Source organism: Streptomyces sp. NPDC021012, assembly GCF_044333355.1.
Classification (GTDB): Bacteria; Actinomycetota; Actinomycetes; order Streptomycetales; family Streptomycetaceae; genus Streptomyces.
Window position 1 is genome coordinate 57,169 of the sequence record NZ_JBIRQU010000011.1, and the last position, 110,768, is coordinate 167,936.

107 protein-coding genes, 5 tRNA genes, 3 pseudogenes and 1 riboswitch (1 of these 116 running past the window's edge) are annotated in these 110,768 nt (G+C 72.2%); of the genes and pseudogenes, 42 read left to right on the forward strand and 73 right to left on the reverse strand.

Going from position 1 to position 110,768, the window contains the following annotated elements:
• Nucleotides 1-213 precede the first annotated feature (213 nt).
• Nucleotides 214-1,503, forward strand: a complete 1,290-nt coding sequence (locus ACH4TP_RS30340) for a tetratricopeptide repeat protein (protein WP_389222232.1) — start codon at nt 214-216, stop codon at nt 1,501-1,503.
• Nucleotides 1,504-1,509: 6 nt separating this feature from the next.
• Here ACH4TP_RS30340 and ACH4TP_RS30345 read toward each other — a convergent pair whose 3' ends face one another.
• Entirely contained in the window at nt 1,510-2,106 is a 597-nt protein-coding gene (locus ACH4TP_RS30345; protein WP_389222234.1) for a histidine phosphatase family protein, read from the reverse strand.
• A 145-nt stretch (nt 2,107-2,251) separates the two neighbouring features.
• Here ACH4TP_RS30345 and ACH4TP_RS30350 point away from each other — a divergent pair, with 145 nt between their 5' ends.
• The 8 genes from ACH4TP_RS30350 (at nt 2,252) to ACH4TP_RS30385 (ending at nt 8,562) form a co-directional block, all read left to right on the forward strand.
• The gene (locus ACH4TP_RS30350; RefSeq protein WP_398439706.1) at nt 2,252-3,091 is read left to right on the forward strand and encodes a phosphatase PAP2 family protein; all 840 of its coding nucleotides are present in this window, start codon (nt 2,252-2,254) and stop codon (nt 3,089-3,091) included.
• Nucleotides 3,024-4,148, forward strand: a complete 1,125-nt coding sequence (locus ACH4TP_RS30355) for a hypothetical protein (RefSeq protein WP_398188776.1) — start codon at nt 3,024-3,026, stop codon at nt 4,146-4,148. Before ACH4TP_RS30350 ends, ACH4TP_RS30355 begins: the two co-directional genes overlap by 68 nt.
• Nucleotides 4,139-5,728: a hypothetical protein gene (locus tag ACH4TP_RS30360; RefSeq protein ID WP_398439707.1), complete on the forward strand. Its 1,590-nt coding sequence runs from the start codon at nt 4,139-4,141 to the stop codon at nt 5,726-5,728. The genes ACH4TP_RS30355 and ACH4TP_RS30360 overlap by 10 nt, the downstream gene beginning before the upstream one ends.
• Complete coding sequence (locus ACH4TP_RS30365) at nt 5,725-7,062, forward strand: AAA domain-containing protein (RefSeq protein ID WP_398439708.1); 1,338 nt, start codon at nt 5,725-5,727, stop codon at nt 7,060-7,062. The genes ACH4TP_RS30360 and ACH4TP_RS30365 overlap by 4 nt, the downstream gene beginning before the upstream one ends.
• A 108-nt stretch (nt 7,063-7,170) precedes the next feature.
• Entirely contained in the window at nt 7,171-7,527 is a 357-nt protein-coding gene (locus ACH4TP_RS30370) for a hypothetical protein (protein ID WP_389222244.1), read from the forward strand.
• A gap of 62 nt (nt 7,528-7,589) precedes the next feature.
• A complete protein-coding gene (locus ACH4TP_RS30375; protein WP_398439709.1) occupies nt 7,590-7,751 on the forward strand; it encodes a hypothetical protein in 162 nt (53 codons plus the stop codon).
• Nucleotides 7,752-7,868: 117 nt separating this feature from the next.
• Nucleotides 7,869-8,498, forward strand: coding sequence for a hypothetical protein (locus tag ACH4TP_RS30380; RefSeq protein ID WP_398439710.1), 630 nt, complete (start codon nt 7,869-7,871; stop codon nt 8,496-8,498).
• Nucleotides 8,489-8,562 (forward strand) — tRNA-Lys (locus ACH4TP_RS30385). Before ACH4TP_RS30380 ends, ACH4TP_RS30385 begins: the two co-directional genes overlap by 10 nt.
• A gap of 50 nt (nt 8,563-8,612) precedes the next feature.
• Here ACH4TP_RS30385 and ACH4TP_RS30390 read toward each other — a convergent pair.
• Nucleotides 8,613-9,863: a M6 family metalloprotease domain-containing protein gene (locus ACH4TP_RS30390; RefSeq protein WP_398188767.1), complete on the reverse strand. Its 1,251-nt coding sequence runs from the start codon at nt 9,861-9,863 to the stop codon at nt 8,613-8,615.
• Between the two features lie 354 nt (nt 9,864-10,217).
• On the opposite strand from ACH4TP_RS30390, the gene ACH4TP_RS30395 reads away from it, so the two are divergent.
• Nucleotides 10,218-12,095 (forward strand): putative bifunctional diguanylate cyclase/phosphodiesterase, encoded by a 1,878-nt coding sequence (locus ACH4TP_RS30395; RefSeq protein ID WP_389222250.1) that lies wholly within the window; start codon nt 10,218-10,220, stop codon nt 12,093-12,095.
• An 80-nt stretch (nt 12,096-12,175) separates the two neighbouring features.
• Here the strand turns inward: ACH4TP_RS30395 and ACH4TP_RS30400 are convergent, their stop codons facing one another.
• Nucleotides 12,176-13,891 carry a glycosyl hydrolase family 18 protein gene (locus ACH4TP_RS30400; protein WP_398439711.1) on the reverse strand — a complete coding sequence of 572 codons (1,716 nt, stop codon included), beginning with the start codon at nt 13,889-13,891 and terminating at the stop codon, nt 12,176-12,178.
• A gap of 246 nt (nt 13,892-14,137) precedes the next feature.
• Complete coding sequence (locus ACH4TP_RS30405; protein ID WP_398439712.1) at nt 14,138-15,211, reverse strand: LLM class flavin-dependent oxidoreductase; 1,074 nt, start codon at nt 15,209-15,211, stop codon at nt 14,138-14,140.
• A gap of 315 nt (nt 15,212-15,526) precedes the next feature.
• Here ACH4TP_RS30405 and ACH4TP_RS30410 point away from each other — a divergent pair, with 315 nt between their 5' ends.
• Nucleotides 15,527-16,285, forward strand: a complete 759-nt coding sequence (locus ACH4TP_RS30410; protein WP_398439714.1) for an IclR family transcriptional regulator — start codon at nt 15,527-15,529, stop codon at nt 16,283-16,285.
• Nucleotides 16,286-16,361: 76 nt separating this feature from the next.
• Nucleotides 16,362-16,435 (forward strand) — tRNA-Lys (locus ACH4TP_RS30415).
• Between the two features lie 61 nt (nt 16,436-16,496).
• Here ACH4TP_RS30415 and ACH4TP_RS30420 read toward each other — a convergent pair.
• From ACH4TP_RS30420 to ACH4TP_RS30445, 6 genes are all read right to left on the reverse strand, one after another.
• Entirely contained in the window at nt 16,497-17,159 is a 663-nt protein-coding gene (locus tag ACH4TP_RS30420; RefSeq protein WP_389222258.1) for a response regulator, read from the reverse strand.
• Complete coding sequence (locus ACH4TP_RS30425) at nt 17,090-18,397, reverse strand: sensor domain-containing protein (protein ID WP_398439715.1); 1,308 nt, start codon at nt 18,395-18,397, stop codon at nt 17,090-17,092. The genes ACH4TP_RS30420 and ACH4TP_RS30425 overlap by 70 nt, the downstream gene beginning before the upstream one ends.
• A gap of 121 nt (nt 18,398-18,518) precedes the next feature.
• Complete coding sequence (locus ACH4TP_RS30430; protein ID WP_398188754.1) at nt 18,519-20,180, reverse strand: AMP-binding protein; 1,662 nt, start codon at nt 20,178-20,180, stop codon at nt 18,519-18,521.
• Nucleotides 20,181-20,219: 39 nt separating this feature from the next.
• A complete protein-coding gene (locus tag ACH4TP_RS30435; RefSeq protein WP_389222264.1) occupies nt 20,220-20,813 on the reverse strand; it encodes a lytic polysaccharide monooxygenase in 594 nt (197 codons plus the stop codon).
• 137 nt (nt 20,814-20,950) lie between these two features.
• The gene (locus tag ACH4TP_RS30440; protein WP_398439716.1) at nt 20,951-22,564 is read right to left on the reverse strand and encodes an SPFH domain-containing protein; all 1,614 of its coding nucleotides are present in this window, start codon (nt 22,562-22,564) and stop codon (nt 20,951-20,953) included.
• A 310-nt stretch (nt 22,565-22,874) separates the two neighbouring features.
• On the reverse strand, nt 22,875-24,212 hold the full coding sequence (locus ACH4TP_RS30445; RefSeq protein WP_389222268.1) for a peptidoglycan-binding protein: 1,338 nt from the start codon (nt 24,210-24,212) through the stop codon (nt 22,875-22,877).
• A 182-nt stretch (nt 24,213-24,394) separates the two neighbouring features.
• On the opposite strand from ACH4TP_RS30445, the gene ACH4TP_RS30450 reads away from it, so the two are divergent.
• Nucleotides 24,395-24,468: transfer RNA gene (locus ACH4TP_RS30450), tRNA-Lys, on the forward strand.
• A gap of 80 nt (nt 24,469-24,548) precedes the next feature.
• Here the strand turns inward: ACH4TP_RS30450 and ACH4TP_RS30455 are convergent.
• The 13 genes from ACH4TP_RS30455 to ACH4TP_RS30515 form a co-directional block, all read right to left on the reverse strand.
• Complete coding sequence (locus tag ACH4TP_RS30455; protein ID WP_398439718.1) at nt 24,549-25,217, reverse strand: class F sortase; 669 nt, start codon at nt 25,215-25,217, stop codon at nt 24,549-24,551.
• 2 nt (nt 25,218-25,219) lie between these two features.
• A complete protein-coding gene (locus ACH4TP_RS30460) occupies nt 25,220-25,834 on the reverse strand; it encodes a hypothetical protein (protein WP_398439719.1) in 615 nt (204 codons plus the stop codon).
• Nucleotides 25,835-25,907: 73 nt separating this feature from the next.
• Entirely contained in the window at nt 25,908-26,687 is a 780-nt protein-coding gene (locus ACH4TP_RS30465) for an HAD-IIA family hydrolase (protein ID WP_389222274.1), read from the reverse strand.
• An 89-nt stretch (nt 26,688-26,776) separates the two neighbouring features.
• Nucleotides 26,777-28,315, reverse strand: coding sequence for an alkaline phosphatase family protein (locus ACH4TP_RS30470; protein ID WP_398188743.1), 1,539 nt, complete (start codon nt 28,313-28,315; stop codon nt 26,777-26,779).
• Between the two features lie 123 nt (nt 28,316-28,438).
• The gene (locus ACH4TP_RS30475) at nt 28,439-29,497 is read right to left on the reverse strand and encodes a 2-aminoethylphosphonate ABC transporter substrate-binding protein (RefSeq protein WP_398439720.1); all 1,059 of its coding nucleotides are present in this window, start codon (nt 29,495-29,497) and stop codon (nt 28,439-28,441) included.
• Nucleotides 29,498-29,540: 43 nt separating this feature from the next.
• Nucleotides 29,541-30,338 (reverse strand): ABC transporter permease, encoded by a 798-nt coding sequence (locus tag ACH4TP_RS30480; RefSeq protein ID WP_398188737.1) that lies wholly within the window; start codon nt 30,336-30,338, stop codon nt 29,541-29,543.
• Nucleotides 30,325-31,191 (reverse strand): 2-aminoethylphosphonate ABC transporter permease subunit, encoded by an 867-nt coding sequence (locus ACH4TP_RS30485; RefSeq protein ID WP_389222282.1) that lies wholly within the window; start codon nt 31,189-31,191, stop codon nt 30,325-30,327. Before ACH4TP_RS30485 ends, ACH4TP_RS30480 begins: the two co-directional genes overlap by 14 nt.
• On the reverse strand, nt 31,184-32,236 hold the full coding sequence (locus ACH4TP_RS30490; protein ID WP_398439721.1) for an ABC transporter ATP-binding protein: 1,053 nt from the start codon (nt 32,234-32,236) through the stop codon (nt 31,184-31,186). The genes ACH4TP_RS30485 and ACH4TP_RS30490 overlap by 8 nt, the downstream gene beginning before the upstream one ends.
• Complete coding sequence (locus tag ACH4TP_RS30495; RefSeq protein ID WP_398439722.1) at nt 32,233-32,931, reverse strand: phosphonatase-like hydrolase; 699 nt, start codon at nt 32,929-32,931, stop codon at nt 32,233-32,235. Before ACH4TP_RS30495 ends, ACH4TP_RS30490 begins: the two co-directional genes overlap by 4 nt.
• Nucleotides 32,928-34,049, reverse strand: a complete 1,122-nt coding sequence (locus ACH4TP_RS30500) for a TIGR03364 family FAD-dependent oxidoreductase (protein ID WP_398439723.1) — start codon at nt 34,047-34,049, stop codon at nt 32,928-32,930. Before ACH4TP_RS30500 ends, ACH4TP_RS30495 begins: the two co-directional genes overlap by 4 nt.
• 125 nt (nt 34,050-34,174) lie before the next feature.
• A complete protein-coding gene (locus ACH4TP_RS30505) occupies nt 34,175-34,933 on the reverse strand; it encodes a GntR family transcriptional regulator (RefSeq protein WP_398188725.1) in 759 nt (252 codons plus the stop codon).
• Nucleotides 34,934-34,983: 50 nt separating this feature from the next.
• Nucleotides 34,984-35,847 (reverse strand): hypothetical protein, encoded by an 864-nt coding sequence (locus ACH4TP_RS30510; protein WP_398439725.1) that lies wholly within the window; start codon nt 35,845-35,847, stop codon nt 34,984-34,986.
• A 181-nt stretch (nt 35,848-36,028) separates the two neighbouring features.
• The gene (locus ACH4TP_RS30515) at nt 36,029-37,321 is read right to left on the reverse strand and encodes an ROK family protein (protein WP_398439726.1); all 1,293 of its coding nucleotides are present in this window, start codon (nt 37,319-37,321) and stop codon (nt 36,029-36,031) included.
• A 56-nt stretch (nt 37,322-37,377) separates the two neighbouring features.
• Between ACH4TP_RS30515 and ACH4TP_RS30520 the strand changes: the two genes are divergently transcribed.
• Together ACH4TP_RS30520 and ACH4TP_RS30525 are read left to right on the forward strand one after the other, a co-directional pair.
• Nucleotides 37,378-38,451: a Gfo/Idh/MocA family oxidoreductase gene (locus tag ACH4TP_RS30520; RefSeq protein ID WP_398188719.1), complete on the forward strand. Its 1,074-nt coding sequence runs from the start codon at nt 37,378-37,380 to the stop codon at nt 38,449-38,451.
• Complete coding sequence (locus ACH4TP_RS30525) at nt 38,448-38,927, forward strand: heme-degrading domain-containing protein (protein WP_398188716.1); 480 nt, start codon at nt 38,448-38,450, stop codon at nt 38,925-38,927. Before ACH4TP_RS30520 ends, ACH4TP_RS30525 begins: the two co-directional genes overlap by 4 nt.
• Here ACH4TP_RS30525 and ACH4TP_RS30530 read toward each other — a convergent pair.
• From ACH4TP_RS30530 to ACH4TP_RS30550, 5 genes are all read right to left on the reverse strand, one after another.
• A complete protein-coding gene (locus ACH4TP_RS30530) occupies nt 38,896-40,380 on the reverse strand; it encodes a choice-of-anchor A family protein (RefSeq protein WP_398439727.1) in 1,485 nt (494 codons plus the stop codon). The two genes, ACH4TP_RS30525 and ACH4TP_RS30530, sit on opposite strands and share 32 nt — an antisense overlap.
• Before the next feature lie 98 nt (nt 40,381-40,478).
• Nucleotides 40,479-41,336, reverse strand: a complete 858-nt coding sequence (locus ACH4TP_RS30535; protein ID WP_398439728.1) for a fumarylacetoacetate hydrolase family protein — start codon at nt 41,334-41,336, stop codon at nt 40,479-40,481.
• Nucleotides 41,337-41,473: 137 nt separating this feature from the next.
• Entirely contained in the window at nt 41,474-42,196 is a 723-nt protein-coding gene (locus ACH4TP_RS30540) for a YidC/Oxa1 family membrane protein insertase (protein ID WP_398188710.1), read from the reverse strand.
• A gap of 89 nt (nt 42,197-42,285) precedes the next feature.
• A complete protein-coding gene (locus ACH4TP_RS30545) occupies nt 42,286-42,582 on the reverse strand; it encodes a DUF6412 domain-containing protein (RefSeq protein ID WP_389222306.1) in 297 nt (98 codons plus the stop codon).
• A gap of 111 nt (nt 42,583-42,693) precedes the next feature.
• Entirely contained in the window at nt 42,694-43,227 is a 534-nt protein-coding gene (locus ACH4TP_RS30550) for a winged helix-turn-helix transcriptional regulator (RefSeq protein WP_398188707.1), read from the reverse strand.
• A gap of 89 nt (nt 43,228-43,316) precedes the next feature.
• Here ACH4TP_RS30550 and ACH4TP_RS30555 point away from each other — a divergent pair, with 89 nt between their 5' ends.
• Entirely contained in the window at nt 43,317-44,681 is a 1,365-nt protein-coding gene (locus ACH4TP_RS30555; protein ID WP_398439729.1) for an MFS transporter, read from the forward strand.
• Here the strand turns inward: ACH4TP_RS30555 and ACH4TP_RS30560 are convergent, their stop codons facing one another.
• Entirely contained in the window at nt 44,682-45,488 is an 807-nt protein-coding gene (locus ACH4TP_RS30560; RefSeq protein WP_389222312.1) for a class E sortase, read from the reverse strand.
• Nucleotides 45,489-45,551: 63 nt separating this feature from the next.
• Between ACH4TP_RS30560 and ACH4TP_RS30565 the strand changes: the two genes are divergently transcribed.
• Nucleotides 45,552-46,553, forward strand: a complete 1,002-nt coding sequence (locus ACH4TP_RS30565; RefSeq protein ID WP_398439730.1) for an SEC-C metal-binding domain-containing protein — start codon at nt 45,552-45,554, stop codon at nt 46,551-46,553.
• A 332-nt stretch (nt 46,554-46,885) separates the two neighbouring features.
• A complete protein-coding gene (locus tag ACH4TP_RS30570) occupies nt 46,886-47,185 on the forward strand; it encodes a hypothetical protein (RefSeq protein ID WP_389222316.1) in 300 nt (99 codons plus the stop codon).
• Nucleotides 47,186-47,191: 6 nt separating this feature from the next.
• On the opposite strand, the gene ACH4TP_RS30575 is transcribed toward ACH4TP_RS30570, so the two are convergent.
• The 4 genes and pseudogenes from ACH4TP_RS30575 to ACH4TP_RS30590 all read right to left on the reverse strand — a co-directional run bounded on the left by ACH4TP_RS30575 (nt 47,192) and on the right by ACH4TP_RS30590 (nt 50,329).
• Nucleotides 47,192-48,460 carry a DUF445 domain-containing protein gene (locus ACH4TP_RS30575; protein ID WP_398188695.1) on the reverse strand — a complete coding sequence of 423 codons (1,269 nt, stop codon included), beginning with the start codon at nt 48,458-48,460 and terminating at the stop codon, nt 47,192-47,194.
• A gap of 22 nt (nt 48,461-48,482) precedes the next feature.
• Nucleotides 48,483-48,593, reverse strand: a pseudogene (locus tag ACH4TP_RS30580) (methionine ABC transporter ATP-binding protein); the annotation flags it as partial.
• A gap of 7 nt (nt 48,594-48,600) precedes the next feature.
• Nucleotides 48,601-49,308 (reverse strand): HNH endonuclease signature motif containing protein, encoded by a 708-nt coding sequence (locus ACH4TP_RS30585; RefSeq protein ID WP_389222320.1) that lies wholly within the window; start codon nt 49,306-49,308, stop codon nt 48,601-48,603.
• Between the two features lie 49 nt (nt 49,309-49,357).
• Entirely contained in the window at nt 49,358-50,329 is a 972-nt protein-coding gene (locus ACH4TP_RS30590) for a DNA adenine methylase (protein WP_389222322.1), read from the reverse strand.
• A 301-nt stretch (nt 50,330-50,630) separates the two neighbouring features.
• On the opposite strand from ACH4TP_RS30590, the gene ACH4TP_RS30595 reads away from it, so the two are divergent.
• Complete coding sequence (locus tag ACH4TP_RS30595; RefSeq protein WP_398188689.1) at nt 50,631-52,808, forward strand: transglycosylase domain-containing protein; 2,178 nt, start codon at nt 50,631-50,633, stop codon at nt 52,806-52,808.
• Here ACH4TP_RS30595 and ACH4TP_RS30600 read toward each other — a convergent pair.
• From ACH4TP_RS30600 to ACH4TP_RS30610, 3 genes are all read right to left on the reverse strand, one after another.
• Complete coding sequence (locus ACH4TP_RS30600; RefSeq protein ID WP_388848059.1) at nt 52,786-53,106, reverse strand: DMT family transporter; 321 nt, start codon at nt 53,104-53,106, stop codon at nt 52,786-52,788. The two genes, ACH4TP_RS30595 and ACH4TP_RS30600, sit on opposite strands and share 23 nt — an antisense overlap.
• Before the next feature lie 32 nt (nt 53,107-53,138).
• Nucleotides 53,139-53,209: riboswitch (guanidine-III (ykkC-III) riboswitch) on the reverse strand.
• Nucleotides 53,210-53,254: 45 nt separating this feature from the next.
• Complete coding sequence (locus ACH4TP_RS30605) at nt 53,255-53,593, reverse strand: co-chaperone GroES (RefSeq protein WP_030554720.1); 339 nt, start codon at nt 53,591-53,593, stop codon at nt 53,255-53,257.
• Nucleotides 53,594-53,630: 37 nt separating this feature from the next.
• On the reverse strand, nt 53,631-53,951 hold the full coding sequence (locus ACH4TP_RS30610; RefSeq protein ID WP_369144464.1) for a DUF3618 domain-containing protein: 321 nt from the start codon (nt 53,949-53,951) through the stop codon (nt 53,631-53,633).
• A 125-nt stretch (nt 53,952-54,076) separates the two neighbouring features.
• On the opposite strand from ACH4TP_RS30610, the gene bcp reads away from it, so the two are divergent.
• The 4 genes and pseudogenes from bcp (at nt 54,077) to ACH4TP_RS30630 (ending at nt 56,072) form a co-directional block, all read left to right on the forward strand.
• On the forward strand, nt 54,077-54,544 hold the full coding sequence (gene bcp, locus ACH4TP_RS30615) for a thioredoxin-dependent thiol peroxidase (protein ID WP_389222326.1): 468 nt from the start codon (nt 54,077-54,079) through the stop codon (nt 54,542-54,544).
• Nucleotides 54,545-54,682: 138 nt separating this feature from the next.
• A complete protein-coding gene (locus ACH4TP_RS30620; protein ID WP_398188684.1) occupies nt 54,683-55,333 on the forward strand; it encodes an HNH endonuclease signature motif containing protein in 651 nt (216 codons plus the stop codon).
• A pseudogene (locus ACH4TP_RS30625) lies at nt 55,330-55,968 on the forward strand (HNH endonuclease signature motif containing protein); the annotation flags it as partial. The gene ACH4TP_RS30620 and the pseudogene ACH4TP_RS30625, both read left to right, overlap by 4 nt.
• Before the next feature lie 19 nt (nt 55,969-55,987).
• Nucleotides 55,988-56,072 (forward strand) — tRNA-Leu (locus ACH4TP_RS30630).
• Between the two features lie 55 nt (nt 56,073-56,127).
• On the opposite strand, the gene rdgB is transcribed toward ACH4TP_RS30630, so the two are convergent.
• From rdgB to ACH4TP_RS30650, 4 genes are all read right to left on the reverse strand, one after another.
• Nucleotides 56,128-56,736: an RdgB/HAM1 family non-canonical purine NTP pyrophosphatase gene (rdgB, locus tag ACH4TP_RS30635; RefSeq protein WP_398439731.1), complete on the reverse strand. Its 609-nt coding sequence runs from the start codon at nt 56,734-56,736 to the stop codon at nt 56,128-56,130.
• Nucleotides 56,737-56,743: 7 nt separating this feature from the next.
• A complete protein-coding gene (locus ACH4TP_RS30640) occupies nt 56,744-57,127 on the reverse strand; it encodes a hypothetical protein (RefSeq protein WP_389222330.1) in 384 nt (127 codons plus the stop codon).
• 92 nt (nt 57,128-57,219) lie between these two features.
• Nucleotides 57,220-57,951, reverse strand: coding sequence for a ribonuclease PH (rph, locus tag ACH4TP_RS30645; RefSeq protein WP_389222332.1), 732 nt, complete (start codon nt 57,949-57,951; stop codon nt 57,220-57,222).
• Nucleotides 57,952-58,034: 83 nt separating this feature from the next.
• Nucleotides 58,035-58,268: a glucose PTS transporter subunit EIIB gene (locus ACH4TP_RS30650; RefSeq protein ID WP_389222333.1), complete on the reverse strand. Its 234-nt coding sequence runs from the start codon at nt 58,266-58,268 to the stop codon at nt 58,035-58,037.
• Between the two features lie 213 nt (nt 58,269-58,481).
• Here ACH4TP_RS30650 and ACH4TP_RS30655 point away from each other — a divergent pair, with 213 nt between their 5' ends.
• Both ACH4TP_RS30655 and ACH4TP_RS30660 read left to right on the forward strand, forming a co-directional pair.
• Nucleotides 58,482-59,798 carry a PTS transporter subunit EIIC gene (locus ACH4TP_RS30655; protein ID WP_398439732.1) on the forward strand — a complete coding sequence of 439 codons (1,317 nt, stop codon included), beginning with the start codon at nt 58,482-58,484 and terminating at the stop codon, nt 59,796-59,798.
• A 287-nt stretch (nt 59,799-60,085) separates the two neighbouring features.
• Nucleotides 60,086-61,351, forward strand: coding sequence for a PTS transporter subunit EIIC (locus tag ACH4TP_RS30660; protein WP_389222337.1), 1,266 nt, complete (start codon nt 60,086-60,088; stop codon nt 61,349-61,351).
• 81 nt (nt 61,352-61,432) lie between these two features.
• Here the strand turns inward: ACH4TP_RS30660 and ACH4TP_RS30665 are convergent, their stop codons facing one another.
• On the reverse strand, nt 61,433-62,188 hold the full coding sequence (locus ACH4TP_RS30665; RefSeq protein ID WP_398439733.1) for an MBL fold metallo-hydrolase: 756 nt from the start codon (nt 62,186-62,188) through the stop codon (nt 61,433-61,435).
• Nucleotides 62,189-62,391: 203 nt separating this feature from the next.
• Between ACH4TP_RS30665 and ACH4TP_RS30670 the strand changes: the two genes are divergently transcribed.
• A complete protein-coding gene (locus ACH4TP_RS30670) occupies nt 62,392-62,877 on the forward strand; it encodes a type II toxin-antitoxin system PemK/MazF family toxin (protein ID WP_389222341.1) in 486 nt (161 codons plus the stop codon).
• Between the two features lie 151 nt (nt 62,878-63,028).
• Here ACH4TP_RS30670 and ACH4TP_RS30675 read toward each other — a convergent pair whose 3' ends face one another.
• From ACH4TP_RS30675 to ACH4TP_RS30690, 4 genes are all read right to left on the reverse strand, one after another.
• On the reverse strand, nt 63,029-63,979 hold the full coding sequence (locus tag ACH4TP_RS30675) for a PLP-dependent cysteine synthase family protein (protein ID WP_398188672.1): 951 nt from the start codon (nt 63,977-63,979) through the stop codon (nt 63,029-63,031).
• A 5-nt stretch (nt 63,980-63,984) separates the two neighbouring features.
• Entirely contained in the window at nt 63,985-64,263 is a 279-nt protein-coding gene (locus tag ACH4TP_RS30680; RefSeq protein ID WP_369144471.1) for a MoaD/ThiS family protein, read from the reverse strand.
• Nucleotides 64,264-64,350: 87 nt separating this feature from the next.
• Nucleotides 64,351-64,482, reverse strand: a complete 132-nt coding sequence (locus ACH4TP_RS30685; protein ID WP_389222345.1) for a putative leader peptide — start codon at nt 64,480-64,482, stop codon at nt 64,351-64,353.
• 102 nt (nt 64,483-64,584) lie between these two features.
• The gene (locus tag ACH4TP_RS30690) at nt 64,585-65,223 is read right to left on the reverse strand and encodes an HD domain-containing protein (protein WP_398439734.1); all 639 of its coding nucleotides are present in this window, start codon (nt 65,221-65,223) and stop codon (nt 64,585-64,587) included.
• 72 nt (nt 65,224-65,295) lie between these two features.
• Between ACH4TP_RS30690 and ACH4TP_RS30695 the strand changes: the two genes are divergently transcribed.
• A complete protein-coding gene (locus ACH4TP_RS30695) occupies nt 65,296-66,240 on the forward strand; it encodes a GlxA family transcriptional regulator (RefSeq protein WP_398439735.1) in 945 nt (314 codons plus the stop codon).
• A gap of 26 nt (nt 66,241-66,266) precedes the next feature.
• On the opposite strand, the gene ACH4TP_RS30700 is transcribed toward ACH4TP_RS30695, so the two are convergent.
• From ACH4TP_RS30700 to clpS, 4 genes are all read right to left on the reverse strand, one after another.
• Nucleotides 66,267-66,692 (reverse strand): Mov34/MPN/PAD-1 family protein, encoded by a 426-nt coding sequence (locus ACH4TP_RS30700; RefSeq protein WP_389222351.1) that lies wholly within the window; start codon nt 66,690-66,692, stop codon nt 66,267-66,269.
• A gap of 85 nt (nt 66,693-66,777) precedes the next feature.
• Nucleotides 66,778-68,214, reverse strand: a complete 1,437-nt coding sequence (locus tag ACH4TP_RS30705; protein WP_389222353.1) for an amino acid permease — start codon at nt 68,212-68,214, stop codon at nt 66,778-66,780.
• A gap of 321 nt (nt 68,215-68,535) precedes the next feature.
• Nucleotides 68,536-69,120, reverse strand: a complete 585-nt coding sequence (locus ACH4TP_RS30710) for a DUF2017 domain-containing protein (RefSeq protein ID WP_389222355.1) — start codon at nt 69,118-69,120, stop codon at nt 68,536-68,538.
• Nucleotides 69,120-69,425, reverse strand: a complete 306-nt coding sequence (clpS, locus tag ACH4TP_RS30715) for an ATP-dependent Clp protease adapter ClpS (RefSeq protein ID WP_041129438.1) — start codon at nt 69,423-69,425, stop codon at nt 69,120-69,122. The genes ACH4TP_RS30710 and clpS overlap by 1 nt, the downstream gene beginning before the upstream one ends.
• Nucleotides 69,426-69,539: 114 nt before the next feature.
• Between clpS and ACH4TP_RS30720 the strand changes: the two genes are divergently transcribed.
• Entirely contained in the window at nt 69,540-70,868 is a 1,329-nt protein-coding gene (locus ACH4TP_RS30720) for a nicotinate phosphoribosyltransferase (protein ID WP_389222357.1), read from the forward strand.
• Between the two features lie 86 nt (nt 70,869-70,954).
• Nucleotides 70,955-71,554, forward strand: a complete 600-nt coding sequence (locus tag ACH4TP_RS30725; protein ID WP_398439736.1) for an isochorismatase family protein — start codon at nt 70,955-70,957, stop codon at nt 71,552-71,554.
• A 38-nt stretch (nt 71,555-71,592) separates the two neighbouring features.
• On the opposite strand, the gene ACH4TP_RS30730 is transcribed toward ACH4TP_RS30725, so the two are convergent.
• On the reverse strand, nt 71,593-71,904 hold the full coding sequence (locus tag ACH4TP_RS30730) for a hypothetical protein (RefSeq protein WP_389222361.1): 312 nt from the start codon (nt 71,902-71,904) through the stop codon (nt 71,593-71,595).
• 123 nt (nt 71,905-72,027) lie between these two features.
• Entirely contained in the window at nt 72,028-74,436 is a 2,409-nt protein-coding gene (locus ACH4TP_RS30735; protein WP_398439737.1) for an immune inhibitor A domain-containing protein, read from the reverse strand.
• A gap of 329 nt (nt 74,437-74,765) precedes the next feature.
• Here ACH4TP_RS30735 and ACH4TP_RS30740 point away from each other — a divergent pair, with 329 nt between their 5' ends.
• On the forward strand, nt 74,766-75,026 hold the full coding sequence (locus tag ACH4TP_RS30740; RefSeq protein ID WP_389222365.1) for a hypothetical protein: 261 nt from the start codon (nt 74,766-74,768) through the stop codon (nt 75,024-75,026).
• A gap of 51 nt (nt 75,027-75,077) precedes the next feature.
• On the opposite strand, the gene ACH4TP_RS30745 is transcribed toward ACH4TP_RS30740, so the two are convergent.
• The 3 genes and pseudogenes from ACH4TP_RS30745 to ACH4TP_RS30755 all read right to left on the reverse strand — a co-directional run.
• Nucleotides 75,078-75,770 carry an RDD family protein gene (locus ACH4TP_RS30745; RefSeq protein WP_389222367.1) on the reverse strand — a complete coding sequence of 231 codons (693 nt, stop codon included), beginning with the start codon at nt 75,768-75,770 and terminating at the stop codon, nt 75,078-75,080.
• A gap of 110 nt (nt 75,771-75,880) precedes the next feature.
• Complete coding sequence (locus tag ACH4TP_RS30750) at nt 75,881-77,014, reverse strand: RDD family protein (RefSeq protein ID WP_398439779.1); 1,134 nt, start codon at nt 77,012-77,014, stop codon at nt 75,881-75,883.
• Between the two features lie 258 nt (nt 77,015-77,272).
• Nucleotides 77,273-77,392, reverse strand: a pseudogene (locus tag ACH4TP_RS30755) (DUF2510 domain-containing protein); the annotation flags it as partial.
• Between the two features lie 311 nt (nt 77,393-77,703).
• Between ACH4TP_RS30755 and ACH4TP_RS30760 the strand changes: the two are divergent.
• On the forward strand, nt 77,704-78,195 hold the full coding sequence (locus tag ACH4TP_RS30760; protein ID WP_389222371.1) for an SsgA family sporulation/cell division regulator: 492 nt from the start codon (nt 77,704-77,706) through the stop codon (nt 78,193-78,195).
• Nucleotides 78,196-78,218: 23 nt separating this feature from the next.
• Here the strand turns inward: ACH4TP_RS30760 and ACH4TP_RS30765 are convergent, their stop codons facing one another.
• A complete protein-coding gene (locus ACH4TP_RS30765; protein WP_398188644.1) occupies nt 78,219-79,601 on the reverse strand; it encodes an FAD-binding oxidoreductase in 1,383 nt (460 codons plus the stop codon).
• A 98-nt stretch (nt 79,602-79,699) separates the two neighbouring features.
• On the opposite strand from ACH4TP_RS30765, the gene ACH4TP_RS30770 reads away from it, so the two are divergent.
• A complete protein-coding gene (locus ACH4TP_RS30770) occupies nt 79,700-81,097 on the forward strand; it encodes a tetratricopeptide repeat protein (protein ID WP_398439738.1) in 1,398 nt (465 codons plus the stop codon).
• Between the two features lie 85 nt (nt 81,098-81,182).
• On the opposite strand, the gene hppD is transcribed toward ACH4TP_RS30770, so the two are convergent.
• Nucleotides 81,183-82,328 (reverse strand): 4-hydroxyphenylpyruvate dioxygenase, encoded by a 1,146-nt coding sequence (gene hppD / locus ACH4TP_RS30775; protein WP_398439739.1) that lies wholly within the window; start codon nt 82,326-82,328, stop codon nt 81,183-81,185.
• Between the two features lie 121 nt (nt 82,329-82,449).
• Here hppD and ACH4TP_RS30780 point away from each other — a divergent pair, with 121 nt between their 5' ends.
• The 4 genes from ACH4TP_RS30780 (at nt 82,450) to ACH4TP_RS30795 (ending at nt 85,281) form a co-directional block, all read left to right on the forward strand.
• A complete protein-coding gene (locus tag ACH4TP_RS30780) occupies nt 82,450-82,917 on the forward strand; it encodes an Lrp/AsnC family transcriptional regulator (RefSeq protein WP_389237438.1) in 468 nt (155 codons plus the stop codon).
• Between the two features lie 89 nt (nt 82,918-83,006).
• Nucleotides 83,007-83,633, forward strand: coding sequence for an ArsR/SmtB family transcription factor (locus tag ACH4TP_RS30785; protein ID WP_389237437.1), 627 nt, complete (start codon nt 83,007-83,009; stop codon nt 83,631-83,633).
• Between the two features lie 119 nt (nt 83,634-83,752).
• A complete protein-coding gene (locus ACH4TP_RS30790; protein ID WP_398439740.1) occupies nt 83,753-83,935 on the forward strand; it encodes a hypothetical protein in 183 nt (60 codons plus the stop codon).
• A 41-nt stretch (nt 83,936-83,976) separates the two neighbouring features.
• Nucleotides 83,977-85,281, forward strand: coding sequence for an MFS transporter (locus ACH4TP_RS30795; RefSeq protein WP_398439741.1), 1,305 nt, complete (start codon nt 83,977-83,979; stop codon nt 85,279-85,281).
• Here the strand turns inward: ACH4TP_RS30795 and ACH4TP_RS30800 are convergent.
• Entirely contained in the window at nt 85,214-86,008 is a 795-nt protein-coding gene (locus ACH4TP_RS30800; protein WP_398439742.1) for a S16 family serine protease, read from the reverse strand. The genes ACH4TP_RS30795 and ACH4TP_RS30800 overlap by 68 nt on opposite strands.
• Nucleotides 86,009-86,017: 9 nt before the next feature.
• Nucleotides 86,018-87,151 carry an alpha/beta hydrolase family protein gene (locus tag ACH4TP_RS30805; RefSeq protein ID WP_398439743.1) on the reverse strand — a complete coding sequence of 378 codons (1,134 nt, stop codon included), beginning with the start codon at nt 87,149-87,151 and terminating at the stop codon, nt 86,018-86,020.
• Nucleotides 87,152-87,232: 81 nt separating this feature from the next.
• Between ACH4TP_RS30805 and ACH4TP_RS30810 the strand changes: the two genes are divergently transcribed.
• A complete protein-coding gene (locus tag ACH4TP_RS30810) occupies nt 87,233-88,183 on the forward strand; it encodes an ArsR/SmtB family transcription factor (protein WP_398439744.1) in 951 nt (316 codons plus the stop codon).
• Between the two features lie 614 nt (nt 88,184-88,797).
• Here the strand turns inward: ACH4TP_RS30810 and ACH4TP_RS30815 are convergent.
• From ACH4TP_RS30815 to ACH4TP_RS30835, 5 genes are all read right to left on the reverse strand, one after another.
• On the reverse strand, nt 88,798-89,439 hold the full coding sequence (locus ACH4TP_RS30815; protein ID WP_116160749.1) for an IclR family transcriptional regulator: 642 nt from the start codon (nt 89,437-89,439) through the stop codon (nt 88,798-88,800).
• A 411-nt stretch (nt 89,440-89,850) separates the two neighbouring features.
• Nucleotides 89,851-91,647, reverse strand: coding sequence for a DEAD/DEAH box helicase (locus ACH4TP_RS30820; protein WP_389237448.1), 1,797 nt, complete (start codon nt 91,645-91,647; stop codon nt 89,851-89,853).
• A 120-nt stretch (nt 91,648-91,767) separates the two neighbouring features.
• Nucleotides 91,768-92,163, reverse strand: a complete 396-nt coding sequence (locus tag ACH4TP_RS30825) for a type II toxin-antitoxin system death-on-curing family toxin (protein WP_398188623.1) — start codon at nt 92,161-92,163, stop codon at nt 91,768-91,770.
• Nucleotides 92,160-92,348 (reverse strand): hypothetical protein, encoded by a 189-nt coding sequence (locus ACH4TP_RS30830; protein WP_398439745.1) that lies wholly within the window; start codon nt 92,346-92,348, stop codon nt 92,160-92,162. Before ACH4TP_RS30830 ends, ACH4TP_RS30825 begins: the two co-directional genes overlap by 4 nt.
• A gap of 107 nt (nt 92,349-92,455) precedes the next feature.
• Nucleotides 92,456-93,928, reverse strand: coding sequence for an MFS transporter (locus ACH4TP_RS30835; RefSeq protein WP_389237421.1), 1,473 nt, complete (start codon nt 93,926-93,928; stop codon nt 92,456-92,458).
• A 181-nt stretch (nt 93,929-94,109) separates the two neighbouring features.
• Here ACH4TP_RS30835 and ACH4TP_RS30840 point away from each other — a divergent pair.
• Nucleotides 94,110-94,184, forward strand: a tRNA-Cys gene (locus ACH4TP_RS30840).
• A 56-nt stretch (nt 94,185-94,240) separates the two neighbouring features.
• Nucleotides 94,241-94,627: a phage holin family protein gene (locus tag ACH4TP_RS30845; protein WP_398439746.1), complete on the forward strand. Its 387-nt coding sequence runs from the start codon at nt 94,241-94,243 to the stop codon at nt 94,625-94,627.
• Between the two features lie 12 nt (nt 94,628-94,639).
• On the opposite strand, the gene ACH4TP_RS30850 is transcribed toward ACH4TP_RS30845, so the two are convergent.
• Genes ACH4TP_RS30850 through ACH4TP_RS30860 form a run of 3 tightly spaced genes read right to left on the reverse strand, consistent with a single transcriptional unit; the run spans nt 94,640 to nt 98,134 of the window.
• On the reverse strand, nt 94,640-95,314 hold the full coding sequence (locus tag ACH4TP_RS30850; RefSeq protein ID WP_398439747.1) for a hypothetical protein: 675 nt from the start codon (nt 95,312-95,314) through the stop codon (nt 94,640-94,642).
• Between the two features lie 42 nt (nt 95,315-95,356).
• Nucleotides 95,357-97,690 (reverse strand): hypothetical protein, encoded by a 2,334-nt coding sequence (locus ACH4TP_RS30855; protein ID WP_398439748.1) that lies wholly within the window; start codon nt 97,688-97,690, stop codon nt 95,357-95,359.
• A gap of 15 nt (nt 97,691-97,705) precedes the next feature.
• On the reverse strand, nt 97,706-98,134 hold the full coding sequence (locus tag ACH4TP_RS30860; RefSeq protein ID WP_389237378.1) for a hypothetical protein: 429 nt from the start codon (nt 98,132-98,134) through the stop codon (nt 97,706-97,708).
• A 279-nt stretch (nt 98,135-98,413) separates the two neighbouring features.
• Between ACH4TP_RS30860 and ACH4TP_RS30865 the strand changes: the two genes are divergently transcribed.
• The 3 genes from ACH4TP_RS30865 to ACH4TP_RS30875 are packed head-to-tail and all read left to right on the forward strand — an operon-like array spanning nt 98,414 to nt 103,780.
• Nucleotides 98,414-99,454 carry a serine/threonine protein kinase gene (locus tag ACH4TP_RS30865; RefSeq protein ID WP_398439749.1) on the forward strand — a complete coding sequence of 347 codons (1,041 nt, stop codon included), beginning with the start codon at nt 98,414-98,416 and terminating at the stop codon, nt 99,452-99,454.
• 4 nt (nt 99,455-99,458) lie between these two features.
• Nucleotides 99,459-101,621: a protein kinase gene (locus tag ACH4TP_RS30870; protein ID WP_398439750.1), complete on the forward strand. Its 2,163-nt coding sequence runs from the start codon at nt 99,459-99,461 to the stop codon at nt 101,619-101,621.
• Between the two features lie 53 nt (nt 101,622-101,674).
• Nucleotides 101,675-103,780 (forward strand): protein kinase, encoded by a 2,106-nt coding sequence (locus ACH4TP_RS30875; protein ID WP_398439751.1) that lies wholly within the window; start codon nt 101,675-101,677, stop codon nt 103,778-103,780.
• A gap of 22 nt (nt 103,781-103,802) precedes the next feature.
• Here ACH4TP_RS30875 and ACH4TP_RS30880 read toward each other — a convergent pair whose 3' ends face one another.
• From ACH4TP_RS30880 to ACH4TP_RS30910, 7 genes are all read right to left on the reverse strand, one after another.
• Complete coding sequence (locus tag ACH4TP_RS30880) at nt 103,803-104,423, reverse strand: hypothetical protein (protein WP_398439752.1); 621 nt, start codon at nt 104,421-104,423, stop codon at nt 103,803-103,805.
• Nucleotides 104,424-104,461: 38 nt separating this feature from the next.
• On the reverse strand, nt 104,462-106,780 hold the full coding sequence (locus tag ACH4TP_RS30885) for a hypothetical protein (RefSeq protein WP_398439753.1): 2,319 nt from the start codon (nt 106,778-106,780) through the stop codon (nt 104,462-104,464).
• 42 nt (nt 106,781-106,822) lie between these two features.
• A complete protein-coding gene (locus tag ACH4TP_RS30890; RefSeq protein WP_398439754.1) occupies nt 106,823-107,248 on the reverse strand; it encodes a hypothetical protein in 426 nt (141 codons plus the stop codon).
• 36 nt (nt 107,249-107,284) lie between these two features.
• Nucleotides 107,285-108,532 carry a type VII secretion-associated serine protease mycosin gene (mycP, locus tag ACH4TP_RS30895; RefSeq protein WP_398439755.1) on the reverse strand — a complete coding sequence of 416 codons (1,248 nt, stop codon included), beginning with the start codon at nt 108,530-108,532 and terminating at the stop codon, nt 107,285-107,287.
• 30 nt (nt 108,533-108,562) lie between these two features.
• On the reverse strand, nt 108,563-110,098 hold the full coding sequence (locus ACH4TP_RS30900) for a hypothetical protein (RefSeq protein WP_398439756.1): 1,536 nt from the start codon (nt 110,096-110,098) through the stop codon (nt 108,563-108,565).
• A gap of 30 nt (nt 110,099-110,128) precedes the next feature.
• Entirely contained in the window at nt 110,129-110,644 is a 516-nt protein-coding gene (locus ACH4TP_RS30905) for a hypothetical protein (protein ID WP_389237360.1), read from the reverse strand.
• 95 nt (nt 110,645-110,739) lie between these two features.
• On the reverse strand, nt 110,740-110,768 hold the final stretch of the coding sequence (locus tag ACH4TP_RS30910; RefSeq protein WP_398188584.1) for a xanthine dehydrogenase family protein molybdopterin-binding subunit. Its footprint extends 2,293 nt past the window's final position; the window shows 29 of its 2,322 coding nt (coding positions 2,294-2,322); its start codon lies beyond the right edge, outside the window — the gene reads right to left on this strand; it ends in the stop codon at nt 110,740-110,742.

The following is a 110,768-nucleotide window of genomic DNA, read 5'->3' on the forward strand; positions in this document are numbered from 1 at the left end:
CGCTACCAGAGGAGACACGTTCCGTCTCTCCCATACGGTTCAACGCCCGCGCGCGTCAACGGCTACGGCAGGATGCCGCCGCAAAGGATGGCAGTTCATGGCAGATCGCAGGCGAGATATCCGATTTGTGGCCAAACTCAGCGTGAGCATCCCGTCACAGCAGGTACGTTCATGCCCGCCGGACACCCGGCAGCACCAGGAGAGGGCTCGGCCATGGCGATGTCACGGGCAGTTCCCAATCTCGCCTTCCGCCGGCTCCGCGGACAGCACTCGCCGGCGGAGTTCGCCGCGGCGGTCCGCCGGGCGGCACGGGAGATCGGCGAACAGGTCGCGTGCGACGCCCGCTACATCGGGCGCGTGGAGGCGGGCGAGATCCGCTGCCCCAACTACGCGTACGAGCGGGTCTTCCTGCACATGTTCCCCGGTCTGAGCCTCTCCGACCTGGGGTTCTCCGCGCGGGAGACGGTGCGCGGCCGGCGGCAGGCCGTCCCGGCCGGGGCAGCGCCTCCCGCCGCCATCACCACCCGGAACGATGAGGAGAGCGACGTGCTGCGTCGCGCATTCATGACGAGCGGCACCGCCACCCTGGCGGCCGCCTCGCTGGGACTCGGCGGCCCCGCCGTCGCGATCCCCTCCCCCCGCGGCACCCACCGGATCGGCGAGGCCGAGGTGCGGGCCGTCGAGGACGCCGTGCGGCGGATCCGACTGCTCGACGACCGGCACGGCGCCGACGGGCTCTACAAGGTGGCCGCCCAGCCGCTCCGTACCGCGTACGCGCTCCTCGACACCGGCACCATGTCCCGCCGCTCCACCGAGGACCGGCTGCATGCGGGCGCGGGCGAGCTCTCCCTCTCCGTCGGCTGGCTGGCCCACGACTCGGGCCGCCACGAGGACGCCCGCTCGCACTACGCGGAGGCGCTGGCCACCGCGCGCGTGGCGGGGAACGCGGCCCTGGAGGCGCATGCCTTCTGCAACACCTCGTTCCTGGCCCGGGACACCGGCCGGTACCGCGAGGCGGTGCGGGCCGCGCAGGCCGGGCTGCGGGCCGCGCAGCCGCTGGGCTCGGCCCGGCTGCTCTCGCTGCTCTCGCTGCGGGAGGCGGGCGCCTGGGCGGGGCTCGGCGACCGCTCCGCCTGCGAGCAGGCCCTCGGCCGCGCGCACGGCCACTTCGACCGGGGCCCGTCCGAGAACGACCCCGAGTGGATGTCCTTCTTCGGCGAGCCGGAGCGGGAGGCCCTGGAGGCCGGGTGCTGGTCGGCGCTCGGCGAGTGGGGCCGCGCGGCCCGCCACTCCCACCGGGCCGCCGTCCTGCAGAACCCGCACTTCGCCCGGAACCTCGCGCTCTACCGGGCCCACCTCGCCAAGGCCCTGGCGCACGCCGGCCGCCCGGACGAGGCGGCGGCGGAGGCGCGGCGCGTCACGGACTCCCTCGACGGCATCGCCTCGGCCCGCGTCCGCGGCCTGCTCACGGAGACCGGTCGGGCCCTGGCGGGCAGGGCCTGACGGGGCCTACTGCTCCAGGTGCCCGGTGTCGTTCCAGCGTTCGAGCGCCGGGGCGTCGTACGCCCAGCCGAGGACCGAGAGGCTCGTCGGGTCGAGGCGGATGCGGGAGGCGAAGGAGACGTCCTCACCGAGCCAGCGCGCGCCGATCGAACGCAGGATGTGCCCGTGGGCGAAGACCAGGACGTCGCGGTCGGCGGAGCGGGCCCACTCCACGATCGCGTCGGCGCGGTCCGAAAGCTGCGCGAGGGTCTCGCCCTCGGGGACGCCGTCGCGCCAGATGAACCAGCCCGGCTGGATCTTCTTGATCTCGGGCGGGGTGAGCCCCTCGTACGCCCCGTAGTCCCACTCCATCAGCGCGTCCCACGGCTCGGCCCTGTCCCCGAAGCCCGCGAGCTCGCAGGTCTCGGCCGCCCGGACGAGCGGGCTGGTGCGCACCTCGACGTCGGGCAGGCCCTGCCAGGGGCCGCGGTGCAGGCGCTCGCCGAGCAGCTTCGCGCCGCGCCGCCCCTCGTCGAGCAGGGGTATGTCGGTCCTGCCGGTGTGCCGGCCGGAAAGTGACCACTCGGTCTGGCCGTGCCGGGCGAGCAGGATGCGCGGTGCCATGGGAAGAACGCTCCAGGGGTTCACGGTGCGGACGTGACCCTCCCATCATCGCCGACGGGTGAATCCGGGGTGGAGTCCGGGCAACCCCGAGGGGCCGTCCGGCGTCCCTCCCCCGGGGGCGACCACCGACGGGGGGACTCATTCCATGCGCGGGCCACGCTGGTGGGCGGAGCTGTCTCTGATCGCCGTCGTGTACGCGGCCTACTCGGGCGGCCGGGTCCTGGTGAAGGGCGACGAGGCCTCGGCCGTGGGGCACGGGCTCGCGGTCCTGCGGTTCGAGGAGGGTCTCGGGATCGACGCCGAGCATCCGCTGAACCGGCTGTTCACGTCCGTGCCCGCGCTGGGGATCCCGGCGGACTTCGCGTACGCCTCGCTGCACTACCTGGTGACCCCGGCGGTCCTGGTGTGGCTCTTCCGCCGCCGCCCCGCGCACTACCGCGCCGCCCGCGCCTGGCTGATGCTCTCCACCCTGCTCGGGCTCGTCGGCTTCACGCTGCTGCCGACCTGCCCGCCCCGGCTGCTCGACGCGGCGCACGGCTTCTCGGACACGATGGCGCACTTCAGCGCGTACGGCTGGTGGGGCGGCGAGGCCAGCGCGCCGCGCGGTCTCGGCGGGATGACGAACCAGTACGCGGCGATGCCCAGCCTGCACGTCGGCTGGGCGCTGTGGTGCGGAGTGATGCTGTGGCGGTACGGGCGTACGCCGCTCACGAAGGCCCTCGGGCTGGCGTATCCGCTGGTCACCGCGCTGGTCGTGATGGGCACCGCCAATCACTATCTGCTGGACGCGGTCGCCGGGGCGGCCGTGATGGGCGCCGGTCTGCTGCTCGCCCCGTACGCGCTGCGGCTCGTCGACCGGCTGCGCGGAACGGCGGAAGCGCCCCCGGTTGTCAGTGGCGGATGCGAGACTTCGGCGGGTGAGCGCATCCCCGGACAGCGGTCTGTCCGCACCACCGTCGACGACAAGCAGGCATCGGCTCGCTGAGCTGCGCGGACCGGGCGTCGTACCGCGTCCGCTGGACGCCCGCGCCCTCGCCGCGCTGGCCGCCAACCCGGGCTGCCGGCGGCGGGCCGTCCTCGACGGCGCCGGGGTCGACAAGTCGGCGCTGGCCGCGAAGCTCGGCTCGCCGGCGCCGTTCGGGCAGTCGCAGTTCGCGATAGTCCGGGGCAACTCCTTCGAGGCGAAGGTCAAGGCGGACGGCGGCCGCGAACTGCTGCGCCTGATCGGCGTGGAGGAGCCGGGCGAGGTGTCCCTGCCGGACCTGGCGGCGGCCGGGCCCGAGGGCCGGGTGGCGCGCACCGCGCTCGCGCTGCGGGAGGCGACGGAGGCCGGGGCGTGGGCGCTGCTCGACCATCCGCTGCTCGCCCTGGAGGTCGCGGGCTCCCCCGTCTACCTGGAGCCGGACGCGGTGGTCGTGCACCCCGACGGCGGGTGGACGGTCGTGGAGATCAAGTCGTTCCCGATGATCGACGGTTCGGCCGACGCGGCGAAGGTGGGCGCCGCGGCCCGCCAGGCCGCCGTGTACGTGCTGGCACTCGAGCGGGTGGCGGCGCGCACGGAGGGCGCGCGGGTCGCGCAGTCGGTGCTCCTCGTCTGCCCGAAGGACTTCTCGAACGTGCCGGCGGCCTCGGTGGTCGACGTGCGCAAGCAGCGGTCGGTGACCCGGCGTCAGCTGGCCCGCCTCACCCGGATCGACGAGATCGCCGGGGCGCTGCCGGAGGGCACCAGCTTCGACGTGGTGCAGCGGACGGCGGAGGAGCTGACGGCGGCCGTGGAGTGCGTGCCCCACCAGTACGCGCCCGAGTGCCTGGCCGCCTGCGAGCTGGCCTTCCACTGCCGCTCGCGCGCCCGGGAGGCGGGCGCGGTGGAGACCCTGGGCCGTTCCGTACGGGGCGAGCTGGGCGGCCTGACGACGGTCGGCGCGGTCCTGGCGGCGGCGCGCGGCGAGGAGGGCGACCCGGAGGACCCGGCGGTCGCGGCGCTGCGGCGGGCGCGGGCGCTGCGGGACGAGGCGCTGGCCGGGGTGGCGGCATGTCGCTGATCTCCACGCTCGCCCGGATGGAGGCCGTCGAGTCGGGCCGGGCGCAGCCGCTCGCGACCGTCCGGCACCGGCGGCTTTCCGCGCGGCCGCTGGTCCTCGTACCGCTGACGACCGCCGGTGAGGCGGGCGCCCCGCTGGGCGCGCTCGTCGGGACCGACCCGGAGGAGCCGCGGCTGCTCGTGGTGTCGCAGCCCCGGGACCGTGACCTGCGGTTCGCGTTCCTCGCCGATCTGGCCGAGGAGATCCTGCCGTACGTCGACTCGTTCACGGACGTCGTCGAGGCGGCGGAGAGGAGCGAGACCGATCCCGAGACCGGCAAGAAGGTGAAGGTCGAGGTCGAGCTGTGCGCCGACGCGCCGCAGCTGATCGTGCCGAGCCGGGCGGCCATCGAGTACGTCCGGCTGCTCGGGCGGTCCACGCGGTTCCGGCGGACGGCCGAGCAGGACCCGGAGACGCCGTTCCCCGCGCCGCCGCGCGTGCCGCTGCTCGGGCGCTGGCTGACGCACTTCGGCGAGCGGGCCCGGGTGCCCGGCTCCTCGCTGCTCCTCGCGGCGACGGACCTCCTCAACCGGCACTGGGCGACCGGCCAGTCCTCCCTGGAGGACCAGCACCTGGGCGCGCTGCTCGCCTGGATCGACCCGCACGACGGGGAGCCGGGCGCGGAGGGCGCCCTGCGGGCCGAGGTGGGCCGGGACGCCCAGGGCCAGTTGCTGTGCCCGCCGGCCGGTCCCGCGACCGACCCGGCCTTCGACAACAAGCTCCTGGCGCCCGCGATCGAGCGGTACGACAAGGCCCGGCAGGCGCTCGGCGCGGCCGAGGACGGCGAGGCCGCCGACGCGGGCCTCGGCGCGCTGCACGCGGCCGAGCGGGAGCTGCGCCGGCTGGTCGTCTCGCAGCTGAAGCCGACCTGGGAGGCGACCTGGCGGGCGATCGACCTGCTGCGGGAGCTGCCGGAGGGCGCCAGGGTCGAGGACCGCTGGACCCGCGACCGCTGGTCCTTCACCGGTCACCGGGACCGGGTCGCGGCCGGTGAGCCGCCGCAGCCGCGCCGGGACGACGCGGTGACGGCGGCGCAGAAGCTCGCGGCCCGCGAGCAGGCGCAGGGGCAGCTGGAGGCGCACGAGGCCCTGGACGACCCGCTGGTGATGGCGGGGCGGCGGCTCGCGGGCGAGGCGTTCGCGGCCGAGGTGGTCGAGGTGACGATGGCGTGGACGGAGTCGAAGCGGCCCGCGCCGCGCCCGCTCGTCACGGTCCGCACGGACGACCGGCCGCATCTGGGCGAGAAGGTGAAGGTGTACCGCTCGCTCGAAGGCAAGCCGCAGACGGCGGAGTTCGTGCGGTACGAGGAGGACGGCTCGCTGCTCCTGCGGATCCTGGACCGGATGGGACGCTCCAAGGAGCCCGCGGAGGGCTCGGTGCCGGAGAAGGGCGAGCGGATCACCTGGACGCTCTTCGAGCACGACCAGCGGGTCGGCCCGAAGCTGCCGGACCCGGAGGAGACGCCGTGGACGCACGGCGGCCCGCCGCGTACGGACGTGGTGGAACTGCCGGACGCCGTGACCCCCGAGGACGTGCTGTGAGCCCCGAGACCTTCGATCCGTCGGCGGAGGCCGCCCGCGCGACCGACGCCATCCTCGCGGACACCCTGCGCGGCACCGCGCGCGGTGTCGTCGTGAACTCCCCGCCGGGCGCCGGGAAGTCGACGCTGGTGGTCCGTGCCGCGCTCGAACTGGCCGGCGCCGGGCGGCCCCTGATGGTGGTGGCCCAGACGAACGCGCAGGTGGACGACCTGGTGCTGCGGCTCGCCGAGAAGGAGCCGGAGCTTGAGGTGGGCCGGCTGCACTCCAGCGACTCCGACCCGTACGACAAGGCGCTCGACGACCTGGCGAACGTGCGGAAGTCGGCGAAGGCGGCCGAGCTGGCCGGGCTGCCGGTCGTGCTGTCGACGGCGGCCAAGTGGGGGCACGTGAAGAACGTGGAGCCGTGGGCGCACGCGATCGTCGACGAGGCGTACCAGATGCGCTCGGACGCGCTGCTCGCGGTGGCGGGGCTGTTCGAGCGGGCGCTGTTCGTGGGCGATCCGGGGCAGCTGGACCCGTTCTCGGTGGTGGGCGCGGAGCAGTGGGCGGGCCTGTCGTACGACCCGTCGGCGTCCGCCGTCTCCACCCTCCTGGCGCACAACCCGGAGCTGCCGCAGCACCGGCTGCCGGTCTCCTGGCGGCTGCCCGCCTCGGCGGCGCCGCTGGTGTCGGACGCGTTCTACCCGTACACGCCGTTCCGCAGCGGCACCGGGCACGGCGACCGGAAGCTGTCCTTCGGCACCGCCTCGGACGGTTCGGCCCCGGACCGGGTCCTCGACGAGGCGGCCGAGTCCGGCTGGGGCCTGCTCGAACTCCCGGCCCGGCACACCCCGCGCACCGACCCCGAGGCGGTCGGGGCGATCGCCCTGGTCGTGCGCCGGCTCCTGGACCGGGGCGGCGCGGCGGTCTCGGAGCGCTCCGAGACCCCGGTCCCGCTCACCCCGGACCGGATCGCCGTCGGCACCGCCCACCGCGACCAGGCGGCGGCGGTACGGGCGGCGCTCGCGGACCTCGGGGTGACGGGCGTGACGGTGGACACCGCCAACCGGCTCCAGGGCCGCGAGTACGACGTGACGGTCGTCCTGCACCCCCTCTCGGGCCGCCCGGACGCCACCGCCTTCCACCTGGAGACGGGCCGCCTGTGCGTCCTGGCCTCCCGGCACCGGCATGCCTGCGTCGTGGTGTGCCGCGCGGGCGTGGCGGAGCTCCTCGACGAGCACCCGTCGACGGATCCGGTGCAGCTGGGGGTGGCGGTGTCGTTCCCGGACGGCTGGGAGGCGAACCACGCGGTCCTCTCCCACCTGGAGGAACACCGGGTGCCCTGGACGCCCTGAGGCGGGCGCCGGGGGCGTACGGAGAGGGGTTCGCGCTCTTGCGTGGCGCGGGACAATGGAAGACGGCCCGGGATTCCGGGCCGTGCCTGTGCGAGGAGGAGAACGACGATGGCGGAACCCGCGGAGCGGAGCGCACAGCGGCGGCTGCGGCCGGCACCGCTGATCTTCGAGCCTGCCGAGGCGACCGCCGATCCGGAGCACTTCTTCGACCTGGAGTCGATAGAGGATCCGCGCGAGCTGCTGTCCCGGGCGACGGAGCTGACGCTCGCGTTCCGGGCGGCGACGGACCGGGCGACCGAGTTCCAGGCGATCGCGGCCGCGCAGCTGGCCGACCCGAAGCGGTTCGACCGGCTGACCCCGGCGGACGTCGCCGAGCGGGCGGAGTGGACCGAGGACTACGCCCGGAAGATGATCGAGTTCGGCCGTGACCTGATCCGGACGAACGGGCGCCCGCAGGAGGACTGAGCCCGCCCGCCGCGCCGGCGCGTGGCCCGGAGGCCGTACGGGCCCGGCTGGGAGGCGTACCGGTGTCCGGCGCGAAGGCCGTACGAGCCCGGCTCGGAGCAATGTCGGTGTCCGGCGCGAAGGCCGTACGAGCCCGGCTCGGAGCAATGTCGGTGTCCGGCGCGAAGGCCGTACGAGCCCGGCTCGGAGCCGTGCCGGCGCCCGGCTCGGAGGCGTACACCTGACCGAAAAAGCCCCCCTGGCATATGCCGAGGGGGCACGATACTCCTCGCGCACCCCTCCTGTCCGGGATTCCGGGAACCCTCGGCGATCGGCTCGTCACACCCGGTAGACCTGGATCCATGACGACCTGGCTGCGCGACGAGACCCGGCACGACATCTTCCGGTTCCTCCGGGAGGGCGACGAGGGGCGGCACCAGACGGCCCGGGTGACCGCCGACGGGGCCGCCTGGCTCGTCTCGGCCGCCGGGGGCCGCGCGGGCGCCGCGCTGACCCGCTGGGAGTCCCGGCCGGCCGCTCCGGCGGCGCTGCCCTGCGGGACCGTCTTCGACGTCGTGAACGTGGACCCGGTCTTCGGGCGCCGGATGCTGGACCGGCTGTGGGAGGAGGGCCCGGGTTCGGGGCCCGTCGCGACGCACCGGGGCCGGATGATGCTGTTCGCCGCGCCGGGGACGGCCCAGCGGCTGCCCGCCCTGCTCGACTGGGAGGAGTGGGGCGAGGCCGTCCCCCGGCCGCTCTGTCACGGGCTCGGGGACGCGGTGACCGTGCCGGCGCTCGTGCCCTCGGACTCCGCCGGGCCCCGCTGGCTGGTCGCCCCGGACACCCCGCACCCCTGGCTGCCCGGCCCCGAGGTCATGCTCTGGGCCTGTGTGCGGGCGGCCAGGACGGCTTCCGCCGCCGACGTGCGGGTATCGATTTTTCCTCCCGCCGATCCGGATGCTAATGTCTACGACGTCAGCAGGCGCCGCTAGCTCAGTTGGTTAGAGCAGCTGACTCTTAATCAGCGGGTCCGGGGTTCGAGTCCCTGGCGGCGCACAGACAGGAGAAGCCCCTCGCGGAAGCGAGGGGCTTCTCCGTTTTCCCGGTCAGTGCCTGCCGGGCGGGGTGATCTTCACGGTCCAGGCGCCCGACCGGGTGCGCTCCACGACCTCCACCCGTACGCCCGTCCCGGGCACGGTCAGGGTCTCGCCCTCCTCCAGGGGGGCGTCCGCGAGCGGCGGGTAGACGGAGCGCTCCGCGCACGCCGCGGTGTCCGGGTGCGCGTCCACGACCTCGACCGGGCCCTCGCCGGAGGCCGCGTCGTTGCGGACCCGGTAGACGAGCACGCCCTCGGCGCAGGTGTCGGCGTCGTTCCCGGCGCTGCTGCGGGCCTCGATCGCCAGGACGCTGTCGGGGCCGGTGCGGACGACGGCGAGCCGGGTGCCGAGGGTGCCGCCGGGCCCGGGCGGGGCGTCGACCGGCTCCAGGGCGACCAGGCGGGAGCCGGAGCCCTGGACGCAGGTCACCTGGGCGCTGGAGAGCCAGCCGAGCTTCCACTTGTGCCAGGCGAAGAGGTCCGGGGCGAGCCCGAACTGGCTGCCCATGACGTCCCAGTCCCCCACATGGGTGTCCCAGTCGCCCTTGCCGTCCGCCGGGCGGCGGTAGAGGTCGGGCAGGTCGAAGACGTGGCCGGTCTCGTGGGCGAGGACGTTGCGGTCGGGCGGGTGCCGCTCGAAGACGGTGACGACGCGCCTGATCTCGGTGCCGTCGGCCTCCAGCGGGTGTTCGAGGTTGACGACCTTGGTCGCGTCGGAGTCCACGCCGGGCGCGTCCGGGTCGGCGACCAGGTAGACGATGTCGTACCGCGAGAAGTCGACGTCCTTGTCGGCGGCGGCGATCGCGTCGCGAAGGTAGGCGGCCCGCTTCCCCGCGTCCCAGTCCCGCCGTATGTCGTACGCGCCCGACTCGTGCGGCATCGGGGTCCAGACGGAGCGGACGTGCGGGCGCAGGGTGAAGCGCCCGTAGGAGGCGCGGTCGAAGAACTCGCTGGTGGCGGGGAAGTGGTCGGCGGCGAGTTCGGCCGGTGTGGTGAGCGGCGCGGAGTCCGGGAAGGACAGGAAGACCATGACCGCGTCGAGGGGGCGGTTCGGGCGCGTGTAGGACCCGTTCCAGGTGTCGAGGCCGAGCGAGTGGTGGGCGGCGGTGCGGGGCAGGGCGCAGGAACTCCCCGGGGCCACGCCGACGGCGGGGCCGGCGACGAGCCCGGTGGCGGCCAGGGCGGCGAGCGAGGTGAAGGCCGCCGCGCCGGCACGCAGCCGCGGGCGTTCCACTCCCCCGGGTGGCTGCTGAGCCCTCACGTGGACCTCCGTATCGGGAATGCGGGACACCCCACCCACCTTGTGATGGTTCGCGGCGTTTCGCATGTTTCCGCTGCCCCGGTCGGGTGAGGGCGCCCCACGGGGTCGACGCGACACGGGCGCGCTTCAGCTCACGGAAAGTCACATTCGGTCACGTCCTCGACGACCCGTGTCAGACCTGCGCAGAAACGATCGGGCGCGCCGTCGCGGTGGGCGGCCTCACAGCACCGGAGCCCGCGCGGAGACCCCTCGGAGCTGGAACGCTCCCCCGGCTGGCTCTATGATCGGCTCACTCTTCCTTGGCCGACCGTCCCGACCACATGTGACCGGCCCGACTGCACACGGGAGCGAGCGGTGAGCGGAACCCCCGAAGGACCGGCGCACCCAGAGCCGGTGGAGACACGCGCGGCCGAACCCGCGCTCACGGAGCGTCACCTCGCGCGCCGGGCGGCCGAACTCCGCGACTACCGGGCCGCCTTCCGCGTCGCCCAGCTCGCCATGGCCGTCGTCGACGAGGACGGCGTCGTCGTCGCCGCCAACGACTCCTTCGGCACCCTCCTCGGCACCGAACCCGAGGCGCTGCGCGAGCAGGCCGCCGCCGACCTCGTCGACCTCGCCTCCGACGGACGCACCTGGCATGCCTACCGCGAGGTGCTCGGCGGCCGCCGCTCCCGCTTCCGCTGCACCCGGCGCCTCAAGCACGCCGACGGCCGCTCGCTGTGGGCCGAGGTCACCGTCGCCCCCGTGCCCGACAGCCGGCGCGTCCTGCTCTCGATCACGGACATCAGCGACCGGCGCGAGCTCCACGCGCGGCTGCGCCACCTCCAGATGCACGACCCGGTGACCCGGCTGCCCAACCGCGCGCTGTTCTTCGAGCGGCTCCAGGCGGCCCTGGAGTCCGCGGCCCAGGACTCCGCCGCGAGCGCCGGACCGGGCGGCCGGTCACACGAATCGCACGAGTCATACGAGTCGTACGGCTATGGCAGAACAGGGCGGATCGGCCTCTGCTACCTGGACCTCGACGGCTTCAAGGCGGTCAACGACACCCTCGGCCACCGGGTCGGCGACCGGCTCCTGGCCGCCGTCGCCACCCGGCTCACGGAGTGCGCGGACAGCGACGGCTACACCCGCAACGGCGGCCACCTCGTGGCGCGGCTCGGCGGCGACGAGTTCGCGATCCTCGTCGAGGACTCCACCGGTACGGAACAACTGGCGGACCTGGCGCGCGCGGTGCTCGACGCGCTCCACCGCCCCTTCGACCTGGGCGGCCAGCGGCTCTCCGTCTCCGCCTCGATCGGCGTGGTCGAGCGCCTCGGGCGCGGGACGACGGCGACCGCCCTCATGCAGGCCGCGGACACCACGCTGTACTGGGCGAAGGCGGACGGCAAGGCCCGCTGGACGCTCTTCGACCCCGAGCGCAACGCCCACCGGATGACCCGGCAGGCGCTCTCCTCCACCCTGCGGCCGGCCGTGGAGCGCGGGGAGTTCGCCCTGGAGTACCAGCCGCTCGTGGACCTGGCCGACGGGGCGGTGCGCGGGGTGGAGGCGCTGGTGCGCTGGAACCACCCGCAGTTCGGCTCGCTCTCGCCGAATCGGTTCATCGGCATCGCCGAGGAGGACGGCTCCATCGTGGAGCTGGGCCGGTGGGTGCTCGACACCGCCTGCCGCCAGGCCCGGCAGTGGCAGAAGGACCATCCGCGCGAGCGCCCGATCTTCGTCAGCGTCAACGTGGCGGTCCGTCAGGTCTGGGACTCCGACCTGGTCGCGGACGTGGCCGGCATCCTCGCGGAGACCGGTCTCGCGCCGCACCTGCTCCAGCTGGAGCTGACCGAGTCCGCCGTGATGGGCTCGAACGGCCGGCCGCTCCAGGCGCTCCAGGCGCTGAGCGACATGGGGGTGCGGATCGCCATCGACGACTTCGGCACCGGCTACTCGAACCTCGCCTATCTGAGCCGTCTTCCGGTCTCCGTGCTCAAGCTGGACGGCTCCTTCGTCCGCGGCTTCCAGGACGAGGAGCACGCCAACCCGGCGGACGAGCTGATCGTCGAGGCGCTCGTCCACCTCGCGCACCGGCTGGGCCTCACCGTGACCGCCGAGTGCGTCGAGACCGCCGGGCAGGCCAGCCGGCTGCGCCGGATCGGCTGCGACACCGGGCAGGGCTGGCTGTACTCGCGGGCGGTGGCCCCGGACCGGATCGCCGAGCTGATCGGCACGGAGCCGCTGCCCGTGTAGCGCGTACGGGCATGGAACTGCCCCCGGCCGGAGGGACATTCCGGGCGGGGGCAGTGGTTCATGCGGGTCTCAGCCGGGGGTCAGCAGGCGCCGAGGTCCTGCCAGACGCCCCACTCGCCGGTGCTGCCGGGCGTCTCGTTCTGCGTCCACCACTTGGCCTTCCAGTTGTGGCCGTTGTAGGAGACGGTCTGGCCGCCGGTGTAGACGGTGCCGGCCACGTACGCCGGGGCGGTGCAGCCGGTGGGCGGCGTCGTCGGAGGCGTGGTGGGCGGGGTGGTCGGCGGGGTCGTGGGCGGGGTGGTCGGGGGCGTGGTCGGCGGGGTCGTGGGAGGCGTCGTCGGGGACGTCGGGGAGGAGCCGACCGCCGTCACGATGTCCTTGAAGAGCGTCGCGTTGGCGTCGAGGCCGAGCAGCGAGTACATCATCGCGCCGGCGAGACCGCGCTGGTGGGCGTAGTCGGCGCGGGCCTGGATGGTGCGCTTGTCGAGACCGGTGAAGAACTCGCCGTCCTTGTAGAAGTACGCGGACTTGGCCTGGTCGTCCCAGAAGGTGGTGGCCGCGTTGTCGACGATGCCGCCGAGCTCCTTGTAGTACGCGATGCCGGCCGCCTGGCTCAGCGGGCGGACGTTGGAACCGCCGGTCGCCGTCTGCGCGAGGCCGTTGGTGGTGCCGGCGGGGACGCCCTTCCAGCCGCGGTAGTAGAACTCGTAGCCGAGGGTCAGCTTGTTCGCCGGGAAGCCGCCGGTGATGCCGTAGGCGGGCTTGCCGTCGATCCAGGAGTCGATGGCGTTCTCGATCGAGTACTTCTCGGTGCCCGGCTTGATGACGTCGGTCGGGTCGTTCGTACCGGAGTGGAGCGGGGACTGGTGGTACGTCGGCCCGTCGCCGTCCCAGGCGCCGTGCATGTCGTACGTCATGATGTTCGCGTAGTCGAGGTACGCGCCGATCTTGTCCGTCTCGATGTTCTTGATCTTGTCCTGGCCGGCCGGGAGCGCGGCGGTCAGGAGGTACTTCTTGCCGCCGTGGGCCGCGCCGTACTCGTCGAGCTGCTTGCGGAACTCGGCGAGGAGGAGCGTGAAGTTCTGCTTGTCCTCGGGGGCGTAGTGGTTGCCGAGGTGGCCGTCGGCCGAGCCGGGGTACTCCCAGTCGATGTCGATGCCGTCGAAGATGCCGGCGGCGGAGCCGGCGCCGCCGAAGCCGCCCTCGACGGGCAGGTCGCCCTGGATGTACTGCTTGACGCAGGAGGCGACGAACTTCTTGCGGCTGGCGTCGGTCTTGGCGGCGTCCGAGAAGTACTTGGAGTAGCTCCAGCCGCCGATCGAGATGTTGATCTTCAGCTTGGGGTACTTCGCCTTCAGTTCCTTGAACTGGTTGAAGACGCCCACGATCGGCTGGTCCCACTTGTCGGCGACGCCGTCGACGCTGTCCGCCGCCGAGAAGGACTTCTGGTAGTCGGCGTACGAGTCGCCGGCGCCGTCACCCGCGCTGGGGTTGTTGTCGTCGCCCGCCGCCTTGTTCGCCTCGAAACAGGTGAGGTCGGTGGGGTGGATGTTGCCGAACGAGTAGTTGATGACGTCCAGGTTGGCCGCGATCCCCCGCTCGTCGAGGTGCTTGGGGTAGAAGGCGTTCCCGTAGACGCTCCACTGGTCGTAGTACGCGATCTTCACGCCGCCCGTGGAGGGGGCGGTGGCGGTCTCGGCCGCCTGGGCGGAACCGAGGCCGGCCGTGGCGGCGAGGGCGCCGGCGGCGAGGGCCGAGCTGAGAAGCGCGGCGATCAAGGGCTTACGGGGGTGCACGTGCTGCCTCCGAGTGGGGGTGGCGGTACGGAAGTTGGAGCAGTGATATCCGCCGCATGAACAGCGCGTCAATGGTCTGAACCAGATTGAGGACTAGACCAATTTGCCGAAGAAAGCCCTTGTCAGGGCCGTGCAGCACAAAACGGAACCGCCCGCCACCATCGGTGACGAGCGGTTTAAGGTTTCTTTAGGGCAGGACGGTGGTTCGTTCGGGAGTGAACCAACCGGCCCCCGGATCCCCCGGATTCACGCCTCGGGAAGCTCCGGCAGCTCGTACGCGTCGGCGATCAGCTCGTAGCTCCGCACCCGCTCCGCGCCGCCGTGCCCGTTGGCCGTGATCATCAGCTCGTCCGCGCCCGTCCGCTTCCGCAGGTCGTCCAGGCCCGTGCGGACCTCGTCCGGGGTGCCGTACACGATGTTCGCGAGCCAGCCGTCCACGAACTCCCGCTCGGCGGGGCTGAACCCGTACGCCGCCGCCTCCTCCGGCGTCGGCACCAGGCCGGGCCGGCCGGTGCGCAGCCGCAGCATCGCGAGCGCGCCCGCGAGGACCTGGCGGCGGGCCTCGGCCGCCTCCTCGGCGGCGAAGGCCGAGACGCCGATCATCGCGTACGGGGCGTCGAGGACCCCCGAGGGCCGGAAGGAGTCCCGGTAGAGGTCGAGCGCCGGGACGGTGTTCCTGGCCGAGAAGTGGTGGGCGAAGGCGAAGGGCAGCCCGAGCAGCCCCGCGAGGCGGGCACTGAAGCCGGAGGAGCCGAGCAGCCAGATCGGCGGGCGCCCCTTCGGGCCCTGCACGGGACCCGGCACGGCGTGGATCCGGGCGTACGGGTGCCCGTCCGGGAAGTCGTCGTCCAGGAACCGGGTCAGCTCGGCGAGCTGCTCGGGGAAGTCGTCCGCGCCCTCGTTCAGCGTGTCGGTGCGGCGCAGGGCGGCGGCCGTGGCCCCGTCGGTGCCGGGGGCGCGGCCGAGGCCGAGGTCGATCCGGCCCGGGGCGAAGGCCTCCAGGGTGCCGAACTGCTCGGCGACGACCAGCGGGGCGTGGTTGGGCAGCATGACGCCGCCCGAGCCGAGCCGGATGCGGCGGGTGTGGGCCGCGAGGTGGGCGAGGATCACGGCCGGGGAGGAGGAGGCGACCCCGGGCATGGAGTGGTGCTCGGCCACCCAGTGCCGGTGGAAGCCGCGCCGCTCGGCCAGCCGGCTCAGCTCGACGCTGGTGGCGAGCGCCTCGGTCGCGGTCCGCCCGCTGCCGACCGTCACCAGGTCCAGCACGGACAGCGGTACGGGCGCGGTGCCCCGCGCCTCTCCTCGAATAGCGTCGGTCACCGTCGGGACCCTTCTCGGCACGCGTACAGATACATCAGGAGCACAACAGGAGGGTGTCTCCGTTTATTCCGCCCGCTCGCGCGGCGGGAATTTCTCCCCCGGCCGGTGGCCGAACACCGACGCCCCGCGCCCCGGCGCACGCCCCTGACCTGAGGCTCCGCGCACCACCCATGACATGGGCATATGCCAGGGTGGCGAAGCCCAGTCCAGGGGCCGGGTCCGCCGCATCATTCTCGCCAACAGCCGCCCCGCAAAGGGTCCTTGGCGGCTATCGTGGGACGAAAGCTAGCGGTCACAACCTGGTAGGGGGAAACCGTGGCGCTGAAGCCCGAGCCCACCGCGCCGTTCCACTCGGTGCAATACGCCCTGCGCGTCCTCGAGACGGTCTCGCGGCACGGTGGCGGAGTGACGGACGTCCAGATCGCGCGCGAGTCCGGCCTGCCCGTCGCCCACCTGTCCCCGCTGCTCCTCATGCTCCGCCGCGAGGGGTACGTCGAGCAGGTCGCCGACGGCGCGTACGTGATCGGGGACTCCCTCGTTCTCCTCGGCTCCGGCCAGACACGCAGCGAGGCCCTGCGGGCCAAGCTCCAGGAGACCCTGACCGAGCTGCGCGACTCCGTCGGCGCGGCGGTCTACATCAGCCGGTACATCGACGGCGAGGTGAAGATCACCCAGTTCGCCGACGGCCCGCGCACGCCCCGGGTCAACGAGTGGGTGGACTTCCGCTCGGCGGCGCACGCCAGCGCGGTCGGCAAGTGCCTGCTCACCCAGCTCGACACGAACGGCCGCCGGGACCACCTCTCGCGGCACAAGATCGCCCGGCTGACCTCCCGGACGATCACCAACGAGCGGCTCCTCTTCTCCAAGCTCGACAGCCAGCCGGCGACCGTGCCCGTGCTCGACCTCCAGGAGTACGCGGTGGGCACGGTCTGCGCGGCCGTCCCGCTGACGGCGGGCTCGGCCGTGGGCTGCCTGGCGCTCTCCCTGCCGATCGAGCACGCCCACCGGCTGCGCGCGGCGGCCGACACGCTGAACCGCAGGGCCGCTCCGGTGGTGCTTTCCCTGGCGATCTGAGGGCGCGGACCGGCCTGGTCCCGCGGGGTGGTCAGAAGCACCCCTCGGGACCAGGTAGTATTTTCTCTGTCAGCAGGCGCCGCTAGCTCAGTTGGTTAGAGCAGCTGACTCTTAATCAGCGGGTCCGGGGTTCGAGTCCCTGGCGGCGCACAGACAGGGAAGGCCCCCTCACTTCGGTGAGGGGGCCTTCCTGCTTGCCGTACGGGCGGGGTCAGGCCCGGAGGTAGGTGAGGACGGCGAGGACCCGGCGGTGGGTGTCCTCCGCCGGGGGCAGGTCCAGCTTGGCCAGGATGTTGCCGATGTGCTTGCCGACGGCGGCCTCGGTCACGACGAGGCGGCGGGCGATCGCCCCGTTGGAACGGCCCTCCGCGACCAGGCCGAGCACCTCCCGCTCGCGCGGGGTCAGCGCCTCCAGGGGGTCCCGGTGCCGGCGGAGCAGCTGCCGTACGACCTCCGGGTCGACGACCGTGCCGCCGTCCGCGACCCGGGCCAGGGCGTCCGCGAACTCCTCCACCTGCCCGACGCGGTCCTTGAGCAGGTACCCCACGCCGGTGCCGTCGCCCGCGTCGAGGAGGTCGGCGGCGTAGCTGCGCTGCACGTACTGGCTGAGGACGAGGACCGGCAGGCCGGGCCGCTCGGCGCGGAGCGCGACCGCCGCGCGCAGCCCCTCGTCCTGGAAGCCGGGCGGCATCCGGACGTCGGTCACGACGATGTCGGGCCCGTGGGCGGCGACCGCCTCGCGCAGGGCGTCGGCGTCACCGACGGCGGCGACGACCTCGTGGCCGAAGCGGGCCAGGAGTCCGATCAGTCCCTCGCGGAGGAGGACGCCGTCCTCGGCGAGGACGACGCGGAGCTTGCGGTCGGTGCGGGACACGGGATCTCCACTCGCAGGAGGGTCGGCCCGCCCGGCGGGCTCATGATCGTCAGTGTGCCATCGAGGACGGCGATCCGGTCGGCGAGTCCGGTGAGTCCGGAACCTCCGGCCGGGTCGGCGCCCCCGCGCCCGTCGTCCTCGACGTCGAGCCGCAGGACGCCGTCCCGGTGCCGGGCGGTGATCCGGGCCCGGCGGGCGCCGCTGTGCTTGCCGATGTTGGCGAGGGCCTCGCGGCCGGCGAAGTACGCGGCGCTCTCGACGGCGCGGGGCAGCCGGGGCAGCCCTTCGGCGTCGGTGTCCACGGGCACGGCGGAGCGGTCGGCGGCGTCGGCGAGCGCCGGGCCGAGGCCGTAGTCGGCGAGGACCTGGGGGTGGATGCCGTGGATCAGCTCCCGCAGCTCGCCGAGGACCTGCCCGGCCTCCGCGTGGGCCTTCGCCAGCTGCTCGGCGAGCGGGCCGCCGGGCGGGGCGTCGAGCCGGGCCAGGCCCAGGGTCATGGTCAGGGCGACCAGGCGCTGCTGGGCCCCGTCGTGGAGATCGCGCTCGATGCGGCGCCGCTCGGCCTCGAAGGCGTCGACGAGCCGGGCGCGGGAGGCGATGACCTCCCCGATGCCGTCCGACCCCCCGCTCTCCCGGGGCGTGAGCAGGGCCCTCGCGAGGGCGGCGCGGGCACCGGCGACGGCGGCGAGCGGATAGGCGAGGGCGAGGAGGAGGACGGCACCGAGCAGGGCGGCCACGAGGGCCTCCGGATAGGAGGTGACCAGGTACGCCTTGACCACCTTGGCCTCCCGGCCGTCCAGCGCCAGCTGGAAGGGCGCGCCGAGGAGGGCGGCGGGCAGGCCGACGCCGACGGCGAGCGCGAGGAGGTCGAGCGGCCACAGGACGGTGGCGAGCAGCAGGGCGTACGCGAGCTCCCGCCAGGTGGCCTGCTCTTTGGTCCGGGTCCGGAACCAGGCGGCCAGGCCGGGCGCGGTGGGAACGCGGTGCGGGTCGGGGGCGGGGTCCAGGTCGACGATCCCCAGGCGTCGGCGTTCGACACGCCCCAGGGCGATCCCGGAGAGCAGGAGCGGCGGCAGCCCGACGAGGAGCAGCGAGAACACCCCGAGCACCAGGAGCCCTGCCGCCGCCACGGCCCCGACGAGCGCACCGCTCACGAGGTACCCGGCGACCCGCCAGGGCCAGGCCCCGAGGGGAAACCGGGGGCGGGTGAGTGCCTGCCAGGGGGTACGGGGGTTCATGGGGGCCAACGGTAGGACGGGGGCGGAGGGCGTGCCATGGCCCTGGGGGGCGTGGCGGGGGTGGGGCTGGACCTACCGCCGGGGGCTGCGCCCCCGTTGTGGGCAATCGTTCCGCTGGGCGTTACAGGTGGAACGGGTGGTTCGGGGGGTACTGGGACTCCAGGGTGGATCTGGTCGTGGGGGTCAGGGGCTCGTAGGGGGACGTGGGGGCCGGGCGCCACCAGACCGGGTCCGGGCAGCGGAAGGCCGCCTGGCGCAGGGCCGCGCGGTGGATCTTGTTCGTGGCGGTGAGGGGCAGCTCCCGCATGACGCGGACGAAGCGCGGCGGCATCTTCGTGCCCAGGTCCGACTGGGCCGCGAGGAAGTCCGCGAAGGCCGCCGGGTCGAAGGCCTCGCCCTCCCGCAGGGCCAGCGCCGCCATGACCTGGTCCCCCGCCACCGGGTCCGGCACCGCGTAGACGGCGGCCCCGGCGACCCGGTCCCAGCGCGCGAGGATGTTCTCGATCATCGCCGCGGCCAGGTTCTCGCTGTCGACCCGCAGCCGGTCGTCGGTGCGGCCCGCGAAGTAGAGGAAGCCGTTCGCGTCCCGGTAGAAGAGGTCGCCCGTCCAGTACCAGCCGCCGCGCAGCCGCGCCGCCTCCGCCTCCGGGTTGCGCCAGTAGCCCTCGAAGGGCGAGCGGCCCCGGTTGACGAGCTCGCCGACCGCCTCGGTGGCGTTGAGGAGGCGGCCGGTGGGCGAGAAGCGGGCCGGGGCGCACTCCTCGCCCGTGTCGGAGGAGACGACCGCCAGGTCGTCCCCCGGCGCCGCCCGGCCTATCGCGCCCGTCGGCGTGTCCGGGGTCCGCTGGATCGCCGCGCCGCCCTCGGAGGAGCCGTACCCCTCCACGAGCGGCACCCCGAAGCGTTCCCGGAAGCGGGCCGCGTCCACCGCGCCCGCCTCCGTGCCGAAGCCGAGCCGCAGCGGGTGCGCCCGGTCGTCGGGTCCCGGCGGGGTGGCCAGGAGGTACTGGACGGCCCGGCCCACGTACGTGAAGTACGTGGCGCCGAAGCGGCGCACGTCCGGCAGGAAGCGGGAGGCCGAGAAGCGGGCCCGCAGCGCGACCCCGGCCCCGGCGGCGAGCGCGGGCGCCCAGTCGGCGATCACGGCGTTGCCGTGGAACATCGGCATGCAGACGTAGTGGACGTCGTCCGGGCCCACGGAGAAGTGGGAGACGAGGGAGGCGCCGGCCGCCGCAAGGCGTCCCTGGCTGCACAGGGCCGCCTTCGGCGCGCCCGTCGAACCGGAGGTGAAGGAGAGCAGGAAGCGGCTGTCGGGGCGTACGGGGCCGAGCCGGGCCTCGCCGGGGCGGGCGTCCGCGTAGGGGGCGAGGAGCTCCCGGTACGCCTCGGTGTCCGTGACCAGGATCCGCAGGCCCGGCAGCGCGAGCCCGTCGAGGAGCGGCAGGTGGGCGCGCTGGGTGACGAGGACCCGGCAGGCGGTGTGCCGGATGTCCCGGGCGAGTTCGGCACCGCGCCGGGTGGGGTTGATCCCGGCGACGGCGGCCCCCGCGAGGGCCGCCGCGCTGAGCCAGAGCGGGTACTCCGGCGTGTTGTCGAGCAGGATGCCGAGGTGCGGCTCGCCCCCCGGCACGGGTGGCATCAGGTCCACGAGCAGCGCGGCCCGCGCGGCGGCTCCGGCGGCGACCTGGTGGTGGGTGAGGGTGTGGTGCTCGTCCCTCAGACCGGTCCGGTGGTCGCCCCACTGGCGCCGTACGAGCTCCGCGACGGTGTCCGCGCTCCTCATGGGCCGGACTTTAACTGACCCTCCGTCAGAACTGAACGGTCAGAACGAGACGTCCGAGCAGGCGTAGAAGGCGTTCCCGGTGTCCGCGATCGTCCACACCGCCAGGATCAGGTGCCGGCCCGTCTTGCCCGCCGGGATCGTCCCGGAGTGGGTGAGCGTCGACGGCGGCTGCTGGTTGTTGTAGGGGATGGTCAGGAACGGCTGGGGGTCGAGGTCGGCCCGGGTCAGGGCCCTGGTCCCGGTCCAGCCGTTCTTGGTGATGTAGTAGCGGAAGTCCGTGGTGGCGTGGCGGGCGGTGAACTGCCACCGGAAGCCGTAGCTCTGCCCCGACACGAGCTTCGTCGTGGGCCAGGCGCCGCCCCGGGGGTCGTCGAGCTGCGCGAAGCGGGAGTTCCCGCCGGCGCAGATCTTCCCGTCGGCGGGCCCCGCGGCCGGGAAGCCCTTGAGCCCCTCGACCGACTGCGGCTCCCACTGGATGTCGCCGCAGTTGGTCACGGTGCCGTTGGCGCAGAGCTTCTGACGGCTGATCGGCGCGTCGGTGTAGCCGTGGCTCCCGGCGGTGCCGGTGCCCAGGAAGGTGACGCCGGCGACGCCGAGCGCCACCACCGCCGCCCCGACTGACTTTTTGCGCATGCTGTCGCTCCTGGAGAACGTGGGGGAGTTCTGTCGGGCCGTGCGCGCGCGTACGGGTACTGCTCCACTGCTTCACTCGTGCTTTGGTCTGGACCAACTATCAAGGTAGGGACGGAAGTTGAACATGTCCATCCCCGTCACGCACCCTCCACCGGGCCCGTCCTGCCCGTGTAGAACGCCACCGTCAGGTCCTTGACCAGCGCCTTGCGCTCGTAGTCGTCCAGCTCCACCAGACCACGACTGGTCAGCCGGTGGACCACGTCGTCCACCGCGTCCACCACCGAGGTCAGGACGCTGTCCCGGTGCTTCGCGTCGATCGCCGCGATCCGGCGCCGGCGCATCGCCGCCGCCACCTCCGGCGCGTACTCGATGCGCGTCGGCTGCGCCGAGAACACGTCCACGCCGACCGGGGCGCACTCCGCCGACAGCATCCGCGTCAGCGCCTCGCCGACCGCCTCCGCGTCCCGCAGCGTCGGCGCGTCCTCGTGGAACGCGTCCGCCGGAAGCTGCGAAAGCACCCGGGCCATCGCCGCCTCCACCTGCTCCCGCAGGTACTCCTCGTGCCCGTCCACCCCGAGCGCCGCCCGGACCGTGTCCCGCACCCGCCACACCACCAGGACGGTCACGTCGAGCGCGGTGCCCTTCGCGTCCACCGCCGACAGCGGCTCACTGCGCCAGTGCCGCAGCCGCACGTCCACCCGGCGGCGCAGCAGCAGCGGACTGACCCACACCAGGCCCGTACGGCGGACCGTGCCCCGGTAGTCGCCGAACAGCGTCAGCACCCAGGCGTAGCCGACCCGGCCCCGGCCGAGACCGCCCAGCGCGAACAGGGCGAGCACCACGCCGAGGGCCAGGAGGGCCCACTGCCCGAGATGGATGCCGTGGTACGGGCGCGTCGGCAGCCGCAGCATCCGCGCGGCCTCGGCGGGCACCGCCCCCGTCCACCACACGATCGCCGCGCACCCGGCGACCGCCAGCGTTCCCGCGACGACCCCGACCCACCCGGGCAGCACCGGCCCCGGGCGCTCGACGAGCCCGGGATCGGCGGTGGGGGCGGGGCGGGAGGCAGAGGCCGCCGGGGGGCGGGACCGCGTCTGGGAACGGGACTGGAGCTGGGGGTTGGGCTGAGGGCCGGGCTGGAGCCGGGGACGGGAGTGAGGCCGAGAGTCGGGCTGAGGCTGGGACCCGGGCTGGAGCCCGGGTTGGGCCTTGGGCTGCGGTTTCGGCTTGGATTCCGGTGTGGGCCGCGGACCGGACTGCCGCTTGGTCCGGGACTCCGAGTCCGGCCCGGCCGGGGCCTGGACCTTCGACGGGCCCGGGATGGCGGGCTTGCGGCCCGCCGCCGGCGGGGTCGGCGCGGCCATGGAGACGGTGTCGGGTCCCCCGTCGTCGTCCGCCGCGACGGGGACGGGGGTCTCCGGCCCGTCCCGGAAGAGCAGGTGCACCGGGATGGCGCCGGTCGTCTCGGTCCCGATCACGTTCTTCCGCCGCGAGACCCGCACCACGGCGGCGACGGGCACCGCGACGGCACCGACCCCCGCCCCCCGGATCCGCCCGAAGTCGAGCGCGTCGGCGGGGGCGGGCTCGTCGGCGGGGTTCTCGGCGGGGCGGTCGCCGCCCGGGGCCGGGGCCCCCGTATCCGTACCGGCAACGGAACCGCCCGGGGCGACGGCCTCCGGGCCGGAGGCGGGCCCGACCGAAAGCACCGGCGCGGCGGCGACCGCCGGCATCGCCCCCGCCGGGGCGGGCACCGCCTCACCCGGAGCCGGCTCCGACACCGGCGCCGACGCCGGATCGATCGGAGCCAGAGTCGGTACCGGTACCGGCTCCGCTGCCTGAGCGATCGGCATCGCCGCCTCCGGCCCCGGCGCGGGCGGCGTCCCCTCCCCCGGCGGTTCCGGGGTGGTCGGAGGGCAGCCCGGATCCGGCGGGGACGTGCGCGGGAGGGTGCCGTCCGTCAGGCGTCTGGCGGTGCGGGCCGCGTCACGCGAGGCCGCCGCGCCGGAGTCCGCGGGGTTCGGGGTCGATGCCGTCATTCGGGTCCACCTCATGCTCTCGGGGTCATCGGAACAAACGCCGCCAGGTCTCCGGGCCCGGGTAGCCGTCGGCCGCCGCGCCGCGCCAGCCCTGCGCCCGCTGGAACGCCTCGACGTTGCGGCGGTCCGCCTCCGTCCAGCGCGGACCGGGTCCCGACAGGTAGTGCTTGCCGAAGCCCCGCTTCACCAGTTGTTTGCCCAGCTTCTCCACATATGCGCTGGATTGGCCCGGACGGAAGTAGCCACGCCCGGGGAACCCCGTCGCATTCGTGCTCGGACCGCCCGAACCACTCGAACCGCCGATGTCCTTGCCCCCGCCGGTCACGAGGAGCCGCCACGTCTGCGGCCCGGGCAGGCCGTCCGCGCCCTTGCCCTTCCAGCCCTGCGCGAGCTGGAACGCCTCGGTGGCCCTGCGGTCCGCCTCGCCCCACCTCGGTCCGGGGCCCCGGGTGTAGAACTTCTTGCCGCCGCGCGTGACGAGGAGCTGCCCGAGCCGGGTGACGTACCCGTTGTCCGAGCCGGGGCCGAACATCCCCGCCCCCGGGTACGCGGCCGACTCCGTGGGCTCCGCCCCGCCGCCGGTGCTGCCGCCGCTCACCACGCCCTTGTAGCGGTAGGGCACGTACCGGTCGGAGTTCTCCCAGTACGCCATCGGCGTCGCCTGCTTCCGCGTGTGCGGCTTGGTCTGCTCGTAGGCGATGTAGGAGGTGTGGGTGTAGTCGGTCCAGCCGCCGAAGATCACGACGTGCGAGCCGCGGGTCGGACTGTCCGGGTTGTGGAAGAGGAGGATGTCGCCGGGCTGGAGCTCGGTGCGGTCGATGCGCACGGCGAAGCGGTCGAGGCTGCCGGTCCACTCGTTGCTGCTCAGGTTCCAGGCCATGGAGATGTAGCCGGAGCAGTCCTGGCGGTAGCCGTCCGACCAGTACTTCTCCATGGAGTACGGGACTTCCGCGGCGACCCACTTCTTGGCCCGGTTGATGATCTCGGAGCGGGTGGTCTCCCGCAGCGTCTCCGTCGAGATCTGACTGGTCGTCGGGGCGGCGCCCGGGGCCGGTCCGGAACCCGGCAGGCCGTGCAGCGGCCCCCGCCCGCCCTGGGGGGTGTCGGATCCCGGCAGGGAGGCGCGGGTGGAGTCGGCGGAGCCCGGCGGGCCGGTGAGGGCGGCCGCCGCCCCGGCCCCGCCTCCCCCCAGGGCCACGCCCGCCGCCGTCACCAGGACCAGCGCGCGACGGGCGCCGTGCGCCGCCGGGTGGCCGCCCGCCCGGACGGGCAGGCCCAGGGCGAGGTCACGCCGCTGCCGGGCGCAGCCCGGGCAGCCGCAGTCGGCCGCGGGTTCGAACTCCTCGAAAACCGGCACGCTCATGTGATCCCCTCCACACTCGTCAAGATCTTTTGGCCCTCGTTTCGGGCGTCAGTGTCTCAACTGTCTGGACAAATCGCATTTTGACGGATCGAAGGCCCGATACGACCATCCGACAGGCCGGTGGCGACCGGTATTGGTCGGGAGCACCCCTCCACGTCAGGTAGAGTTCTCTTTGTCAGCAGGCGCCGCTAGCTCAGTTGGTTAGAGCAGCTGACTCTTAATCAGCGGGTCCGGGGTTCGAGTCCCTGGCGGCGCACGCAGAGCCAAGGCCCCTCACCGATGGTGAGGGGCCTTGGTCTTTCTCCGGATCTTCGGTCTTCGGATCTTCCGCGCCGACTACGGTGCGCTCTCGCCCGTCAGGTACGCCGAGACCACCACGTTCGCCGTGTACGCCCCCGTGGCCCGGTCGAAGGTGCCGCCGCAGGTGATCAGGCGCAGCTCGGCGCGGTGGGGGTCGCGGGCACCGTAGGCCTTGGCCGCGTCGAAGTGCTCGCGCGGGAAGACCTGGACGTCGTCGACGGTGAACTCGGCGACCGATCCGTCCGTCCGGGTGACGCGGACCTTCGCGCCGGGGCGGGCCGCGCTCAGGCCGTAGAAGACGGCCTTGCGGGTCTCGGTGTCGACGTGGCCGACGAGGAGGGCGGCGCCGGCCGCGCCCGGCCGGGTGCCGGAGCCGTACCAGCCCACCGTGTGGGGCATCTCGAAGGGCGGCGGGTCGACCGCGCCCGTGTCGTCCAGGCCGCGCGCCACGACGGGCGCGCTGATGCCCAGGGAGGGGATCTCGACCCGGCGGGGTTCGAGGGGCGGCAGCGGGCCGTGGGCCGGGGGCAGCTCGACGCCGAGGGGGCGGCCGACGGCGGCGATGTCGCCGGTGGTCGGCGCGGAGCCGCCGCCGGGGCCGTCGGTGGCCTCGCGGCCCCAGAGCCAGAGCCCGGACAGCAGGAGGGCCCAGGTCACGCCCGTGACGAGTCGCCCGGTGCCCGCCGGGCGGGTGCCGGACGACACGCTCACTTCCCGTCGCCGCCGGGGCGGCGGCGGGCGCTGCGGAAGGCGACCGACACGGCGGCGAGCGCGGCCATGCCGAGGCCGAGCAGGGTGTACGGGGTGCCGAGGCCGCTCTCGGAGGTCGTCTGGGCGACGCCGGGGGCCACCGGCGCGGCGAAGGCCGCGGTCCCTCCCCCGCCGGCGCGCACCGGGGCCACGGGGCTGGGGTGGTGCGTCGGCTGGTGCGTGGGCTCGTGCGTGGGCCGGCGGGTGGGCTCCTGCCGGTGCCGGACCCGCACGGTGCCGGCGTCCGGGTGGTCGTGGCCGTCGCAGGTCACGCCGATCTCGTACGTACCGTCCAGGAGGCCCGAGCGGAGGGTGGTGTCGCCGAACAGCGGGTTCCCGCCCCCGTCCCGGCCGGTGAGCTCCGCGTCGGCGACGAAGGCCTTGGACTTGGCGGCGCCGGTCGTGCCCTTGCAGCCCTGGACGCGGACGTCGACGTCGGCGCCGGGCGCGGCGGTGGACGGGGTGACGGTGGCCTTCACCCCGTCGTGGGCGTACGCGCCGCCGGCCGCCGGTGCCAGGACGAGCACCAGGGCCGCCCCTGCGGCACGGAGAGCAATGGGACCTGAACGCATCGTGACCTCCTGATACTGGCAGGGTCACCCGGATCCGCGCTTCTCGCATCCGCAGGGGGCGGCGTCGGGGGTCCTACACGCGGTCGACGATGTCCGCGATCGACTGGACGACCTTCGACGGGCGGAACGGGAAGCGGTCGATCTCCGCCTGCGTGGTCAGACCGGTCAGGACCAGGAAGGTCTGCATGCCCGCCTCCAGACCGGCCAGGATGTCGGTGTCCATCCGGTCGCCGATCATCGCGCTGGACTCGGAGTGGGCGCCGATCGCGTTGAGGCCGGTGCGCATCATGAGCGGGTTCGGCTTGCCCGCGAAGTACGGCTCCTTGCCGGTGGCCTTCGTGATGAGGGCGGCGACCGAGCCGGTGGCGGGGAGCGGGCCCTCCAGGGAGGGGCCGGTCTCGTCGGGGTTGGTGCAGATGAAGCGGGCGCCGTTGTTGATGAGGCGGACGGCCTTGGTCATCGCCTCGAAGGAGTACGTGCGGGTCTCGCCGAGCACCACGTAGTCGGGGTCGTGGTCGGTGAGGACGTAGCCGATGTCGTGGAGGGCGGTGGTGAGGCCGGCCTCGCCGATGACGTACGCGGTGCCGCCGGGGCGCTGGTCGTCGAGGAACTTGGCGGTGGCGAGGGCCGAGGTCCAGATGTTCTCGACGGGGACTTCGAGCCCCATGCGGGCGAGGCGGGCGTGCAGGTCGCGGGCCGTGTAGATCGAGTTGTTGGTGAGGACCAGGAACGGCTTCCCGGTCTCCCGCAGCTTCTTGATGAACGCGTCGGCGCCGGGGATCGGCACGCCCTCGTGGATGAGGACGCCGTCCATGTCGGTCAGCCAGGATTCGATCGGCTTGCGCTCTGCCATGGGTGCGGGACTCCTGCCGTACAAACGTGACGAACGTGCGGTGTGCTGGGGGCGACGCGACGACGCTGTGGCGACGCCCCCAGCCTAGGTCAGGATGTCGTGATCTTGACCCCGTCGATCGTCCAGTACCAGTTGTTGGAGCCCGTGTAACGGAAACGGAAGCTGACGTTCGAGGCTCCGGCGGGCACGGCGACCGTGACCGACTGGGGCTGCGAGATCACATCGGCCGTGTAGCTCTTGACCACCGTCGGCGTACCGCCGTTGAAGCTCACCAGGATCTGGGCGGTCTGCGGCGCCTCCTGGCGGTAGAAGGTCGTGAAGTCGAGCGTCACGGCGGACGCGCCGGAGACGGCGTACGCGGGCGTGACCAGGGTCGAGTCGTACGTACCGGAGAAGGTCTTGTCGGCCCACTCGTCGGAGTCGGCGACGGCGAAGACGCCCCGGGCGCGGACGTTGAGCTCGCGGGACTGGTCGCGCTGGGCGCGGGACCAGAACTCGTCGGTGGCGAAGGACCAGCCGCGCCACTCGGTCACGCCGCCGGTGCCCATGGCGTTGTTGATGACGGACCAGCCGCTCGGCGCGGTGTGGGTGAAGCCGAGGACCCCGGCGGGGATGCCGGTCTCGTCGACGCGGCCGGAGAGGGACGGGTAGAGGGTGTCGAAGGGGTCGGTGGACCGAAGCTGGATCGGCTTGCCGTCGAGGCCCCAGGACGGGTCGGGGACGATGCCGAGCTGGTGGAAGACGGTGGCGGCGACGTCGACGAGCCGGGTGTCGATGGGGCGGGCTCCGGCGGCGATGCCGGGGCCCTGGGCGAGGACGAAGGTGCGCCGCTCCTCGATGCTGGAGCCGCCGTGGCCGCCGGGGTCGGTGTGGCCGTGGTCGGTGGCGACGATGACGGTCCAGCGCTCGGTGGCGTACGTCGGGCGGGCCTGGATCGCGGCGAGGAGGCGGCCGAGGTAGCCGTCCTGGACGGCGATGGCGTCGAGGTACTTCTGGCTGGCGGCGCCGTAGTTGTGGCCGATCTCGTCCGTCTCGCCGAAGTAGACGAAGAGGACGTCGGGGTTCTGGTTGCGGAGGACGTCCTCGGTGATGTCGGTGATCGCGAGGTCGTTGACCGCGTAGTCGTTGTTGTAGACGAGCTTGGCGTCGGCGCCGGGGGTCACGGTGCCGTGGGTGTCGAGCTCGGGCCAGTCGACGGCGGCGAAGAGCGAGAGCTCGGGGCGGACCTGGTTCAGACGGGCGAGGAATCCGGGGTACTGGCCGTAGTTCTTGCCGGTGAAGGTGTTGTCCTTCACGCCGTGCTTGTCGGGCCACACGCCGGTGGAGATCGTCGACCAGCCCGGGCCGGAGAGGGTGCCGGCCATCGGGTTGGCGTAGAGCAGGGAGCACCCGTAGGTGCCGTTCGCCATCAGGGACTTGAGGGCGGGGGCCTGGGCGGCGTCGATCCGGTCGTACCGCAGGCCGTCCATGCCGACGAAGAGCACCTTGTCCTTGCTGGTGCCGTTCGGGAGCGTCGGGGCGGTGGCCGCGAGGGCGGCGGGGGCGGTGGCGATTCCGGTGGCGGCGACGGCCGCGGTGGCACCGGCGGCGGCGAGCACGGTGCGGCGGGAGATGCCGGTGATCGGCATGTCGGAGTCCTCCGAGGGAGTGTGTCGGGACGCGCCGACGCCCCTGATTCCTCAGGGGCGTTGGTCCGTACCCGTTATCTTTCCGCGATGTTCGGAGGCTTTCCAGGGGCGGTGGGTGAACTCTTAGCTTCCGGTCGCGGACTTCCACGCGTCGACGTACGCCGCGAGGTTCTTGTCGATGTCGGCCCAGTCCGGCTCGAAGACCTCGACGCCCTCCATCAGCTCGGCCAGGGCGATCGCGTTGGCGTCGGTGGTCTTGACGTCCTTGCGGGCCGGGAAGCCGCCGCCGATCGCGCTGACCTCGCGCTGGGCGCCCTCGCTCAGCATGAAGTCGAGGAGCTTCCTGCCGTTCTCGGTGTGCGGGGCCTTGTCCACCAGACCGGCGGCGTACGGCAAGGCGAAGGTGGTGGGCTTGCCGCCGTCCTTGGCCGGGAACCAGATGCCGAGGTTCGGCATGGACTTGGCCTGGGCGAAGTTCATCTGGACGTCGCCGTTGGCGACGAGGAGCTCGCCCTTGTCCACCTTGGGGGCGAGCTTGGAGGTGGAGGAGGACGGGCCGACGTTGTTGGCCTGGAGCTTCTTCAGGTACTCCATCGCCGGCTCCTTGCCGCCGAAGTCGTGCATCGCCTTGATGAGGACGGCGGTGCCGTCGCCCGCGACGCCGGGGGTGGAGTACTGGAGCTTGTCCTTGTACTTCGCGTCGAGCAGCTCCTCCCAGGTCTTCGGGGCCTGGGGCAGCTCCTTCTTGTTGTGGACGAAGCCGAAGTAGTTGTTGACGACGGAGGTCCAGGTGCCGTCGTCCGACTTGTCGGCGCCGTCGACCTGGTCGGAGCCCTTCGGCTCGTACGACTGGAGCAGCCCCTTGGAGCCGGCCTGCTGGATGAAGGGCGGCAGGGTGACGAGGAGGTCGGCCTGCGTGTTGCTCTTCTCGCGGAGGGCGCGCTGCACCATCTCGCCGGAGCCGCCCTCGACGTACTTGACCTTGATGCCGGTCTCCTTCTCGAAGTCGGCGAAGACCTTGTCGTACCAGCCGTCGCCCTTCTCGCCCTTGAGGCCGTCGGCGCTGTAGACGGTGACGACCTTCTCGTCGGCGGCGTCGGAGGAGCCGCCGCAGGCGGTGAGCGTGGCGGCGAGGACGAGGGCGCCGGTGACGGCGGCGACCGGCTTGGCGTACGTACGCATAACGTTGTTCTCTCCTAGCGGTACTTAGCGGTACGAGCGGTACTCAGCGGTACGAGGCTTTGGTACGGATACGGGAGACGGCGAGCAGCGCGAGCAGCGTCGCGGCCATGAGGACCACGGCCAGCGCCGAGCCGGTGAACAGGGAGCCGCGGTCGGTGGCGGTGAAGATGAGCACCGGCAGCGGCATCCAGTCCGGCGGGTAGAGCATCATCGTGGCGCTGAGCTCCCCCATGGACAGGGCGAAGCAGAGCCCGGCGGCCGCGGTCAGGGACGGCAGCAGGAGCGGGAGCCTCACCCGGAACAGGACGTACGAGGGGCGGGCGCCGAGGCTGGCCGCCGCCTGCTCGTACATCGGGTCCAGGCGCCGGATGGCCGCCGAGACCGACTGGTGGGCGAAGGCCGTGACCAGGACGGTGTGCGCGAGGATCACGATCCAGCGCGTGCCGTTGAGGAGCACCGGCGGCTTCGAGAAGGCGACGAGGACCGCGAGGCCGACGACGACGGACGGCACGGCGACCGGCAGCATGAACAGGGCGTCGAGCAGCCGCTTGCCCTTCTTCCCGAGAGCCGCCGCGGCGAGCGCCGCCCAGGTGCCGACGGTCAGCGCGATCACGCTCGCGGTGACGGCCGTGACCAGGCTGGTGGTGAGCGCCTGGAGGGACTCCCCGCGCACGGCCGCCGCGTAGTGGGCGGTGGTGGGTCCGGAGGGGAAGGCGCCGGACCAGTGGGTGGAGAACGAGGCGGTCAGGATGACGAGGAGGGGCAGGGCGAAGAGCGGGACGAAGAGGACCGCGAGCACGGCCCAGGCCGTCCACCTGCCCGTACGGCTATGCACCAGCACGGCGGCTCACCCCCCGGTAGAGGACGTAGAGGCCGACCGAGAGCGCGACGTTGACGACGGCGACGACGCAGGCGGCGGCGTAGTCGGATTCGAGGATCGCCTTGCCGTAGACGAGCATCGGGAGGGTCGTGACGCCCTTGGCGCCGGTGAAGAGGACGATCCCGAACTCGTTGAGGCACATGACGAGGACGAGGCTGCCGCCGGCGGCGAGCGCGGGCAGCGCCTCGGGCAGGATCACCTGCCGCACGATCCGCAGCGGCCGCGCCCCGAGCGAGGACGCCACCTCCAGCTGCGCGGTCTCCATCTGCGAGAACGCGGCGAGCAGCGGGCGCATCACGAACGGCGTGAAGTACGTGATCTCGGCGAGGAGCACCCCCCACGGGGTGGTGAGGAAGTGGAACGGCCCTTCGGCCGCACCCGTGACGTCCGTCCACAACCCGTTCGCCATGCCGACCGTGCCGTAGACGAACAGCAGCGCGAGCGTGATCAGGAACGACGGGAAGGAGAGGAAGACGTCGATGGACTTCGCCACCGCCTTCCCTCCGGGGAACGGCACGAACGCGATCACCAGCGCCAGCACGAAGCCGAGGACGAGACATCCGACGGTGGCGGCGACGGCCAGCCACACGGTGGTGACGAGCGCCTCCCGGAACGCCGTGGAGGCGAAGACCTCGGCGTACGCACCGGGGGCGAGGGACTCCTGGACGACGAGGGCGAGGGGGTAGAGGAAGACGAGGGCGAGGACGGCGACGGGGGGAAGGGCCCAGACCGTTGTGGGCAATCGTCCGCCGGGGGCGGAACGGGTGGGCACAACCCCAGGTGCGGCCCGCCGTTCGATGAGACCTTCAGCCATCGCTGACCCCTGCGGACAGCAGCACCGCGTCGTCCGGTGCGAAGTGGAGCTTCACCTCGGTGCCGAGCGCCGGCGTCTCCTTGAGCTCCCGTACGTCCGCCTTCACGCGGTGCCCGCCCACCTCGACGTACAACCGGTGGGTGGACCCCCGCCACTGGACCTCGGTGATCCGCCCGCTCAGGGCGTTCGGCCCGGGGCCGAGGCCGACGAGGTGCGGCCGGACGCAGAGGGTGGCGGTCGCACCGGGCGCGGCCTCGGAAGCCGGCACCTCCAGCTCGACGCCCTCGAAGGTGACCCCCTTCGTGCCGACCGTCACCGGCAGCAGGTTCGCGTTGCCGACGAACGAGGCCGTGAACTCCGTACGGGGCCGCCGGTACAGGTCCTGCGGGGTGCCGCAGTCCTGGAGCCTCGCCTTGTCCATGACGGCGATCCGGTCGGCGAGGGTCAGCGCCTCGACCTGGTCGTGGGTGACGTACAGGATCGACACGTCGGGGAGTTCGCGGTGGAGCCGGGCCAGTTCGGCGAGCATCCCGGAGCGCAGCTGGGCGTCGAGCGCCGAGAGGGGTTCGTCGAGGAGGAGGACGTTCGGCCGGATGGCGAGCGCGCGGGCGATGGCGACGCGCTGCTGCTGGCCGCCGGAGAGCTCCCGGGGGTAGCGCTGGGCGTAGGCCGCCATGCCGGTCATCTCCAGGGCTTCGGCGACCCGCCCCGGGATCTCGCCCTTCGGCGCCTTCTGGGCCTTCAGGCCGAAGGCGACGTTGGCGTCCACCCTGAGGTGGGGGAAGAGGGCGTACTGCTGGACGACCATGCCGATGCCCCGCTTGTACGGCGGGAGCGCGGTGACGTCGCGGTCGCCGATGAACACCCGCCCGGAGGCCGGCCGGACGAATCCGGCGACGGCCCGCAGCGCGGTCGTCTTGCCGGAGCCGGAGGGCCCGAGGAGCGCCATGACCTCGCCGGGTTCGACGGTGAGGTCGAGGGAGTCGAGGACGGTGCTGCTCCCGTAGGTGACGGTGACGCCGTCGAAGCGGATGCCGCTGGTCATGCCTCGTACGCCCCTATCAGGGACGGGAGTTCCGCGACCGAGGCGAGGACGTGCGTGGCGCCGTGCTCCTTGAGGGCTGTCTCGTCGTGCGCGCCCGTCAGGACGCCGGCGACGATCCCGGCGCCGGAGCGGACGCCGCTGAGCATGTCGTACGAGGTGTCGCCCGCGACCGCGATCCGCCGGACGTCGTCGACGGCGCCGGTGCGGAGGAGGGCGGCGAGGACCATGTCCGGGTAGGGGCGGCCCCGGCCGCCCGCGTCCGCCGGGCAGAGGGTCAGCTCGACGAGGTCGCGCCAGCCGAGGGCGTCGAGGATGGCGTCCTGGGTGACGCGGGCGAAGCCGGTGGTGAGGACGACGGTCCGGCCCTGCTCCTTCAGCTCGGCGATGGCCTCGGCCGCGCCGGGGACGGGGGCGATGAGACCGTCGGCGACCAGCTCTCCGTACGCGGCCTCGAAGGCGAGGTTGGCCTGCTGTGCGCGGGTCTCGTCGCCGCCGAAGAGGTGGCGGAAGACGGAGATCTTGGACTCGCCCATGGTGGCGCGGACGTAGTCGATCATCGTGGCGGGGTCTTCGCCGAGGCGTTCGGCGGCGGCCGTGAAGGCCTGCTCGACGAGGCCGCCGTCGGCGACGGTCGTTCCGGCCATGTCGAGGACGACGAGGTTCGTGTCGGTCAGCTGCTTCTTCACGGTGGTCACCAGCCCAGTTCGTTCGCGGTCTTCTCGGCGATGGCGGGCGAGCAGGTCATGCCGCGGCCGCCGGGCCCGGTCACCAGCCACACGCCGTCGCGGACCCGCTGGCGGTGCACGACCCGGCTGGTGTCGACGCACTGCGCGTACACCCCGGCCCAGCGGCGCTCGATCTTCGGCAGCGGGCGGCCGAGGAAGGACTCGACGACGCGGGTGAGGTGCTCGTAGGGGTCTTCGAGGGTGTCGAAGGCGAAGGGGTGCTCGTACTCGTGGGTGTCGCCGATGGTCAGTCCGCCGTCGAGCCGCTGCACCATGAGCAGCTGCATCTTGTGGGCGGCGGCGGTCGGGTCCTGCGCCTGCTTCTCGTTGAGGGCGTCCAGGGCGGGGGACGCGTACGCCGGGTAGTAGCGGAAGGAGTCGGCGTCGGCGACGGAGGTGGTGAGGGGCTCGCCGAGGGGGGCGGTCTGCATCATCTGGAGCCGGACGCGGCGGACGGGTATCTCGCCGGCGACCTCGCGGACGAGACCGGAGAGCCAGGCGCCGGTGCACAGGACGACGGCGTCGCCGGTGTGGGTCTCGCCCCGGTCGTCGCGGACGGCGCTCTCTCCGACGACGTCCCGGACCTCGCGGTTCGGGAGGAAGGTGTAGCGGCCGGTGGCGAGGAGGGCCTCGCGCAGGGCGAGCTGGGCGAGGCGCGGTTCGACGGCCGCGTCCCGCTCGCACCACAGGGCGGCCTCGAAGTCGCCGCGCAGGGCCGGGTTGACCGCGCGGGCCTCGTCGGCGGTGAGCAGCTCGTAGCCGCGGGCGGCGGCGTCGGGGCGGGCGAGGGCGGCCTCGGCGACGGCGAGTTCGAGCCCGTTCCGTACGGGGGTGAGGGAGCCGATGGCCCGGAAGCCGAGGCCGGGGACGCGGGCGCCGATGCCCTCCCAGAGTTCCCGGGCCCGGAGGGCGGTGTCGAGCTCCTCGCCGCCCGCCCGTCCGCTCACCCAGATCTGGCCGAAGTTGCGGAGGGAGGCTCCGCGCGCCTCGGCCTCGCGCTCGATGTGTACGACCTCGTGGCCGCGTTCCACTGCATGCCAGGCGTGCATGGTTCCCACCACGCCGGCTCCTACGACGATCACCTTCATGACGACGACGGTCGCGGGGACGGGTGGACCGGACGGGTCCGGCGGACGACGGGACGGTGAACGGGCCGACAAGCTTGGACCAGACCCGTTATCGTTCCGTTATCTCCCGTGAGTGCGTCACGAGGTCAGTTCTGCTGCCCCAGATGGGCGGTGAAGCTGAACCGGTCCCCCCGGTAGAGCGTCCGGACCCGCTCCAGCGGCCGCCCCGCCGTGTCCCGGGAGACCCGGTGGATCAGCAGCATCGGCAGGGCGGGCGGCGTGCCGATGAGCAGGGCCTCGCGCGGGGTCGCGAGGACGGTCTCGATGCGTTCGTCGGCGTCGCCGAACGAGATGCCGAGCCGGTCGTGGAGGTACGCGTAGAAGGAGGAGTCCGGGTCGAACTCGCTGTCCAGGCGCGGGGCGCGGGCCTCGGAGACGTACGTGCTCTCCAGCCCGACCCGCTCGTCGTCGGCGAGCAGCACCCGCTCCATGTGCCAGACGGGCTCGCCGCGTTCGGCGCCGACCTCGGGGGCGAGCGCCTCCGGGCAGGGGAAGCGGTCGAGCGAGATCAGGCTGCGGCCGGGGCGGCGGCCCTGGCGGCGCACGCCCTCCGTGTAGCTGGCGAGCGACAGGGGCTGCTCCAGCTTGGGCCCCGCGACGACCGTGCCCCGGCCCTGGCGGCGCAGCCGCCCCTCCAGGAGGAGTTCGCGCAGCGCCTGCCGGACGGTCTCGCGGGACACCTCGTACCGGACGGCGAGATCGCGCTCGGTCGGCAGCAGCCCGCCCTCCCCCAGCTCGTCGACCATCAGGGCGATCTTCGCCTTGACGGCGTAGTACTTGGGGACGCGGCCGTGCTCGGGGATGCCGGAGCGGACGGGGGCGCCGGGGCTGGTCTGGTAGTTCATCCGGGGATGGTCGCAGACGGGGATGAACGGGAAGGTGTACGGAGCATGGCTCAGCGGCGCCGGGGGCGCCGGGCGGCCCTGAAGAGGAGGGCGCCGAGCAGCACCAGGCCGGCCGCGAGCGGCACGAGGACCCGCGCGTACGCCTCGGACTCCCGCCCGGTGCTGGCCAGTTCGGGGTCTCGTACGGGATCCCGTACGGGGTCGCGGGTGGGGCTCGCGGAGGCCTCGGCACGCCCCGTGACGGACGGGGTCGGGACCGGCGGGCGGGCCGTCCCGGGCGGCGCGGAGGGGTCGGGTGTGTCAGGTGCGGTGGGGGTGCCGGGCTCGGCGGGGCCCACGGTCAGGCGGTAGTCGCCGGACTCGCCGACCCAGTCGCCGTCCTCGCCCCGGCGCTGCACGACCGCCGCGTTGACGACGACCTCGTCGGGCGCCGTCTCCCGCGCGAACGTCAGGCGTACGGGGACGGTGACCGTCCGGCCCGCGGGCACCGCGAAGCCGCCGAAGCCGGTGAACGCGCCCACGTTCTCCGCCTCGTCGGTCGCCTCGAAGGCCACCGGGCGCCAGCGCGCCGACCCGGCGTCGTAGAACTCGAACCGGATCTGGTCCGGGCGCAGGACCCGGTCCCGGTCGGTGAGGACGAGCACCGGGTGGACGCCCGAACAGGGGGCGTCGGTGGTGTTGGTGAGGTCGAGCTTCCAGTCCTGGAAGGGCCCGCCCGCGGGATAGTCGGCCGGCCCGCCGTGGATCCGGGTGTCCAGCGGGAAGCCGCCGTCTGCCGGGGTCTCGCAGGTGGGGGCGGGCGGGTCGGGCGCGGGGGCGGCGAGAGCCGGGGCGGCGATCGCGAGGGGACCCGCGACGGCGGTGGCCACGGTCAGTGCGCGAACGCCGCTCAGGCGCCGGGAGGCGGTTGCCATGGGCGGGTGCCTTTGCTGCTCGGACGGGCCCTGAGGGCGTGGGGACGCCGGTGACGCTGCCACGCGGGAGGGGGCGGGCGGGGCAGCGACACCGGGGGGACACCCGTGGGGACCGACAGATCCGCCTGATCGGCCTACCGTCTGACGATCGGATCTTCTCCGGTCGCTTTTCGAAGACCGGTCACTTCCCGAAGACCGGCGCCAGGGTCAGCCACGCCGCGCCCTCCGCCACCGCGTCCCGTCCCGTGGCGAGGCCCACCGGGGCCGTCAGTCCCAGGCCGGTCAGGACCTCCCGCACCCCCTCCGCGAAGACCTCCGGCGCGGCGAGCACCACCCGGCCGCCCAGGAGGACCTGGTCGATGTCGAGGAGCCGGACGAGGTTGGCGGCGCCCGTGCCCAGGATCCGCGCGGCCTCGGCGAGTTCGCCGCGCCCGACGGCCGCGAGGCACAGGACCTCCAGGCAGCCGCGCCCGCCGCAGCCGCACGGCGGTCCGTCGAGCTGGACGGTCTGGTGGCCGAGCTCGCCCGCCCCGGTCCTGTCCCCGCGCAGCGGCGCGCCGCCGAGGACGAGGCCGGCGCCGAGCCCCGTACCGAGGTGGACGTAGGCGAAGGAGCCGGGGGCGGCGGGGCGGAGGGCGAGGCCGAGAGCGGCGGCGTTGGTGTCCTTGTCGAGGACGACGGGCAGCCCGAGGCGCGCCGCCAGCTCGTCCCGTACGGGATGCCCGGCCCACTCGGGGAAACCGGTCACCCGGCCCGGCACCCCGGCCCGGTGGTCGAGCGGACCGGGCATGGCGACGCCGACACCGAGAACGGCGACACCGGGCGGGAGGGCCCCGCCCGACGGGGTCGCACCGCCCGATGAGGGCACCCTGCCCGACGGGACCGCGCCGCCCGATGCGGGCACCCCGCCCGACGGGACCGCCCCGCCCGATGAGGGCACCCCGCCCGACGGGACCGCCCCGCCCGATGAGGGCACCCCGCCCAATGGGGGCACCCCGCCCAATGGGACCACCCCGCCCGATGGGACCACCCCGCCCGACGAGGCCGCGCCGGGCGGGACCGCCCCCAGCAGTGCCCGTACCTCCTCCGTCACCGCGTCCAGGACCGGACCGGCGCCCGCGCCCAGGTCCAGGGGGCGGCGGCGCACCTCCAGGGGGGTGCCCGCGAGGTCGGTCAGGAGGGAGGTGAGCTCGTCGCGGTCGAGGTGGACGCCGACGGCGTACGCGGCGGAGGGGGTGAGGCGCAGGACCGTGCGGGGCTTGCCGCCGGTCGAGGCGCGGTGGCCGGCCTCCGCGGCGAGGCCCTCGGCCCGGAGCCGGGCGGTGATCTTGCTGACGGCCTGCGGGGTGAGCCCGGTCCGCTCGGCCAGCTCCAGGCGGCTGATCCCGGTCTCCCCCGCCGTACGCAGCAGGTCGAGCACGTGCGCGGCGTTGGGGCTGCGCACGGCCGGCACCTGCGCGTTCTCTTCTCTCACACGCCCATTGTCGCCTCCGCTTGCACTTTGGCAACCGCGTTGCTTAAGTGGGGCGCATGACCGCCCCGCTCCGCGTCGGACTCGTCGGCTACGGCCTCGCGGGCTCCGTCTTCCACGCCCCGCTGATCGCCGCCTCCGAGGACCTCGCCCTCACCGCCGTCACCACCGGCAACCCCGAGCGGGCCGCCGAGGCCCGCGCCGCCCACCCCGGCGTCCGGGTCGTCGCCCGCCCCGAGGAGCTGTGGGAGCGCGGGGCGGAGGAGCTGGACCTGATCGTCGTCGCCTCCCCCAACAAGACGCACGTGGCCCTCGCCACGGCCGCCCTGGAGGCCGGCCTCCCGGTGGTCGTCGACAAGCCGCTCGCCGGGACCGCCGCCGAGGCCCGCGCGCTCGCCGCCCTCGCCGAGGAGCGCGGCCTGCTGCTCTCGGTCTTCCAGAACCGCCGCTGGGACAGCGACTTCCGGACCCTCCGCCGACTCCTCGACGAGGACGCGCTCGGCGAGGTCCAGCGCTTCGAGTCCCGCTTCGAGCGGTGGCGGCCGCGGCCCAAGGGCGGCTGGCGGGAGTCGGGGGCGCCGGAGGAGATCGGCGGGCTCCTGTACGACCTGGGCAGCCACGTCGTCGACCAGGCGCTCGTGCTGTTCGGGCCGGTCGTCTCGGTGTACGCCGAGTCGGACGTGCGCCGGCCGGGCGCCGAGGCCGACGACGACACGTTCCTCGCACTCACGCACGCGAACGGGGTCCGCTCCCACCTGTACGTGAGCGCCACCACCGCCCAGCTCGGTCCCCGCTTCCGGGTGCTCGGGCAGCGCGCGGGCTTCGTGAAGTACGGGCTCGACCCCCAGGAGGCCGCCCTCCGCGAGGGCCTGCGGCCCGGGCCCGGCACGGTCTGGGGCGCGGAGCCCGAGGGACTGTGGGGCCGGATCGGCTCCGGGGAGTCGCCGCTGACCGGCGGCGGCGTCCCGGTGGAGTCGCTGCCGGGCGACTACCCGGCGTACTACGCGGCCGTCGCCGCCGCGCTGCGCGGCACCGGCGAGAACCCGGTCACCGCGCACGAGGCGGCCGCCGCCCTCGACGTCCTGGAGGCGGCATTGCAGTCGGTACGCGAGGGAATTATGGTGCGGCTGTGACGGAAATAGACGAACTCGCGTCCCAGGAAGTCCGCTTGACGCTCCCTCAGTTCACTTACGAGGACGCGTGGACGCTCGGCGGCCTCCTCGTGGAGCTGGCCCGCGAGCGGAAGGCCCCCGTCGCCATCGACATCCGGCGGGGCGCGCAGCAGCTGTTCCACTGCGCGCTGCCGGGGTCCAGCGCGGACAACGACGCCTGGATCGACCGCAAGCGGCGGGTCGTCGAGCGGTACGGCGTGAGCTCGTTCCTCGTCGGAGCCCGCTTCCGGGCCAAGGGGACGACGTTCGAGGCCTCCTCCCGCCTCGACCTCGACCGGTACGCCGCCCATGGCGGTTCGTTCCCGATCGCGGTCGAGGGCGCGGGCGTGATCGGCTCGGTCACGGTCTCGGGGCTGCCGCAGGCCGAGGACCACGCCCTGGTAGTCGAGGGCCTGGAGCGGCTGCTCAGCTCATACGCCGCCGGCGAAGACGACTGATCAGCACCAGCGCGCCGCCGCTGAGGCCGAGGCCGATCGCGGTGACGCCCATGACGATCCTCCCGCTGCCGGCGCCGGTCTCGGAGAGCTCGCCCTGGGGGCCGTGGTTCTTCCCGTCGGAGTCGCCGTAGCCGCCCGAGTCCCCGTAGCCACCGGAGTCGCCGTATCCGCCGGTGGTGCCACCGCCGTTGTCCCCGCCGCCGTCGGACGACCCGCCGCTGTTCGAGCCCCCGCCGTTCGAGCCCCCGTTGGAGCCGCCGCTCGTGTGGTCGGTGGGCGTCGGGGTGGGGTGGGTCGGAGTGGGCGTCGGCTCGGTCGGCGTCGGGGTCGGCTCCGTGGGCGTCGGGGTCGGCTCCGTCGGCGTGGGGGTGGGCGTGGGCTCCGTACAGGACGGCAGGTCGCCGTTGAACGGATAGGCGTGGATCTCCTGCCCGCCGCCGCCGTTGGCCTCGGAGGTGTGGGTCAGGTTGCCGGTGGTGAAGAAGCGGCCGTTCATGCCGGGCATCGTCACCGTCGTCGTACTGGCCTGGTTGCCGACGAGCACGCTGCCCGCGAACTGGGCCGTGCCCTCGAACTTGACCGTCGTGGCGTCGGGGAAGTTCCACAGGACCCGCTCGCGCAGGCCGTCCGGCAGCTGGTTGACGTACGAGTCGACGGTCCGGTCCGCGCCGAGGACGTTGACGAGGACGGTCGCGCCGGCCGGGATCCTCTCGAAGCGGATGCCCTGCTGGCCGCCGGTCGCCGACTCCAGGTCGAAGTCGACGTTGAAGACCTGGAGCGCCGAGGTGCCGTCCCCCGTGAAGAGCGTCTCGTAGTTGTTGTTGACGGCGGTGCCGGTGGGGGTGCGGGAGGCGCCGTCCACGTACGCGTAGCAGTGGCTGGCGTCGGTGAGCTGTCCCCGCAGCGCCTTGTACGGGTCGGCCGCGGCGGCGTCGTGGACGGGGGCCGGGATCACCGTGCCGGAGAGGGTGCCTCCGTACCGTACGACGCCGTGGGTCGTGCCCTCCTCGGCGAGCAGGCGCTGCTGGGCGGCGACCGTCAGGTTCTCGCCGACGGTGAGGAAGTCGGTGCCGTTCTCGGGCGGGACGCGCGAGCCGACGCCGGCGACGCCCACGTTGTAGACGGCGGAGACGCCCGCCCTCTTGTTCTGGTCGAAGCCGCCGAGGACGACGACCTTGCCCTCGGCCTCGGCGGCCGCCCCGCGGACGAGGAAGTCGCCGCCGACGAAGACGTTGATGTTGTTGTCGCGGTAAATGACGGGGCCGCTGCCGTTGTCGTCGGGGTACTTCGTGGGGCAGTTGCCCGGCTTGCAGGGGCCGAGGCCACCGGGCAGCGGGTCGGCGTGGCCGGTGACGGCGAGCGCGCCGACGAGGGCGGTGGCCCCGATCGTGGACGCGGCGATGAGGGCGAGGCGGCGGCGGTCGCGTCGACGTTCGCGCGGAATTCTTTCCATATCGGGCAATATGCAAAAAGGGTACGAAAATGGCGACGCTCCACGCGGAGCGCCGCCACTTTCACACCCGTGCGGTCAGATGCGCACGGCCCGTACGGTCAGGCGCTCTTGAGCTCCTGCCGCTGCCGGCCGAGGCCCTCGATCTCCAGCTCGACCACGTCGCCGGGGCGCAGGTACGGCTTGGGCTCGGGCTGGCCCATGGCGACGCCCGCGGGCGTGCCGGTGTTGATGACGTCGCCCGGGTACAGCGTCATGAACCGGCTGACGTACCGGACGACCTCCGCGACCGGGAAGATCTGGTCCGAGGTGTGGCCGTCCTGCTTGAGCTCGCCGTTGACCCAGAGCTTCAGGTCGAGGTCCTGGGGGTCCGGCACCTCGTCGGCGGTGACGAGCCAGGGGCCGAGCGGGTTGAAGGTCTCGCAGTTCTTGCCCTTGTCCCAGGTGCCGCCGCGCTCGATCTGCCACTCGCGCTCGGAGACGTCGTGCGCGAGCGCGTACCCGGCGACGTGCGCGAGGGCCTCCTCGTCGGTCTCCAGGTAGCGGGCGGTGCGGCCGATGACGATGGCGAGCTCCACCTCCCAGTCGGTCTTCACCGAGCCGCGCGGCACGAGCACGGTGTCGTCCGGGCCGACGACGGTGTCGGCGGCCTTGAGGAAGACGACGGGCTCGGCGGGGGCGGCCTGGCCGGTCTCGGCGGCGTGCCCGTGGTAGTTCAGCCCGATGCACACGACCTTGCCGATGCGGCCGACCGGCGGGCCGACGCGCAGCCCGGCGGCGTCGAGCGCGGGCAGCACGCCGGCACCGGCGGCGGCCCGTACGCGGTCGAGGGCGGAGGCGTCGGCGAGCAGACTGCCGTCGATGTCGTCGACGAGGGCGGACAGGTCGCGGAGCGTTCCGTCCTGGTCGAGCAGGGCGGGACGCTCGGCTCCCGGCGGCCCGACACGCAGCAGCTTCATGGTCTTCTCCCTGTGGTCGAGGAGGGCCCGGAAGGGCCCTGAGGGTGCCCCGGCCGATGGAGTGCGGCCATCGGAGGATTGGTCGATCCTCCAAGACAAAGGTTCAGCCCGCAAGACCCCGTTCACACACTGGACCCTTACGCGGCGGTAACCGCGGTCGCCGCCTCGGGCGCGTCCCGGTAGAGGAAGGCCCGCTCGACGGCCGTCCAGGTGGTGCTGGTGACGATGTAGAGCGCGGCGGCCAGGGGCACGACGGCGACGGAGACCAGGGTCGCGAAGGAGAGCAGCGGCAGGTACCGGGCCATGCCCGCGGCCAGCCCGGCCCCCGGCTGCCCGGGCTCCACCGCGACCGCCGCGGGCTGCCGCCTGGCCCTGCGGTAGTTGTACGTGGCGACGGCGCCGACGATCGCGAACAGTGCGAGGTAGACGAGCCCGGCCTGACCGAGGACGCCGCCGTGGGCGAGGGCGTCGGCGTAGTGGTCGCCGAGCGGGGCGCCGAGGAGGCTGTGCCCGGCCATCCGCCCGCTGGAGAACAGGTGGTACATCAGGAAGAACGCAGGCGCCTGGAGCAGGCTCGGCAGGCAGCCGGCGAGCGGCGACACCTTCTCCTCGGCGTGCAGCTCCATGATCGCCTTCTGCATCCGCTCGGGGTTCTTGGCGTGCTTCTTCCGGATCGCGGCGAGCTGCGGGGCGAGCCGGGTGCGGGCCTTCTGCCCCCGGGCGGCGGCCCGGGAGAGCGGGTGGACGGCGAGCCGCACGAGCAGGGTGAAGAGGACGATCGCGGCGGCCGTGGCGCCGCCGGCGAAGAGCGGCTGGAGCAGGTCGGCGAGCCGCTCGACCAGGGATGTGAAGACGTTCAAGGGAGCCCTCCGTGGGGTCTCGTCGTGCCGGAAGCGAGGAATTTCGGCATGACGGATCCGCGAGAGGTACTGGTTGCTGCGCAGACTCCCTACGCGGCCGTCGGGAGGGGACGGCCGGGAGCACGGGGTCTCCGGCGCCCGGCGGCGTCGGGGTCGCGCTGGGGCAGGAAGGCGGTGCGCCGCTCCCGGTCGCGCATGGCGGTGCGGACGGCGGTGGGCGGCACGGCCGGGGCCGTGCGGGCGCCGAAGAGGGCGCAGACGACGCCGGTGGCGGCGAGGGCGACGGCGGCGGAGAGGCCGGCCCCGTCGGAGAGGAGCAGGTCGGCGAGGGCGAGGAGGAAGAACAGCGGCGCGGCGAAGCGCAGAACCAGGGTCCTGACCGTCATCCCGCCACCTCCTCCCACCGCGATGTCACCGCGATCTCGCTGCTGCCCCATCGCCGTCTCAGGGTGAGGACGCACGGGAAGGCGCGGAAGTTCCCCACCGGCCCAGGAGGCTCAGGAACCGCCCGCGTGCTCCAGCGGAACGAGCAGGCGGCGGGGCCGGAGGAACGCGCGGCTGACGGGATCGGCGGGGTCGGGGTCGAGCCCGGCGCCGGGCCGCATCTCGATGTCGGCGAGCGGTACGACGACGCCGCACGAGGCGCAGAAGTCGTACGGATCGAGTTCGGTGCCGCAGTCGGCGTGGTGGAAGTGGCGCAGCGGTACGCCTCCGGGGACCTCGGCCCGGCCCCAGGTGCCGAGCGCGCGCAGGACGGGCCAGAGGGCGAGGCCGCGCTCGGTGAGCACGTACTCGTCGCGCGGGGGCGACTCCTGGTAGCGCCGCCGGTCGAGGACGCCGGCCTCGACGAGGGCCTGGAGGCGGGTGGCGAGGACGGCGCGGGGGGCGCCGAGGTGGGCGAGGAAGTCGCTGTAGCGCCGGACGCCGTAGAAGGCGTCGCGGACGAGGAGCAGGGTCCAGCGCTCGCCGATGACCTCCAGGGAGCGGGCGATGGAGCACTGCTGCTGGGCGTAGTCCTTGCCGAGAGCCATGGCCCCATCGTACCGACGACAGGTTCGTTCACCGAACCAACCTGCTACGGTAAGTTCATTCACCGAACCGACGGGTGGAGGTCCCTGCCATGCCCCAGCTCGCCGCCACATCCCGCACCGCGCCGCCCACCCCCGCCGCCCGCCCCCGGGCGACCCTCGCCGTCACGGCCGCCGCCACCGCGGTCGCGCTGATGAACTACACCGCCCCGATGCTGACCCTCCCGGACATGGCCGCCGCGTTCGGAACCCCGCCCTCGGCCCAGGCCTGGCTGCTCAACGGCACCCCGCTCGGCCTCGCCGTCCTCCTCCTGGTGGCCGGCGGCCTCGCCGACGCGCACGGACGGCGCCGGGTCTTCCTCCTGGGCACCCTCACCCTCGGCCTCACCACCGCCCTCGGCGCCCTCGCCGGCTCGACGCTCACCTTCACCCTGGCCCGCATCGCCCAGGGCGCCGCGAGCGCCGCCGTCCTCGCCGGCAGCCTGGGCCTCCTCGCCCACGCGTACCCCGCGGGCCGCGACCGCATCAGGGCCACCGGCGTCTGGGGCGCCTCCGTCAGCGGCGGCATCGCCCTCGGCCCCCTCCTCGCGGCCGCCCTGAGCCTCGCCGACTGGCGCCTGGCGTACGGCACGCTGGGAGCGGCGGCACTCCTGACCGCGGCGGCGGGAACGCGGACCCTGGCCCGGGAGCAGAAGGCCTCCGGGGCACCCCGCCCGGACACGCCAGGAGCCCTGACCCTCGGCCTGGCCCTGACGGCCCTCCTCACCGCCCTGACCCTGGGCCGGGACGGCTGGCTGCGGCCCTCGGTGGGCCTCCTGCTCCTGACGGCGGCCGCCCTGACGACACTGTTCGTCCTGGTGGAACACCGGAGCCGCACCCCCATGATCGACCTGGCACTCCTGCGCAGGCCCGCGTTCCTGGCCTCGACGCTGGGGGCGCTCTTCACGGGCCTGGCGGTGATCGGCCTGTTCAGCGTGGTCCCCGCCCTGCTCCAGAGCAGGGCGGGCATGTCCCCCCTGACCTCGGCGGCCCTGTTCCTCCTCTGGTCCGGCACGGCGTTCGTCGTGGCCCTCCAGGCACGCCGCCTCGCGGGCCGGCTCTCCGCCACGTACCAACTGGCCGTGGGCTTCGCCCTGTCGGCGACGGGCGTCCTCGCCCTCCTCGGCGCCCTCGACGGCCCCTGGCCCCGCCTCCTCCCCGGCCTCCTGGCAGCCGGCGTCGGCAGCGGCCTCCTCAACGCGGCCCTCCCCCGGCTCGCGGTCGACTCCGTACCCCCCGAGCGGGCCGCCATGGGCTCGGGCGCCAACAACACCGCCCGCTACATCGGCTCCTCGGCCGGCGTCGCCCTGACCCTCGCCCTGCTGACGACGGGCCCGAACACGGCCCTGCTCACCTCGGCGGCCCTGGCCCTCACCGGCGCGGCACTCACCCTCGCCCTGGGCCGCAAGCGCCCCTGATCACCCCTCCGCCGACACGAGCTTCGCCCACACCACCAACCGGTAGGTGCTGGTGAACTCCGGGGTGCAGGTGGTGAGGGTCAGATAGGCCCCGGGAACGTCGTACCCGTACGACGGCTTGACGAGGGACCGAGGAACGGCCCGGATGACCCCGACATCACGCGGAGAGGTCGACCCCAGAACAAGATCGACCCGATAGACGAAGGTACGCGCCCGCGTACGCACGGAAATCTCGTCCCCACGCGCCAGCCGATCGACATGCCGAAACGGCTCGCCATGCGTGTTCCGATGCCCGGCAACCGCGAAGTTCCCCACCCTCCCGGGCCCGGCGGTCCCGGGATAGTGCCCCACATACCCCTTGTCGAGCACGGCCCGCTTGGAGACGCCCTCGGCGACGGGGACGACGAGCCCGAGCCGGGGGATACGGAGAACGGCGAAAGCGCGGGAGGAAGAAGGAACGGAAGGAGCGGAAGGCTCAGCGCCCTCCACCGCCCCCTCACCGGAACCGGCCACCGCCCCGGGCTCGGCCGCGGACTCGGCCACAGACTCCGACTCCGACTCCGGCTCGGACAGGGACTCGGGCGCAGGAGAGACGTCCCACTCCCTCTCCAGGACGCGCACCTCTCCGAGGGCCTCGGCGCGGGCCTCCCGATTCGTCCACCAGAGCTGATGGACGACGAGAAGCAGGATGAGAACCCCGCAGGTGACGGCGGTCTCGGCGCCCAGCCACAGCGCGCGGGCGCCCGTACGAGACCGTCCTCCCCGCTGGACGACCACCGGCACCCGTTCCCGCACCCTGGCCCGCATGCGGGGCACGATAAGCGCTGAGGTGCCAACTCTCCAGGCCCGTACAGCAGTACGGTGAAGGACATGCGCCCTGACACGCCTGCCGCCCACATCACCGAAGCCGAGCGACTGCTGCGCACGGCAGCGCAGTACCCCGGCGACCGGGAACCCCTCTACCTCCAGGCCGCGGCCCACCGAGAACTGGCGGGAGACCGCGAAGCCGCGACCGCCCTCTACGACACCCTCCTGTCCGGCGAACCGGCCGACCCCCACCTCATCAGGGCGCTGAAGGCCGCGAACCTGTGGGAGTACGGCCACGAGGCCGAAGCCCGGGCGATCATCGACGGCGTGAGACGCGCGAAGCCCACGGACGCGGCCGCATGGGAGATCACGGCGGAAACGCTGGAAGCGCACGACGAGCTGGAGGCGGCGGAGTCGACCCTGACGGAAGCCGCGACCCTCCTGGCGGGCCCGGAAGACCTCCCCCACGCCACCCGGTCGCTCCTCACCACGCGCCACCGCATCCGCCGCATGCTGGCGCGGGAACACGACGCCTGGGACGACCGCGCGGACCGCCTCCACACCGGCACGGTCCCCCTCGACGAACTCCACGACCCGAAGCGCCTGTGGTCCCTCGGTTCCTCCGACCCCGCCGAACTCCAGGCCGAGATCACCCGCCTCCGCTCCGAACTCGGCACCTACCGCACCGCCCTCTCCCGCCCCTTCCCGGTCGCGGTCCTCCACTGGCCGGAACGCGAACTGGACGAGCTCCTGGCCGCCTACCCGGAACTGGAAGCCGAGTACCCCACCTACCGCGCCCACCTGACAGACATCGAAGCCTCCCTCCGCGAACTCGCCGCCGCCGGCACCCCCAACCTCGGCATCGTCCGCGCCACCGTCCCCTCCTACGAAGCCTTCGCCGCCTCCGAATCCACCCACCCCTCCCACGCCGACCTCCTCCCCCAGTACGCCACCACCCTCGCCGCCCGCGGCCGCGCAACGGCGTGGCCGCCGGCCAGGACGGCCGAGTGCTGGTGCGGATCGGGACGGACGTACGGGGAGTGCCACGGAGGCGACGCGAGCTGAGCCGGAGCCACGGCGAGGCCGTGCCCCTCCGTCTCGAAGCCCACGGGAAGCGCGAGATCGGTACGGCTCGCGACCTTCCGCAGGACCTGCTGCCCCTTCACGTCGCACCCCGAACCGGCCGTGCGGGTGAGGTCTCCCGTCGCTCCCCGTACCCGGCAGCCGCAGAGGCCGTGTACGTCGCCGGCCGGCTCGACGCCGACCACACCCCCGCCGACGTCCACGAACCGATCGGCGACGGGACGCATCGCGCCGAACGCGCCCTGAAGGCTCGTGGCCGACTCCCGTACGCTCGAAGGGCGACCCAACGATCAGCCGACCAGGAAGGCCTCGCCATGCCCCGCATCCCCTCCCCCGCCATAGCCGCCGCCGGACTCGTCGGTGGGTACGCCGTCGCGCGGTGGACGAAGAAGAGGCCGCTCGGGGGTGTCGTGCTGGCTGCGGCTGGTGGGGTGGCCGCGCGGGAGTGGCAGCAGGTGGGCGGGGTCAAGGCCTCGGTGGGGCTGACGACGGCGTACGTCGCCGCCTTTGCCGGGTCTCACCCGCTCGCGAAGAAGATCGGGGCTTGGCCTGCCGTGTTCTCCGTCGCCGGGGGCATGGCGGCCGCGTCCTGGGCCGTCACCCGGGGGAAGTAGCCCCCCTCAGCCGCCCACCACTCGGCTCACCGTGTAGATCAGGAGGCCCGCCAGGGCGCCGACCACCGTGCCGTTGATGCGGATGAACTGGAGGTCGCGGCCGATGTTGGCCTCGATCTTGCGGGAGGTCTGGGTGGCGTCCCAGCCGGCGACGGTGTCGGTGATGAGGGAGGTGATCTCGTGGCGGTAGGTGGTCACCACGTACGCTGCCGCGTCTTCCGCCCAGCCTTCGACCTTCCCTTGCAGGCGGGCGTCCGTGGACAGGCGGGTGCCCAGGGAGATGAGGGAGGCGCGGGCGCGCAGGCGGAGTTGGCTGCGGTCGTCCTCGGCGGCGGCGATGACGAGGGAGCGGACGGAGGACCAGGCCGAGGCGATGATGTCCTGGACCTCGGGGCGGGCCAGGAGGTCCGACTTCAGGCGCTCCACGCGCGCGCGGGTGTCCGTGTCGGCCTGGAGGTCGGCCGCGAAGTCCGTGAGGAAGCGGTCGATCGCGCCGCGTGCCGGGTGGCCCGGCATGTCGCGCATCTCCGTCACGAAGCGGAGGAGCTCCTTGTAGACGCGTTCCCCGATGCGGCGGTCCACGAAGCGGGGCGTCCAGCCCGGGGCGCCGCCCTGGACCGCGTCCATCACCGAGTCCCCGTGGGTGATCAGCCAGTCGTGGGCCCGGGTGCAGATGAGGTCGACCGCCCGGTGGTGCGCCCCGTCCGCGACGACCTTTTCGAGGGTCTTGCCCAGGCCCGGGGCGATCTCCGCCGATTCCGCGCGGCGGGTGATCGCCTCCCCCACCACCGCCTGGACGTCCGCGTCGCGGAGGACCGTGAGGGCGCCCCGTAGCGCTGTGGACAGTTCCGCCGTCACCCGGTCCGCGTGGGCCGGGTCCGCCAGCCAGGCCCCCAGGCGGCGGCCGATGCCCAGGGCGTGCAGTCTGCCCCGTACGACGTCCGCCGACAGGAAGTTCTCGCCCACGAACGTGCCCAGCGACGCTCCCAGCTGGTCCTTCTTCGTCGGGATGATCGCCGTGTGGGGGATGGGGAGGCCCAGCGGACGCCGGAAGAGGGCCGTCACCGCGAACCAGTCGGCCAGCGCGCCGACCATGCCCGCCTCCGCCGCCGCCGCGACGTAGCCCGCCCAGGCGCCCCAGCCCTCGTTCCGCGCCCAGGTCGCCAGGGCGTAGACCACGGCCACCAGCGCCAGCAGTGCCGTCGCCAGCGCCTTCATGCGGCGGACGCCTCTGCTCTTCTCCTCGTCCGCCGCCGTGTACGAGAAACTCACCATCGACTCGACCTCCTCCGTCCCCCTACATCAGGGACTCCCGGCGATCCTCCCGAGTTCCCCCGTCCATCTTCGCGATCACCGCCTCGATGTCCGGCTCCCGCACCGAGAGGTCGAGCAGGGGTACGCGGCCGGCCGCCGACTCAGTCCGCCAGCTTGCGCTTCGTCGCCTCGGTGAGCGATACGCCCTCGTTGGCTGCCGCGTTCTTGAGCGCATCGAAGATTTCGACCTCATCGCCCTGGAACAGGAGGTTGATGCGTCGTTCCGGGCGGGTCGAGACATGGGTGTAGTTTTCCGGGGAAGCCCAGAAGCAGGACCTGCAGGTGTCCTCGTCCTTCAATTCCCAGTTGGGGCAGTTCTCGCAGGACCAGGATTTCGCGCGGTTGTCCGAGGCGCACAGCGGCATGAAGTCTTCTTGAACAAGTTTCGGCTTGTCGCCTGCTATGGCGAACGGGACACGATGGTCGCACTGGAGTTCGCGTTCGGAGAAGTCTCCGTAGCAGACTGCGCATTTACCACCATGAGCCCTCTTCAAGGCTTCACCGAATGCCTTGGGTATGACCACCCGCCCCGCGCCGTCTTCATTGGCTTTTCCGTTGAAGGCGTAGCTGGCCATGCGGCGACCGTCCGGGCCCTTGACCATGATGGTGACGACCCCGGCTCCCGCGTCCTTGAGGTCGCGCGCCGCACGTGGAGGGTGGCTGTAGCCCAGTTCGGCGAGTTTGCCCGTGGTGACGGCGCCGTATTCAAGAATGTAATCCCGCACCAAGGCGGCGCGCTTGGACATCTTGAGCTGCCGAAGCCAAGCGATCTGGTCGGCGGAAAGCACAATCGGATCTTTACTTGTCATTCCTTCACTATAGTCGAAGGAATCGAGCCGACCCGTCTTGCCGGAAAGGCTAAAAAAGCGATTCTTGAGCAGAAGATGTCAGATCGAGTCGCTTGTCGATCGCGTCGACACCCCCGAGGCGCTCCACGAGAGCCGGCGAGATGTACAGGGACTCGGTGGTCATCTGCTTCTTGCCCATGAGCGTCGCCTGCGCCGAGACGCCCGCGACCACGTGGCGGTGGGTCAGCCCCAGCTCCTCCGGCAGGGCGTACCCGTACTTGTTGTCGTCGGTCACCGCGTCGTACGAGACGACGAAAGACACTTTGTTGTCCACCGCCTGCTGGAGCACTTCCGCGAAGGGCTCGCGCTGCAGACCCTTGAGATAGCGGTGGTCGGGCACGCCGCTCGTCCCCTGGTACGGCGGATCCATGTAGACGAGTTCATCGGGTGCGGCATTGACCAGCGCGTCCTCGTACGTCGAGGTGGACACGGTCACGCCCTGCATGATGGCGGAAGCCCGGCCGATGCGCTCCGCCATGTTCGCCGGATTCGCTCCGAGGCGGCGGTGGTCGGCGCCCTGGTTGAAATCGCCGGTCTTCTGGCTGTAGCGGACGGCGGCCTTTACGCAACGGCACAGAAGGTAGAGCAGGATTTCCGGCTGCTTCGTGGCGTTGAACTTGTCGCGAGCTTCCAGGAAGTACGCGCGAGGGTCATCCAGCTGTTCGTTCCACAAGCGGGTGTACTCGGCGATCAGATGCCGCGGGTCCTCGATGATGAGCTTCCACAGCCCCATGAGCGGCTCGTTGACGTCCGAAATGAGAGCCGTCTCCGCGATTCCGTAGTGGCGCGCCGCGACAGAGATGGCCGCCGAGCCGGCGAACGGCTCCACGAGACGAGGCACTCCGCCATGCGGGAAGAGAGAAAGGATCTGGCTGGCAAGCGCTCGCTTGCTGCCCTGATACGGAAATGCCTGCGGGACACTCCGGATACCGGCAGCCTTCCAGGGCATCCGGTCATTCATGGGATCATCGACAACGCTCACCGGCACAGTCTACCTGATTCGGGGAGTCCCTCGGAATCCCTTACTTCGGCAGTATTGGACGTTCCCCTTCCGTCAATTCCACCCGTGCGATTAAAGCGGCGAATCTTATTTCACCGATCCGGTTCGCGCCGTATGAACCTCACCGTTCGCAAGGTTCCGCGCGGCAGCAGGCAGAGCACGACCCCGGCAGCACCCGCACCGACCCGGGTCCCGGCCCCACCCCGCCCACCCCGCGCCGTTTTCGCGCCACCCTCGGGTCGGTCGGGGGAGTTTCCACCGATTCCATGCAGTATGTGATGCCATGTCCCCTTCCTCCAGTACGAGCGGTACGAGCGACGACGACCCCCACCCGGACGGCTGGGAGCCGAGGGACCCCACCCTTCCCGGCCCGGTGGAGAGGCGCCGGCGCCCCCGTCGCGTCCTGCGCACCCTCCTCGGGCTCCTCCTGCTCGGCATGCTGCTGAGCGCGGGTGCCTTCGCCGCCGGCTACCTCCTGGTGGAGATCCCGCCCGCCAACGCCGCCGCCGTCGCCCAGTCCAACGTCTACCTCTACCGGGACGGCACCCCCCTCGCCCGCGACGGCGAGGTCAACCGCGAGAACGTCCGCCTCGACCAGATCCCGCTCACCGTCCGGCAGGCCGTCCTCGCCGCCGAGGAGCGCGACTTCCGCACCTCGCGCGCCGTCGACCCCAAGGCGATGGTCCGCGCCGCCTGGAACACCGTCACCGGCAAGGGCCGCCAGTCCGGCTCCACCATCACCCAGCAGTACGTCAAGAACTACTACCTGGGCCAGGAGCAGACCCTGACCCGCAAGGCCAAGGAGTTCTTCATCGCGATCAAGCTGGGCCGCGAGAAGAGCAAGGACGAGATCCTCCAGGGCTACCTGAACACCAGCTACTTCGGCCGGAACGCGTACGGGATCCAGGCCGCCGCCCGCGCCTACTACGGCAAGGACGTCGAGCACCTCGACACCGCCGAGGGCGCGTACCTCGCCTCCCTCCTCAAGGCCCCCAGCGCCTACGACGTCACCACCCACCCCGAGAACCGGGCCAAGGCCGTCGCCCGCTGGCACTACGTCCTCGACGGCATGGTCGGCGAGGGCTGGCTCTCCCCCGCGGCCCGCGCCGCCGCCCGCTTCCCCGCCCCGCAGACCGCCCGCGCCGCCACCGCCCTCTCCGGCCAGCGCGGCTACCTCGTCCAGGCCGTCGAGGAGTACCTCACCGGCCACGGCATCGTCGACGAGAAGACCCTCGCCGGCGGCGGCTTCCGCATCACCACCACCCTGGAGCCCACCACGCAGGAGGCCCTCGTCGACGCCGTCGAGAACCGGGTCGTCTCCCGGCTCGACCCGGCGAACGCCCCCGCCGACCGGTACGTACGGGTGGGGGCCGCGGCCGTCGACCCGGCGAACGGCAAGGTCCTCGCCATGTACGGCGGCGTCGACTACACCCAGCAGTACGTCAACAACGCCACCCGCCGCGACTACCAGGTCGGCTCCACCTTCAAGCCCTTCGTCTTCACGGCCGCCGTCCAGAACGAGGCCCAGACCCAGCAGGGCCGGCCCATCACCCCGTACACGATGTACGACGGCACCAACCGGCGCCCGGTGGAGGGCTGGGGCGGCAGCCCGTACGACCCCGCCAACGAGGACGACGCCAGCTACGGCGACATCAACGTCGGCGCCGCCACCGACCTGTCGGTGAACACCGTGTACGCCCAGATGGCCGTCGACGTCGGCCCCGCGCACGTACGGCGCACCGCGATCGACCTCGGCCTGCCCGGCACCACCCCCGACCTCAACGCCTCCCCCTCCATTGCCCTCGGCCCCGCCACCGCCAGCGTCCTCGACATGGCCTCGGCGTACGCGACGCTCGCCGCGCACGGCCGGAACGGCACGTTCTCGCTCGTCGAGGAGATCAGCCGGAACGGCCGACGCCTTGAGCTCCCGGCCGCCGTCCGCCGGCAGGCGGTGAGCCGCGAGGCCGCCGACACGACCACGTCCATCCTGCGGAGCGTCGTCGAGACCGGTACGGGCACGGCCGCGCAGGCCGCCGGACGCCCGGCCGCGGGCAAGACGGGCACGGCCGAGGACGACAAGGCCGCCTGGTTCGCCGGCTACACCCCGGAGCTCGCGACGGTCGTCGCGGTCATGGGCCAGGACCCCGAGTCGGGCGCGCAGGAACCCCTGTACGGGGCGCTCGGCCAGCCGCGCGTCAACGGGGGCGGGGTCCCGGCCGAGATCTGGGGCGCCTTCACCCGGGAGGCCCTGGACGGGACCCCTCCCCGGGACTTCGAGCTCCAGCTGATGCCGGGGGCTGAGGCGCCGCCGGTGCCGGACGGGCCGGGGAGCGACGGGTACGAGACGGGCGAGGCGGGACCGGGCGCGGCGCGGCCCTCCACCGGCGAGGCGGGGCCGGGTGCCGCGCGTCCCTCCGTGTCCGTACGGCCGCCCGGGGTCAGTGACCGCTCGTCGCCTTGAGCCCCACCACGGCGACGAGCAGCAGGCAGACGAAGAAGATCCGGGCGGCGGTCGCCGGCTCGCCGAGCACCACCATGCCGAGCACCGCCGCACCGGCCGCGCCGATGCCGACCCACACGCCGTACGCCGTACCGATCGGCAGCGTCTTGGCCGCCTGCGACAGCAGCATCATGGAGGCGACGATCCCGACGCCGGTGAACACGCTCGGCCACAGCCGCGTGAAGCCGTCCGTGTACTTCATGCCGATGGACCAGCCGACTTCGAGCAGACCGGCGACGATCAGCAGAACCCAGGCCATGACGGGACACCTCCGCGAGACGGATCAACAGGGGTGCGTCGTCTTGTCGTGAACCCGGTACGGCGCGTCTCGTCGGGGTGTCTCCAGGCTAGCAAAGAACGGGCAAAGGCCCTGGTGACTCCGGTCACCAGGGCCTTCGGCGTTCGTGTCAGAGGTACAGGCCGGTGGAGTCCGACGTCCCCTGGAACCGGTCCGCGGCCACCGCGTGCAGGTCGCGCTCCCGCATCAGGACGTACGCGACGCCCCGCACCTCGACCTCGGCCCGGTCCTCGGGGTCGTACAGCACCCGGTCGCCGATCTCGACGGTACGGACGTTCTGACCGACCGCGACCACCTCGGCCCAGGCCAGACGGCGGCCCACGGCGGCCGTCGCCGGGATCAGGATGCCGCCGCCGGAACGCCGCTCTCCCTCCGGGGAGTCGGTGCGGACGAGGACCCGGTCGTGGAGCATCCGGATGGGCAGCTTGTCGTGCGTGTTCTCGCTCACGGAGTGAACCTACCTGCCTCGGAGAGTCCTCAAGCGATCACCCCTTGTTCCTCCGCGAGGAGGAGACGATCAGCCCGACGACGGCGAGGGCCACGACGGCCGCCGGAACGACCCGCTCCAGGCGGGGCGCGCCGTCCTCGTGGGTGAAACGGGCCTTGACGTCGGAGACGACCCGGTTGACGGCGACGAAGGCGCGTCCGGCCGTCTGGTCGACGGTCGAGGCGACCTTCGCCTTGGCGTCCCCGATGATCGTCTTCGGGTGCATCCGAATGCCGATCTCGTCGAGAGTGACGGCGAGCTGCTCGCGCCGGCGGACGATGTCCGCCTCGATCTGCGCAGGGGTCCTGGCCTCCGACACCGCGCTGCCTCCGTAGTCGTAATCGGTCGTTGACGGTCAGTCTGTCAGCTCTGCCGCGATCGGGTCGCGTCAGACCCCCATTAGGCTCTGGAATGCGTACGAGAACACCCCGAGGAGAGCCAGCCATGAGCGAGCGACTGCAGCCGGGCGACACCGCCCCCGCCTTCACCCTTCCCGACGCGGACGGCAACGAGGTCTCCCTCGCGGACCACAAGGGCCGCAAGGTCATCGTCTACTTCTACCCCGCGGCCCTCACCCCCGGCTGCACCAAGCAGGCCTGCGACTTCACCGACAACCTCGACGTCCTCGCCTCCGCCGGCTACGACGTCATCGGCGTCTCCCCCGACAAGCCGGAGAAGCTGGCGAAGTTCCGCGAGAAGGAGAACCTGAAGGTCACGCTGGTCGGCGACCCGTCGAAGGAGACCCTGGAGGCCTACGGCGCCTTCGGCGAGAAGAAGCTGTACGGCAAGGTCGTGACGGGCGTGATCCGCTCGACGGTCGTCGTCGACGAGGCGGGCAAGGTGGAACACGCCTTCTACAACGTGAAGGCCACGGGCCACGTCGCCAAGATCATGCGGGACCTGGGCGTCTGAGCCCCGCCTCCCGCCGGAACGGCCCGCAACCCCGGACAGGGGCGGTGCGGGCCGTCTCGTTTTCGTACGCGATATGACGTGACCGTCCGATATTCGACTCGTTAACCCGTACGAGATCCGTACTGGGGAGGGGGTCCGATGGGGACGAGCCCGTACACGAGGGACCGGCTGGAGTCGGCGGCGCGAGGGGCGCGGACGCTGACGGAAGCGCTGGAGCGGTTGGGGGTGGATCCGAGGAGCTCGACGCGGGGCTACGTGTCAGGGCGAATGCGGAGGCTGGGGGTGGACACGTCGCACTTCGAGCGGGAGGGGGTGCGGTGGACGCGGGAGGTACTGGCGGAGGCGGTGGCCGCCTCGACGAACATGTGGGACGTTCTGCGGCACCTGGGAGTCGAGCTCGTCGGCGGGCAGCACACGCACATCAGCCGCCGGGTCCGCGCATACGGCATCGACATCACGCACTTCACGCCACCTGCCCGAACCGAACGCATGCGGCACAACCAGCGCCGCCGGACGCCTGAGGAGATCCTGGTCCTGGACACCTCCGCCCATCCCCGGCGCGCACGGAGCAGCCGGATCAAGGCGGCCATGCTGGAGGTCGGTGTCGAGGAGCAGTGCGCCCTGTGTCGAACAGGAGCCGTATGGCTGGGCGATCCGCTGCCGCTGGAGGTGGACCACGTCGACGGCGACTGGCGGAACAACCGGATCGAGAACCTGCGGCTGCTCTGCCCCAACTGCCACTCCACGACGGACACCTACCGTGGACGGAACAAGGGGCGGGCATCGTGACGAACGGCACGCGCTACACCCGCGAGCGGCTGATCGAAGCGGCAACGCGGTGCTCGGACATCGAAGAGGCGGTCTCATTCCTCGGTGGCGAGCCCTACTCCAGCCTTCCTCGCTACCTGATGCGGCGCTTCGCGCACTACGGCATCGACGTCTCGCACTTCCCGCCGTTCGGCAGGCCCGCCCGCCCCGGCGCCGAAGAGTTGGAGGCCGCCGTCGGAGCATCCACTTCCCTCAGAGAGGTCCTGCGCCGGCTCGGGCGTCCGGACAACTGCGCACAGCGGGCGAACCTCCGGAAGTGGATGGCCGACGACCGCCTCTCGACCGCCCACTTCCTCGGGCAGTCCCACCAGCGGGGCAGGCCGAGTCCGACCGCCAAGCGTGCGGAGGAGGTCCTGGTCCAACACGACAGAGGACATCGGACGGCCACCGAGCGCCTACGCCGAGCTCTACAGCAGGTCGGAGTGCCCGAGCAGTGCGGGCGATGCGGCGTCGGCCCGGAGTGGCTCGGCAAGCCGATGACGCTGGAGATCGATCACATCAACGGGGACTGGCACGACGACCGGCGCGAGAATCTGCGGCTCCTGTGCCCCAACTGCCATGCCATCACCAGTACCTGGTGCCGTGGCGGCGCCCGCTACGATGGCAGCAAGTTGAGCGGCGGTGGTGCAATGGCTGACACAGCAGACTTAGGATCTGTGGCCCTTGATCGGGCTTGAGGGTTCGAATCCCTTCCGCCGCACACCGAACGGCCTGCGTATCGAAGGATCGATGCGCAGGCCGTTCACATACGGCCCTCAGCCCAGCAGCTCCTTCACCACCGGCACCAGCGCCCGGAACGCCTTGCCCCGGTGGCTGATCGCGTTCTTCTCGGCCGGGGTCAGTTCCGCGCACGTCACCTCGTACCCCTCCGGCTGGAGGATCGGGTCGTAGCCGAAGCCGTTCGTGCCCACCGGGGCGTGGCGGAGGGTGCCCGGCATGCGGCCTTCCACCACTCGCTCCGTGCCGTCGGGCAGCGCCAGGGCGGCGGCGCAGGCGAAGTGGGCGCCTCGGTGGGGGTCGGCGATGTCGGAGAGCTGGGCGAGGAGGAGGTCCAGGTTGGCGCGGTCGTCGCCGTGGGCGCCTGCCCAGCGGGCGGAGAAGATGCCGGGGGCGCCGTTGAGGACGTCGACGCAGAGGCCGGAGTCGTCGGCGATGGCGGGGAGGCCGGTGGCCTGGGCGAGGGCGTGGGCCTTCAGGAGCGCGTTCTCGGCGAAGGTGACGCCGGTTTCCTTGACGTCGGGGACGTCCGGGTACGCGTCCGCGCCGACGAGTTCGAGGTCGAGGCCCGCGTCGGCGAGGATCGTGTGGAGTTCGGTGATCTTGCCCGCGTTGCGGGTGGCGAGGATCAGGCGCTGGTGGGTCATGGCCCGATTATCCCGGGGTGCAGACCTTGGCGACCTCGCCGGCCGCGTCCGTGATCGGCGTGATGTCGGGGGTCGCGTCGCCGTTCTTGACCGCCGTGCGGACCGAGTCGACGCCCTTGGTGAGGTCGTCGACCGCCTTCGAGAGGTCGGCGTTGTCCGTGGTGTTCTTGATGTTGCCGAGTTCGGTGGAGATCTGGTTCAGGGACTCCTCGATCTGCGTCACGTCGTTGGTGGCGTTGGAGACGGCCTGCTGGAGGTTCTGGACGGACGTGGCTATCGCGTCGGCGGTGTTGACGCAGTCCATGGCCGTGTCGAGGGCTCCGCAGCCGCTCAGGACGGTGGTGAGCGCGGCGGCCGTGGCCACGGCGAGTGCGAGACGGCGCTGCTTCAAGGCGGGTCCTTCCCCCAGATGCGTACAGACGTGCGGACGGGCGGGCGCCCGGATCGTATCCGGGTGCCCGCCCGTCAGGACGCAGCGAGGTGTCAGAGGGTTCCTTCGAGCGCCTTGCGCTGGATCTCGGCCAGTTCGGCGCAGCCGCCGGAGGCGAGGTCGAGGAGGGCGTTGAGCTCCTTGCGGTCGAAGGGCTCGGCCTCGGCGGTGCCCTGGACCTCGACGAAGCGGCCGTCGCCGGTGCAGACGACGTTCATGTCGGTGTCGGCGCGGACGTCCTCCTCGTAGCAGAGGTCGAGGAGGGGGACGCCGTCGACGATGCCGACGGAGACGGCGGCCACCGTGCCGGTGAGGGGCTTGCGGCCGGCCTTCACCAGCTTCTTGTTCTGCGCCCAGGTGATGGCGTCGGCGAGGGCGACGTAGGCGCCGGTGATCGCCGCCGTGCGGGTGCCGCCGTCGGCCTGGAGGACGTCGCAGTCGAGGACGATGGTGTTCTCGCCGAGGGCCTTGTAGTCGATGACGGCGCGCAGGGAGCGGCCGATGAGGCGGGAGATCTCGTGGGTGCGGCCGCCGATCTTGCCGCGGACGGATTCGCGGTCGCCGCGGGTGTTGGTGGCGCGGGGGAGCATGGAGTACTCACCGGTGACCCAGCCCTCGCCGCTGCCCTTGCGCCAGCGCGGGACGCCTTCGGTCACGGAGGCGGTGCAGAAGACCTTGGTGTCGCCGAAGGAGACGAGGACGGAGCCCTCGGCGTGCTTGCTCCAACCGCGTTCGATGGTGACGGGGCGGAGCTGTTCGGGGGTACGGCCGTCGATGCGAGACATGGGAGGAGCCTAGCCGTTTGTCCTGACATGACGGAGGGCCCGTTCCCCTGCCGGAACGGGCCCCGTCGATGTGAGTCAGCGGCTCACATCAGGTCTTCGATCTCCGCGGCGATCGGGTCGGCGTCGGTGCCGATGACGACCTGGATGGCGGTGCCCATCTTCACGACGCCGTGGGCGCCGGCGGCCTTCAGGGCGGCCTCGTCGACCTTGGACGGGTCGACGACCTCGGTGCGCAGCCGGGTGATGCAGCCCTCGACCTCTTCGATGTTCTCGATGCCGCCGAGGCCGGCGACGATCTTCTCAGCCTTGCTGGCCATGTGTTTCTCCCTGTCCGTTCTGCGTACCGACGGTCCGCTTTGTCACGGTAACCCACGGTTGGCTCAACTTCGCGAGCGTGTGCAGCCGTTCTGCCGAATGATGACGATCACCGGCGGCCTGTCCTCAGCGGGCTCCCGGAGCCTACCGCAACTGGTCTACACCAGTGTGCAACGAGATGCGGACCCGGGACGTTCCGGGCAGGGAGGACGCCGATGAGTACCGACAGCGCCGCGGCCGCACCGGAACCGGCGAAGCCCAAGAAGTCGCTGTCCTGGGGCGGCGCCTTCCAGGGGCTCCAGAAGATGGGCCGCAGCCTCCAGCTCCCGATCGCCGTCCTCCCGGCGGCCGGCATCATCAACCGCCTCGGGCAGCCGGACGTCTTCGGCGCCGACGGCCTGGGCTGGGACAACGTCGCGAAGGTGATGGCGGGCGCGGGAGGCGCGCTGCTCGACGGCAGTCTCGGCCTGCCCCTCCTGTTCTGCATCGGCGTCGCCATCGGCATGGCGAAGAAGGCGGACGGTTCGACCGCGCTGGCGGCCGTGGTCGGCTTCCTCGTCTACTACAACGTGCTGCGCCAGTTCCCCAAGGACTGCCCGGCGGGCACGGTGGACATCAAGGGCGGCTGCCTCTCCCCCGAGCAGGTCTTCACCGGGTACACGTACCAGAACCCCGGCGTCTTCGGCGGCATCCTCATGGGCCTGATGGCGGCCTGGTTCTGGCAGCGCTACCACCGGACGAAGCTGGTCGACTGGCTCGGCTTCTTCAACGGCCGCCGACTCGTGCCGATCATCATGACGTTCGTGGCCATCGCGTTCGCCGCGATCTGCCTGTGGATCTGGCCGCCGATCGGCGACGGCCTGGAGAACTTCAGCGACTGGCTGGTGGGGCTGGGCGCCTGGGGTTCGGGCATCTTCGGCCTCGCGAACCGCGCGCTGCTCGTCATCGGCCTGCACCAGTTCCTGAACGTGCCCATCTGGTTCCAGTTCGGCACGTACACCAAACCGGACGGCACGGTGGTCCACGGCGACATCCCCATGTTCCTCGCGGGCGACCCGCACGCCGGCCAGTTCCTGACGGGCTTCTTCCCGATCATGATGTTCGCGCTGCCCGCCGCGGCGCTCGCGATCACCCACACCGCGAAGCCGCATCGCCGCAAGGCGGTCGGCGGCATGATGCTCTCGGTCGCCCTGACCTCGTTCGTCACCGGCATCACCGAGCCGATCGAGTACTCGTTCCTCTTCATCGCGCCGTTGCTGTACGCGATCCACGCCGTGCTGACCGGTGTGTCGATGGCGGTGACCTGGGCGCTCGGCGTGAAGGACGGCTTCAGCTTCTCGGCCGGCCTGATCGACTACGTGATCAACTGGAACCTCGCGACGAAGCCGTGGCTGATCATCCCGATCGGCCTGGGGTTCGCGGTCGTGTACTACCTGATCTTCAGGTTCGCGATCGTCAGGTTCAACCTCCCGACGCCCGGCCGCGAGCCGGAGGAGATCGAGGAGGAGATCGAGCGCGAGAACGTCAAGTAGCCTCGCGGTCACAGCCCGAAGCCCGCCCCTTTCGGGGGCTTTCGGCCCCCCTCGCAAGGCTCTCCACGGGCCCCCGGACCTGACCGTCCGGGGGCCTTTTGTCGTGCATTTCCGGCTATGGCTGAGCGCACAGAATTCACAGGTTCCTTATCTAAGTCCCACGTGCTAAAACTGGTCTACACCACTCATTGGTGTAGACCACGCGGTCCAGACCACCGCGTTCCACGAGACGTCGCCTCCCCCCGTGTCCATGCCCTGGCGGCGCCTTGCCTTACTGGAGGAAGTTGATGAGTACGGCCACCGCCCAGGCCGCCGCTCCCGCGAAGAAGCGCGGATCCGGCCTGTTCCAGGGCCTGCAGAAGGTCGGTCGCAGCCTGCAGCTGCCGATCGCCGTGCTGCCGGCCGCGGGTATCTTGCTCCGTCTCGGCCAGGCCGACGTGTTCGGCAAGGACGGTCTCGGCTGGGACAAGGTCGCGTCGGTCTTCGCCACCGCCGGTGGCGCGGTCTTCGACAACCTGCCCCTGCTCTTCTGCATCGGCGTCGCCATCGGCTTCGCCAAGAAGGCGGACGGCTCCACCGCCCTCGCCGCGCTCGTCGGCTTCCTGGTCTACAGCAACGTGCTGAAGGCCTTCCCCGTCACCGAGGCCGTCGTCAACACGACCGCCAACAAGGGCGTCGACGTCGCCGCGACGTACAACAACCCGGGCGTCCTCGGCGGCATCCTCATGGGTCTGCTGTCCGCCGTCCTGTGGCAGCGGTTCCACCGCACCAAGCTGGTCGACTGGCTCGGCTTCTTCAACGGCCGCCGGCTCGTCCCGATCATCATGGCCTTCGTCGGCACCGCCGTCGGCGTCTTCTTCGGCCTGGTCTGGGAGCCGATCGGTGAGGGCATCTCCAGCTTCGGCGAGTGGATGACCGGCCTCGGCGCCGGTGGCGCAGGCCTCTTCGGTCTGATCAACCGCGGGCTGATCCCGGTCGGCATGCACCAGTTCGTGAACTCCGTCGCCTGGTTCCAGATCGGTGACTTCACCAACTCCGCCGGCGACGTCGTCCACGGCGACCTGACCCGCTTCTTCGCCGGTGACCAGAGCGCCGGAATGTTCATGACGGGCTTCTTCCCGATCATGATGTTCGGCCTCCCGGCCGCCGCGATCGCCATCGCCCACGCCGCCCGCCCCGAGCGCCGCAAGGCCGTCATGGGCATGATGCTCTCCCTCGCGCTGACCTCCTTCGTCACCGGCATCACCGAGCCGATCGAGTTCACCTTCATGTTCATCGCGCCGGTCCTGTACGCGATCCACGCGGTCCTGACCGCCGTGTCCATGGCCGTCACCTGGGCCTTCGGCGTCCACGCGGGCTTCACCTTCTCCGCCGGCGGCATCGACTACCTGCTCAACTGGAACCTCGCGACCAAGCCGTGGCTGATCATCCCGATCGGTCTCGTCTTCGCGGCGATCTACTACGTGGTCTTCCGCTTCGCGATCACCAAGTTCAACCTCCCCACCCCGGGCCGCGAGCCCGAGGAGGAGATCGAGGACCTCACCAAGGCGTGAGCCCCGCCCGTACGGGCCCGTACGCGGGAAGGCCCCGGAACCGTCCAGGTTCCGGGGCCTTCCCCGTGTCCGTACGCCCGCTCAGACCTCGTACACCGCTCCCGCCCGCGCCAGCTCCGAGGGGCCCGCGTAGGTCTCGCGCGCGTCCGCGAGGTTCCGCTCGCCGTCCGTCCACGGCGGGATGTGGGTGAGGACCAGGCGGCCCACTCCCGCCCGGGTCGCCTGCGCGCCGGCCTCCCGGCCGTTGAGGTGGAGGTCCGGGACGTCCTCCTTGCCGTGGGTGAAGGAGGCCTCGCAGAGGAAGAGGTCGGTGCCGGTGGCCAGGTCGTTCAGCGCCTCGCAGACCCCGGTGTCCCCGGAGTACGTGAGCGAACGGCCGCCGTGCTCGACCCGGATGCCGTACGCCTCGACCGGGTGGCACACCTTCTCCGTACGGACGGAGAACGGGCCGATCTCGAAGCTGCCGCCCGACTTCAGCGTGCGGAAGTCGAAGACCTCGCTCATCGAGGACGGCGAGGGGGTGTCCGCGTAGGCCGTGGTCAGGCGCTGCTCGGCGCCCTCGGGGGCGTACACGGGGATCGCGTCGCAGCGCCCGCCCTCGTGCCGGTAGTAGCGGGCGACGAAGTACCCGCACATGTCGATGCAGTGGTCCGCGTGGAGGTGGCTGAGGAAGATCGCGTCGAGGTCGTACAGACCGATGTGGCGCTGCAGCTCGCCCAGGGCGCCGTTGCCCATGTCGAGGAGCAGCCGGAAGCCGTCGGCCTCGACGAGGTAGCTCGAACAGGCCGAATCCGCGGACGGGAACGACCCGGAGCAGCCGACGACGGTGAGCTTCATGGAGCGTGAACCTCCGTGGACGGGTGCGGAAAGCGCGCTGAGGGAGGGGGAGGCTGTGCGGTCTGTCGAGCGTACGGCGCACCCGGGCCTGTCGCTCCTCCGCGGCGGCCCGTTGTGGGCGAACTCACGGGCTCTGTCACCGGTTCGGATGGATGGCGGAGCGCGGCGGCGGGGTGGCGCGCGCACCGGTACCTTCTTGAGGTATGGACACGTCGTGGTGGCCCGCGCTGGTCGCGGTCGTGGTGATCGCGCTGGTGGTGGCGCTCGCCGATGGGCGGAGGCGGTCCTCGCGGCGGCCGAAGGGGAGGCCCGCGGGGCGGACCCGGCCGCCGGCCCGTCCGACGCGGGGGCCCGCGCCGCGGGGGCGGGTGCCGGAGCGGCTTCCGCGGGCGGGTGAGATCTGGTGGGCGGACGTGCCCTTCGAGGACGGGCCCGGGTCGAAGGACCGGCCCTGTCTGGTGCTCGTGGTACGGGGGGACAGCGCGGTCGTCGCGAAGATCACCAGCAAGTACCACGACGAGCGGCCCGGGGTGATCGCGCTGCCGCCCGGGTCCGTGGGGGACGCGCAGGGGCGGCCGAGTTTTCTGGAGACGGACGAGTTGCGGGATGTGCCGGTGTGGGAGTTCCGGCGGAGGGTGGGGATGGCGGACCCGGTCGTGTGGGACCAGGTCCGCCACCTTGCGCGTTAGCGCGGGTGCGGGGCCGCCGGGTGCGGGTTCAGGCTCGGAAGCCTAGGCCCGGCAGGGGGCGCCGTCCGGTGTGCCCACCCTCCCCCGAGCTCTCGGCTTCGCTCGAGCAGGGGGGACCCCCTCGCCCCGGTGGAACGATTGCCCACACCTCCTACGCCCAGAGCTGGCCCTGGACCGCCTCGATTGCCTCTTCCGTCGTCCTGGCCGTGTAGAGGCCCGTCGAGAGGTACTTCCAGCCGCCGTCGGCGACGACGAAGGCGATGTCGGCGGTCTCGCCGGCCTTGAGGGCCTTGTTGCCGACGCCGATGGCGGCGTGGAGGGCGGCGCCGGTGGAGACGCCGGCGAAGATGCCCTCCTGCTGGAGGAGTTCGCGGGTGCGGCTGACGGCGTCGGCGGAGCCGACGGAGAAGCGGGTGGTGAGGACGGAGGCGTCGTACAGCTCGGGGACGAAACCCTCGTCGAGGTTGCGCAGGCCGTAGACGAGGTCGTCATAGCGCGGCTCGGCGGCGACGATCTTGACGTCGGGCTTGTGCTCGCGCAGGTAGCGGCCGACGCCCATCAGGGTCCCGGTGGTGCCGAGACCGGCCACGAAGTGGGTGATGGAGGGGAGGTCGGCGAGGATCTCCGGGCCGGTGGTGGCGTAGTGCGCGCCGGCGTTGTCGGGGTTGCCGTACTGGTAGAGCATCACCCAGTCGGGGTTCTGCTCCGCGAGCTCCTTGGCGACGCGCACCGCCGTGTTCGATCCGCCCGCCGCGGGGGACGAGATGATCTCGGCGCCCCACATGGCGAGCAGCTGGCGCCGCTCCTCGCTGGTGTTCTCGGGCATGACGCAGACGATGCGGTAGCCCTTGAGCTTGGCGGCCATGGCGAGGGAGATGCCGGTGTTGCCGCTGGTCGGCTCCAGGATGGTGCAGCCGGGGGTGAGGCGGCCGTCCTTCTCCGCCTGCTCGACCATGTGGAGCGCGGGGCGGTCCTTGACCGAGCCGGTCGGGTTGCGGTCCTCCAGCTTCGCCCAGATGCGGACGTCGTCCGAGGGCGAGAGCCGGGGGAGGCGGACCAGCGGCGTGTTGCCGACCGCGGCCAGCGAGGAGTCGTAGCGCATGTGGATCAGACCATGCCGCCGGCGACGGCCGGCAGGATCGTGACGTTGTCGCCGTCGGTGAGCTTGGTGTCGATGCCGTCGAGGAAGCGGACGTCCTCGTCGTTGAGGTAGACGTTGACGAAGCGGCGGAGCTTGCCGCCGTCGACGATGCGGGCCTCGATCCCGGCGTGGCGGGTCTCCAGGTCGGCGAAGAGCTCGGCGAGGGTCGCGCCGCTGCCCTCGACGGCCTTCTCGCCGTCGGTGTAGGTGCGGAGGATGGTCGGGATGCGGACCTCGATGGCCATGGCGTGGGCTCCTGTCGGAAGTGGCGTGATGGGCGCGCTTCTGTGGCCCCGCGCGGAGGGGATCGTACGGTGAGGCGCTCGGTCGTCTCAGAGCGCGGCGCGTGCGGCGGTACGGCGCGGGGTACAGATCGCGCTGGCCAGGCGGCACAGGTCGACGTGCAGGCGTGCCACGAGCAGGGTGCTGCTCGGCGTCTCTTCGCTCACGTCGTGGGAAACCATGGGCTCATCGTATCGATTCCCGGTCCGGGTTCCGGAATGTGATCTCACATGATGGATGATTTCTGACCGACTACCGGACGTCGCAGGTGGTGACGGGGGTCGTCACTCGGGCCAGGCGGAGTCCTGGATCGTCGTCACGAAGTCGCCGGGTCCGAAACCGGGCACGAAGTGGCGCAGGACGTCGGCCTTGACGTTGCCGAAGGCGGTGTCCGGCTTGGGCGCGATGCCCTCGGTGAAGGCGGCCAGGATGCGGCGCTTGAAGTCGGGGCGGGGGTGGGCGGCGACGATCGCGGCGCGGTCCTCGGGGGTGACGGCGGAGGGGTCGTCGTAGCCGATGCCGAGGACGTCGTACTCGACGCCGGCGGTGACGAGGGCGACCTCGGGCTCCATGAAGGCGGGGATGCCGGGGGTGGTGTGGAGGGCGATGGCGGTCCAGACGCGGCGGACGGCGTCCTCGTCGGCGCCGTGGGAGCGGAGGAAGGCGGCGGCCTCCTCGGCGCCGTCGACCTCGAAGCGGCGGCCGCTCGCGCGGTGCTCCTCGCCGAGGCCGAGGTCGTGGAACATGGCGCCGACGTAGAGGAGTTCGGGGTCGAAGGCGAGGCCTCGGGCGCGCCCCTGGAGGGCGCCGAAGAGGTAGACGCGGCGGGAGTGGTCGTAGATCAGCTCGGTGGCGGTGTCGTGGACGAGTTCGGTGGCGGCGGCGGCGAGCTTGCTGTCGGGGATGAGCGTCATCGGGTTCATGGGTCGAGCCTCGCCGTCGGGGCCGGGTGCCCGCCATGTCCTCAGGGACAGGCGTCCCACAGAATCGGACACATGACGAGGACGCACGAGGTGTGGGTGTTCGCCTTCGACGGGGTCCGGCTGCTGGACGTGTCGGCCCCGCTGGAGGTCTTCTCGACGGCCGGGTCCGGCTACGGGGTACGGGTGTGCTCGCCGGACGGGCGGGGCGTACGGACCTCGTGCGGGCTGCGGATCGGGGCGGACCGAGCGGCCGGGGAGGTGCGGGGCGCGGACACGCTGATCGTCCCGGGGGCGGTGGACGTGGAGCGGTGCGTGGCGGCCGCTCCGGAGGTGGCGGCGCTCGCGGCGCGCTCGGGGCGGGTGGCGTCGGTGTGCACGGGGGCGTTCGCGCTGGCGGAGGCGGGGCTGCTCGCCGGGCGGCGGGCGACGACGCACTGGGAGCACGCGGGGGCGCTGGCGCTCCGGTATCCGGCGGTGGAGGTGAACGCGGACGCGATCCACGTGCGGGACGGGGAGGTGTGGTCCTCGGCGGGGGTGACGGCCGGGATCGATCTGTGTTTGGCCCTGGTGGAGGAGGACCGGGGGCCGGAGGCGGCCCGGGTGGTGGCGCGGGACCTCGTGGTGTTCCTCCAGCGGCCGGGCGGGCAGTCGCAGTTCTCGGCGGCTTCGCGGACTCCCCCGACGGGGCACCCGGTGGTGCGGCCGCTGCTGGACGCGGTGGCGGCCGATCCGGCGGCGGACCACAGCGCGTCGGCGCTCGCGCGGCGGGCCGGGATGAGTGCCCGGCATCTGGCGCGGCTGTTCCGGGAGCAGGTCGGGGCGACGCCGGCGGGGTACGTGGAGCGGGTGCGGGTGGAGGCGGCGCGGATGCTGCTCGAAGGCGGGGCGAGCGTGACGGGGGCGGCGGCGCGGAGCGGGCTCGGGAGTGACGAGAGCCTGCGGAGGGCGTTCGCCCGGCACTTCGGGGTGACGCCCTCCGCGTATCTGGCGCGCTTCCGGACGACGTCCTCCTCGTAGGCCGCGCCCCGTCCGTGACCCGCGTCCTACTCGTAGGCCTCGACGATCTTGACCTCCTCCTCCGTCACGACGCCCTCGACGATCGTGAAGGAGCGGAACTGGAAGGGGCCGGCGCCGTCGGTGTCGGCGGTGGAGACGAGGACGTAGTGGGCCTGGGGCTCGTTGGCGTACGAGATGTCCGTGCGGGACGGGTAGGCCTCGGTCGCGGTGTGCGAGTGGTAGACGATGACGGGCTCCTCGTCCCGGTCGTCCATGTCGCGGTAGAGCTTGAGCAGGTCCGCGGAGTCGAACTCGTAGAAGGTGGGCGAGCGGGCGGCGTTCAGCATCGGGATGAACCGCTCGGGGCGGCCGCTGCCGACCGGTCCCGCGACCACGCCGCAGGCCTCGTCGGGGTGGTCCGCGCGGGAGTGCTCCACGATCTGCTCGTACAGGGCCCGGGTGATGGTCAGCATGTCGACAGGATAAGCAGACGGGCCGCCCCGTACCGAGGTTTGGTACGGAACGGCCCGGATGCTGAGACCGTGCAGGTCAGGAACGTCAGGAGCGCTTGGCGAAGGCCGCGCCCTCCGGGTTGCGGGCCTTGAGCACCAGGTACGAGACGGCGAGGATCAGGCCCCAGACCGGCGCGCCGTACAGCGCGACGCGGTTGTCCTTGTCCATGCCCATGGTCACGATGACCATGCCGATGAAGGCGAGCGAGAAGACGCTGAACCAGATGCCGCCGGGCGCCTTGAAGGGCGACTGCGGCAGCTCGCCGCGGTCGGCCTTGCGGCGGTAGCGGATCTGGCAGACCAGGATGACGATCCAGGCCCACATGCCGGAGATGGTGGCGAAGGAGACGACGTAGTTGAACGCGTCGCCGGGCCACTGGTAGTTGATCCAGACGCCGACCATCATCAGCGCGGCCGAGACGGTGGTGCCGACCAGCGGGGTGCCGGACTTCGTCAGCTTGGTGAAGACCTTCGGGCCCTGGCCGTTGAGCGCGAGGTCGCGCAGCATGCGGCCGGTGGAGTACATGCCCGAGTTGCAGGAGGACAGGGCCGCCGTGAGGACGACGAAGTTGACGATCGCGGCGCCGATGCCGAGGCCCATCTTCTCGAAGGCCGCGACGAACGGGCTGACGCCCGGCTTGAACTCGGTCCACGGGACGACCGACAGGATCATGATCAGCGCGCCGACGTAGAAGACGGCGATGCGCCACGGCACGGTGTTGATGGCCTTCGGCAGGACCGTCTTCGGGTCCTTCGACTCGCCCGCCGTCACGCCCACGAGCTCGACCGCGAGGAAGGCGAACATGACCATCTGGAGGGTCATCAGGGTCGAGAAGATGCCGTCCTTGCCGGCGAAGAAGCCGCCGAGGTCCCACAGGTGGGTGACGGAGGCGGTGTCGCCGGCGTCGGAGAAGCCGAGGGTGAGGATGCCGGCGCAGATCAGGATCATGCCGACGATCGCGGTGACCTTGACCATGGAGAACCAGAACTCCAGCTCACCGAAGAGCTTCACGGAGATCAGGTTGGCCGCGTAGAGGATCACGGTGAAGACGAGGGCGGAGAGCCACTGCGGGATGTCCCACCAGTACGTCATGTAGGTGGCCGCGGCGGTGACCTCGGTGATGCCGGTGACGACCCAGAAGAGCCAGTACGTCCATCCGGTCGCGAAGCCCGCGAACGGGCCGATGAACTCCCGCGCGTACTCCGAGAAGGAGCCCGACACCGGGCGGTACATGAGGAGTTCGCCGAGCGCCCTCATGATGAAGAAGATGACGAGGCCCGCGGCGGCGTACGCGAGGATCAGGCTGGGTCCCGCGATGGAGATGCCCTTGCCCGCCCCGAGGAAGAGCCCGGTGCCGATGGCGCCGCCGATCGCGATCATCTGGATCTGGCGGGCGCCGAGTGCCCGGTGGTAGCCCTCGCCCTGGGCGGAGTCCCCGGCCTCATTGCCGTCGTGCTGCTGATCGACCTGCACTGAGGTCATGGTGGTGCGCCTTTCTCCATGCTGATCCGCGCGACTGCGAGTGCGTCTGCTGCGGATCAGTTCCTGATCCCCCCGGATGTGGATGGAGTGCTACCGGCGGTCAGCCGGCCCAAGCGCCCTCGGGAACAGGGGTGGCGTTGCCCGAGTGGTCGTGAAGATTTATCACGGGGTGAGGGGTGATCGGCGGAGTTGACTGTGGCGCACGCCACAATTAAATACGGACAAAGAGTGCGCAAGATGGAGAAGCGGACGCTCTGATAACGCATTCGTTATCCGGATTTGAGCGTCCGCTGAGCGAACAGGGCGTGAACGGCCGGTCGGTCAGACCATCAGGGTCGCGACGAGGGACTCCTGCAGCGCCCCCAGCCAGAGGTACGCCATCACCATCGGCTTGCGCGGATCGGAGTCCGGCAACCGGTACAGCTCCTCGCTCTGCTCGTCCTCCGTGATCTCCAGACGGGTCCCGATGGTCAGCCGGAGGTCGTTGAGCGCGCCGAGCCAGGCCCGGGACTCGTCCGGGGTGAGCTTCAGGACCGCGCCGCCCTCCCCCGCCGCCTCGGCGGACAGCGAGTCGAGGGCGCGCACGACCGCGAGGGCGTCCTCGCGCTTGCGGGCCCTCAGGTCGTTCTCGGTGTAGCGGCGGAAGTCGGAGGCGGCCGCCCGCAGCTCCTCGCTGTCGTCCCCGTACGCGTCGGGGAACAGGCGCCGCAGGGCGGGGTCGGAGGGCGGCTCGCTCGGTCCCTCGGCGAAGAGCGCGGCCAGCGGGTCCGCGTCCGGGGCGGGCTCGTCGCCGGGGCCGATCAGCTCCATGAGCTGGACGGCGAGGGAGCGGAGGATGGAGATCTCGACGTCGTCGAGCGCGACGGCCGCGCCGCCGCCGGGGAGCGCCTCGAACTGCCCGGCCATCAGAAGCGGTCCTGGGAGAGGGTCGCCCACAGGCCGTAGCCGTGCATCGCCTGCACGTCCCGTTCCATCTCCTCGCGGGTGCCGCTGGAGACCACCGCGCGGCCCTTGTTGTGCACGTCGAGCATCAGCTTGTGCGCCTTGTCCTTGGAGTATCCGAAGTACGACTGGAAGACGTACTCGACATAGCTCATCAGGTTGACCGGATCGTTGTGCACGAGGGTCACCCAGGGCACGTCGGGTTCGACGACCGCGGAGACCTCCTCGGCCGATTCCGTACGTTCGATCTCAATAGGCGCGACGCTCACTCACCCCATGTTGTCACCCCTGGGGGGCGGTCGCGCAAACGGGGCACGCGAAGGGATCCGCTGTTCGGACCCACTATTCGTCACTCTGACGATTTCTGCGCTAGCATCGCCGACATGAACGCTGCGGACCTTGGGCTGCCGGTGGACGTGCCGTCGACCGCGCTCTTCACCGATCAGTACGAGCTGACCATGCTCCAGGCGGCCCTGCGGGCCGGCACCGCCGACCGGCGCTCCGTCTTCGAGGTCTTCACCCGGCGGCTGCCCGAGGGACGGCGCTACGGCGTCCTCGCGGGCGTCGGCCGGGTCCTGGACGCCGTCGAGAACTTCCGCTTCGACCCCGCCGTCCTGGGGTTCCTGCGGGAGCGCTCCATCGTCGACGAGCCGACCCTGGAGTGGCTGGCCCGCTACCGCTTCTCCGGCGACATCTGGGGCTACCCCGAGGGCGAGGTGTACTTCCCCGGCTCCCCCGTGCTGCGCGTCGAGGGCTCCTTCGCGGAGTGCGTGCTCCTGGAGACCGTGATCCTCTCGATCCTCAACCACGACTCGGCCATCGCGGCCGCCGCCTCCCGCATGTCGGCCGCGGCCGGCGGGCGGCGCCTGATCGAGATGGGCGCCCGCCGCACCCACGAGCTGGCGGCCGTCGCCGCCTCCCGCGCCGCGTACGTCGGCGGCTTCCAGGCCACCTCGGACCTCGCGGCCGGCTTCCGCTACGGCATCCCGACCGTCGGCACATCCGCCCACGCCTTCACCCTGCTCCACGACAGCGAGCGGGACGCCTTCCGGGCCCAGGTGGAGACCCTGGGGAGCGGCACGACCCTGCTCGTCGACACGTACGACGTGGCCGAGGCCGTCCGGACCGCCGTCGAGGTCGCGGGACCCGGGCTCGGGGCCGTGCGGATCGACTCGGGCGACCTGCTGCTCGTCGCGCACCGGGTGCGGGCGCAGCTCGACGAGCTGGGCGCCCGGGACACGAAGATCGTGGTCACCTCGGACCTCGACGAGTACGCCATCGCCTCGCTCGCGGCGGCCCCGGTCGACGCGTACGGGGTGGGCACGCAGCTGGTCACCGGCAGCGGCCACCCGACCTGCTCCATGGTCTACAAGCTGGTCGCCCGGGCCGCCTCGGCCGATCCGAAGGCGCCGCTGGTGCCGGTGGCCAAGAAGTCGCTGGGCGGCAAGGCCTCGGTCGGCGGCCGCAAGTGGGCGGCCCGCCGGCCCGACGCGGCCGGGGTCGCCGAGGCGGAGGTCGTGGGCACCGGCCCCGTCCCGCCGGAGCTCGCCGGCCACCAGCTGCTCGTCGAGCTGGTCAAGGGCGGCGACGTGGTGGCCCGGGAGCCCCTGGAGACGGCCAGGGCGCGGCACATCGCGGCCCGCGCCGGGCTGCCGATGTCGGCGATCCAGCTGTCGCGGGGCGAGCCCGTCCTGCCGACCGAGTACGTGTAGGAGTCCTCGGGGCGGCCCCCTCCCGAACGGAGGGGGAAGTCTCTAGGCTCGAGCATCTCCCTTCCGACGCGCTAAGGACACCCGCCATGCACCGCGCATTGATCGTTGTGGACGTTCAGAACGACTTCTGCGAGGGCGGCAGCCTCGCGGTGACCGGCGGCGCGGACGTCGCCGCCGCCGTCACCGACCTGGTCGGCCAGGCGGCGGGCCCCGTCTACCGGCACGTCGTCGCCACCCGCGACCACCACGTCGACCCGGGCGCGCACTTCGCCCCGGCCGGTGAGGAGCCGGACTACGTGTCCTCCTGGCCGGTGCACTGCGTGGCCGGGACGGAGGGCGTCGGCTTCCACCCGAACTTCGCGCCCGCCGTCGCCAGCGGGGCGATCGACGCCGTCTTCGACAAGGGCGCGTACTCCGCCGCGTACAGCGGCTTCGAGGGGCGCGACGAGAACGGCCGGACGCTCGCGGAGTGGCTGCGCGAGCGGGACGTCACCGAGGTCGACGTGGTCGGCATCGCGACCGACCACTGCGTCCGGGCCACGGCCCTGGACGCGGCCCGGGAGGGCTTCCGGACCCACGTCCTGCTCGACCTGACGGCCGGGGTGGCCGAGGCGACCACGGACCGGGCCCTGGAGGAGCTCCGGGCGGCGGGCGTGGAGCTCACGGGCAGGCCGGTCGTCGCCTGAGTCCCGGGGCCCGGGCCCGGTCCGCCGGACGGGGCGGCCTAGGCGGCCGGCTCCTTCGGGAGGGAGCGGGCGGGGTGCCAGAGTTCCTGGGCGGCGCCCTGGGCGGACCTCCACAGCAGGCCGTCCGGGTGGTGCAGGACGGCGGTGATCTCGTCCGGAGTGGGCGGCTCGCTGTTGCCCCGGAGGTAGACCGCCCGCAGCCCCAGGTTCCGCAGCCGGGTCAGGGCGCGGGCGCGGTTGGCGGCGTGCACCAGGAAGCGCACGGTGGCGCCGTCGCCGGCCGGGCTCGGCAGCCCTATGGCGACGACCACACTGCCTCCCGGCAGCTTGCAGAACCCTCCGTTGGGCATAGCGGAACCACTCCCCCGTGGATCAGATGTCAATAAGACCGGTGTCAGACGCACCTAAACACGATCGGCCGCCGCCCGCTAGAGGGCGACGGCCGATCATGCTTTGACCTGCGGCTTTACCGATTAATTGGTCGAGGGGCCGACCTGAACCGTGATCGTCTGGCCATCCTTCGGCTCCTTGACGACCTGGATCTTGGTGTTGGTGTCAGTTACCTGGACACCGGCGAGCGGGGTCTCGGCGAACCAGTAGACGCCCTTGCGGTCGTCGAAGGTCGGGTTGCCGGCCTGGGACGGGACCCAGGTGGCGACGCCGGCCTTGTGCAGCTGGAAGCCGTCCGTGCCGGAGATGCTGAACGGGGAGTCGTACGCCTGGACGCGGTTGCGCATCAGGGTGCCGTCCGACCACTTCAGCGGGCTCGGGTGCGAGTCGATCGGGAGCACGAGGCCCTTGCCCGGGTGCTGGGAGGTGTTGTTGTCCTTCTGGGACAGGTCCCACTTCCAGATCAGCAGACCGTTCTGGTACGCGTAGTGCTCGACCCAGCTGGCCTTGTCACCCGTGAAACCGAAGTTGTACGGGCCGGTCTTCAGGGTCTTGTCGTACGAGGTGTACTGGCGGTTCTCCGCGATGTAGTACTGCTCGTACTCCTTCGTGAAGCCCTTGCCGATGCGCGAGAAGCCCTTGGCGACCCAGCCGTTGTCACCGTTCTCGGCGTTGTCCGAGAAGACGGCGGCACCGTCGGCGGTCAGCGTGATGGCGTCGGCGGTGAAGCCCTTGCCGCCCGCGCCGCCGTCCGTCTGGTAGCGGAAGCGGAGCTGGAACTTCTTGCCCGCGTAGGCGTCCAGGTTGTACGAGAGCTTCTTGTGCGCGCCGGAGGTGCCGGTCAGCGCCGGGGCGCCGGAGGCGTCCTTCTGCAGGGCCACGCCGTCGGCGGTGCCGTCCAGGGCGGTCCAGTTGGCGCCGTCGGTGGAGACCTCGGCGTACAGGAAGTCGTAGTCCTGCTCGATGTCGTACCAGCCCGAGAGGTCCAGCTGGGCCTTCGACTTGCCGGTCAGGTCGACGTCACGGGTGAGGGTGTTCTTGAGGTCGTCACCCATGTTGCTCCACCACTGGGTGGCGCCCTCGGCGGGGGCCACGACCTCGGTGGAGACCTTGCTCTTCGGCAGCTCGACGAGGAGCGCCTGCGGGTTCTCGGTGTTGTACTCCGAGACGCCCAGCTTGAACTTGGTCTTGGTGGCGCGCTGCCAGTCGTTGACCTTGGCGTAGTTCAGCCAGCCGAGCTGGAGCTTGTCCCAGGCGCTCATGTCGCCGGGGAGGTCGCCGATGGCGTCCTTGCCGGTGCCGAGCCAGGAACCGGACGACATCAGGTCCCAGAAGCCGGTCGAGTTCTCGCCGCCGCCGGAGGTGTCGTAGTGGTCCGGCAGACCGAGGTCGTGGCCGTACTCGTGGGCGAAGACGCCGAGGCCGCCGTTCTCCGGCTGCATCGTGTAGTCGCCGACCCAGATGCCGGTGTCGCCGATCTGCGTGCCGCCGGCCTTGTTGTCGGCCGGGCCGGTCTTGCCGGCGTCGGTGCCGTAGGCGTACCAGCGGTGGGCCCACAGGGCGTTCTTGCCCTGGACGCCGCCGCCGGCCGACTCGTCCTCGCCCGCGTGGACGATCTGGAAGTGGTCGATGTAGCCGTCGGGCTCGTTGAAGTTGCCGTCGCCGTCGTGGTCGTAACGGTCCCACTGGTCGTACTTCGACAGGTCGGCCTTGATCTGGGCGTCGGTCCTGCCCTTGGCCTTCTGGTCGGCGACCCAGGCGTTGACGCCGTCGCGGACGGTGTCCCACACGTTGGCGCAGTTGGTCTGGCCGCAGTAGTTGGAGCCGTAGCGGGCCTCGTTGTACGGGACCTTGACCCAGTCCGAGACCTCGCCGTCGACCGAGTAGCGGCCGGACGAGGTGCGCTCGTAGAAGGTCTTCATGGAGTGCTTCGGGTTGCCGGCCTTGTCCTTGCCGGTGCCGAAGTACAGGTCCTGGAAGTGCTGCTGGTTGTAGTCCGCCTGCCAGGCCGTCGAGTTGTCCGTCGCGCGGTCGGGCTGGGCGATCTTGTTGTGCAGCGGGCCGGGCTCGCCGCCGTACTTCGGCTTGAGGTCCGTGGTGTCGTCGTCCTTGCGGTCGACCAGGGTGGTGTTGTCCACCTTGTCGCCGAACTCGACGAGGATCGTGAAGATCTTGTCGGTCTTCTCACGGCCGAGCTCGACGTACTTCCTGTTGTCGAGCTTCACGACCTGGGAGCCGTTGCGCTTCTCGACCTTGGTCTCGCCGTTGAGCACCTGCTCCACGGCGGCCTTGCGCGCCTGCTCCTGCTGCTTGCTGAACGGACCGTCGAGGTCGTGGTCGACCGCCGTCTTGTCGACGGTCTGGATGCCGGCCGGCGTCACGCTGCCGTGGTTGTCGGCCCAGGCGGTGGTGAAGGTCGAGGCGGTGGCGGCGGTGGCCGCGAGCGCCACGACGACTGCGGACGCTCTGATCGCCCGTCGTCTGTTGGTCACTTGATGTTGTCCTCCCCGGCGCCCCTCGCCCCCGGACCGAAGGTGGGGTGTCCGTCCGGCGGGGTCGCGCGTCACAAGTGACGACATTTGACCGGAGTGCAACGAGAAAAGACAGATCTTGACTTGAACAGGCCAACTGCACTATGCGGAAGCGGGTTTCCGATAATCGAACACTCGGTAGGCGCACTATGAAGGGAGATCGACGGTTTCGTGACCCCCGTGCGCCCCCCGTGCACCGGCAGCGTGGGTTAGGTCACGCTTACCTCTCGCACCGGCCGGGCATCCACCGTCGTAGAGTCGAACCAGAGTCCCGAGGGGCGGTACCCGTCATGCAGCGTCCGAACGCCGCACAGCTCACCTGTGGTTCGGCCACCGTCGTCCTCGCGACCGTCGCCCTGCTGCTGCTCTCCGGCACGACGACGCCCCTGGGCATCGCGGTCGTCTGCACCGCCTGCCTGCTGCTCGGCGTCCTCGTGGCCGTGACGATGCCGGTGCGCGGGCGGCCCGTCAATACCCCGGTGAACGAGGAGATCCGGGTGCCGGCCGCCGAGCGCGTGGGCGCGGGGGCCGAGACCCGGATCGGTTCGTGACGCTTCGTCCGTCTTTCCCGCCCCTTGGGGGACGGTCTCCTGCGGGACGGTCTACTGCGGGACGGTGACGACCACCGTCTTCGCCGCCTTGTCGTGCAGACCCTGCTTGTACGGCTTGTCGAGCACGATCAGGACGAGGATCAGCAGCGGCCACAGGCAGGCGCAGCAGATCAGCGCGGGCAGCCAGAGCACGACGGCGCGCAGCAGCGACTGGCTCATCGGGGGCGTCGAGCCGTCGTTGAGCATCGCGACCCGCAGCTTCATCATCCTCTTGCCGAGGGTCCGGCCGTCCTTGGCCGTCAGCACGGTGTCGTACGCGACGTACGCGACGATCGTGATGAGCTGGAAGACCAGCTGGCTGCCGCCGTTGAGGCTGTTGACCGTGTCGTCGAAGCCGTTGCCGTCCCGGGTCGCCCGCTGGTAGATGTCGAACGGGATGCCGATGATCGCCAGCGGCACCGCGATGATCACCCAGTCGATCAGCCGGGCGAGGACGCGCCGCCCGGTCTCGGCGAGCGGCGGCATCCCGGAGAGCGGGTCGGTCCCGCCGTAACCGCCGTAGCCACTGCCGTACGGAGGCGGGGGCGGGGGCAGGTTGTCGTACGGGGAGCCGTACGGGTTCCCCGGGGGCGGTCCTCCGGGCGGTGGCCCCGACGGCGGCGGCCCTCCCGGCGGCGGCTCCGGGGGCCTCTTGCTGAACGGGTCGTCCTCGGGCGGCCGGTCGGGCGGCTGGTCGGTGCTCATGGGGGCAGTGCATCCCGGGCGGGACGGGCCCGCAAGGAATCACCGCCCGTTCGGGGGACGGGGACGCGAGGAGGGAGCGGGGAGGGCTCGGGGAGGAGGCTCCCCCGCCCTCAGCGCGCCACGAAGGTGCGGGCCGCCTTGTCGTGCCAGCACTGCCGCCAGGGGCGGTCGAAGAGGCACCACAGGACGTTGACGACGCCGATGCCGAGGAGCCCCAGGACGCTGTAGACGAGCCAGCGGCGGAGCGCCTTCCCGAACGTCGGCGGCTGGTGCGCCTCGATGTCCCGCACCTCGATCCCGCACAGCTTCTTGCCCAGCGTGCGGCCCCACTTGGCGGTGGGCAGCGCCTCGTACAGGATGCCGATGACGAACAGCGAGGCGAGCGCGATGCCGAACTGGACGGAGGTCGTCGAGTCGAGCAGCCACACCTGGACGGTGGTGCCCGACTGCCTGGCCGCCTCGATCTTGCCCTCGATGTGGTCGACGGCTGCGGTCACGAAGGGCACGGCGGCCGCGCCGGCCAGCGCGCCCAGGACGACGCCGTCGATGAGCCGGGCGACCAGACGCCTGCCGAGTCCGGCGGGACGCGCGGCGGCCTGCGCGCGGGCCGCCGCCTGGAACACGTCTTCGACGGGCGGCTTCCAGGGGACGACGGGCTGTTGCTCCTGGGGCTGGGGCTGCTGGGCCCAGGAGGGCGTGGACGGGGTGGACGGCGTCGCCGGTACGGGGGCGGGGGTGGGGGTCTGGACGGGCGCGGGCGCGGGGGCTGCCGCGGCGGGGGCCGGTCGGGGCCGGGGCTGCGGCGCCGGGGAGGGTGTCGGGGCCGGAGAAGGGGCCGGGACCACCGGGGAGGGGGCCGGGATCGGGGTGACGGGCATGCCGCCGAGGCGGGCCGCTCCCCCGGGCATCCGGGGGTCCGCGACGGGCGCCGGGGCGGGCCGCTCCTCCTCGGGCTCGCTCGCGCCCGCGACCGGCCACTCGGCCGGGGTGCGCGGGTCGGGCGTCCGGGGCGCGCCCCAGGAGACCTTCTGGTCGAGGTCGCCGCCGAAGCCGGTCTGCCGGGCGGAGTCCGCCTGCCAGGCCGAAGCGGGCTCCGCCGGGAGCGGCTCCTCGTCGAGGAAGACGGGCCCGGTCTCCTCCACCGCGGGCACGGGGGCGGGGGCCTGCGCCTGGGCGGGCACGTGCGGTGCGGCCTGCACGGGGGTGGCGGCCTGCAAGGGCGCGGCGGCCTGCGCCGGCTCCACGGACTGCGGGGACGTCGGGGCCGGGGCCGAGGCCGGGAACGAAGCCGGAGCCGGGACCGGAGTGGAGGCCGGGACCGGATCCTGAACCGGAGTCGAGGCCTGGACCGGAGTCGGAGCCTGGACCGGAGTCGGGGCCTGGACCGGTGTCGGGGCCTGGACCGGTGTCGGGGCGGGGGCCGGGCCGGGGGCCAGGATCGGGCCGGCTGGGAGGGCGGAGGCGGGCGGGTGGGGCGGAACCTCGCCCTCCGAGGGGGCGGGGCGGCTGGTGCCGGGCACCCACGCGCCCCCGTTCCAGTACCGGATGTATCCGGGAATGGAGGGGTCCGGGTAGTACCCCGCCTGCGGTACCTCTCCGCCGCCTCCAGGAGGAGTAGCCACTGCCCCGACTCCGTTCAGTCACAACGCCCTTGATCCGCGCGGCCGCACCCCCGGGCGTGCCGCACCCAAGGAGGACAGTAACGAAGAACGTCCCCCGGGGGTGAGGGAGCCCGCGAGAAAGCCCGCCTTCGGGGGGACGCACACCGGAATCGGTCACTCCCCGTGATGTTCGGGCCGATGCATCCTGCCCGGGAGGAGGCCCGGAAAAACTTCCCGAAAAAACTTCCCGAAGTCGCGTAATGAACCGCGTCCACCCCGCTCTCTCCGGGTGAAGGCCCGCCAGGGGCCCGTACGCGAGAAGGAGCACGGCCATGCAGAACACCGACAACACCACCGTCGAGCGCGAGCTGGAACTGAAGCTGGTGCTCTCCCCCGAGCGCTCCGTCCCCGTCCCCGCCCGGCTCGCGTACCGGACCGACGACCCGTACGCCGTCCACATCACCTTCCACATCGGCACGGAGCACCCGGTCAACTGGACGTTCGCGCGCGAACTGCTCGTCGAGGGCGTCTTCCGGGCCTGCGGCCACGGGGACGTCCGCATCTGGCCCACGAAGGTCGACGGCCGCAGCGTCATCCTGATGGCCCTCTCCTCCCCCGACGGCGACGCCCTGCTCGAAGCGCCGTCCGCGCAGGTGTCCGCCTGGCTGGAGCGGACCCTGCGCGCGGTGCCGCCGGGCACCGAGTCCGAGCGGCTCGGCATCGACGACGGTCTCGCGGAGCTCCTGGCGACCACCGTGGTGGCCGACGAGCTGTGGCTGCGCGACCCGTGGCCGTCGGACGAGTCCCAGGACGGCGAGCTGTGATCCCGGTTCGTTCAGAAGAGCTTTCAGAAGAGCTTTCCGGGATTGAGGAGGCCCAGCGGGTCGAAGGCGGCCTTGATCCCGCGCTGGAGCTCGAGGCCGACCGGTCCCAGCTCGCGGGCCAGCCACTCCTTCTTGAGGACGCCCACGCCGTGCTCGCCGGTGATCGTGCCGCCGAGGGCGAGCCCGAGCGCCATGATCTCGTCGAAGGACTCCCGCGCCCGCCGCGACTCGTCCTCGTCGGTGTGGTCGAAGCAGACGACGGGATGGGTGTTGCCGTCGCCGGCGTGCGCGCAGACGCCGATGGTCAGGTGGTACTTCTCCGCGATCGCCGCCGTGCCGTCGAGCATCTCGGCGAGCCGCGTCCGCGGCACGCACACGTCGTCGATCATCGTCGCGGACTTGATCGTCTCCAGGGCGGTGAGGGAGAGCCGGCGTGCCTGGAGGAGGAGTTCGGACTCGGCGGCGTCCGCGGCCGGGACGACCTCGGTGGCGCCCGCCGCCGTGCACAGCTCCCCGACGGCCGCCAGGTCGGCTGCGGGGTCCGGGGTGTCGAAGGCGCACAGGAGCAGCGCCTCGGTGGTGTCCGGAAGCCCCATCCTCGCCAGCTTGTTGACCGCCTGGACGGTGGTGCGGTCCATGAGTTCGAGCAGCGAGGGGGTGTGGCCGCGCTCCATGATCGCGCAGACGGCCTCGCAGGCGGCGGCCGCGGAGGGGAACTCGGCGGCGAGCGCGAGCTGCGCCGGCGGCTGCGGCTTGAGCGCGAGCACGGCCCCGACGACGATGCCGAGACTGCCCTCGGAGCCCACGAAGAGCCGGGTCAGGTCGTACCCGGCGACGCCCTTCGCCGTACGCCGGCCGGTGCGCAGGAGCCGCCCGTCGGCGAGGACGACGTCGAGCCCGAGCACGTACTCGGCGGTGACCCCGTACTTGACGCAGCACAGGCCGCCGGAGGCCGTGCCGATGTTCCCGCCGATGGTGCAGGACTCCCAGCTGGAGGGGTCCGGCGGGTAGTACAGGCCGTGTTCGGCGACGGCCCGCGACAGCACGGCGTTGACGACGCCCGGTTCGACGACGGCGATCCGGTCGACCGGGCTGATCTCCAGGATGCGGTCCATCTTCACGAGGGAGAGCACGATGCAGCCGTCGGAGGCGTTGGCAGCGCCCGACAGGCCCGTGCGGGCGCCCTGCGGGACGACGGGCACGCGGAGTTCGGTCGCGGTGCGCATGACGTGTCGCACCTGCTCGACCGTCCGCGGGAGCACGACGACCGCGGGGTCGCCGGCCGCGCAGAAACTCGCCATGTCGCGCGCGTAGGAGGCGGTGACGTCCGGGTCGGTGAGGATCGTGTCGTCGGGAAGTCCGGCGCGCAGCCGCGCCACGAGGTCGTTCCGCTGAAGATCGTCCATGCGTCCAGCGTGGCACCCGCCGCCATCGGTGTGAACCTGCCGGAGCGGGCACTTCGCGCGCTCTTCGGAGGGGCGGACGCGGGCGCACAGTGAGCGCCATGAAGACCGAGAACGTGTCGAGGACGGTCCTGGCGGCCGGGGTGGGCGCGGTGCTCGCGGCGGCGGCGCTGGTGTACGTCCCGGAGTTCGCCGGGCAGGGACCGCCGCGCCCGCCCGGTCCGGCGGAGCGGGCGGTGATCGCGGCCCGCGCGGGCGCGCAGGCGGCGCTCCCGGACCTGGCCGCGCTGATCGCCGACCGGGAGGCGTGGCTGCGGGAGCATCCGGACGACGAGGCGTCCTGGGCGGAGCTGGGCGCGGCGTACACGGAGCGGGGCAGCCGGCTCGGGGACGTACGGGACTATCCGCGGGCCGAGCTGGCGCTGCGCCGCTCGCTCGTCGAACGGCCCGCCGCGCGCGGCAATCCGGAGGCGGAGCTCGGTCTCGGGGCGCTCGCGGCGGCGCGGGGCGACTGGAAGTCGGCCGAGGAGTGGGGCGAGCGGGTGCGGAAGGCCGACCCGCGCCGGTGGTCCGTGTACCCGGTCCTGATGGACGCGTACAACGGCCTCGGGGACTACAAGGCGGCCCAGAAGTCCCTGGAGAGCCTGGAGGGGCTCCACGCGGGCGCGATGGTGCGGGCGAGGGCCGCGCGGACGTACCGCGACCGGGGCTGGCGGGAGGACGCCGACGCGGCGGCCCTCGACGCGGTCGCGCTCGCGGAGACCGACACGGAGAAGGCGGCGGCCCTCGCGGGCCTCGGCGACCTCGCGTGGGAGCGGGGCGAGCCGGAGGAGGCCCTCGGGCGGTACGGGGCGGCGCTGCGGCTCGTACCCGACCACGGCCCCTCCCTCGCGGGCCGGGCCCGCTCCCTCGCCGCCCTCGGCCGCCCGGAGGAGGCCGTACGCGACTGGCGGGCCGCCCTGGACCGGCTGCCGCTGCCCGAGTACCTCCTGGAGGCGGGCGAGCTGTACGAGTCGCTGGGCCGGGACGGGGAGGCGCAGGCCCTGTACGGGCGGCTGCGGGCGGCCGGCCGGCCGGGCTCGGAGGTGCCGCTCGGGCTCCTCGACGCCGACCACGGCGACCCGGCCGCGGCGGCCGTCCGGATGCGGGCGGAGTGGGCCCGGGGCCACCACTCGGTCCAGGTCGCGGACGCGCTGGGATGGGCACTGCACCGCTCCGGCGCCTCCAAGGAAGCCCTGGGCTACGCGAAGCGCGCCACGGAGGAGGGCCTCCGCAGCGCGCCCTTCCTCTACCACCGGGGCGAGATCGAGCGCGCCCTGAACCAGCCGGGCCCGGCCCGGCGCCATCTGGAGGAGTCGCTGCGGATCAACCCCGCGTTCTCCCCGCTGCACGCGCGGAGGGCGTCGGAGGCCCTGGCCGCGCTGGGCGAGCCCTCGGACGAACCACCGCCGGAGCTCCGCCCGGAGGCCCCGAAGTCCCCACGGCCACCACGGACCTGACCCCGGCCCATCCCCCGTGTGGGCCGGGGCCGTACATGCGTGAGGGGTCCCGGGGCCGGGCCCCGGGACCCCTCGTCGACGGCGGCTACAGGTTGCCGCGCTTCTCCTGCTCGCGCTCGATCGCTTCGAAGAGGGCCTTGAAGTTGCCCTTGCCGAAGCCCATGGAGCCGTGGCGCTCGATCATCTCGAAGAAGACGGTCGGGCGGTCCTGGACCGGCTTGGTGAAGATCTGGAGGAGGTAGCCGTCCTCGTCGCGGTCGACGAGGATCTTCAGCTCGCGGAGGATGTCGACGGGGACGCGGGTCTCGCCGGCCCACTCGCCGAGGGTGTCGTAGTACGAGTCGGGGGTGTCGAGGAACTGGACGCCCGCCGCGCGCATGGAGCGGACGGTCGCGACGATGTCGTTGGTGGCCAGGGCGATGTGCTGGACGCCCGCGCCGCCGTAGAACTCCAGGTACTCGTCGATCTGCGACTTCTTCTTCGCGATCGCCGGCTCGTTGATCGGGAACTTCACCTTGAGGGTGCCGTCCGCGACGACCTTCGACATGAGCGCCGAGTACTCGGTCGCGATGTCGTCGCCCACGAACTCCTTCATGTTCGTGAAGCCCATGACCTTGTTGTAGAAGCCGACCCACTCGTTCATCTTGCCGAGCTCGACGTTGCCGACGCAGTGGTCGATGGCCTGGAAGGTGCGCTTGGCCGGCGGCTCGACGATCGGGTCGGCGGAGACGAAGCCCGGGAGGTAGGGGCCGTCGTAGCCGGAGCGCTCGACGAGGGTGTGGCGGGTCTTGCCGTAGGTGGCGATGGCGGCGAGGACGACGGTGCCGTTCTCGTCCTTCACCTCGTACGGCTCGGTGATGCCGGTGGCGCCGTGCTCGACGGCGTAGGCGTACGCGGCGCGGGCGTCCGGCACCTCGATCGCCAGGTCGACGACGCCGTCACCGTGCTCGGCGACGTGCTCGGCGAGGAAGCGGCCCCAGTCGGTCGAGACCTTGATGACGGAGGTGAACACGAAACGGGCGGCGCCGTTGGTGAGGACGTAACTGGCGGTCTCGCGGCTGCCGTTCTCCGGTCCGGAGTAGGCGACCAGCTTCATGCCGAAGGCCGTGGAGTAGTAGTGCGCGGCCTGCTTGGCGTTGCCGACGGCGAAGACGACCGCGTCCATTCCCTTGACCGGGAAGGGATCGGCCTCACGCGCGGTGGAAGGGGTGTGATCGATGGTCTCAGTCATGGGAGCAGAGTCCCGCTGCCCGGCAAGGTGCGCAAGGGTTTGCTGATCGGCTGGTCAATCTGCACAGCGCTGGACGAGTATGACCGTGCGACTTGTACATCCTGACCATGGGGAGACCGCTGTGGCGATCGATCATTTGGACGGCCGGCTGATCGCGCTCCTCGCGCGCGAGCCGCGCATAGGGGTCCTGGAGGCCTCGCGGCGTCTGGGGGTGGCGCGGGGCACGGTGCAGGCGCGGCTCGACCGGCTCCAGGCGAGCGGGGTGATCCGCGGGTTCGGGCCGCAGGTGGACCCGGCGGCGCTCGGCTATCCGGTGACGGCCTTCGCGACCCTGGAGATCAAGCAGGGGCAGGGCGCGGACGTGCGGGAGCACCTGGCGACGGTGCCGGAGGTGCTCGAACTGCACACGACGACGGGCCACGGCGACATGCTCTGCCGTCTCGTCGCCCGCTCGAACGCGGACCTCCAGCGGGTGATCGACAGGGTGGTGGCCTTCGAGGGGATCGTGCGGGCGTCCACGGCGATCGTGATGGAGAACCCGGTGCCGCTGCGGATCATCCCGCTGGTGGAGCAGGCGGCGCAGGAGTAGCGACAGGACCGAACGCAAAGAGAGTTCTGCAAAGAAGTACTTGCAAAGAAACCCTTGCAAGTACTTCTTTGCAACTCTAGGGTGGAGCCATGCCCGAGCCCGAAGACCCCTCGCAGCAGCCCGCCGAGCAGGCCGGCACACAGCCCGACGAGCTCATGACCCGCACGCTCGACCCGCGCTCCCTCCGGGCCATCGCCCACCCCCTGCGGATCCAGCTCCTGCGCGCCCTGCGCCGCTACGGCCCCGCCACCGCCTCCCAGCTCGCCGAGCGGCTCGGCGAGTCCAGCGGCGCCACCAGCTACCACCTGCGCCAGCTCGCCGCCCACGGCTTCATCGTGGACGACCCGACGCGCGGCAAGGGCCGGGAGCGCTGGTGGAAGGCGGCCCACCGGGGGACGTCCTTCGACGAGACGCTCCACAAGAACCCCGACCCCGAGGTCCAGGGCGCCCTCGACGTCCTCATGCACGAGATCACCACCATCCACAGCCAGGAGCTGTCGACCTGGGTCGCCACCCGCCACACCTGGGGCGAGGAGTGGTACGGCGCCTCGGACTTCAGCGACTTCACGCTGGCCCTCCCGCCCGAGCGGCTGCGCGAGCTCAACCAGAGGATCCACGCGCTGATCAACGAGTACGGCGAGACCGCCGACCCCGCCGCCCCGGGCGCCGAGCGCGTACGGATGCACCTGCACGCGTTCCCGCAGCACGAGAACTGAGCACGAAACCGAGCACGACGGCCAGGTACGCCGACCGAGCACGACGGCCAGGCGCGCCGACCGAGCACGAGAACCGAGCACGCGAACCGAGCACGCGAACCGAGGGAAGGAACCACGCCATGCACGCCGACATCCACCTCCAGCTGCACACGCTGACCGCCGCCGAGCTCCGGCACGAGGCCGCCGCCGCCCGGCCGCGCCCCGCCGGCACCGCGACCCCGATGCGGGTCCAACTGGGCTGGAGGCTCGTGGAGTTCGGCCTCAAGCTGGCCGTCACCCCGCCCCGCACCGCCGCCGCCTGACAGCGGGGCCACCACAGAGAACCGACCGGGGGGAAGTCACCGTGCGCCCACGCACACCCTTGGCCGCCGTCCTGGCCGCCAACACCATCTCCATCAGCGGCAACGCGCTCACCTTCATCGCCGTCCCGTGGTTCGCCCTGGAGACCACCGGAAGCCCCGGCAAGGCCGGCCTCGTCGCCTTCTGCGCCGCCGTGCCCGTCGTCCTCTCCGCCATCGCGGGCGGCCCCGTCATCGACCGGATCGGCCGCCGCCGGGTCTCCATCGCCTCCGACCTCGTCTGCGGCCTCGCGCTCGCCGCGATCCCCCTGCTCAACGGGGCCGGGCTGCTCCGCTTCTGGATGCTGTGCGCGCTGATGGCCGTCACCGGCCTGTTCCACGCGCCCGGCGAGACCGCCCGGCACGTCCTCGTCCCCGACCTGGCCCGGCACGCCGGGACGCCCCTCTCGCGCGCCGCCAGCCTGTACGACGCCGTCTCGCGCGGCGCCCGCATGACGGGAGCCGCCGTCGCCGGTCTCCTCGTGGCGCTGATCGGCGCCGACACCGTCCTGTACATCGACGCCGCCACCTTCGCCGTCTCCGCGCTGCTCGTCCTCGCGGGCCTGCGCGGGATCCCGTCCGCGGAGCCGCTGCGCGACGCGCCGCCGCTCTCCCCGGCCACGTACCGCGCGGACCTGCGGGAGGGCTACGGCTTCCTGCTGCGCACCCGGCTGCTCCTCGGCGTCAGCGTCATGGTGATGATCACCAACGGTCTGGGGCAGAGCTGGAACGGGGTCCTGCTGCCCGTGCACGCCCGCGAGAACCTCGGCGGTTCGGCCGCGCTCGGCCTGCTCGTCGCCGTCTTCGGCGGCTGCGCCCTGCTCGGCGCCCTGCTCTACGGGGCCTTCGGCCACCGCTTCCCGCGCCGCCCGGTCTTCGCCGTCGGCTTCCTGCTCGTCGGCGCCCCCTCGCACGTGACCGCCGCGTTCACCGACAGCACCCTGCCGCTGCTCGTCACGATGGCGCTGGGCGGGCTCGGCGCCGGGGTGCTCAACCCGATCCTCACCACGGTCTTCTACGAGATCGTCCCCGAGGAGCTGCGCAGCCGGGTCGGCGGGGCCAGTACCGCCAGCGTGCTCCTGACCACCCCGCTCGGCGGCCTCGCGGCCGGCTATCTGGTGGAGCGGGCCGGGCTCACCACCGCCCTGCTCTCCTTCGGCGCGGTCTACTTCCTCGCGACGCTCTCGCCGTTCGTCTTCCCGGCCTGGCGGGCGATGGACGCGGCGCGCCCCGAGGAGGGGCTCAGCAGCTCGGAACCTTCGACTCCTGCCCCTGCCCCAGGGCCCGCAGGGACGCCACCGCGTCGCTGAGCGCGGTGACGGGCACGAGGCGCAGGCCCTTCGGCTGCTCGGCCTTGGCGTCCGAGCACTCGTTCTTCGGTACGAGGAAGACGGTGGCCCCGTCCCGGGCGGCGGCCTGCGTCTTGAGGGACACCCCGCCGACCGCGCCGACCGAGCCGTCCGGGTCGATCGTGCCCGTACCGGCGACGATCCGGCCGCCGGTGAGGTCGCCGCCGTGCCCGTCGCCGTCGAGCTTGTCGACGATGCCGAGGGAGAAGAGCAGTCCGGCGCTGGGCCCGCCGACGTCGGCGAGGTGCAGGGTCACCTTCACCTGCTTCGGGTCCTTCTTCAGGTACCCGAGCGCGGCGAGGGTGGCCGCGTCCTGCGACTCCTTCATCTCCCCGAGGTTGTGCTTCTCGATCTCGGCGTCGGACTGCCCCGAGGGGTAGACGGAGTCGTGCGGCAGGACGGCCCGGTCGGTGCGGAACCAGGCGTCGGCCACGTCCCGCAGGTCCACGTCCGTGGACGGCCCGGTCGCGAGGATCGTCGTCATCCGCAGCTCGCCCTTGGTGGCCCGGACCTGGGCGCCGGTGATGGTGATGACCTCCTTGCCCTGGTCCTCGCCGAGCACGTCGGCGGTCGTGCCGGGCTGCGCGATCGCGTACGGCAGCGGCGCGAGCCCGACGACGGCGAGGAGCGCGGCGACGGGCAGCGCGCAGAGCGCGAGGGCACGGGGGCGGGAGAGGCTGGAGAACACGCCCCCAATCTACTGGGGCGCGCGCCGGTGCCCGGCCACCGGCAGCCTCCGGTCGAAGAAGGCCCGCACCCCGTACCGCACGCGGGCCGTCGCCACCGCCGGGTTCCCCGCCCCCACGAGCGCGGCCCTGGCGTCGGCGGTGACGAGGCCGGCGGCCTGGAGCTGCGGGACGAGGTGGGCGTAGTCGCCGAAGATCCAGTGGTTGGCGTCGGTCAGCAGGACGCGGCGGGCCGGGACCCCCGCCCAGGAGCGTTCGAGGCGGGCGGCGGACTCGAAGCCGTCCGTACGGAACATGAGCAGCGGCTTGTCGAGGCCCGCCACGAGCTCCGGGTCGAGGTCGAGGTACCCCTCCAGGTTGACGCCCGCGGCGATCCGGTCGTCGCCCGCCAGCGCGTGGACGGCGGCGGTGCCGCCCGCCGAGTGCCCGTACACGCCGATCCGGCGCGGGTCCATCACGGGGGCGAGCGGCAGGCCGGGAAGCCGGTCGAGGACGAGGCGGAGGTCCGCGACCCGGGTGTCGATCATGGTGCGGAAGGTCGCCGGGTCCGGTTCCCCGCGGAGCACGGTCGTCCGCGTCCCGCCCGGCAGCTCCACCTGGCTGGCGTCGCCCGGGTGGTCGACGAGGACCACGATCCGGCCGTGGCTCGCGAAGTCCTCGGCGAGGGCCGTACCGAGGGTGCGGGAGTCGCCGCCGCCCGGCGTGTAGAGCAGCACGGGGCGGCGCCCGGGGAGCGGGGGCGCGTCCACGTGCCCGTGGGTGAGGACCGCGCCCCAGTCGACGCCGGCCCCGACCTCGGGAAGCCCGGGGTGGACGCGGGGGGCGAGGACGGCGAAGTAATCCGCCTCGTCGGGGGTGAGCTGCGGGGCGCGCGGGAAGCCGTCGACGGTGCGGGCCGGGTACAGGACGCTGATCTTCACCTGCCGGACGATGCCGGGCTCCCAGGGGTCGGCGCGTCCGGAGTCCGTCAGGACGAAGGTCCGGAGGCCGACGGGGTGGGGGCCGGTCGGCGCGGGCAGCCGGAGCGCGGTCGGCCCGTCCGCCGCGCGGGCGGCTCCGGTGCCGGGTCCGAGGAGGAGGGCGGCGGCGCCGAGGAGGGAGCCCTTGACGACGGTACGGCGGCTGGGTGCGGGGTGGTTGCTCATGCACGGCATCCTTGGGCGGGCGGGGCCCGGCCGCGAAGGTTCAGGCCCTGCCCGAAAGGCTGGCGTTCGGAGGGGGAACGATTGCTGCGCGTCCACTTCACGGCGGAGGACTTCACCCGGGTGCGGTTCGCGCCCCGGCCCTCCCCCGTCCCCGAGCTCCACGCGGCCCTGATGATGCTGGGCGCCCCGCACGAGGAGCTGCTCTTCGGGCGCTGGCGGGGCAGGCTGCTGCGCGCCCTGCCGGGCGCGGCCGAGCCGCTCGCCGACCTCGTCCCCGGCGGGGCCGCCCCGTACTTCCTCGACGTCCTCGGCGAGACCCGGGGGGAGGGCCTCGCGCTCATCCGGTCGGCCCGGCCGGAGTTCGTACGCTCCGAGCTGGAGCGGGTGTACGCGGGCCAGGGCGCCGCGCCGCCGTGGATCCGGGGCCTGCACCGCGGGGACGCGGCCGCGTGGCGGGTCCTCGAAGGAGCGCAGCGCGCGGCGTACGAGACGGTCCTCGCGCCCGTGTGGCCGCTGGTCCAGGACCTCCACCGGGCGGAGTTCACCCGGCACGCGCTGACGGTGGCGGAACGGGGTCTCGGCGCGGCGCTCACGGCCCTGGGCGCGGCGCGGCTCCACGACGGGGTCTGGGAGTGGCCGGGGTCCCCTCCCCGCGACGTCCGCCTCTCCGGCCGCGGCCTCGTCCTCCTGCCGACCTTCCACTGGCGCGGCGCCCCCCTCGTCCAGGACCTCCCGGACCGCCCGGTGGTCCTGACGTACCCGGCGGGCGGCGGGCTCCCTCTCGACCCCACGCCTCCCTCCGGCGACGACCCCCTCGCCGGCGTCCTCGGCCGCACCCGCGCCGAACTCCTCCGGTCCCTGACGGAACCCCGCACCACCACGGAACTGGCCCGCCGCCTCGGCGTCAGCCCAGCGACGGCCTCGGCCCACACCCAAGCCCTCCGCGCGGCCGGCCTCCTCACGACGACCCGCACGGGCCGCTCGGTCCACCACGCCCCGACGCCACTCGGCGAACTACTGAGCCACCGGTAACGCCTGCCGGGGCGGCACCCACCCCTGTTGTGAGCGCGGGCCCGCACGGGGCGGTGCCCCCGCCGCCGCCCCCCGTTGTGGGCGCGCGCCGCCGGGCGGTGCCCACCCGCCGCCGCCCCCGTTGTGGGCAATCGTTCCGCAGGGCGGAACGGGTGGGCACAACGGACCCGCGCCCTGCCGGCGCCAGAGGCTTCCGGGCCTGGACCCGCACCACGTCGCGCACCGCGCAGCAGGTGCGGGTCCAGGCTCGGAACGCGGAGGCGCCGCTAGAGGGCGCCGTCCCGTGTGCCCACCCGTCCCGCCCCAGCGGGACGATTGCCCACACGGGCGGGGGCGAAGCACCAGGCGGGTGCGGGCCCCGCCGGGCGCGGGCCACGCACGGGGGGCGGGTGCGGGCCCCACACGAGGGGGCGAAGCCCCGAGCGAAGCGCACCGCCCCGCCGGGCGCGGGCCCACACGGGCACGGGGCGAAGCCCCAGGCGGGCGCGGGCCCCGCACGGGGGCGGGGGCGAAGGGCACCGCCCAGTACAGGCGCGGGCCCGCGCGGGCAGGTGGCGGAGGGCGCCGCCCAGCGTGGGCGCGGGTGGCTCGGGCCGTTCTCGTCGCCGCGCGCTCTAGCGCAACGCGTCGGCGACCTCTCGCGCCGCGTCCACGACGCGAGGACCCACCCGCTCCGGCACGGCGTCCGCGAGCATGACGACGCCGACGCTGCCTTCGACGCCGGTGACGCCGACGAGGGGCGCCGCCGCGCCGCTCGCGCCGGCTTCGAGTTCGCCGTGGGTGAGGGTGTAGCCGGGCTCGGTCAGGCCGCCCTGGCGGGCGGCGAGGATGGCGCGGCCGGCGGCGCCCCGGTCGAGGGGGTGGCGGAAGCCGGCCCGGTAGGCGACGTGGTAGTCGGTCCAGGTCGGTTCGACGACCGCGACGGCGAGCGCCTCGGCCCCGTCGACGAGGGTCAGGTGGGCGGTCGCCCCGATGTCCTCGGCGAGCGAGCGCAGCGCGGGCAGCGCGGCCTCCCGTACGAGGGGGTGGACCTGCCGGCCGAGCCGCAGCACGCCGAGGCCGACGCGGGCGCGCCCGCCGAGGTCGCGGCGGACCAGGGCGTGCTGCTCCAGCGTGGCGAGCAGCCGGTAGACCACGGTCCGGTTGACACCGAGTCGGTTGGACAACTCGGTGACCGTCAGGCCGTGGTCGGTGTCGGCGAGCAGTTTGAGGACTCTGAGTCCCCGGTCGAGCGTCTGGGAGGTCTCCGCGGTCACGACGCCCTCTCCTTCGAGGTGAGTGGCGGCGGAGCTCTCACGGAGTTGCGGCGCCGGTCCCGCGGCGACGCACGTCAGAGGCCGCCGGCAGGAAGGGGTACACCGGCTGCGCTCCGCGGCGGCGCTGCCACGGGGCGATTGCTTGTGAGCCGGGACAGTAGCGTCGCGCTCCGCTCAGCGGAAGACCTCGTCCAGAATCCGGGCGCAGGCGGGTGGATCAAGACGGTTCGGGACTTTCGTCGGTCGGACAGGGGACTTTGGCGGACAAGATCGGCTATGTCGTGCCCGTAGCGTGGAGGCGGCCGGAGGCCGACCGTGGGGGCCGGTCTCCGGGCGCGTTCCCGTGGCCACGGAACGCCCGAGGCCCGTACGCGCACCGGCGTACGGGCCTCGATCACTCCCGAGCGGAAGTCAGCGCATCCGCGTGGCCCACTCCTGGACCTTCTTGATCCGTTCGCGGATCTGCCCGGCGGTCGCCTCGGCGCTCGGCGGCCCGCCGCAGACCCGGCGCAGCTCCGTGTGGATGACGCCGTGGGGCTTGCCGCTCTGGTGGACGTACGCGCCGACCATCGTGTTGAGCTGCTTGCGCAGTTCGAGCAGCTCCTTGTGGGAAACGACGGGCCGCCGTTCCGCCGGAAGCTCCAACAGGTCCGCGTCGGCGTCCGGCTTCTTGCGGCTGTGCGCGATCTGCCGGGCCTGGCGCTTCTGGAGGAGCAGCTGGACCTGGTCGGGTTCGAGGAGGCCGGGGATGCCGAGGTAGTCCTGCTCCTCCTCGCTGCCGGGGTGGGCCTGCATGCCGAACTCGGCGGCGTTGTAGAGGACGCGGTCGAAGACGGCGTCGGACTCCAGCGCCTCGAAGGGCAGCATGTCCTGCTCGCCGGTGTCCTCGTCCTGCTGGCGCTCGGCCTCGGCCATCTCCTTCTCGGACTCGGCGTACGGGTCCTCGTCCTCGCCCGCCTTCTTCGGCCGGTCGAGGACGTGGTCGCGCTCGACCTCCATCTCGTTGGCGAAACCGAGGAGGCTGGGGATCGTCGGAAGGAACACGGAGGCGGTCTCGCCGCGCCTGCGGGATCGCACGAAGCGTCCGACGGCCTGGGCGAAGAACAGCGGGGTCGAGATGGTCGTCGCGTACACGCCGACGGCGAGGCGGGGAACGTCGACGCCCTCGGACACCATGCGGACGGCGACCATCCAGCGGTCGTTGTTCTCGCTGAACTCGTCGATGCGGTTCGAGGCGCCGGTGTCGTCGGAGAGGACGACGGTGGCCTTGGTGCCGGTGATCTCGCGGATCAGCTTGGCGTACGCGCGGGCCGAGTCCTGGTCGGAGGCGATGACGAGGCCGCCGGCGTCCGGGATGGACTTGCGGACCTCGGTGAGGCGCTGGTCGGCGGCGCGCAGGACGTTCGGCATCCAGTCGCCCTTGGCGTCAAGGGCGGTGCGCCAGGCCTGCGAGACGGCGTCCTTGGTCATCGGTTCGCCGAGGCGGGCGGCGATCTCGTCGCCGGCCTTGGTGCGCCAGCGCATGTTGCCGCTGTAGGAGAGGAAGATGACCGGGCGGACGACGCCGTCGCCGAGGGCGTTGCCGTAGCCGTAGGTGTAGTCGGCCGAGGACCGCCGGATGCCGTCGTTCCCCTCCTCGTACGTGACGAAGGGGATCGGGTTGGTGTCGGAGCGGAAGGGCGTGCCGGTGAGGGCGAGGCGCCGGGTGGCGGGCTCGAAGGCCTCCAGACAGGCCTCGCCCCAGGACTTGGAGTCTCCGGCGTGGTGGATCTCGTCGAGGATGACGAGGGTCTTGCGCTGTTCGGAACGGTTGCGGTGCAGCATGGGCCGTACGCCGACTCCGGCGTACGTGATGGCGACCCCGTCGTACTCCTTGCTGAGCGGGCCCGCGCTGTAGTCCGGGTCCAGCTTGATGCCTATCCGCGCCGCCGCGGCCGCCCACTGCTTCTTCAGGTGCTCGGTGGGGGCGACGACGGTGACCTGCTGCACGACGTGGTGGTGCAGCAGCCATGAGGCGAGGGTCAGCGCGAAGGTGGTCTTGCCGGCGCCGGGCGTGGCGACAGCGAGGAAGTCACGGGGCTGCTCCTGGATGTACTTCTCCATCGCGCCCTGCTGCCAGGCGCGCAGCTTGCCGGCGGTACCCCACGGGGCCCGTCCTGGGAAGGCGGGAGAAAGGTGATGGGAGGAGGTGGCGGTAGTAGTCACGATCTCCGGGTTCGACGCTCGTCACGGAATGACAGTCCAGATATGACAACCGGGCCACCTTACCGGTGTGGGCGTCGCGACCCGCCCCGCGCGAAGGCGTGGCGGGTGCGCTTGAGACGGTCCTCACAGCTCCCGGATCCGGCGCGCAATGTCCGGAATATCCGCCAGCTCGCCGCTCGCGACGGCGATGACCAGGTCGTATGCCCGGTCGAGGTCGGCGTCGGCGAGATCGACTCCGTTGACGGCGAGGAAGGTGGCCGCGGAGAGCCAGGCCGCACGCTTGTTCCCGTCGACGAAGGGGTGGTTCGTCGCGAGGGCGTGCAGCAGCGCGGCGGCCTGCTCGTACACGTCCTCGTACGCGCTCCGCCCCATCATCCGGGCCCGCGGCCGGTGCACGGCGGACGCGAGCAGCCCGGGCGCCCGCAGCTCGGGCACTCCGTCGCCGGTGAAGGCGATCCGGGCGACCTCGGCGACCTCGGCGACGGTGAGGAAGCGGGAGCTCTTCATGGTGTCCGTCATTCGCCGAGCCTCCTCAGGAGGGAGTCGTGGCGCCGGGCGAGGAGCAGGGCCCGGTCCCGCACCTGGTGGACCTCGGCGGCCACGGCACGGTCACAGGCCTCGGCGGCCAGCTCCTCCGGGGTGAGCCCCAGGGCGTCGGCGAGGTCGGCGAACCCGTCACCGACCGGAAGGGTCATCTCACGCATACCGGAAAGGTAGGGGGACGGCGGCACCGGTGGCGACGGGTTTACGGGCCCTACGCCGCTTTACGAGCTATACGCCGCTTTACGGGCTCTAGGCCGCTTTACGGGCTCTACGCCGCCCCGTCCCCGGCCGCATGCAGCCGCGTGGCCACCCACGCCCCCACCGCCGCCACCCCCGCCATCGGCAGGAAGACCGCCGCGAAGGCGGCCGGGTGGGAGCCGGTGGACGCGCCGGCGTCCATCGCGTGGCCGATCGCGCCGCCGCCGAGGGCCGCGAAGGCCGCGCCGCCGGCGGCGAGCAGGAGGACGTTGGAGAGGCCGTCGGAGATCTGGAGGGCGGCCGAGTTCGCGCCGACCTCCTCCGGGGCGGAGAGCTTCATCAGGAGCACGCTCGTCGAGGCGATCACCACGCCCATGCCGAGGCAGCCGAAGCCCCAGGCCACCGCGACCGTCCACACCGGCACCGAGGCGATGAGCACGCTGGGCGCGGTGGCGATGGCCAGCGCGACGAGGACCATGCCGAGGACGACGAGCCGCTCCCGGTACGGCTCCGTCCACGGCCGGGACTGGATCCAGGAGCCGAGCGCCCAGGTGAGGCCGCCGGCGGCGAGGGAGAAGCCGGCCAGGGTGGGGCTCAGGCCGCGCTCGGAGACCAGCATGAGGGGGACGAAGGACTCGGCGGCGATGAAGGACCCGGCGGCGATGCCGCGGAGCAGGATGACGGAGGGCAGCCCGCGGGCGGCCCGGTAGGTGCCGCGCGGCAGCAGCCCGCGGACGGCGGGCACGAGGAGCGCGAGCCCGGCCGCGGCGGGCAGCAGGGACAGGACGCGCAGTTCCTGGCCCGCGTACTGGAGGAGCGCCGCGCCCGACGAGATGCCGAGGGCCAGCAGGATCCCGCGCCGGTCCCAGGCGGCGACGGGCGCGGCCGGGTCGGCGGGACCGGAGGCGGTGCGGCGGATCGCCGGGAGGGCGAGGGCCAGCGGGAAGACGACGAGGGCGGGGATGGCGAGGAAGACCCAGCGCCACCCGAGGTGCTCGGTGACGGTTCCGGAGGCGAGGGGGCCGACGACCGAGGGGACGACCCAGGAGGCGGCGAAGGCGGCCATGATCGCGGGCCTGAGGTGTTCGGAGTAGGCGCGGCCGATCACCACGTACAGGGCGACGATGACGAGGCCGCCGCCGAGTCCCTGCACGGCCCGGCCGAGGATGAACTGCCACATGGCGCCGGCGGTCCCGGAGAGGACGAGGCCCGCGGCGAAGGCGCTGATGCCTGCGGTGAGGGACGCGAGGGGGCCGCGCCGGTCGCACCACTGCCCGGCCAGGACCATGCCGAAGAGACTGGTCGTGAAGTACGCGGAGAAGGCGAAGGCGTACAGGGGGATGCCGTCGAGCTCGCGGGCCGCGACCGGCATGGCGGTGCCGACGGCGGTCGCCTCGAAGGCGATGAGCAGGACCACGGAGACCATGCCGATGCTGAGCGCCCGGTGCCGGGCGTCGAGGACGGACCCCTTGGCGTCGCCGGGGGCGGCAGGGGGTCCGGGTATGTCGGCGACGTCGGCGTCGCGGGGTTCGAGGGCGCTCATCCCCCCAGAGTAAGAGGCGATCCCGGGATTTGCTCCTGTCAGGAGTCCCGATCGCCCTCGGCCTTCCGACGTACGACCCACGCACGGATTGTTGCGGCGGCATGGCAGTCACATGTCACGCCCCCGGAAACCCTTGAGCCCCTCCCGGCCCCCGCCCTACGGTCTTACTCGTGCACAACACGACCGTGTGCCCGAGTGGTTGAGGGGCTCGCCTGCAAAGCGAGTTACGTGGGTTCGAATCCCGCCACGGTCTCCAAGCGATCTTCCCCAAAGATCTTCACAGCGCGCCGCGCGGTGTGCGACAGTCCGGCCATGAACGCTGAAGGCGGCCGCAGACTGGGCATCCTCATCGGCGTGGGCCTCGCCTGCGCCCTGCTGCCCGGCATCGCCGTGCGCGGCGAGGAGACCGTCGACACGGCCCTGTCCTTCCTCACCGCGGCCGTCGTCATGGCGGTCCTCACCCAGGTGGTCTTCGTCGGCCCCTCGGGCCGCGTCCCACCCCCCGCCCTCCTCCTCTTCGGCCTCGTCGGCTTCGTCCAGCACGCCCTGATCTGGTGGCTGATCTCCTGGCTCGGCCCGAAGGTCAGCGACCTCCACGTCGACGGCCTCACCACGATCCTCCTCGCGGCCCTCGTCACCCGCGCGACGACCCTGCTCCTGTCCCAACTGTCCCCGTCCGCCGAGACGGCCGGGGACTGACGGGTCACCCGGCTACTGCTCCCCGCGCCACTCCTTCTCCGTGAAAACGGGCTTCCCGGGAAGCCCCGCGTCGTCCTCGCAGCCGAGCTTCTTCACGACCGCGAGGGTGACGGAGTGGAGGACGGTGAGGTAGGCCTCGCGGGTGGCGGGGGTGTTGGGGGGGTAGGCGCCCTGGGCCGGCTTCTTGAACTTGAGCACGCCCTCGATGGGGGTCGGCTGCTTGTCCGACCCCTTCAGCTGCGGGCTGACGCACCCCACGAAGAGGTACGCCGACTCGTTGTCCGTGCTCGCCTCCCGCCCCATCCCGTAGAGGTGCCGCCCCTGGGCCGTCCACTTGGTGCCGTCGTCGAACAGGTCGTCGCCGTCGTGCAGCCGGAAGTCGACGCTGATGCCGAGCCTGTCGTCGGCGGCGGTTCCGGCCTCGCACATCGAGGGGACCCCCGGCGCACGGCCCGGCGTCGCCTGGTCGTCGATCAGGACCTTCGCCGTCCGTTCCAGCCCGGTGCCGCCCCACTGGAACTCCTTCGTTCCCAGCACCGTCTCCAGGGCCCCGACCGCCGTGGGCGAAAGCGACCCGTCGCACTTCTGCGCGACCGGCCGCTCCCCCTCGCCGCCTCCGCCTCCGCAAGCGGTGAGAAGCAGCCCGAAGGCCAGCACGGTCGATACGGACGCGGACGCTCTTCTCATCGTGTTCCTCGGGTTCCTGGTGGGGGGCGGCGCGACGGCCGGTCAGCCGGTCTCGGGGGCATTGCCGGTCTGCCGGGCGTGGGCGTTGCCGTTCATGTAGCCGTTGCTCACGGACTCGATCATGTCCTGCCGGAAGTCGCTGCTCACCTGGGAGCGGTGCTCGGACAGGAACCGCTCCATCGGGGACTCGGCGCTGTACCGGCCAGCCGTGTACATGGCCGCGTTGTCCTCGTGGATCTGGTCCTCGGTCTTGTCCTTGTGGTCCTCGACCGACTTGTCCGACCAGTCCCCGATGACCTGCCCGGCCAGCTGCTCCATGGCGCCCGAGCCGGTGTCGACCGCGAGCGGTACGAGGACGGCGGCCGCGCCGACCGCGGCGGTCGCGGGCAGGAAGGCGACACCGGCCGCGATGCCCGCCGTGGCGCCGAACTCCACCCAACCGGCCTTGGCCGCGGCGGCCTTCTCGTACTCCTCGTGCTTCTTCATGCCCTCGGCCTCGACTTGGTCCCCTCGGGACTGGTCGAGCAGGCCCTGAAGTGTGGCGCCGGTGAACGCGGCGCCCCGCGCACGGCCCTCGTCGATGTGACCGTCCGGGCCGACCTGCGCCTCGAGCACACTCGTGGTGTAGAGACGCTCGGCCGTGGACACCGAGGCGTAGGCGTCCGGGTGCTGACCGAGGGTGCTCAGGAACTTCACCGCCCCGTCCCGGCCGAACACGGGGTGGGCATCCGTCTCCTTCGTCGGGTGGAAGACGCTGTCCGGGGTGTTCTTGTCCAGAGCCCAGTTGAGGTCGTCGATGTAACCGGCACCCATGTTGCCGAGGCTGTCCGACAGCGCCGGCTGCCACTTCTTGAGCAGCTCGGCGTCGTCGCCGTACTTCTCGACGACGTCCTTCATGATCCCGGCCGTGGTCTCGTCCCGCTTCAGCTCCGGGTTCGGGTCGTCCCAGGCGTGGCCGAGCGTCGCCGACTCCAGGGCGTGACCGAGGGCGTCCGGCATGTACCCCATGGTCTTGGTGAGGTCGTCCGGGTTGTGCCCCTCGACGTCGGCGAAGAAGGTGTAGTCCTTGTTCGCGAAGAAGTCCAGGTAGCTCTTCTGGGCCCCGTCCTTCTTCGGGTCCAGGTCGACCGTCCCGCCGATGCTCCCGTCCTGGTTGTACGAGGTCGGGTCCTTCGAGAAGAAGTCCTTCGACGCCTCCGGGCTGTGCCCCAGCGCCTCCAGCATCGAGATCATCGGGTCGAACCCGGATCCGTTGACGCCCGACGGGTTGTACTGGTTCTGCAGCCCGCCGGCCAGCATCGGCTTGCTGTTGGCGAAGAGGTAGGGGTCCTTCGCGTGGAGCTGGGCGACGTGCTCCGCGATGGGGACGAGGAACTTCTTGTCGTAGTCGCCGTAGCGCATGATGCCGCCGAGCAACTGGTAGCCGTAGGCGGGGTTGTTGTCGTACTTGATCAGCGGGATGCGTTCCGTGCCGAGCTTGCGCATGTCGGCGGACCACTTCTCGGTCCAGGCGTCGCCGCCCTGGGTGGCGGTCGCCAGGTTGAGGCCCAGGTTCTTCTGGAGCTCTTGGACGTCGGCGAGGCGCTGCTTGTCGACCTTCGAGTAGTCGTAGGTGTCGGTGGAGAGCTGGCCGAAGAACTCCAGGGCGCCCTTCGGGCCCATGCCGGTGTAGAAGGCGCGGGAGAACTCCTTGGAGCCGCTGTTGTCCTTGAGGAGCTCGTTGAGGCGCATCAGCTCCTCGTGCGAGATGTCCCGGCCCTTCTTGGCGAGGTCGACGGCGCGCTGCGCCTCCTCGGCGTCGAGGCTGGTGTACTTCGGGTCGCTGAAGTTGTGCTTGTCCCCGGTGTTGTTGGCCCGGAGCGCGTTGGAACACGCCACGTCGGCCTCGGTGCAGACCTCCAGGATCGCCTTGATGCGCTCCTCCATCGCCTGGATGTCGGCGTGCTCCTTGCGGACCAGCTCCTGGAAGTCGGGGTCGTGGCGGGCGCCGGGGTCCTTGATCTGGGACAGCGGCTCCTTGGCGGTGACGGTGCCGTCTGCGCCGACGTGGAAGCCCTTCGCGGGGGCCTCGGTCTCGGCGATCCGCTTGAGGTCGTCCTGCGCCTTCTTGAAGGCCTGGTGACCGTCCGCCAGGACCTTGGCGATGCCGTCCGCCGCCTTCGCCGCGTCGCCGAACTCCTTCGCCGTCTTGTCCACGAAGGGCTTGGTGACCTCGGCGTTCACCCCGCGCCAGTAGTCGTCCCTGGCCTTCGCGGCCATCGTCGACTGCGCGTCCTGGGCGAGGGTGTCGAGCTTGCCCTTCAGAGCCGCCCAATCGTCGGCGGCCGTCTTCATCCTGTCGAGCGGCGCCTGCATCACGTTCTGGTAGGTCAACACAGCTGTTCCCCCGGCCTACTTGAAGTACTGGTCGATCTGGGAGGTCGCGAGGGACGTCGCGATGTCCTGCTCCTCCTTGGCGTGCGAGGCCGCGCTGTAGTCGAGGTGGTTGGAGATGTTCGCGCAGGCGTCCATCAGCGTCTTCAGCTGCTCGTCCCAGGTCTCCTGCACGGCCGCCATGGCCGAACCGGTGAGGAAGTCATGGCCCTTGAGCTGCGTGGCCGCCTCGGTCGTGCTCGTACGGGCGTGGTTGCCGTCCTTGGCGAGCCGGCCGTGCAGCGCGTACGCGGCGCTGCCGATGGCACCGAGCTTGTCCTGGTCGACGCTGAGGTCGGCGTTGCCTCCGCCGCCACCACCGGGCTCGGGGGCGACCTGGTTGAGCCTCATGCTCACGTTGGCCGTCGACGCGGACCGTACGGACGCCCACTCGTCTTCGAACGACATGCTCTCCCCCGCTGCTCCCGTGAACCCTTCCCGCTTCGCCCCAGCAAGTTCCGCGCCCGGGGAAGCCCCGCCACCCTAGCCTCCGGAGGCCCGTTCCAGCACTCCCCGCCGGGAACTTCCGCATGTTCGTGATCGCCAGGGCGTACCCATGGGTAGTTCACCTTCGCAACTCGGACAGCAGGGACGTTCCGGCCCGGGAGGGGTCCCCCGTCGTCGTCTCGATAGGCTCGTCCCGCCCCCGCCGCCACGGGGTGCCGGAGACGACGGGGGGCCGTACACGTGGAGCAGTCGCGCATGCGGGAGGAGCGGGAGGAGTCCGCGCGCCGGATCGGCCCGTACCGGCTCATCACCCGCCTCGACCCGCCCGGCCCGTCAGGGCCGCCCAGTCCCGTCAGCCCGCCCAGTCCCGTCAGCCCGCCCGGCCCCGTCAGCCCTTCCGGTTCCACCAGCCCTTCCGGTCCCGCCGCCCCCTTCGCTCCCGCCGTCGTCCCCTGCCGCCGCTTCGTGGCCCGCACCCGGGACGGCGAGCGCACGGTCCTGCTGAGCGCCCCGCTCCCCGGCGCCGACCCGGACCGCTTCGCCGCGGAGGCCGAGGCGGCCCGACGGCTCCTCGGTCCCTGGATCGCCTCGGTGACGGAGCTGGCCGCCCCCGGAGAAACGCCCTGGTACGCGACCCCCTACCTCCCCGCCCTGCCCCTCCCGGTCGCCCTCGCCGTCCACGGCGGGCCGCTGCCCGAGGCGACCGTACGGGCCGTCGGCGCCGCCCTCGCCGAGGCGCTCGCCGCCGCGCACGCGCAGGGCCTCACGCACGCCGGGGTCTCCCCCGCCGCGGTCCTGCTCACCGCCGACGGGCCCCGGCTGAGCTGCTTCGGCGCGGTACGGGCGGCGGGCCCCGACGGGGAGCCGCGCGCCGGGGTGCCGGGCCTCGACCCGGGCGCGCTCGCCCCCGAGCAGGCGTCCGGCGGCCGCCCGCGCCCGCCGGGGGACGTCTTCGCGCTCGGCGCGGTCCTCGCGTACGCCGCCACGGGGCACACGGTCCCGGAACGTGACGAACTCCCGCCCGCCCTGCGGCCGGTCGTCTCCTCCTGCCTGGCCCGCGACCCGGCGAACCGCCCGACCGCCGCCGCGCTGATGACGGCCCTGGCCCCGCCCACCCCGCACCGGACGGTCCTGAACTCGGCCGGCTCCCTGCTCACCCCCGGCTGGCTGCCGGGCCGGGTGGTGGCGGCGCTGGCCCGCCAGTCGTCCGCGCTCCTGGCCGCCGAACTCCCCGCCGACACCGCCCCCGCCGCCTCTTCCGCCGCCTTTTCCGGGACCTGACCTCATGCTGTCGCCCCTGACCCACGACGACCCGGCCACCGTCGCCTCGTACCGCCTCCTCGCCCGCCTCGGCTCCGGCGGCATGGGCACGGTCTACCTGGCGCGCACGCCCGGCGGCCGCACGGTCGCCCTGAAGACGGTGCACGCCCGCCTGGCGACCGATCCGGCCTTCCGCAGCCGCTTCCGCCTGGAGACGGACGCGGCGCGGATCATCGGCGCGCGGCACGGCGCGGCCGTCGTCGACGCCGACCCGCTCGCCGAGACGCCGTGGCTGGCCACCGAGTACGTCCTCGGCCCGCCCCTCGACGACGCCGTCGCACTCGCCGGCCCGCTCCCCGAACCGACCGTCCGCGCCCTCGGCGCCGCCCTCGCCGGGGCCCTCGCCCAGCTGCACTCCTCGGACGTCGTCCACCGCGACCTGAAGCCCTCCAACGTCCTCGTCACCGCGTACGGCCCGAAGATCATCGACTTCGGCATCGCCCGCGCCGCCGGCGACGACCACCTCACCCGTACGGGAGCCGCCGCCGGCACGCCCGCCTTCATGTCGCCGGAGCAGGCGGGCGGCGAGGAACACACCCCCGCGGGCGACGTGTTCGCCCTCGCCGGCGTCCTCGTCTTCGCCGCCACCGGCCACGGCCCCTTCGGCACCGGCTCCCCCGCCGACCTCCTCTACCGCGTCCGCCACGCCGACCCCGACCTCACCGGCGTACCGGCCGCCCTCCTCCCCCTCCTGACCGCCTGCCTCGCCAAGAACCCCTCGGCCCGCCCCACCACCAGCGTCCTGGCCGACCACCTCCACGACGGCCACGGCGAGTTCGCCGACCACCTCCCGCCCCTCCTCCTCACCGACATCGCCCGCCGCGCCACCGACGTCTGGCTGCACACACCCCACCGCCTCCCGGCCCCGGCGGAATCCGCCACGGCCCCGACGGTCCCGAGCACCCCGTTCTCCCGCCGCCGCGCCCTCGCCCTGGGCGGCGGCGCCCTGCTCGGCACGGCGGCCGTGGGCGGGGGGCTCTGGGCATGGCTGGGCTCCCGCTCTTCCGGCACCCCCGACACCTCCGCAGCCACCGGCCCCACCGCGATCCCCGCGACGACGGCCCCGGACGGGGCGCCGGCGGCGCTGTGGCGGGGGGAGCACCTGGATCGCGAGGAGACCATCACGCCGCTGCTCGCGGGCGATGTCGTGGGGTTCGCGGAGACCGTGTCGTTCCGGGCGCTGGACACGCGGAAGGGCACCGAGCTGTGGGACGACATGCTGCCGAGGCCCCATCAGATCACCGCGGACGGAACGTACTTCTACACGTCCGACGGCCCCAGCACCGGCCCCCGCGCCCTGCGGATCCGCACGCTGGCGCCCCGCACCGGCAAGGAGGCGGCCCGGATGATCGAAATCAAGGGTCTCGACGGCTCCATGGGCGGCACGGACCTCCTCGCCGTGTCCGGCGGACGGCTCTACGCCGCCTCGCGCGTCGACGACGGCGGGTCCGACAGCACGACCGGCCGGCACTTCGTCTCCGTCGACCTGCGCACGGGCAGGGAGGTCTGGCGGCAGCCGTACGCGTGGGGCAATGTCCGACCCTGGCTCTCCCAGGTCGTCGGGAACCTGCTGCTCCTCGCCAAGAACAGCGACGACCTCGATTCGTTCGACCTCCAGGTGCGGGACGTGCGCACCGGCCGCCTGCTGTGGCGGCGGAGCATCCCGCTCAAGGACTCCATGTCCTACCGCCCCGGCCAGCTCGCGACCGACGACCGGCACGTGTACCTCGGCGGTGACCGCCTGCGGGCACTGCGCCTCGCCGACGGCGCCGTCGTCTGGGAGCACGGCAAGGGCTCCCGCTTCGGCCTGCCGGCCGTCTCGGACGGTCTCGTCCACGCCAACGAGGCCGGCCGCGGCCTCGTCGTCGTCAGCGCCGACAAGGGCGCCGCCCGCTGGAAGGAGAGCCCCTCCGGCCGCGCCCTGTCCCCGGAGCTCGTCATGGTCCCGGTGGTCGGGAAGAAGTACGTGTACGCCCCCGTCCGGGGCGGCCTGAGCGCGGTCGACCGGGCGACCCGCCGCTCGGCCTGGGTGTTCCCGACGGAAGCGAGCCGGTACGTCGTCGACAGGACGCGGACCCGGATCGTCGGGGCGGGGGCGTCGTCCGTCGTGGCCATCCCGTTCGCCTGACCACCTCCCCTCCCCTCCCCTCCCTCCCCTCCCCCATCGACTTGGAAACCCTCGTGACCACACAGCCCCTCGCCACCGGCGACCCGCTCCGGCTCGGCCCGTACCGGCTCCTCGGCGTCCTCGGCGAGGGCGGCATGGGCAAGGTGTACGTGGGCCGGGACCGCTCCGGCGCACCCGCGGCCGTCAAGGTCCTGCGCCCCGAACTCGCCCACGACCAGCACCTCGCGCAGCGGTTCGTCCGCGAGGCCGACATGGCCCGGGCCGTCACCTCCAAGGGCGTGGCGCGGGTCCTCGGCGCGCAGACCGAGGGCGGACGGCCGTGGATCGCGGCCGAGTTCCTCGCCGGCCCGACGCTCGACGAGGCCGTCCGTACGTACGGCCCGATGGACGTGCCGACGGTCCGCGCCCTGGCCGCGCAGCTCGCGCGCACCCTGCACGACATCCACCTGGCGGGTCTGGTCCACCGCGACCTCAAGCCGACGAACATCGTGCTCACCTCCACCGGCCCCCGGATCATCGACTTCGGCATCGCGCGCCCCGAGCACGGCCTGACCCTCACCACCACGGGCCAGATCCCGGTCACCCCGGGCTACGGAGCGCCCGAGCAGGTCCTCGGGCAGCGCGTCGGACCGGCCTCGGACGTCTTCTCGCTCGGCGCGGTCCTCGCGTACGCGGCGAGCGGCCGGCGCGCCTTCGACGGCGGCCACGTGGCGGCGGTGCAGTACGAGGTCGTGCACGGCGTCCCGGACCTGAGCCTGGTGCCGCCGGAGCTCCAGCAGCTGATCGGCCCGTGCCTGGCGAAGGACCCGGCGTTCCGCCCGGCGCCCCCGCGGATCGCCGAGGCCTTCGCGCCGCCGAAGGGCGCCGACCGCGCCTGGCGCAAGGGCCCGCTGGCGGAGGACGTCAAGCGGCGCGAGACGGCCACGAGGCGTCTCGCGGCGCCCGAGGACACCGCCGTACCCGGCGCCGCTCCCTCCCGGCGCCGCTTCCTCACCATGACGGCGGCCGGCGTGGCCGTCCTCGGTGCGGGCGGCGGGGCCGGGGCCTGGTGGCTGAACCGGGAGGAGTCCCCGACCGCCGACGTGCCACCGGCCGTCGCGACCCCCGAGGCGGCCTTCGCCTCCCTCATCGACAGCGAGCCGGGCAAGGCCCCGAAGGCCCTGTGGGGCCCTCTCGACGTGGCCGCCCGGGACGATCACCTCCCGCTTCCCGTACGGGATGTGGTGATCGTGCAGGCGAGGACAGGCGGCTTGCTGGCCCTGTCCGTCACGGACGGCAAGGAACGGTGGCGGGCCAAGGGCATCCGGGCCGACGCCGGTTACGCCTCCGTCGCCGGCCGACTCGTCGTCGGCATCGACGAGGCGGGCGCCCTGAACGCGTTCGTGGCCTCGACGGGCGCCCCCGTCTGGCAGACCGGCGGCGATGCCGACCAGGTCCTCGCCGCCGACGACACCCACGTCTACCTGGTGACGAAGGACAACCGGCTGCGCGCCGTGGACGCCTGGACGCTCGCCACCGCCTGGACCCGCCCGATGCTCTCCCCCCGTTCCCCGGAGGGCCCCGCGAAAGCGGCCACGGGCAGGAAGCGGCTCGTGATCCAGGGGCGGGACGGGCAGGTCGACGTCGTCGACACCACGACGGGCGAGACCGCGTGGAAGCTCAAGGGCCAGGGAACCCGCGGCCAGGTCCCCGCGATCGGTGGCAGCACCGTCTATCTCGCCGGCCCCAAGCTGATCGCCAGAACCCTCGACGAGGGCGACATCCTGTGGATGGACGAGGCCATGAGCTCCAGCGACAGAAAACCGGGCTGGGCCAGCCCGACCACCGACGGCACATCCGTCTACGCCGTCGAGGGGTACCGGGCCTGCCGCTACACCACCCTCGCCGGCAGCGGCCGCCCCAGCACCGAGTGGACGGAGATCCTGGGCGACCCGGGCTCCACGACCGGCACCCTCACCGCCCCCGCGGTGGAGGGCGGGACGGTCTGGCTCCCCGAACCCGACGACAGCGCCGTCCGCGTGGTGAAGAAGACCACCCGCGAAGTGCTGTTCACCGTGAGGATGCAGCACGAGGGCCCCTACCGGCTCGCCGGCGACGCCCATCGCGTCTTCCTCGCACGCGGCGGCGGGATCACGGCGATGCCGGTCTACGACGAGTGAGGGACCCGGCCGTCCCTACGCGCTACGACCGCGCCTTCCCCGGCACACCGTCGACCAGCCCCGTGTCCCCGCACCCCAGCTCGTCGGCGACCTGCCGGGCCGCCGCGTTGGCCAGGGTGATCAGGCGGGTGCGCTGCCCCAGGTCCGTGTCCGGGACGCCCGCCGGACCCCAGATGGTCGTCTCGACGACGATCTCGTGGGCGGGCGCCTTGAGACGGCAGCTGAAGTAGACGTAGCCGAGGCCGGAGGAGGTGAAGGCCGCAAGTCCTGAGGCGTACGAGGTCACGTCCTTGGCGAGCTTCGGCCCCGGGCCGTACGGCCCCTTCCCCACCGCGTTCACCTCGATCTTGAGGTTCCTCGACACCTCCTCGGCGGACTGGAGGCCGCAGTACGTCACCGGCTGCGGCTGGTACGAGTCGGCCCACTCCGCGACGGCATCCTCCCGCAGCCTTTCGAGCGCCCTCTCCGGCTTCGACAGGTTGTCATCGAAGCGGTCGCCGCCCAGGACGGCCTTGAGCGCCGCCGAGACCGGTGCGTCTTCGGCGAAGCCATTGCAGGCCTTGGCAGCTGTAAGACCCTCCGGTTCCGCCATGGATTCCCCGCCGCCGCCCGAGCAGCCTGTCAGGAGGACTGCGACGGCCATGGCCGTACCGATTCGTGCCGGCGCAGACCGCATGTGCGTCACTTCTTCTCGTACGGGTCGGGGAGGTTGTCGTCCCGGGAGTGCAGGCGCGAGTCCAGGGTGTATTTGACCAGCTCCTCCCTGAGGTAGCGACGCTCCTCAACACTCCAGGCGGGGTCCGTCGCGTAGGCAATTCCCGGCCGGAGTGAGTTCTGCCTTCCCTTGTCCAGCGCCTCGGCCTTCAAATCGTCCGACTTCTGCTTGAGTAGCTCGTCCTTCTCGTACTTCTCCGCCATGTCATCGGCTTCCATCCCGATGAAGGTCGTCACCGCGCCGCCCACCGTCTCGGCGGCCAGCGGTACGAGTACGCCAGCAGCACCGCCGGTCAGGGCGACGACACCGCCCGCCGCAGCCGCTCCGACCCCGAACTTGACCCATTCGGTCGTCTTGCCGACGGCCTTCTTGTGCTCGTCTGAGTCCTGCGCGTAGTCCGTGTCGATCTGCGCCATACGGGACTGGTCCATGATTCCCTGCGCCTCCGACCCGATCCGCAGAGTCGTCCGCGCCTCGGTCAGGTCCCTCTCGTCGAAATCGGTCCCCGGCTTCGGTCCCACCTGGTCGAGAACGCTTGTCGTGTACAACGACTCGGCCGCGGAGAGCGTTGAGTGACCGGTCTCACTCTGCGACACGACGCCCATGAAATTGATGGCGTCGCCACGGTTCCAGAGCAGCCCGGTGTCGAACTCCTCGCCGAACCGGGACTTGCCCTTGGCGTCGTTGAGGCCGAAGGGGGAGTTCTCCACCTCCTCCATCGTCGTGTCGCTGTCCGCCTCCAACGAACGGTTCAGCTCGTCGATGTACGCGGCGCCCATCTTGCCGAGACTGTCGTCGATGCCCGGCTGCTGGTGCATGTACTTCGGGTCGCTGCCGTACCGCTCGACGACCTTCTGCATGACCTCCGCGTTCTCCTTGTTCCGTACGTCCTTGAGCCCCTCGGGGTCGGCGTCGTACGGGTGGCCGGTGGTCGCGGACTCCAAGGCGTGACCGAGCGCGTCGTAGCCGGGCTCCTTGGTCCTGTCGCCCTTGTCGTTCAGCTCCTCGGGCCAGTCGCGGTCCTTGGTGAAGTAGTCGAACGGGTCGATCTTCTTGTCGTCCTTGGTGTTCTCGGGCGTGAGGTCGATGTCGCCGTTGAAGAAGTCCGTGGACGCCTTGGGGTTGTGCCCGAGCCCCTCCATGAAGCCGACCATGGGGTCGTTGCCCGAGTCGCCGCCCATCCAGTTCAGGTGGCTCGGCATACCGGTCGTGCGGTGCCAGGCCCGGTCGGCGGGCAGCCGACCGTCGCCCGTCATCTTCCGCTCGGCGATGACGAGCCCGTTGCCGTAGTCCTTCAGGAACTTGTCGTCGTAGTCGCCGACCCGCATGAGGTTGCTCATGACCTGGAAGCCGTACGGGCTGGTGCCGCGCGTCTGGATCGGCTCGGTGCCGGCCTTGATGACGTCGGCCTTCCACTGCTCCATCTCGGGGCTCGTGGAGTGGGTCGCGGTGGCGAGCGTCAGACTCCAGTTCGTCTGGAGTTCCTTGAGCTTGTCGCGGTGGTCGACGCCGAGCCGGGAGCCGTCGCTCGGGTCGCCCATGTCGGCCCAGTACTCCATGCTGCCCTTCGGCCCGACCTCCAGGGCGAACTTCTCGGCGAAGTAAGGGTCCTTCTGGTTGGCCTTGAAGAGGGCGTCAAGCTTGTCGATCTCCTCGGGAGTGGCGTCGTCGCCCTTCTTGTACAGCTCGTAGGCGGCATGCGCGTCCTCGGCGTCCTGCACCTTCGAGGCGGCCTTGAGGGAGTCGTAATGCGTGCCGGAGAAGTTGTTCTTGTCGTTGCCGACGAGTGCGCGCAGGGCGCGGGAGGCGACGTCGTCGGCATTGTCGGCCCGGGCGATCGCCGCCTTGATCGCCGCGTTCATGGCATCGAAGTCGGCCGGCTGGGGCTTGGGACCGTCGTAGTCCTTGGACCGGCTGTCAGGCCGGATGAGATGGCTGACGACGCCTTCCTGGTCGATGCGCATGCCCTTGCCCGGGGCCTCCGCCACGAGCTTCTCCAGCTCGCTCTTGGCAGCCTGGAACTCGCTCTCCGCGTCCCGCAGGATGTTGCGGATGCTACTCGCCTCGGTGAGCGCGTCGCCGAACTCCTTGGCGGTCTTCCGCACGAACGCCTGCGTCACACCGGCGTTCTCGCCCTTCCAGTCGGCCTTGTCGGCCTTTCCCTGGAGGCCGGTCTCCGCCTTCTCCTTGCTCTTCTCCAGCTTGGACACCGTCTCCGACCAGACGGTGACGGCCTCCTTGAGGCTGCCGAGCCGGGCGTGGAGGACCTGGTCGAACTTCAGCATCTGTTTCCCTCGTCAGCCACCGACACCGCTGCCGGCTCGGGCTCAGTTGAAGTGCTTGTCGATCTCTGACACGGAGAAGTTCGTGACCAGCACTTCTTCGTGGTTGGTGTGGCTGATGACCGTGTCCTCAAGATGATTGTGGATGTGCGCGCAGGCACTGAGGAGCGTCTCCGCCTGGTCTCGCCAGGTTCCCCACATCGTCCACATCGCCGAACCGGTCAGGAACCCGTCGCCGTCGAGGCTCTTGGCCGCGGCGTCCGTCTGGGCACCCGCGTGGAAGGCGTCCCGCTCGAACCAGTGGAAGAGCTCCTGGGCCTCGTTGCCGATGGCCTTGAGGTCGGCGGAGGTCACCTTGTAGTCGCTGGCCCCGCCACCACCACCGTCGGCGGGCACGCTGTTGAGCCTCATCGCCGCGGTCTCGCTGCGGACTTGGCTCCACTCCTCGTCGAACGACGTCCGCTTCCCCATGGGTGAGTGACGGACGGCCGTCGGCAGGGGGCGGCCTCAGCCCCGCCGCGACCGGAGTACGGGTACGGCGATCGCGGCGCCGAGCAGCACGGCCGCACCGACACCGAGGGCGATCCACAGGCCGGAGCCACCGCCCTGCTCCGAGGCGGCGGCAGACGGCGGTGTGCCCTCGGCCTGCGGCGTGGCGGGAGCGGTGGACGCGCTCGCGGACGCACTCGCGGACGCCGAGGGCGACGCGGACACCTCGGCGGCGGCGAGGTCCGGCAGCGGGTAGACGTCAGGGGCGCCGGGGTCGCCCGGGGTGGTCAGCGCGCGGAGGGTGCGGATGCTGCCGTAGCCGAGGTAGTCGGTCCGCTCCTTCCCGCTCTTCGGCTTGCCGGCGGTGTTGAGCATGACGCGCAGGACCTGGTTGTTGGTCCAGTCGGGGTGCTTGGACCAGATCAGGGCGGCGGAGGCGGAGGCGAGGGCGGTGGCGGCGCTCGTACCACTGCCCTTGCACAGCTGGGTTCCCTTGGAGCATGCGCTGACGGCGTCCTCGGCCGGGGCGGCGAGGTCGACTTGCGGGCCCGTCTGGGACTTGGGCCACCAGGCCGCCTTCTTGTTGAGGCCGCCCACGCCGACGACGCCGGGCGTCGCCGCGGGGTATTCCACCTCGTTGGTCGTGTCGGCGCTGTTTCCCACGCCCGCGAAGATCAGCTTGTTCTTGGAGAGTGCGTACCGAACTGCCTCCGCGAGCTGCGGATCAGGATTCTGCTCGTGTTGGGCCGCAGAGATGTTGATGACCTTGGCCTGGGAGTCCGCGGCGAAGCGAATGGCTTTCGCCACGTTCAGCGAGAACGGGTCGACGTGGCCCCTCTGCTGGAACTGCTCCTGGTTGTAGGGGATCCTGATCGGAAGGATCTTGGCCTTCGGTGCGAGCCCGAAGGATCCCTGCTCCGGTCCGCGAGCGCCCGTCCCCGCGATGAGCGCAGCTATGCCGGTGCCGTGACTGTCGACGTCGTTGTTCTCGTCTCCCGACATGCGGGAGTAGTCCTTGCCGGGCAGTACCTGGCCTCGAAGGTCGGCAACGGTGTCGTCGACGCCGGAGTCGATGACCGCGACGACGATTCCCTCACCCTGACTGATCTTCCAGATCTTGTCCGCGCCCATGGCATCCAGGTGCCACTGCATGTCGCGCACCGACTCGGCGTGAGCCGGCGTCGCACCGATGCCCAGCAGTGTCAGGGCCATGACGGCCGCCGTCAGGGAGCCGGACCGCATGGCCCGTCCACCGCTGGTTCGCATCTGTTTCTCCGTGCCCTTCTGCCTACGGGGTCAGTCGACGACCGGGGGAGCGCTCGGGCGCCTGCCCTGCTGCCAGGTCTCCTCGTCCTCGACCAGGTAGTCGGGACGCTCTCCGTTCCGCTCCTCGCGCTCGCCGGGCTTCGCGGCGTTTCCGCGTACGAGGCCCGAGCCGCCGGCCGTGAAGGGCTTCCCGCCACCGGCGGCGCCGGTGCGCTGTGCCCTGCCGCCGACGACTCCGCCGGTCTCGCCGGCGAGGCGGCGGCCGCCGCTGATGCCGTTCCGGCCGGCCGCGCCGCCCGTGGGGCCGCCCATGCCGTGCGCGCCGCCCATGGCCCGGCCCATGCCCGTCCGGTTCTGCCCGGTGGGCTCGTTGCCGATGACGGTGCCGCGCGGGATGCCGGTCTGCGGCCGGCCCGTGGTGCTGGGAACCGCACGGCCGCCGCTGATGCCCTCGCGGGGCATGTTGGGCGTCGTGGTGCGGAGGCCGCCGGTCAGCGGGTTGCGGGTGGTGCTGGTGCCACCGGTGAGGGGTGAGGTGGGACCGAAGGGGCCCGGGCCGCCCTTGACGGTCAGCGGAGGCACGCCGGTCGTGACGAACGGAGGCGTACCCAGGTCCGGCTTGGTGGTCGGCGGCGGACCGCCCGGGGTCGGCGTCTGCGGTCCGGGCGTGGTCGGCTTCGGCAGGGTGTCCACGCTGTCGATCCCCAGGTCGGCGGGAACCTCGGGCGTGACGTGCGTGGGGCCGGGTCGCACCGTGCCGCCCGTGTCCGTCGTCCTCCCGTCCGAGCCGTGTACGACACTGCCGTCGCTCGTGGTGTCCGTGCGTCCGCCGATGACGTCATGGGTCTGCCGCGTGCCGGTCGTGGAGGACGTGCCGGTCGTCCCGGTCGTTCCGGTCGTTCCGGTTCCGGACGAACGCCCTGGTACCTGAATGTTCTCCGAACTGTAGATCCAGGCCTCGTCCATCCCCGCCGGCGGCGGGAACACCGGCCGCGGCGCGCTGTTCACCCGCTGGCCCGTGAACGTGTACGTCTGCCCCAGCGAACGGAGCTTCATCAGCGCCTCGATCCGCGCCTGCTCCCGCGCGCCCGCCGCCGCGTTCATGTCGTCGGTCGCCGTCTTGACCTCGGTCTTGCCGGCGCCGGGGTCGTGGCGGGCCGCGTTCAGCGTGCGCTGGGCGTTCGCGTAGTCCGCCTTCGCCGAGGCGCTCGTCTTGGCGATATCGTCCACGCCGCTCTTCGCCAGAGCCATGGCCGCGGCCGACTCCGCCAGGCAATCACCCGCCAGCTTCGCGTAGTCGGCGAGGTGGAACGTCGCGCTCGCCGTGGCCGAAGTCCACTCGACGAACGAGTCCGCCGCCACGCCCTTCCAGCTGAGACCGCCGTGGGCGCGGTCGCGCAGGTACTTGGCGATCTCGGTGATCTCGTCCCCCGCGTCCTTGAGCTTCTTCGCGAGCTCCTCGGCGCGGGCATGCTGGATGGGAGTGAGCATCGCCAGCAGCTGCTCGTTCGACATGCCTTCGAGCGAAGTCGACTTCGGCTCCGGCTTCTTGGGACCGCTACCCATGCGACTCTTCCCCCGTTTCCGTCCGGTGGTTCACTGGAAATCAGCCTGCGCGTCGGCCCTCGGAGCCTCCGCGGAGGTGCCGCCCCTGGCGTGCTGGGCGTTCGCCTTCTCCTCGCCGGAGCGCTGCAGATCGGTGATCTGCGCGTTGAGCGACCTCATCCGCGCGCGGATGTCGTCGTCGATGTTCTCGTACCCGCTCTTGGAGAAGTCGATCGCGATCTTCATGCTCTCCATCTGGAGTCCCAGAACCTTGGAGAACCTGAGCAGCTCGTCCTGTACGACGGCGTAGCTGGAGAAGAGATAGTCCGCCTCGTGGAACCCCGGGCCCGCGAGGGCGGCCTCCTCCAGCCAGTCCTCACCGATCTTGCCCGGCCCGGCGTTCGACTTCTCGAACTTCTTGAGCAGGTCGTCCACGCGGGCCTTGAGGTGCGCCAGCTCGTTCACCTCCACGGCCAGGCTCGCGACCGCGCCGACACCGCCGCCTATCAGGGGCAGGAAGGAGAGCGCCGTGTTCACCGCTCCACCGCTGTCCGTCGCCTCAGCCATAGCCGCCTCCCCGTTCGACAAGTCAGGACTTCATCGTAGTCAAGACGACGGACAGAGTGCACCTTCGGGTTGCACAAGCAACGGACATCGGGCGGTTACGAATTGGGCACGGCCACCGCTGCCT

Coding starts and splice junctions, on each gene's coding strand:
- ACH4TP_RS30470 (WP_398188743.1), bottom strand. CDS start 28,315: ATGCCGATCACCGGCATCTCCCGCCGCACCGTGCTCGCCGCCGCCGGT.
- ACH4TP_RS30710 (WP_389222355.1), bottom strand. CDS start 69,120: ATGGCCGGGCAGTTCGAGGCGCTCCCCGGCGGCGGCGCGGCCGTCGCG.
- ACH4TP_RS30570 (WP_389222316.1), top strand. CDS start 46,886: ATGCCCCGCATCCCCTCCCCCGCCATAGCCGCCGCCGGACTCGTCGGT.
- ACH4TP_RS30600 (WP_388848059.1), bottom strand. CDS start 53,106: ATGGCCTGGGTTCTGCTGATCGTCGCCGGTCTGCTCGAAGTCGGCTGG.
- ACH4TP_RS30380 (WP_398439710.1), top strand. CDS start 7,869: ATGACGACCTGGCTGCGCGACGAGACCCGGCACGACATCTTCCGGTTC.
- ACH4TP_RS30585 (WP_389222320.1), bottom strand. CDS start 49,308: ATGACAAGTAAAGATCCGATTGTGCTTTCCGCCGACCAGATCGCTTGG.
- ACH4TP_RS30575 (WP_398188695.1), bottom strand. CDS start 48,460: ATGGTGAGTTTCTCGTACACGGCGGCGGACGAGGAGAAGAGCAGAGGC.
- ACH4TP_RS30510 (WP_398439725.1), bottom strand. CDS start 35,847: ATGGCAACCGCCTCCCGGCGCCTGAGCGGCGTTCGCGCACTGACCGTG.
- ACH4TP_RS30785 (WP_389237437.1), top strand. CDS start 83,007: ATGCCCGAGCCCGAAGACCCCTCGCAGCAGCCCGCCGAGCAGGCCGGC.
- ACH4TP_RS30445 (WP_389222268.1), bottom strand. CDS start 24,212: ATGAGCGTGCCGGTTTTCGAGGAGTTCGAACCCGCGGCCGACTGCGGC.
- hppD (WP_398439739.1), bottom strand. CDS start 82,328: ATGACTGAGACCATCGATCACACCCCTTCCACCGCGCGTGAGGCCGAT.
- rdgB (WP_398439731.1), bottom strand. CDS start 56,736: ATGACCCACCAGCGCCTGATCCTCGCCACCCGCAACGCGGGCAAGATC.
- ACH4TP_RS30345 (WP_389222234.1), bottom strand. CDS start 2,106: ATGGCACCGCGCATCCTGCTCGCCCGGCACGGCCAGACCGAGTGGTCA.
- ACH4TP_RS30740 (WP_389222365.1), top strand. CDS start 74,766: ATGCAGCGTCCGAACGCCGCACAGCTCACCTGTGGTTCGGCCACCGTC.
- ACH4TP_RS30370 (WP_389222244.1), top strand. CDS start 7,171: ATGGCGGAACCCGCGGAGCGGAGCGCACAGCGGCGGCTGCGGCCGGCA.
- ACH4TP_RS30835 (WP_389237421.1), bottom strand. CDS start 93,928: ATGAGCGCCCTCGAACCCCGCGACGCCGACGTCGCCGACATACCCGGA.
- ACH4TP_RS30790 (WP_398439740.1), top strand. CDS start 83,753: ATGCACGCCGACATCCACCTCCAGCTGCACACGCTGACCGCCGCCGAG.
- ACH4TP_RS30340 (WP_389222232.1), top strand. CDS start 214: ATGGCGATGTCACGGGCAGTTCCCAATCTCGCCTTCCGCCGGCTCCGC.
- ACH4TP_RS30550 (WP_398188707.1), bottom strand. CDS start 43,227: ATGGCTCTCGGCAAGGACTACGCCCAGCAGCAGTGCTCCATCGCCCGC.
- ACH4TP_RS30350 (WP_398439706.1), top strand. CDS start 2,252: ATGCGCGGGCCACGCTGGTGGGCGGAGCTGTCTCTGATCGCCGTCGTG.
- ACH4TP_RS30765 (WP_398188644.1), bottom strand. CDS start 79,601: ATGGACGATCTTCAGCGGAACGACCTCGTGGCGCGGCTGCGCGCCGGA.
- ACH4TP_RS30360 (WP_398439707.1), top strand. CDS start 4,139: ATGTCGCTGATCTCCACGCTCGCCCGGATGGAGGCCGTCGAGTCGGGC.
- ACH4TP_RS30475 (WP_398439720.1), bottom strand. CDS start 29,497: ATGCGTACGTACGCCAAGCCGGTCGCCGCCGTCACCGGCGCCCTCGTC.
- ACH4TP_RS30825 (WP_398188623.1), bottom strand. CDS start 92,163: ATGACGGACACCATGAAGAGCTCCCGCTTCCTCACCGTCGCCGAGGTC.
- ACH4TP_RS30435 (WP_389222264.1), bottom strand. CDS start 20,813: ATGCGCAAAAAGTCAGTCGGGGCGGCGGTGGTGGCGCTCGGCGTCGCC.
- ACH4TP_RS30880 (WP_398439752.1), bottom strand. CDS start 104,423: ATGGCCGTCGCAGTCCTCCTGACAGGCTGCTCGGGCGGCGGCGGGGAA.
- ACH4TP_RS30465 (WP_389222274.1), bottom strand. CDS start 26,687: ATGGCAGAGCGCAAGCCGATCGAATCCTGGCTGACCGACATGGACGGC.
- ACH4TP_RS30530 (WP_398439727.1), bottom strand. CDS start 40,380: ATGGAAAGAATTCCGCGCGAACGTCGACGCGACCGCCGCCGCCTCGCC.
- ACH4TP_RS30520 (WP_398188719.1), top strand. CDS start 37,378: ATGACCGCCCCGCTCCGCGTCGGACTCGTCGGCTACGGCCTCGCGGGC.
- ACH4TP_RS30620 (WP_398188684.1), top strand. CDS start 54,683: ATGGGGACGAGCCCGTACACGAGGGACCGGCTGGAGTCGGCGGCGCGA.
- ACH4TP_RS30695 (WP_398439735.1), top strand. CDS start 65,296: ATGACGAGGACGCACGAGGTGTGGGTGTTCGCCTTCGACGGGGTCCGG.
- ACH4TP_RS30830 (WP_398439745.1), bottom strand. CDS start 92,348: ATGCGTGAGATGACCCTTCCGGTCGGTGACGGGTTCGCCGACCTCGCC.
- ACH4TP_RS30655 (WP_398439732.1), top strand. CDS start 58,482: ATGAGTACCGACAGCGCCGCGGCCGCACCGGAACCGGCGAAGCCCAAG.
- ACH4TP_RS30595 (WP_398188689.1), top strand. CDS start 50,631: ATGTCCCCTTCCTCCAGTACGAGCGGTACGAGCGACGACGACCCCCAC.
- ACH4TP_RS30555 (WP_398439729.1), top strand. CDS start 43,317: ATGCCCCAGCTCGCCGCCACATCCCGCACCGCGCCGCCCACCCCCGCC.
- bcp (WP_389222326.1), top strand. CDS start 54,077: ATGAGCGAGCGACTGCAGCCGGGCGACACCGCCCCCGCCTTCACCCTT.
- ACH4TP_RS30720 (WP_389222357.1), top strand. CDS start 69,540: ATGAACGCTGCGGACCTTGGGCTGCCGGTGGACGTGCCGTCGACCGCG.
- ACH4TP_RS30770 (WP_398439738.1), top strand. CDS start 79,700: ATGAAGACCGAGAACGTGTCGAGGACGGTCCTGGCGGCCGGGGTGGGC.
- ACH4TP_RS30760 (WP_389222371.1), top strand. CDS start 77,704: ATGCAGAACACCGACAACACCACCGTCGAGCGCGAGCTGGAACTGAAG.
- ACH4TP_RS30545 (WP_389222306.1), bottom strand. CDS start 42,582: ATGACGGTCAGGACCCTGGTTCTGCGCTTCGCCGCGCCGCTGTTCTTC.
- ACH4TP_RS30500 (WP_398439723.1), bottom strand. CDS start 34,049: ATGAAGGTGATCGTCGTAGGAGCCGGCGTGGTGGGAACCATGCACGCC.
- rph (WP_389222332.1), bottom strand. CDS start 57,951: ATGTCTCGCATCGACGGCCGTACCCCCGAACAGCTCCGCCCCGTCACC.
- ACH4TP_RS30535 (WP_398439728.1), bottom strand. CDS start 41,336: ATGAAGCTGCTGCGTGTCGGGCCGCCGGGAGCCGAGCGTCCCGCCCTG.
- ACH4TP_RS30885 (WP_398439753.1), bottom strand. CDS start 106,780: ATGCTGAAGTTCGACCAGGTCCTCCACGCCCGGCTCGGCAGCCTCAAG.
- ACH4TP_RS30905 (WP_389237360.1), bottom strand. CDS start 110,644: ATGGCTGAGGCGACGGACAGCGGTGGAGCGGTGAACACGGCGCTCTCC.
- ACH4TP_RS30485 (WP_389222282.1), bottom strand. CDS start 31,191: ATGGCTGAAGGTCTCATCGAACGGCGGGCCGCACCTGGGGTTGTGCCC.
- ACH4TP_RS30890 (WP_398439754.1), bottom strand. CDS start 107,248: ATGGGGAAGCGGACGTCGTTCGACGAGGAGTGGAGCCAAGTCCGCAGC.
- ACH4TP_RS30690 (WP_398439734.1), bottom strand. CDS start 65,223: ATGAACCCGATGACGCTCATCCCCGACAGCAAGCTCGCCGCCGCCGCC.
- ACH4TP_RS30900 (WP_398439756.1), bottom strand. CDS start 110,098: ATGGGTAGCGGTCCCAAGAAGCCGGAGCCGAAGTCGACTTCGCTCGAA.
- ACH4TP_RS30700 (WP_389222351.1), bottom strand. CDS start 66,692: ATGCTGACCATCACCCGGGCCCTGTACGAGCAGATCGTGGAGCACTCC.
- ACH4TP_RS30745 (WP_389222367.1), bottom strand. CDS start 75,770: ATGAGCACCGACCAGCCGCCCGACCGGCCGCCCGAGGACGACCCGTTC.
- ACH4TP_RS30705 (WP_389222353.1), bottom strand. CDS start 68,214: ATGACCTCAGTGCAGGTCGATCAGCAGCACGACGGCAATGAGGCCGGG.
- ACH4TP_RS30430 (WP_398188754.1), bottom strand. CDS start 20,180: ATGAGGAGCGCGGACACCGTCGCGGAGCTCGTACGGCGCCAGTGGGGC.
- ACH4TP_RS30665 (WP_398439733.1), bottom strand. CDS start 62,188: ATGAAGCTCACCGTCGTCGGCTGCTCCGGGTCGTTCCCGTCCGCGGAT.
- ACH4TP_RS30505 (WP_398188725.1), bottom strand. CDS start 34,933: ATGAACTACCAGACCAGCCCCGGCGCCCCCGTCCGCTCCGGCATCCCC.
- ACH4TP_RS30650 (WP_389222333.1), bottom strand. CDS start 58,268: ATGGCCAGCAAGGCTGAGAAGATCGTCGCCGGCCTCGGCGGCATCGAG.
- ACH4TP_RS30490 (WP_398439721.1), bottom strand. CDS start 32,236: ATGACCAGCGGCATCCGCTTCGACGGCGTCACCGTCACCTACGGGAGC.
- ACH4TP_RS30565 (WP_398439730.1), top strand. CDS start 45,552: ATGCGCCCTGACACGCCTGCCGCCCACATCACCGAAGCCGAGCGACTG.
- ACH4TP_RS30870 (WP_398439750.1), top strand. CDS start 99,459: ATGCTGTCGCCCCTGACCCACGACGACCCGGCCACCGTCGCCTCGTAC.
- ACH4TP_RS30675 (WP_398188672.1), bottom strand. CDS start 63,979: ATGCGCTACGACTCCTCGCTGGCCGCGGTCGGCAACACGCCGCTGGTC.
- ACH4TP_RS30680 (WP_369144471.1), bottom strand. CDS start 64,263: ATGGCCATCGAGGTCCGCATCCCGACCATCCTCCGCACCTACACCGAC.
- ACH4TP_RS30860 (WP_389237378.1), bottom strand. CDS start 98,134: ATGTCGTTCGAAGACGAGTGGGCGTCCGTACGGTCCGCGTCGACGGCC.
- ACH4TP_RS30850 (WP_398439747.1), bottom strand. CDS start 95,314: ATGAGAAGAGCGTCCGCGTCCGTATCGACCGTGCTGGCCTTCGGGCTG.
- ACH4TP_RS30845 (WP_398439746.1), top strand. CDS start 94,241: ATGAACGCTGAAGGCGGCCGCAGACTGGGCATCCTCATCGGCGTGGGC.
- ACH4TP_RS30670 (WP_389222341.1), top strand. CDS start 62,392: ATGGACACGTCGTGGTGGCCCGCGCTGGTCGCGGTCGTGGTGATCGCG.
- ACH4TP_RS30460 (WP_398439719.1), bottom strand. CDS start 25,834: ATGCGTTCAGGTCCCATTGCTCTCCGTGCCGCAGGGGCGGCCCTGGTG.
- ACH4TP_RS30725 (WP_398439736.1), top strand. CDS start 70,955: ATGCACCGCGCATTGATCGTTGTGGACGTTCAGAACGACTTCTGCGAG.
- ACH4TP_RS30730 (WP_389222361.1), bottom strand. CDS start 71,904: ATGCCCAACGGAGGGTTCTGCAAGCTGCCGGGAGGCAGTGTGGTCGTC.
- ACH4TP_RS30560 (WP_389222312.1), bottom strand. CDS start 45,488: ATGCGGGCCAGGGTGCGGGAACGGGTGCCGGTGGTCGTCCAGCGGGGA.
- ACH4TP_RS30685 (WP_389222345.1), bottom strand. CDS start 64,482: ATGGTTTCCCACGACGTGAGCGAAGAGACGCCGAGCAGCACCCTGCTC.
- ACH4TP_RS30805 (WP_398439743.1), bottom strand. CDS start 87,151: ATGAGCAACCACCCCGCACCCAGCCGCCGTACCGTCGTCAAGGGCTCC.
- ACH4TP_RS30425 (WP_398439715.1), bottom strand. CDS start 18,397: ATGAACCCCCGTACCCCCTGGCAGGCACTCACCCGCCCCCGGTTTCCC.
- mycP (WP_398439755.1), bottom strand. CDS start 108,532: ATGCGAACCAGCGGTGGACGGGCCATGCGGTCCGGCTCCCTGACGGCG.
- ACH4TP_RS30660 (WP_389222337.1), top strand. CDS start 60,086: ATGAGTACGGCCACCGCCCAGGCCGCCGCTCCCGCGAAGAAGCGCGGA.